This is a genomic window from Devosia yakushimensis (assembly GCF_030159855.1).
GTDB lineage: Bacteria > Pseudomonadota > Alphaproteobacteria > Rhizobiales > Devosiaceae > Devosia > Devosia yakushimensis.
This window is the reverse complement of sequence record NZ_BSNG01000001.1, coordinates 1245663-1355419: the sequence shown is the minus strand read 5'-3', so window position 1 is coordinate 1355419 and position 109757 is coordinate 1245663. Positions and strand designations below refer to the sequence as shown.

Here is a 109757-nt window from a genome sequence, read left to right as displayed (position 1 = left end):
GAGTGGAGCGTTCCAGCCATTGACGCCGCCATGCGTGCGCTTGCCGAAACCAAGGGACTCAAGCTGGGCAAACTCGCCCAACCCCTGCGCGCCGCCCTCACCGGACGGACCGTCTCGCCGGGCATTTTCGAGGTCATGGTGTTGATCGGCCGCGAGGAAAGCATGGCTCGCCTGGAGGATCAGATCAGCGCTGTCTAGTGCTATTAGGAGGGTAAGCCTTGCTTACCCATTAGTTGCTTCGGTCGGGCAAAAACTGGTACCAATCCCGACACACTCAAGACCGCCAAATTTTGCGGCCCCATCCCCACCGAAACTTCCTTCTTTGTGGGGTTCAGGGGCCTTCGAGGAGAGCTGAATGACCGATAAAGTCGCCAAACTCGTCATCGGGGACCAGACTTACGAATTTCCGGTACTGGCCGGATCTGTCGGGCCTGAAGTGATCGACATCCGATCTCTATACGCCAAGACCGGGCTGTTCACCTACGATCCCGGCTTCACCTCGACGGCCGCTTGCGATAGCGCGATCACCTATATCGATGGCGACAAGGGCGAATTGCTCTATCGCGGCTATCCGATCGACCAGCTTGCCGCCAAGAGCAATTACCTCGAAGTCTGCTATCTGCTGCTCTACGGCGAGCTGCCCAGCAAGGCCCAGATGGCCGAATTCGACGAGCTGGTGACCCGCCACACCATGGTGCATGAGCAGATGCACTATTTCTTCCGTGGCTTCCGCCGCGACGCCCACCCAATGGCTGTCATGACCGGCGTGGTCGGCGCTATGGCCGCCTTCTACCATGACTCCACTGATATCAACGATCCGCGCCAGCGCGAGATCGCCTCGATCCGCATGATCGCCAAAATGCCGACGATCGCCGCCATGGCCTACAAATATTCGGTCGGCCAGCCCTTCGTCTATCCGCGCAACGATCTCGATTATGCGGCCAATTTCCTGCATATGTGCTTTGCCGTTCCGGCCGAGGAATACAAGGTCGATCCCCGCATCGCCCGCGCCATGGACCTGATCTTCACGCTCCATGCCGATCACGAGCAGAACGCCTCGACGTCGACCGTGCGCCTCTCCGGCTCGTCCGATGCCAACCCCTTCGCCTGTATCGCCGCCGGCGTTGCCTGCCTCTGGGGTCCGGCCCATGGCGGCGCCAATGAAGCCGCGCTCAATATGCTCAAGGAAATCGGCACCGTCGACCGCATCCCCGAATTCATTGAGCGTGCCAAGGACAAGAACGATCCGTTCCGCCTGATGGGCTTTGGTCACCGCGTCTACAAGAACTTCGACCCGCGCGCCACGGTGATGCAGGCCACCGCCAAGGAAGTGCTCGATCTGCTCGGCGTGCACAATAATCCCACCCTGCAAGTCGCTCAGGAACTCGAGCGGATCGCGCTCGAAGATCCCTATTTCATCGATCGCAAGCTCTATCCAAACGTCGATTTCTATTCCGGCGTTATCCTCGAAGCCATCGGCTTCCCCACCTCGATGTTCACCGTGCTGTTCGCCGTCGCGCGCACCGTCGGCTGGATTTCGCAGTGGAAGGAAATGATCGCCGACCCGCAGAAGAAAATCGGCCGCCCCCGCCAGCTCTACAACGGCTCTCCTGCCCGCGATTTCGAGCCGATCGCAACCCGTTAAGACAAATAATAGGGCCGTATCCGATTTGGATACGGCCCTATTCGATTCCGCAGCGCGCGGCGCGGGTCGTTTCGCTGGGAACTAGCTCCGCGGCCACCAGGCCAATATCCGCTCCGCCGGGTCCTGTCGCGGCGCATCGGCCTCGCCATATTCCATCAAATTCGACATCTCGCCAAAGGCTTCGATCTGTGCCTGACGGGCGGCCTTGTCGTCGAGCAACACCCGCACGGCACTAAGTAACAAGCCTGCGTCCGGCTGCGACAATACCAGTTCCGGTGCCGCCAGGCGCTTGAGGACGATATTGGGCAAGCCGATCATCGGCCGGTTGATCTTCTCGTAGACCCGCGCCTGGTGCCCGTCCATGACATAGCTGATCACCATGGGCACACCGGCCAACGCCAGTTCCAGCGTCGCCGTGCCCGAAACGGCCAGTGCCAGCACTGCCCGCTCATAAAGCGCGGCGCGTGCAGAGCGCTCGGAAATCACCGTGACCGGCACAGGCCAGTCAGCTACCTCGCGGCGCAGCCGCTCGGCCAGTGCCGGTAGCGTTGGAATAACGAAACCGCTCACCGCCGGATGGTTTGCTACCTCTGCCGCTACCTGCCGGAACAAAGGCAGATGCCGACGCAACTCACCATCGCGGCTCCCCGGCAGAAGCACCATCGGCCCGGTGTCGACCGCATCCCTCAGTGTGAGCCGCTCGCCCAATGCCGGATGCCCCACATAAGCCGTGGGCGGGCCGCCGAGCCGGGACATGACCCCGGGTTCAAACGGCAATACGGCCAGCACTTCGTTGAACAGCGGCACCAGCTTTGGCGCCCGGCCTGGCGAGCGCGCCCATACTGATGGCGCCACATAGAGCAGGATCGGTCGATCATAACCCTTGCGGCGCAAGCGCCGCGCCAACAGCGCTGAAAAATCCTGCGCATCGAACAGCACGACGATATCCGGCTGACTAGCCCTGATGGCGCGCGCCGTCTGCTCAATCCGCCACAATAGCAGCGGTAGCCGTTTCAGGACGTCGGTGACGCCCATTACAGCCAGATCGCTCATGGGGAACAGCGATTGCAGCCCCTGCCCGCTCAGCTCTTCGCCACCGACACCGCTCAAATCTACCGGCGTCCGCTCGCGCAGCCGGCGGACCACATCGGCGGCAATCCGGTCGCCCGAAGGCTCGCCAGCCAACACGAAAAGCTTGAGCGGCCGCGCAATAGGTAAGGTCATGCGTTGCCGCTCCGCTTTGGGGGCCTATTCGAGCGTTGGGCCGTTGCGCGGCAGCAGGATCGGCCGATCGGACGCGGCTGTTATGAAAGCTACCACATCCTGTACCAGGGCATTACCCTTGAACAGTTCGGCTGCATCCTCGACGCGCTCCCGCAGCGTGCCTTCGCTGGCAAAAATCATCCGGTAGGCCGCCCGCAGCTTATGGATCGCCTCGCGATCAAACTTGTAGCGCTTGAGCCCGACCAGGTTGAGCCCCGTCAGTACCGCTCTGTTGCCAACGGCCATGCCATAGGGGATCACGTCGCCATCAATCATGGAGTGGGCGCCGATAAAGGCATGTGCCCCCACCCGCGTAAATTGGTGCACGACGCAACTGCCGCCGAAAATGACATTATCGCCAACCTGGCAATGGCCGGCAATGCCCACATAATTGGCCATTATGACGTTGTTGCCGAGAATGGCATCGTGAGCAACGTGAGCGCCGGCCATGATCAGGCAGTCATCGCCGATCTTGGTCAGCATGCCACCGCCTTCAGTGCCGGGGTTGAGTGTCGCCCCCTCCCGGATGGTGCAACGTTCGCCAATTACCAGGCGGGAATTTTCCCCGTGATATTTGCGATCCTGCGGCTGGAGGCCCACCGAAGCGAAGGGAAATATCCGCGAACCCGCGCCAACTTCCGTATGGCCGTCCACGACGGCATGCGAGACCAGCTCCACATTGTCATGGAGAATGACATTGTCACCCACTGTACAGTAAGGGCCGATCTTAACGCCTTTGCCAATGCGCGCATTTGGTCCGACAATCGCTGACGGATGGATCGCGGCATCGCTCACGATGTCGCCTCGATGATCATGGCAGTGATCTCCGCTTCTGCGATTACGGTGCCTTCGACAATGGCCTTGGCTTCATAGCGGCCAACGTTCCGCCGGCGCTGAATCTTGGCAATATGAAACTCGATAACATCGCCAGGACCGGCCGGCTTGCGGAACTTGGCCTTGTCCACACCAAGCATCAAGACGATGTTTTTCTTGCCGCCCCCCGCATCATGTTTGATCACGATCGCACCGGCCGTCTGAGCCATGCCTTCGATGATCAGCACGCCCGGGAAAATGGGATTCTCGGGAAAATGGCCCTGGAAAATGGGCTCATTGAAGGTCACGTTCTTGATGCCCACGGCCGTCTCGTCGCCGTCGATCTTGATAATCTTGTCGATCATCAGGAACGGATAGCGGTGAGGCAGGCTTCTGAGAATTTCAGCGATATCCATCGCCGCAAGTTCAGTGCCCTCTATCGCGCTGTCGGTCATCCCCGCTTGTCCCCTTTTGATAGTTTGCGCATCGTAGCAATCTCGCGCCAGAAATCTCTTATATCTTGCGCTGGAGCTCCGGCAAGTTTCGATCCCGCCGGCCAGTCCTTGGTCACCGCCGCCCGGCCATGTATCACCGAACCCGCGCCGATCGTCAGGTGACCGGAGGTGCCTGCTCCGCCGCCCATCAGGACGCTGTCTTCCACGATGGTTGATCCTGCCAGGCCACTCATCGCCGCGATAATGCAATTGCGGCCGATACGGCAGTTATGGCCGATCTGCACCAGATTATCGATCTTGGTGCCTTCCCCCACCATCGTATCGCCCAGAGCGCCGCGATCGATGGTTGAATTGGCACCGACCTCGACCCGGTCCTGTAACAGCACGCGGCCCAATTGGGGCAGTTTGCGGTTGGCAGTGCCAAAATCCAGCCAGCCGAAGCCTTCGGTGCCGATACGCACGCCCGAATGAATGACTACGTCATTGCCGATATGTGCACATTCGATGGTGCAATTGGCCGCGATAATGCAATTGCGGCCGATAGTGACACCGGCCCCGATTACCGTATTGGCGCCGATGATAGTGCCGCGGCCAATCTCGACGCCGGCGCCAACCACGACATTGGAACCCAATATGACATCGCGCTCAAGGATCGGTGCTCCCAAGTCATCTCGGCCCGCTGAAATGACCGAACGGGTATTGGACGGATAGAGCTGGTCCAAAATATCGGCGAAGAGGTGATGCGGCTTATCGACAACTATGGCCATAGTGCCCGCAGGCACCGCATCGCGCAGCGCCTGAGAGACAATGACGGCGCCTGCCGTCGTCTCGCGCAGCGCATCGAGATAGTCCGTGTGGGCGGCCAGTGCCAATTCGTCTTGCCCAGCCAGGTCCAGCTCGGCTACGCCCGAAATGACAGGGTCGTCCTTTGCAACCAGAGGAAGCAATTCGCTGCGACCAGCCGCGTTCAGGATGGCGCCAAGAGTCGCCGTTCCGGCGAAACGATGAAATCGGGTATCGACCATGTCATCACTTAAAACAGTTGAGCCGCGGCGCTACCGCCCCGCGGCTCAATAACTGAGTTACTGCACTTTAGACTAGAGCAGAGTTTGCAGGGTCAACTGGAACACCTGGGTACGATCCGCAGACGACTTGCTGAGGACGTGAGCAAAGTCACCACGCAGCGGACCAAACGGCGAGTCCCAGATCAGCGAGGCACCAATCGACGTCCGCCACGGCGAGTCGACGCTGTTCGGGTCAATCGCATTGCCATTGCTGTTCGGCAGATCGGAACCGCTGATCCAGGCAGCATCAGCCCAAACAGCACCAGACAAGCCATAGGTTTCCGGCAGGATCGGCAGCGGGAACTCGATTTCACCCGAGATGCCTGCATAGAGCGTCGCACCCAGATACTGGTCGCCCACGATACGCGGCCCCAAGCCACGGCTCTCGAAGCCACGGATCAGCTGCGAACCAGGCATGAAGGCTTCCACCGGGCTGACGCCGTCGCCGCTGAAGTCATTGATCACACCGGCCTGACCGCGAACGCTGGCAACAATACCGCTATCGTCGAGCAGCGGCACGAAGTAGCGAGCCCGCGCCTCAGTCTTCAGCAGGTTATGATCCCAGCCGATATACTGCTGCGTGAAGGTACCATAGAGACCTTCCGTCGGGTTCTTGGTGTCATCGACGCCATTCCAGGTCAGCGTATAGCCAACGAACGCCTTGTAGTATTCGTCGCCGTCATTGACGAGCAGAGACTTGTAAGTCAGGTCGGTATCGGTGATGTGCTTGCGCTCCGCGCCGACAAACACCGTGGCCGTCAGGTCGCTGATGATCGGCATGCTGGCACGCAGCTGGCCGCCGGTCGCCTGGACGCCATAGAAGTTCCTGGAGTTCTCGTCGGTAATGCGGTGATAGGCATCAACGCCCGCCGCGACCTTGAGACCCATGAAACGAGGCTCGGTGAACGAGAAGTCGAAGGTACGACCCGATTCCGACGCGCCGATAGCGGCACGCAGATACTGGCCACGCCCCAGGAAATTGCGTTCAGTTAGCGAGATCTCACCCAGAATGCCTTCCGAGGTCGAATAGCCCGCGGTCGCACCATATTCACCGGTCGATTGCTCGGTCACGGCAATATTCAGCACAACCTTGTCGGCAGCCGAGCCAGGAGCCGTCGACAGCTGCACGGCCGAGAAGAAGCCAAGCGCCTCGATATTTTTGCGGCCACGGATCACCATCGAACGGTTGAAGGGGTCGCCTTCACCGAATTCCAGCTCACGCCGGATCACGAAATCGCGGGTCTTGGTGTTACCGGTGATATTGATGCGCTCGACATAGATACGAGCACCCTCGTCCACCAGATAGGTGACATTGAACCGGCCGTTGGTGACGTCACGGTCAAGGCGAGCGCGAACATCGGCAAAGGCATAGCCCTGTGACGTCGCCTGATAGGACATATCTTCGATGGTCTTCTGCAGGTCGGTAACCGAGTAGCCACCACCCTCGCGAGTATCCACGGAACCGGTCAGCGCATTGGTATCCAGACCATTGATGCTGGTCTCGATACCAACCTTGCCGAAGCTGTACTTCTGGCCTTCATTGATCGTGAAATTGATGAAATACGCGTTGCGCGACGCATCGAACTCGCCGACCGAAGTCACCTGCGTATCGGGATAGCCGCGATTGGCGTAGTAAAGGCGGATGCGCTCACGATCGACGGCGATCTTCTGCTCGTCATAGGTGTCATCCTTGAAAAGCCAGCTCAGAATGCCGGTTTCCTTGGTGAGCATGGCGCCCTTGAGGTTGCCGGAATTGAACGCATTATTGCCGGTGAAGTTGATCGCTGCGATACCAGCGCGATCACCTTCATTGACCACGAAGGTCACACGAACGCGGCCATCGGCCGTCGCTTCGGTACGCGGGGTCACCGTGACGCCGCGGAAGCCGTCGCGATCATAGGCCTGACGAATGCTCTCGGCATCAGCAGCCAATCGCTGCTGCGAGAAGATGCCCGAGGCCGACATATCGACCATGGCGAGCAGCTGCTTGTCGGAGAAGCGGCGGTTACCCTCGAACAATACCGAGCCAACAAGCTGTTGCTGGGCATGAGCAGAGACAACGCCAAGAAGCGGAACACCGGAGCCTGCCAGCGGGGCAGCGCCCAGGATTGCCAGCGCGAAGAAAGCGCCGCGCATCAGCTTGGTGGGGTGGATCATATTTTTATTGCCTTCTGCGACCAGGCCCGAGGATTCGCCATGCACAGCGCTCCCCCAAGCAAACTCCATTGCACCGTTTTACCGTCTTTTTAACCAACGGCAAGGCGGAAGCCTCGACGCGGTTAGCAAATGATTGGTGCCCTTGTATTCCTGCAACACCTTGCGAACCAAGGCTAACCAGAGGTTAACCCAAGGTTCTGAGATAAGCGAACAGTGTGTCGTTAAAGAGCGTGAACACCATCAGTGCCAGGACCAGGGCAAATCCGAAACGGAACCCTATTTCCTGAACTCTCATGCTGAGCGGTCGCCCTCTCACAGCTTCGACGAGATAGTACAATAAGTGCCCGCCGTCGAGCATGGGTACGGGTAAAAGGTTGAAGATTCCGATATTAAGCGACAACAACGCTGTCAGATTGATGAGCGCAACCACGCCCAATGTCGCCACTTGCCCGGAAACCTTGGCCACTCTGACCGGCCCGCCCAGCTGCTCGACATCACCCCGGCCGACGAAGAAATCCCCAAGAAAGGCTCCCGTGCGCTGCACGATGAAGCGGATTTCCTCGAAGGTCATCCCCACTGCCTCCACCGGCCCCGGCCGATACAGCGTCACATCAGCCTCATCGATGGTTCGACTCACCCCGATCCGGCCAATCCGCTGGTTATTGCCGAAACGGTCCTGCGTCTCGACAGCCTCGGGCACCAGCTCGAGGGTTTTTTGGGTGCCGTTGCGATCAACCACGATGCTCACATGCCGTTCGGGTGCGGTCGCGATGAAACGCTGGAAATCGTCGAAACTGCGCACGGCATAGCCATCCACTGACACGACATTGTCGCCCGCTTCAAGGCCCGCCGCCTCGGCGACGGAGGCTACCGTCACCTCCCCGATTACCGGTGGCACCGTATAGCGGCCATACCCCACCAGAAGGCCATAGAGAATGACGAAGGTGAGGATGAGATTGGCAATCGGCCCCGCCACAACAACGGCAATGCGTTGCCAGACATTCTTGTTGGCAAACAGCCTTGGGGCCAGCTCCGGATCGGCATTGGCCACGCTCTCGGCATCGGGCACGCTCGCTGCGTTCATGTCGCCGACAAAGCGCACATAACCACCCAGCGGAATCGCTGAAATCCGCCAGCGCGTACCGTGCCTGTCATCCCAGCCGATCAACTCGCGGCCAAACCCGATCGAAAAGGTCTGGATCGCCACCCCATTCCACCGGGCAACGAGGTAGTGCCCCATTTCATGAACGAAGACGATGATGGTCAGCACCGCCAGAAACGGAACGACGTAAGAAAGCAACCAGAATGCAAAGTCGAACATGTCGGTCCTTATCGAGCCGGCCGCGCCAGCGGCCGAGTCATCACCAATGGAGCAGTCCCTCGGCGACAGAGCCGAAGCCGGCATGCAACCCGCCGACAAGGACGACCAGCAACACGCCGAATGTAAGGCTGTCGAGCCGATCCATCAGACCGCCATGCCCCGGAATGATATCGCCGCTATCCTTGATGCGGAAATGACGTTTGATTGCGCTCTCGGTGAGGTCGCCAGCCTGCCCCAGCACGCTGATAGCAATGGACAGCACCAACCCTATCCACCACGGCGATTCCGTCACCACGATCCAGACCAGCATCCCGGCCCCTACCCCCAGGGCCAATCCACCGAGCGCACCCGACCAGGTTTTTGAGGGCGAAATATCGGGCGCCAGCTTCTCTCCACCGATCTGCCGGCCGGTGAAAAATGCCGCAGAATCAGTCATCCAAACAACCGTGCCCAGATAGACGCCGGCCCAGACGCCCGCCATGGTTGTGCCCCGCATGGTCAGGGCGGCGATAATGATCGCGCCATAGATGACCAGACCAAGCACGCGCCACCACAGCCCCTCGCCACGCATGGCCAAGGCCACGACGCAAGCCACGGCAATGACGCCGGCGCTGCCAATTACTCCAAATAGCGGAAAAATCAGGCCGGATAGGGCCACCAGCCCGATGAGCACCATTCCGCCAGGGGTAAGCGGCGCGCGCGACACCATGGTTTCCCATTCGCGATAGGCGCCGCCAAATACACCTCCGACAACAGCCGCGAACAGATAGCTGCCCACATAAAGCGCCGTGGCAGTCAATGCGATCAGTACGGCGGCGGAGACGAGACGGGGCCCGAGATCGGCCCACAAGCGGCGGCGATTGGCAGATGGCTCTGACGAAGAATCGCCTGGACTGGTCAAGGTGACGCCGCCTCGATACCGCCGAACCGCCTGACCCGCTGGGAAAAAATCTCCAGCACGCGGAGGAATGCGGTCTCGTTAAAGTCGGGCCAGTAATCGTCTACGAAGACGAATTCCGAATAGGCCGCCTGCCAGAGCAGGAAATTGGAAATGCGCTGCTCGCCGCTGGTGCGGACGATGACGTCGGGATGAGGAATGCCGGTCGTATAGAGCGCTGCCTCGATGGTTGCCTCGGAAATCTGCTCCGGCGCCAGTCGCCCCGCGGCAACCTCGCTGGCAATCCGCCGCGTCGCGTCAACGATTTCGGCCTTGCCGCCATAATTGAAGGCGACAATCAACACGAGGCCGGTATTCGCCGCCGTCTTGGCCTCGACATCATCAATGAGCCGGATCAGGGACGGCTCCAGCCCCTCGCGCGACCCGATGATCCGCACTTGCACATTATTGCGGATAAGCCGTTGCAAATCCGAAGCAACAAAGCGCCTCAAAAGATTGAAAATAAATATTATTTCGTCTTTTGGACGCGTCCAGTTCTCTGATGAGAAACTGAACACCGTAAGGTTTGCCACACCGTAATTGATGCATAGCTCGACAAGGTTGCGTAGCGCCTTGACGCCCTCGATATGCCCTTCGGTGCGGCGCTTGCCCCGTGCTTTCGCCCAGCGGCCATTGCCATCCATGATCACGCCAAGATGCGCCGGAATGCGCAGCGAGGCGCGCGGTGCAACTTCGACAATGCTGGCGGGGTCGATGGACATCCACGCTCTCCTGGCGCAGTGGGTGCAAGCTTAGACCTGCATGATTTCCTGTTCCTTGGCAGCGACAACCGTATCGATCTCGGCCACTGCCGCATCGGTCGCTTTCTGCACCAGGTCGCTCTGCACGCGGGCATCGTCCTGGCTCATATCGCCATCCTTTTCCGCCTTCTTGAGCACATCCATGCCATCGCGGCGAATGTGGCGGACGGCCACGCGAGCCTGCTCGGCATAATTATGCGCAACCTTGGTCAGCTCACGGCGGCGTTCTTCGTTGAGCTCGGGCAGCGGCACGCGGATGATCTGCCCCTCCCCCATCGGATTGAGGCCCAGGCCGCTATCACGGATGGCCTTCTCGACAGCATTGGCCATCTGGCGATCCCACACCTGCACGCTCAACATGCGCGGCTCCGGCACGGTCACAGTCGCCACCTGATTCAATGGCATCCGCGAACCATAGGCCTCGACGGTCACCGGTTCCAGCAGGCTGGCGCTGGCACGGCCCGTGCGCAGCCCGCCCAGTTCGTCACGCAGCGAGGTGATCGATTTCTGCATCCGGCTTTTGAGTTCGCTCAGGTCGTAAGTGGCGGCCATAGCTAAGTCCTTCTCGTCTAGTTCGACGCGCTGACCAGAGTGCTTCGGGTCTGGCCGGCAAGCACGCCGGTCAACCCGCCCGGATCATCGAGCGCATATACGATTATCGGCATGGAATTGTCGCGGGCAAGCGCGAATGCGGCAGTATCCATGACCTTAAGGTTTTTCCCGATGACGTCGTCATAACTGATCGTGTCATAACGAAGCGCATCCGGGTTCTTCATCGGGTCGTCCGAATAGACCCCGTCGACCTTGGTACCCTTGAGTACAACATCGCATTCAAGCTCGATAGCACGCAGCGTCGAAGCCGTATCGGTCGTAAAAAACGGATTGCCGATCCCCCCGCCGAGCACAACCACAAAACCGTCTTCCAGCGCCGACTTTGCGGCGCGAGCGGTAAAGGTATCGGCCACGTTGGGCATGGTGACGGCGCTGAATGCCTTGGCCTTGACGCCCTGGCGGGTGATCGCGTTGGACAGCGCCAGCGCGTTGATCATGGTCCCCAGCATCCCCATCAGGTCTGCCGTCACCCGGTCTGTGCCGTCAGCGGCGCCGGCCATGCCGCGGAAAATATTGCCGCCGCCCACCACGATGCCGATCTGCACGCCCGTACTGGCGACATCGGCAATCTGCTTGGCAATAGCTTGCAGGAAAGGTGGCTCTATACCGAAGGAATTATCCCCCGCCAGCGCTTCGCCCGAGACCTTGAGCAGAATGCGTTTGTAGGCAGGCGCCATCGGCAAAACCCCTTGGATAACAAAACATGATGGGGCACCGATTCCGGCGGCACCCGAGCGACACTAAGCAATAGCGCCGCCAAGGGGAAGCGCTGCACCTGTGGAAATGATGCAACGGCGTCATGCACTCGATCCCGGGCCAAATCATGGCCGCCGGGAGAGCAGCGGATGGGCCCATAGGCCCACCCGCAATCAGCTTACTTTACGCCGGCAGTAGCGGCGACTTCAGCGGCAAAGTCGGTCTCGACCTTTTCGATGCCCTCGCCCAGGGCGAAACGCACGAACTTGGTCAGCTTGATCGGAGCGCCGACATCCTTCTCGGCATTCTTGAGCACGTCGCCGACCTTGGTCTCGCCATCGACGACGAACACCTGCGAAAGCAGAGTGACTTCCTCGAAATATTTGCGCATGCGGCCTTCGACCATCTTTTCGGCGATCTCGGCGGACTTGCCCGATTCCTTGACCTGCTCGAGAATGATGGCGCGCTCGCGAGCCACCACATCCTGATCCAGTTCGTCGGGGGCAATTGCCTGCGGCTGGGCAGCGGCAATGTGCATGGCGAGCTGCTTGCCGAGAGCCGACAGGCCAGCCTTGTCGCCGGTGGACTCGAGAGCCACCAGGATGGCGATCTTGCCCAGACCCGGCTTGACCGCGTTATGCACATAGCTTTCCACCACGCCATCGGTGACCGAAACGGTCTGCGTGCGGCGCAGGTTCATGTTCTCGCCGATCTTGGCGATGGCTTCGGTCAGCTCGGCCGAAACCGAATGGCCCGAACCGGGGAACGGCATTTCGCCGAGCTTGACCACGTCGCCATCGGCGTCGAGCGCCAGCTTGGCAACATTGCTCACGATCGACTGGAACTGCTGGTTGAGCGCAACGAAGTCGGTCTCGGAATTGACTTCGACTGCGGCGGCAGTGGTGCCATTGGTGGCAACGCCAACCAGGCCCTCGGCCGCAACGCGGTCAGCCTTCTTGGCGGCCTTGGCGAGGCCACGCGTGCGCAGCCAATCGACCGCTGCTTCCATGTCGCCATTGGTTTCGGCCAGGGCCTTCTTGCAGTCCATCATCCCGACGCCGGTCGCGTCACGGAGCTGCTTGACCATTGCTGCAGTGATTTCCATGGGTACACCTCTTGGCGGCCCCTCGCGGGGCCGCATATTTCAGATCAAAACGAAGTCCGGAATAACCGGCTTAGTTGACACTTGCTTCGTCGGTCGGCAGCTCTTCTGCCGGAGCGCTTTCAGCAGCGCCGAGATCGGCACCGAGAGCCGAGGACGAACGGCCGATGCCGTCGATCGCAGCCTTGGACACCAGCGACACGTAGAGTTCCAGAGCGCGCGACGCGTCGTCATTGCCCGGGATCGGGTAATCGACAGTGTCGGGGTCGCAATTGGTATCGACGATGGCGACGACCGGGATACCCAGGCGGCGGGCTTCCTTGATCGCGTTGGCTTCCTTGTTGGTGTCGATGACGAACAACAGGCTGGGCAGGTTGCCCATGTCCTTGATACCGCCCAGGTCGCGCTCAAGGCGTTCCTGCTCGCGGCTCATCATCAGGCGCTCTTTCTTGGTGCGCAGGGCCAGCTCGTCTTCGCTCAACGATTCGAGTTCGCGCAGGCGCGAGATCGAGTTCGAGATGGTCTGCCAGTTGGTCAGCGTGCCGCCGAGCCAGCGCGAGTTGACATAGTACTGGGCCGACTGCTTGGCAGCGTCAGCAACCAGAGGAGCGGCCTGACGCTTGGTGCCGACGAACAGCACGCGGCCGCCATCGGCCACGGTGTCGGAGACCAGCTGCAGCGCGCGGCTCAGGGCCGGCACGGTCTGGCTCAGGTCGAGAATGTGAATGTCGTTGCGAACGCCGAAGATGAACCGTTCCATCTTGGGGTTCCAGCGGTGCTTCTGGTGGCCGAAGTGAACGCCAGCCTCGAGCAATTGGCGCATGGAGAAATCGGGCAGTGCCATGATGGCTGCTCCTTGTTTACCGGTTGATGCCTCCACGAAACATTGCGACGGTCTCCCGCCACCGGATGGTTTTCCAGTTTCCCGAAAAGCCTGTCTCGTGTGTGAAATCGCGCTGACACGCAGTCAAACGCATGGGCGATATAGGGGAAGCGCACAGGAAAGGCAAGTGACGTGCAGAAGCGCCGCCTGGATTGCGGTTGTCGTGTCGTCCGTGTTCGCCCAGTAGAGCGATGGTGGCGAGGCGCTTGCCTCATCGTAGTTTTGGTTTTGAGGCAATTGCCTCGCCACCATACCGGGATTTCGAACGGGTCCGGTTCAGGCGCTACCATTATTGCAGGCGCGGCTGCCGAGTTTCCAACCCGCACAAGGAAGGCGACCCCTCCTCCTCCGGCTATCCCCACGACCATCACTCGTCATGACTGGGCTCTGACGTGGGCAACGGGGAGAGTATGCGGGAGAAATCGGCAGCGGGGACAAGAGGAATAACTGCTTAAGCGCCGACTGGCCGCAAAGGGGTGGAAGGGGACTGACAGCTTCCGAGCTTTCGCCAATACTGCTATGTGTCGCCCAGCCGTCATACGCGCAATGCACAACATCATTCTGCGGCGATCGCTCTCAAGTTCATATTCGCACCACACACATGCATGGGAGCACTTGATCGTGTCGACTAGATTTCCTCCCGCGCTCAAGCCTGGTGACCTTGTGCGATTGGTCTCGCCAGCAAGCCATGTTGATCAGGATGACGTGGAGAAAACCGTCGAACTGCTTGAACAAGCAGGATTTCGTGTCGACCTGGGCAAGCATGTCCTGGATCGACATGGCTATCTTGCTGGTCGCGACGAAGACAGGATTTCCGACCTCAACGATGCATTTGTGGACTCTGAGGTCAGAGCCATCATCGCGACCAGAGGCGGCAAAGGCGCTTATCGCATCGCCGATGCGCTCGATTTTGCTGCGGCACACAATGATCCAAAGCTTGTTGTTGGCTTTAGCGAGATCACGATCATTCAATTGGCGCTCTGGCAACATGCCAACATTCCCAGCCTCCACGGAACACCATCAGCATTTTATGATGGTCTGCTGAGCGAGACGACCTATCGCGCGTGCCTCACTGCGTTGAGTTCAGGTGAGCCGCTTCATTTACGATCGATGGAAGACGTGCCAACGTCCTCGCTAACGACCAGTGGGCGTGCAGAAGGCATTCTTGTTGGCGGCAACCTGGACATGATCGTCACGGGCGCGGACTGGCTCATTCCCAAGCTCAATGGAAACATCCTCTTCATTGAGGACGTCAAAAAGGCCGGGCTTGGTCATATTGACCGCCAGATGACGAGGCTCCTCAAATCCGGCTACCTTGAAAACATTGCCGGGATAGCCGTGGGACAATTCACGAATTTTGACACTACCGACGGTTGGTCTGTCGTCGACGTTCTGCGTGATCGACTAGCTCTTATTGATGTACCGATCCTTGGTGGATTGCCACTTGGCCATGGCAGGGATGCCTTGGTCATCCCCATCGGTACCCATGCCGTCATAGATGCGGATGAAGGAACACTGACAGTCGAAGCGGCGGTGCGATAGACAAAATTCGTGGCGGATACGAAGCCGACCGACCAAAGTCGATGTCAGGTTTTGGCAGATCGATCTTTTGAGGCGAACGACCGCAATGGGGTCGGCCCCGGATTATCTACCTTCCCTCAAAATCGAGCCGCGGCCAGAAACTCTGAAATGAGGCCCCGCCATACGCAAAGGCGGCCTTCCGCACTTCCCGCCGGTCGGCTCTAGCCAGCCTGAAACCCCACGGGCCGTGCAGTATAAATAGCCGTCGTCATATTGCGCTCCACCCTGCCCCCGAATTGCCGCTCGGCAACATCGACAAGGCCGTCGAGCAAGGCATGCCGCTCCGTCAGCGGCAGAACCAGCACATTGGAAAACGTCTCATAAAGCCGCCGCACCCCGGCCGCGTCGAGATTCAGCGTCCAGTGCATGAATACGGGAGAATCTGTCTGGAAGCCGGCATCGTTAAGCTCAGCCAGGCGCGCCTCAACATCCAGCGCATGCGGAACGCGCTCCGACTGGCCGGCCGAGGGATTGGAGCGTTCGCCGGCAAATAGATGCTCGGTAGCCTCATGAAACGGATCGAGCCGGCTCGTGTCGCCAAAGACATTCCACCACAGCGCCACGGCGCCGCCGGGCCGCAGCAAGTCGCGCACCCGCAGCAAGGCTGGTCCGGCATCGAGCCAATGAAACGCCGTCGCACAGGCCACAAGATCAAAAGCTGCAGGCGGCAGTTCGACCTCTTCGAAAGATCCCCCGATCACCTGAAGCCGACGGTCGCCTAACCCCTCCCGCAGGAAATCCGCCAGCCGTCTATCGGGCTCGACCGCAACCAGACGCCTCGGCTCATGCGCCAATAGGTGCCCAGTCGCCAAACCCGTTCCTGGTCCGATTTCCACAATATCGATGCCGGGGGCGAGGCCAGCCCGGTCGCGCAGCACCTCCCAGGTAGCCTCGGGGTAAGGCGGGCGGGCATCGTGATAACCCGCCGGATTGGTGCCGAAGGTCAGGCCCGGATTGCTCAATGCCAATTCGTCCTCCCCAAAGCTGCTCCGCTCTCCTCCAAACTGAAATGAAAACCCGCCGAACGCAATGACGGCTTTCCGCACTTCCCGCCAGCAGCCGAGCTGACAAGATGGCGGCAGACGCGAGAAGCAGACAATCGATGGCGCATCCTTTCCTCAACCTTCTGGGAGACCGCAAGATCGGCGCGCTCTGGGCCGGTCTTGCTTTTTCGGGCATAGGCAAGGAGCTCAACCAGATCGCCATGGTCTGGCTCGCGATAGAGATAGCGGGGCCAAACGCGAGCCTGGTCTCCACCGCCCGCGGTGGCGCTGGTCGTCAGCCTGGGCGCGTCGGCCTTTGCCGACCGTATCGCGCCGCGTGCGCTCATGATTGGCGCCGATCTGCTGTCGGCAATTGTGGCAATCATCCCGGTATTGCTTGCCAGCACATTCGGCCTGCGCCTCGAAGTGCTGGTCGCTACCTCCATGGCGCTCGCCGCCCTGGGCGCGTTGTTTCAGCCTGCTCTGCTGGCAAGCGTGCCGCTGATTGCCGGAACGCGCGAACGCATCCAGGGCGTAAACGCACTTCTCGACGCCACCGCACGCCTGTCGCGCCTGTTCGGCCCGTTTCTTGCCGGCCCCTTGAGCCTATTCGTTCCCGTGCTGCATTTTCTGACCATTAACGCGGCCAGCTTCCTGTTTTCCGCCTGCGGCATCGCCCTGGTCGGCAAATCGATCGGCACGCCAGCCCGCGCACACGATACCGATAGCGTCTGGCAGCGGCTGACACGCGGCCTCGTCGTGGCGCGGCAGAACCCCGAAATCGGCACCATTCTCGCCGCAAATACCACAGTGCTGGCCGCCTGGTTCGTCGCTGTGGGTCTGGGCCTGCCTTTCCTGGCGGCAAGCACCGATACCGCCGCCCTGCCTCTCGCCGGCATTGGTGCCCTGGCGGCTTTCGCCGGCTCGTACGGCCTGGGCGATTTCACCTCCAACCTGCTGGTCGCCGGAGCCCACCCCAAGCGCCCGGGCCGCTTCATGTTCACAGGTTACATCATTCTTGGAAGCGGCCTGGCCATGGTTCCAATACTGCTCTGGACATTACCGCCCTTCATCGCACTGCCAGCCATTATGCTTGTCTGTTTCCTCGCCGGCCTGGGCGGGCCCATGTTCTTCATTCCCATGCTGACCCTGTTCCAAACCGGCCTGGGCCGCGCCGATCTGGCCAGCCTCATCCGCTTCCGCGCCGCGCTCGCTGCCGCGGCCATGCTGCTTGGCTCGGCCATCTCGCCCCTGCTGTTCGAGCGCGCCGGCGCGCCCATGACAATCCTTCTCGCTGGCGCGCTTATCGCCACCGTCGGCCTATGGGGCAGCACATGCCGGCCCAATCTGGGCGTCCCTGTCAAAGAAGCCTGAAACCGCCGCGTCTGCGCTCTACTGATGCACGGCTTCCAGCTTGTGCCCATCAGGATCGAGTACGAATGCGGCATAATAGTTTTTGCCATAGTGCGGCCGCAGCCCCGGCACGCCGCAATCTGTCCCGCCATGCGCCAGCGCCGCAGCGTGAAATCGCTCGACCGCCGCCCGGTCCGGCGCCACAAAAGCCAAATGGAACCCTTCACCCGGCGGCGATGCTCCCCGGCGTTCGAATATGTTGAGCTCTTCCCCGCCTCCAGGGCTGCCATAACCAAGGCCGCCCTCACCCGTCCAAAGCCGCACATATCCCAGCGCGGCCAGCACGGCATCAAAGAATAACGTGGCGCGATCCAGGTTGCTTACGCCCAGCGACACATGCCCCAGCATTATCGCCATGTCCCGCAACCTCCCGGCCGGCTAATGGAACCGCACGTCCGTCACGCCATCAAGCGCCTTAATCCCCCCGGCCACCTCGGCCGTCAGCCGGTAACTGCCCGGCAGCTCGATCTCGTATTCGCGTGCCCCGCCATCGCGGATCACCACGAAATTGACCGAACCCTCCCCGCCCCGCTTGAGCTGGCTACTGATCGCCCCAAGCGCCTTGGCATCCGCCGCAAAGACCGTCAGACGCCGATCGACCTTCTCGGCAATGCCGTCGATCGCTTCGGCCGACAACAATCTCACGCTGATACCTTCGGCCCGCTCCTCTGCCCCCACCATCAGGATGACCGACTTGCCCGGCTGTAGCAGACTGCCAAACTCGTTGATCTGCTCGGAAAAAGCGATGCATTCATAACTGCCGCTCTGATCCGACAGCGTCAGGATCATCATGGGCGTGCCCTTGCGCGTCCGCCGGTCCTGCCGCGAGGCAATGGTTCCAGCCAGACGCCCGGCCGAGGCACCGTCCTTCACAGCCCGCTCGAAATCGCTCCAGCGCTGCACGCGCATCCGCTCGAACAAGTCCGCATAAGCGTCGAGCGGGTGCGCCGACAGATGGAAACCAATCGCCGCCAATTCCCGATCGGCCCGTTCGGTCGTGGTCCAGGCAGGAATTCCGGCCGGCAGCTTGAACGGTTCCGGCTCGCCAGTGTCGAACATGTTCCACTGCCCTTCATTGCGCTCGGCAGTCAGCGCCTGGGCCGTACCGATCACCGTGTCGATGGCAGCAAAGGCCAGTTCGCGCCGCGGCACCAGCGCATCGAAGGCGCCGGCGCTTACCAGCGTTTCAAGCGTCCGCTTGTTCAACATGCGCGGATCGACCCGCCGGGCAAAATCCCCTAGGTCCTTGAAGGGCGTATTGCCCCGCATTTCCACAATATGCTCGGCCACCTGCCGGCCCACGCCCTTGACCGCCGAGAGCCCGTAAAGGACCTGCTTGTTCTTCACCGAAAACACGACTTCCGACGTGTTGACGCAAGGCGGCACGATCTCGATACCCTTCTTGCCGGCCTCACGCCGGAAATCCGCCAGCTTGTCGGTATTGCCCATATCGAGCGTCATCGACGCCGCGAAGAATTCGTGCGGATGATGCGCCTTGAGATAGGCTGTCTGGTAGCTCACCAGCGCATAGGTCGCCGCATGGCTTTTGTTGAAGCCATAATTGGCGAACTTGGCCAAAAGGTCGAAAATGGTGTCGGCCAGATTCTTGGTCAGCCCGAACTTGATGGCGCCATCGCGGAAGCGCTCGCGCTGGGCATCCATCTCAGCCTTGATCTTTTTACCCATGGCGCGGCGCAGCATATCGGCTTCGCCCAGCGAATAGCCCGAGAGCAACTGGGCGATCTGCATCACCTGCTCCTGGTAGACGATGATGCCATAGGTTTCGTCGAGCACCGATTTCAGGGCGTCATGCGGATATTCGATCTCCTCGTCGCCGCGCTTACGGGCACAGAACAAGGGAATATTGTCCATCGGGCCGGGCCGGTAGAGTGCCACCAGCGCGATAATGTCCTCGAAACGGTCGGGCTTCATGTCGACCAGTGCCCGCCGCATGCCGCCGCCTTCCACCTGGAACACGCCGAACGTGTCCCCGCTTTGGTAGAGCTTGTAGGTGGGCTTATCGTCGATCGAGATATCCTCGATCCGGAAGCTGCCGCCGTCCTGGTTGACCATGTTCACGGCATACTGGATCGTCGTCAGCGTCTTGAGGCCCAGGAAGTCGAACTTGACCAGCCCCGCCGCCTCGCTCCACTTCATATTATACTGGCAGACCGGCATGTCCGAACGCGGATCGCGATAGAGCGGCGCCAGATCCTGCAGCGGCCGGTCGCCGATAATAATGCCGGCGGCGTGGGTCGAGGCGTGCCGGAACAGGCCCTCGAGATTTTTGGCGATGGCCACCAGCTCGCCCACGGTCTCGTCATCCTCGACCATGCGCCGGAACTGGGGTTCCTCGTTCATCGTCCGCTCGATCGACCATGGGTCAGTCGGATTGGCCGGGACCAATTTGCAGAGCCGATCGACCTGCCCATAGGGCATCTGCAGCACGCGGCCCACGTCGCGCAGCACAGCGCGCGCCTGCAGCGTTCCGAACGTGATGATCTGCGAAACCTGCTCGAAGCCATATTTGATCTGCACATAGCGGATCACCTCTTCACGGCGGTCCTGGCAGAAATCGATGTCGAAGTCCGGCATCGACACGCGTTCCGGATTGAGGAAGCGCTCGAAGAGCAGGTTGTAGCGTAGCGGATCAAGGTCGGTAATGGTCGTGGCATAGGCCACCAGCGAACCGGCGCCCGAGCCGCGCCCCGGCCCCACCGGAATGCCCTGCGCCTTGGCCCAGCGGATGAAATCGGCCACGATCAGGAAATAGCCGGGGAACTTCATGGACTGGATGATGCCCAGTTCGAACGCCAGCCGATCCCGATATTCCGCTTCGGTCTTGCCCGGCGCCACCCCGACGGTTTTGAACCGGTTTTCCAGCCCCTCCTCCGCCATTGCACGCAGTGCCTCGGCCTCGGCGGCGACCGCTTCATTTTCGCTGAGATCGGGCGCGGCGGCGAATTTGGGCAGGATCGGCTTGCGCTTGAGCGGCCGGTAAGCCAGCCGCCGCGCAACCTCTATGGTCGAATCCAACGCTTCAGGCAGGTCGGAGAACAACTCCGCCATTTCGGCCCGGGTTTTGAAATAGTACTGGTCGTTGAGCTTGCGCCGCTCGGTCTGGGCGATCACCGTGCCGCCGGCAATCGCCAGCAGCGCATCATGCGCCTCGAACTCGTCGGCCGATTTGAAGAATGGCTCATTGGTCGCCACCAGCGGGATGCCCTTGCGATAGGCATAATCCACCAGCCGCGGCTCGACCGCAGCCTCCTGTGGCCGGCCATGCCGTTGCAATTCAATATAGAAACGGTCACCGAACAAATCCGCCAGCCGGTCGAGACGGCGGACGGCATTGGCGTCCTGGCCATGAGCAAACGGCATATCGATGGCCCCTTCGGGCCCGCCGCTGAGACAGATCAGCCCCTCGAGCCCTTCGCGGCTCAGCCAATCGAGCCGCGCGGTGGCCGCCCCGCCCTCGCCTTCGAGATAGGCCCGCGACACCAGCCGCGACAGGTTTTCGAAACCCGACTCGTTCTGCGCCATCAACACGACGCTGGATTTGCCCGACCATGCAACATGGCCGCGCTCGCTGACCCGTTCTTCGCTGGCGGCGAAGTCGATCGGCAGCTCCACCCCGATCAGCGGCTGAATGCCCTTGCCGCTGGCCTTTTCGGAAAACTCCAGTGCGCCGAAGAGGTTACTGGTGTCGGCAATACCCAAAGCAGGCTGATTATCGGCCTTGGCAAGCTTGAGAATGGTCTCAAGCTGCAATGCGCCTTCCAGCAGCGAATAGGCAGAATGGACGTGAAGATGGACGAAGCCGGGGCCGCTCATGAATGCTCTCCTAGCCTGTCTTTGTGGCAGGCCGCGGGGAAAGGCGGAACCATGTGGCGCCGCTATCCACAGGGGAAGGTCACACGAGTCGGGTCAGCACATCCATCCAGGTCAGCGAGCCGATGGTGAAGGCGCCCAGCGTGACGAATGCGGCGAAGTCCTTGAGGAAAGTGAGCATCTGCATCTCCCGTGTTGCTATAATGTTCTTATAAGTTCCTTGTTTGTTCTTGTCCAGAAGGGATAGTGGGAACTGCGGGGATTGCCGGTTTTTGGTTAGCAAAGTGTTAGGGAATGCTAACAGACTGCTATCCCTGAGCGTAGCATTCAGGCGCAAAACGCTCGACCAGCGCTCACGCTTCCGTGATAGTGGACCTGTCTCCTCAGCAATTGGAATTGATTCCATGTCCGAGCCCAATTCGACCCCGCAAGTCACCATCCAGCAACTCATCGCTCTGGCCACCGGAACCGGGTTCGGCCTCGCGGTCTCAGCCACCGTTCTCGCGCTGCTCGCCCTGCTGCTGCCCTTTGTCAGCATTTCGACCAATATGGGATTGGGCCTGGACCAGTCCGGCAGCTTTAACGGCTTTGCCGCCGCTGGCTGGGTGGCATGGCTTGCCCTGTTGATCTTTGTTGCAGCTGCCGCATCGGGCCGGGTGACCCAGCTGGCGCCCTATCGCAATATCCTGGCGCTGGCGGGTCTGGTGGCCAGCGTCGTGACGGTGCTGTTCGGCTGGTTCCTGTCGCCTGCCATATCTCAGTTCGCCGAGGTCAACCGGGCCCTGTCATCGGCCGGTTCGCCCGGCAACCTGATCAATATCGGTCCGCATATCGGCATGGTCGTGCTGCTGGCCGCCGGCGCCCTGCTCTATTGGTCGAGCCGCAAGCCGGCCTGATCCGGTTTCGGGCGCCGCCGCTGCAGCGCGATCAGGAGTGAGAACGCTACGGTGGAACATGCCGCCGCGGTCAGGAGCAGCGTGGTCGTGCCGAAGCCATCAAGCAGCCCGACCAGAACAGGCGGCGCGGCGGCCGCCAAAAGGTTGAGCGGCAGCGCGATGGTCGAGGCGGCTCGGGCATAATCGTGCTTCTTGAAAAAGACCAGGGGCATGGTCGCGCGGGAGACAGCCAGAGCGCCGCTGCTAATGCCGTAGATGAGAATGAATGCGGCAACCGCCTGCCAGGTGGCGCCGCCGGCCAGCAGCACAAGCATGGCCAGGGGAACCCCCATTCCCGCAAGCAAGGCTGTGGTCAATCCATCCCACCGGCCGCCGCCAAGGAAATCGAGCGCGCGGGCGAAAACCTGAACCACGCCCAGCATGGACGCCATGAAGATGACGTCCTGCTCCGGCAGGCCCAGCCTGCGCAGCAGCTCGATCAGGATTGCGGAAAAGCCATAGGTGACGAAGGCGTTCAACGCGATGGCGGCCGCCAGCAGATAAAATGTCCTGGAGCGCAGCGACGCAGCCTCCGCCGGGGCCGCGGCCGCTTCATGACGCGCATTTGCCGATGCGGGCAGCCCAAAGCGGTAAAGCGCGGCGCAGCTCAGTACCATCGCACCAAAGACCAGACAGGTCGTCCGCCAGCCTAAAATGCCCTGCAGCCAGGCGGTGGTTGGCCAGAAAATGGCGCTAGACACGCCGGTAATGAGCATGAGTATGCCGATGGCAGTCTTGGTATCGGTGCCGGCGCCTTCATTGAGGGCGATATAGGCGGCCGTGGAGAGAGAGGCCGCGCCCGCGGCGCCAAGCACCAGCCAGGCCGCGAAATAGACAATCGGATTGGTGCTACTGGCCAGAATGACAAAGCCCGCCGCAGCCACGAGGGAGCCGACCACCATCAGGGTGCGCGCACCCAGGCGCACGAAGAACGGCGCCAGCAGCGGACCGCAGAGACCGGAGGCGACGTAGAAAGCAGAGTTGCCCGCAAAAATGGTCGGCAGAGGCAGGTTCAGCGCGGTGGCCAGATCGGCGCCCATGACGGCCAGAAGCGAAACCGTGCCCCAGCCGATAACCTGTCCGATGGCCAGAATGACGAGCAGGCGAAATGTTTGGGAGGACAATGCGATCAACTGACAAAGAGACAAAGCGCTCCGATAGCGTGGCCGTTTTTCAGTACGATGACAATGGAGGTTGAGCGTTGGGATCGGGGCTTTATCCCGGGTGCTGATAGCCTCAGCGTGAATGTCCGCGCCGAATGACATCGTGGAGTGTCGGCAATTGTGCACCATCCCCACACACCACCGTCGCTTCCCTCGGGCTTGACCCGAGGGTCTCTCGCCGCTTGTGCCGGGATGAGGAAGGCCCTCGGGTCAAGCCCGAGGGAAGCGACGGTGGGGGAATAGAGTGTTGGAGCCGCGGATATTTCCATCAACCACTGTGTCATCCCGCGCAGGCGGGAATCCATTATGTCTTCAGGAGGCGACCGCAGGAAGAGTGGATTCCCGCCTAGTTGCCCTGCCCTCCCCTGTGCATGTGCACCCGACGTCAGTGACCTCAGGTCCTTTGGGTATCCGCAGCTGCCGGCATGTAACCGGCGCCGGTGAGAGACATGCCGATGATCTGTTCTAGCTTGTGATCCGCCAGTTCGGCATCACGGAAATAGAGCACGTATTGCGCGCTTCCCAGCACCAGGTCGCGCACGAGTTCGATATCGCTGCCCGTTGGCAGTTCGCCCCTTGCTTGCGCGCGCTGAAACATAACGAGCGTGTCACAGTCGGTATCCTTGGTACGGGAGATCAACCATTCGCGAAGCTCCCCGGTCAGCTCACCGGTAAGCTGCATCCTCGCCAAGGACAGCATTGCAGGGGACCTGCACACCTCGCGCATCAGCTTGACCGCTTCGACGACGTCCTCTCGAAGCGAGCCCGTGTCAGGTAAGGGCGCCTTGGCCGAGCCATGCTCAAAAGCCGACAGGACCAACGCTTGCGGCGTGGGCCAGCGTCGGTAGATCGTTGTCTTGTTAACGTCGGCACGTTTAGCGACATCCTCGATCGCCAGATCGTAAGGGCCCACTCGGGTGATTTCCATCAGAGCCGCATCCAGGATTTTGGTGATCAGTGGCGTGCCGCGCTGCTTCTTCATCACGTCCTCGGCTGTCCTCGCGTGAATGTAACGATCCATATATGGACATGAAAGATCATTAAAGCAACGAATCCGTTGCTTTAATGATCTGCCCTTGTTAGTCCTACATCGCCGCTTGTGCCACAAGGCCGACCGGCATGCTGAGGCAAAGGTGAAAGTCATGACGAATTTGGAACAGCCAGGTCCTATCCTCGTGTCCGGTGCAACCGGCAAGCAGGGTGGCGCGACCGCCCGTGCTCTCCTCCTTGCGGGCGCGACGGTTCACGCACTGGTGCGCAATCCCGACACGGATGCAGCCCGGAAAATTGAGGACCTGGGTGCCAGGCTCGTGATTGGCGACCTTGACGATGCCGCCTCTATCCTTGCCGCCTGTTCCGGGGTCTACGGCGTCTTTTCCGTACAAAACCCGGACTTTAACGACTTGGAAGCGGACACCGAAGAAGTCCGCGGCCGCAACCTGATAAAAGCTGCGCAGGCTGCCGGAGTTACGCACTTCATTCAGACGTCAGCTACGGGAGTGGGGGAATACTACCGCCAGTCAGGTTGGGGCGAGCAGCGGCGTGACAACAACAGCCTCGTCATAAAAGGCGAGCTTGAGGACCGGGTGCGGGCAGCAGGGTTTCCGTTCTGGACGATACTCCGTCCCACTTTCTTCATGGAGAACCTGCCATTCGTCATGCGCGGCGACCGTTTGGTCACCGCCTACGATGCCGGCTCTCCAGTTCCGCTGATCGCAGCGGACGACATTGGCGTTGCAGCGGCAAGCGCCTTTAGCAACCGTGAACGTTTCCACGGTGTCAGCATCGAACTGGCCGGGGACTATCTGAGTATGCCAGAGGTCGCGAAAATCCTGTCCGAGGCCTGGGGCAGGACTATCGAGGCACCCGCAATGACCCCCGGTCAGGTGCTGGCCGAAGGGTTCTTCCTGCCCATGGTTGAAGCACAGGAATGGCATAATGAGGTAGGTCTGCCAGCGCGGCCGGAAGTGGCACGTTCCTTTGGTTTGAAGACGACAACACTGCAAAAATGGGCGACCAACAACGCCGATGCCTTTGCTGGTTAGGCCTTCGCACGTTGTTCGTCTGCGCAAGCTGCTCCGTCAGCTCAAAAATTCCGTCCGCGCCCGCTCGATCACCAGCGAGCGGATGGCGACATTGGCCGGTTGATCGAGGATATAAAGGATTGCCTCCACGACATTGCGATCGCTCAGCATATCCGAGGCGTTTCTCTCCTCATTCCATGTGTCATCGGTCGGCAGCACATCCTCGATAATGCCGGGATGGATGGAGGTGACGCGAATGGGGCTGCCGATCAGCTCTTCGGTCAGGGCCTGCACAAAACCGTTCTGGGCGGCCTTGGCAGCAACGAAGGGCACGGAAGAACCGCGCATCCTCGCATAGGGCAGACCGCTCATCGAGACGACCGTATGAATATCGGCAGCGGGACGCGTGCTGAGCAGGGGCAGCAGGCGCCGCGTCAAGGCGATGGTGCCACTGACCGTGGAATTGATAACCGACGCAATCTGCTCATCGGTTTGCGCCTCGAACGCGCCGCCGGTCCATTGCGAGCCCGAATTGACCAGGATATCGAGATCGGGCGCCAATATGGCCAGCTTCGCCACAGCGCTGGCGACCGAGGCCAGGTCCGCCAGGTCGCATATGACACAATCCGGCCGCCGGCCGGAGCGCGCCTCGATGAGGCCGGCAATTTCCAGCAGACCCCGCTCGTTGCGCCCGAGCAGCACAGGTTTCATGTGTCTGTCGGCCGCCGCAATTGCCAGAGCCGCGCCGAGCCCCCGCCCTGCCCCGGTTATCGCTATGGTCTTGCCCGATAAAGTCATGCGGTCCCTCCGGGGTTCGGTCGATGATGGATTTGTAGCGTTGGTTGGCCGGGCTGTCATTGGCCGGAACGTACGGATGGCCTTTCAAGACGGATTTCTTCCCCATCACCGCGCTCCCCCTCGGGCTTGACCCGAGGGCCATTTTCAATCCGGCACAAGCGGCGGAAGGCCCTCGGATCAAGTCCGAGGGAAGCGATTGTGGGTATGGATGCGTCGGAGTTCCATCACAGGTCTCTGCCCGCAGGGCATACCGATGTCGGCGGGCTTTCCGCTTTCGCGAAAACCGGGACCGCGTTGGCCATGGCAATAGATGCCGGGCAAATGAAAAGGCCCGGATCGCTCCGGGCCTTTTGCTTCAGTTCTTGTCGGCCGTTGCCTTGGGCTTTTTCGGCTTGGGCAGGGCCTTGGGCTTGGCCGGACGCGGGGGCACGGCCACCAGTTCCAGCTTGGCTTCCTGGCCTTCGCCAACCACGGCGACGGTCACCGTGCCGCCATTGATCAGCTCGCCGAACAGCACCTGGTCGGCCAGGGGCTTCTTGATGTGCTCCTGGATCACCCGGCCCAGCGGGCGGGCGCCCATGCGCTCATCATAGCCACGTTCGGCCAGCCAATCGGCGGCTTCCGGCGTCAGGTTGATCGTGACGCCACGCTCGGCCAGCTGACCTTCCAGCTGCAGCACGAACTTTTCGACGACGCGGCGAACCACTTCACGCGGCAGCGGTGCGAAGGAAATGATCGCATCGAGCCGGTTGCGGAATTCCGGCGTGAACAGGCGGTTGATCGCCTCTTCGTCGTCCCCCTGCTCGCGCTTGCGGCCAAAGCCGATCGGCGCCTTCTGCAGATCCATGGCGCCCACATTGGACGTCATGATCAGGATGACATTGCGGAAATCCACAGACTTGCCGTTGTGATCGGTCAGCTTGCCGTGGTCCATCACCTGCAACAGGATGTTGTAGAGATCGGGATGGGCCTTCTCGATTTCGTCGAGCAGCACCACGCAGTGCGGATGCTGGTCCACGCCATCGGTGAGGAGCCCCCCCTGGTCGAACCCGACATAGCCCGGAGGCGCGCCGATCAGGCGCGACACGGTGTGCCGCTCCATATATTCGGACATGTCGAACCGCAGCAGCTCCACGCCCAGCGTATCGGCAAGCTGCTTGGCCACTTCGGTCTTGCCGACACCGGTCGGGCCGGTGAAGAGGTAAGAACCGATCGGCTTTTCCGGCTCGCGCAGGCCGGCCCGTGCCAGCTTGATGGCCGACGACAGCGCCGAGATCGCCACATCCTGGCCGAACACCACGGTCTTGAGGCTCTGCTCGAGCCCGCTCAGCAATTCGGCATCGGACTTGGACACCGATTTTGGCGGGATGCGCGCAATGGTGGCGATCGTCGCCTCGATATCTTCGACATCGATGATCTTCTTGCGCTTGTCCTCGGTCACCAGCATCTGGCTGGCGCCCGTCTCGTCGAGCACGTCGATCGCCTTGTCGGGCAGCTTGCGGTCGTTGATATACCGCGCGCTCAGCTCCACCGCCGCTTTAAGAGCATCGTCGGTGTACTTGATCTTGTGGAACTCTTCGAAATAGGGCCGCAGGCCTTTGACGATCTCGATGGTATCGGGCACGGAAGGCTCGTTGACATCGATCTTCTGGAACCGGCGCACCAGGGCGCGGTCCTTCTCGAAGAACTGGCGGTATTCCTTATAGGTGGTCGAGCCGATGCAGCGGATCGCCCCGCTCGCCAGAGCGGGCTTGAGCAGGTTGGAAGCATCAAGCGCACCGCCCGAGGTGGCGCCGGCACCGATCATGGTGTGGATTTCGTCGATGAACAGCACCGAGTTCGGGAGCTTTTCCAGCTCCTTCATCACGGCCTTGAGGCGCTCCTCGAAATCACCGCGATAGCGCGTGCCGGCCAGGAGCGAACCCATGTCGAGCGCGTAGATCACGGCTTCCTTGAGCACTTCGGGGACGTCACCCTCGACGATCTTGCGAGCCAGGCCTTCGGCAATGGCTGTCTTGCCCACGCCGGCATCGCCCACATAGATCGGGTTGTTCTTGGACCGGCGGCACAGTACCTGGATGGTGCGGCGCAATTCCGCATCGCGCCCGATCAGCGGGTCGATCTTGCCCTGGCGGGCCTTGTCATTGAGGTTGACGCAGAAATCGGCCAGAGCCGAGCTCTTCTTGGCCTCCGCCCCACCCTCGCTATTGCCTTCGCCGTCCTCAGCACCACGCACCTTGCGCTCCTCGCTGGGACCGGACTTGGTGATCCCGTGGCTGATGAAATTGACCGCGTCCAGCCGGCTCATGTCCTGCTGTTCGAGGAAATAGGCGGCGTGGCTCTCGCGCTCGGCAAAGATGGCGACCAGCACATTGGCGCCGGTGACTTCTTCGCGGCCAGAGCTTTGCACGTGAATGACGGCGCGCTGGATGACGCGCTGGAAGGCAGCGGTCGGCCGCGCATCCTGGCCATTGGCCACGATCAGGCTGTCCAGCTCTTCATTGATGAAATCTTCTAGATCGCTCTTGAGCGCGTCGATATCGACATCGCAACCGGTCAGCACGGCGATCGTCTCACGGTCGTCGGTCAGGGCCAGCAAGAGGTGCTCGAGCGTTGCGAACTCGTGGTTGCGCTCACGCGCCAGGTTCATCGCCTGATGCAGAGCCTTTTCAAGTCCGCGGGAAAATGAGGGCATATGATGTTCCTATTGCTTTTCCATCACGCATTGCAGCGGATGCTGATTTTTGCGTGCAGTGTCCATGACGCGGGTCACCTTGGTTTCGGCAACCTCGTATGGATAGACGCCGCATTCACCCACCCCCTTTTGGTGAACATGCAGCATGATGCGCATCGCCTCCTCGCGTGACTTGTTGAATACATCCTGCAGGACGAGCACGACAAACTCCATCGGAGTATAGTCGTCATTCAGCAAAAGCACGCGGTAGAGATTGGGCCGCTTGGTTTTTGGCCGGGTCTTGGTGATGGTCCCGGTTTCGGTGCTGTTCTTGCCGCCGCCATCCTTGCCGGCATCATCCTCCTTGGGTCCGGCCCAAGCGGGCACGGGCTCCAGACGCAATGCGCCCGGGGCCTCATCGGTCATGGCGAGGAGGTCAATATCGGTCATAGGAAGGCATCTGTCGCAAGAGAAACGAAGCAGCATGGTGGAACCATTATGTAGGCAAAATCAGGCCCGTGTTAAGGGGCAATGCATCGCGTTTTTGTGACGGCCCGAAAAGCCCGGCTATTGGGCTTTCCCGGGGAAATCGGGTTGGCTATCCGGCCGCGCGGCGATGAAAGCGGGCAGCGCCTCGCAGCGCCCGGCAATCTCCACCAGCAGCGGAAAGCGCTCCAGCGGCACGCTGAGCCGCCGCGCCGCGGCGACCTGGGGCACCAGATGCAGGTCGGCCCAACCTGGCTCCTCGCCATAGCAGAAGGGCCAAGCCTGCTCGCGCCGGGCCAGCAAGGCCTCAAGCGCGACAAAGCCCTCGCGCTGCCAATGCTGTACCCAGCCGGCCACATCGGCATCGTCCATGGCATGATCGGCCAGGTAGCGCCGCACCCGGTTGACCGTCAGCGCATGCATTTCGGAGGCTATTGTCGCCCCAAAGGCAATCGAGAGGGCCCGAAGCGCCAGATCAGCCGGCAACAGGGGCCGTTGCGGGAACCGGCTTTCGAGCAGGTCGAGAATGGCCACCGATTGCGTGAAGATCTGCCCATCCAGCTCCAGCGCCGGCATCAAGCCCTGCGGATTGATCGCGGCATAGGCCTCGGCACCAAGCGTAGTGACGCTGACATAATCGTAATCCAGCCCCTTGAGATTGAGCGCGATCCGCACCCGCTCACCCGCTGAATTCTGCCATCGCGTATAGAGTTTCATCGTCCGCTCACCTCGATCCTCCCGCTAGCCTACACCGCCTGCGTGACCATCTCTCCACACTCGTGACAAATTCGGTGGCATTTTACGGAATGGTAACGGCGGGCCAGTACTCTCCAAAAAGGAGAGGATAGACCGGAGTGTTGGGGCACCCCGGAGCCATCCGCCAATCATGTTGTCGCGTACGGGCGCAGAAGCGTCCGATGAAGAAGAGTTGGAGTATCGGGTGGCTTCTCAGGCGAAAACCCCATGGCGTAGCGTCGTTGTCCGCGCCTTTGCCGCAGTCCTCGTCCTGTTTGCGGTCAGCGCCCACGCTGTGGCGCCCGCACAGGCCATTGAAAACCTTCGCAAATATGCCGGTATCGTGGTCGATGCCAAATCCGGCAAGGTGATGTATGAAGAGGCCGCCGATAGCCGCCGCTATCCCGCCTCCGTCACCAAGGTCATGACGCTCTATGTGCTGTTCCAGGAGCTGAGCGCAGGCAATATCAAGCTTTCCACCAAGATGACGGTGTCGCGCTATGCCGCGGCGGCCGTGCCGACCAAGCTGGGCCTGCGCGCCGGTTCGACCATCACGGTGGAAGATGCCATCAAGGCATTGGTAACCCTGTCGGCAAATGACATGGCTCGCGTCATCGCCGAGCATATCTCCGGTTCGGAAGAAAAATTCGCCGAGCGCATGACCGCCACGGCCCGCGCCCTGGGCATGCGCAACACCACCTATCGCAACGCCTCGGGCCTGCCCGATGGCGGCCAGGTGACGACCGTTCGCGACCAGGCCATTCTGGGTATCGCCGTCTACCAGCACTTCCCGAACTATTACGAGTTCTTCCAGACCAAGAGCTTCAGCTACGGCAAGAACACCTATGGCAACCACAATCGCGTGCTGGGCTATATGGGCGCCGTCGACGGCATCAAGACCGGCTACATCAATGCCGCCGGTTCCAACCTGCTGACTGCCGCCCGCCGCGACAACCGCCACATCGTCGTTGTCGCCTTCGGCTTCAACTCCAGCGCCTCGCGTGACGAAAAGGTCCGCCAGCTGGTCGCCAATTACCTGCCCAAGAGCCGCCAGGGCAATTATCTGCAGACCGCCATGATCCCCCAGCCGGGCCGCCAGGGCAATGTGCAGGTCGCCGTGGCCCAGCCGACGCAGCCGGTTTTCGTGGTTCCCATGCCCCTGCCCGGCTTCCGCCTGGCTCAGCTTGTGGCCGCCAATGGCGCCCAGGCCCAGCCGCGTGCCGTGGCGCCCGAAGTGGCCGTCGCCAATGCCGCGCCGGTGCCGCAGCCCATGCCGGCCGATCTGGGCCTGCAGCCCGCCGTCCAGGCCGCCAACATCCTCGCCGCGCCCAGTCAGGCGCCGCAGCCCGCCTATCCCAGCCAAGACGTCATCGGCGCATGGCTGAGCGACACCTATAATCTGGGTGCCCCGCCGACCGCTCTCGGCCAGACGGCGCCTTCCGCCCCGCTCGACATGCAGCCGCCGGCCGATGTCGGCAATCAGGGTGGCCAGCCGGTCGACCTCATGACCTCGGGCTCCGTGCAGGTTGCCGCGGCCGATCCCGTCCCTGGTGGCTGGGTCGTCCAGATCGGCGCCGGTCCCTCGGAAGACAGCGCCCGCGCCATGCTTTCGGACGCGGCCGGCAAGGTCGGTACCCTGGGCGACTTCCGCTCCTATGTGGAACGCTTCGAAAAGAACGGCCAGACCTTCTTCCGCGCCCGCTTCGTCGGCTTCGGCGACCGCGATGACGCGACGGCCATGTGCAATCAGCTCAAGCAGCAGAATCTCTCGTGCCTGGCGATGCAGAGCTGATCGCAAGCCTTACGACAAACGAGCCGGCGGCACGTATCGCCGGCGACAGGGAAGCAAATTGGTGCCTGTGTTTGGAGTAGCCCAATGAGCGAACGTACTGCCCTTGCCGAGCTTGCCAATTTCATTGGCCGTTCGGCCCTGATTTCGGAAGACATGGACGCGCGCAACCGCGTGCTGGCGGGAATGACCGGCCGCATGCTGCCCCGCCGCCGCGGCGTCGGTGACCTGCTCGGCGTGGTCATGGCCCTCTCCGCCCGCACCCGCCGCATGGTGCAGGAGCCGGTCCATATCGATATCGACGTCTTCGCCCCAGGCGGCAAACGTGCCCTGCGCATGAGCTTTGGCAAGCGGTAGGGGTTGGGCCGGCGCGCAGGCTGGCTGCAAGAAGCTTGCACCTATGACGCGGGAATCCACGGCGTCATTCCCGCGCAGGCGGGAATCCACTCTTGGCTTCTTGCTCCATAAGAATGGATTCCCGCCTGCGCGGGAATGACGTGGTGGGGGGTGAGGGCCTGCGAACTCCAACAAAGCCTCATCCACAATCGCTTCCCTCGGACTTGATCCGAGGGCCTTCCGCCACTTGTGCCAGATTGAGAATGGCCCTCGGGTCAAGCCCGAGGGAGATACGGTGGTTGGAAGAGTTAAGTGATATCGCCAAGTAGCGCCCCTCACACCCGCTTGCATTTTTTCGCGATATTTCGCTAGCCTCCGCGTGCAATCCTGTGGAGCCAGCCATGCCGCACTCTTTCGATCCCAGCCTTTCCCGTAAGCTCGAAGCCGGTATCGAAGCCGGCCTGCTTCGCGACTTGCATGCCGTTCTGGTCGGCCATCGCGGCGAATTGGCGCTCGAGCGCTATTATTCGGGTGAGGACCAGAACTGGGGCCAGCCGCTGGGCAATGTCACATTCGACGCCGCAACGCTCCATGACCTGCGCTCGGTGACGAAAAGCGTGGTTAGCCTGCTCTATGGCATAGCGCTGGATCGGGGCCTTGTCCCGCCGGTCGATGCGCCGCTCATGGCGCAATTCCCCGACTATCCGGACCTGGCTGCGGACGCCACCAAGGCCGGGCTCACCATCGAGCATGCGCTGACCATGACCATGGGCCTCGAATGGGACGAGGAGCGCCCCTACACCGACCCGCTCAATAGCGAGATCGCGATGGAAAATGCGCCGGACCGCTATCGCTTCATCCTCGAACGCCCCGTTGTGGCCGAAGCAGGCACGCGCTGGATCTATTCGGGCGGCAGTGTCGCGCTGATCGGAGCCCTCATCGCGCGCGGAACCGGCCAGTCCCTGCCCGATTTTGCTCGCGAGGCGCTTTTCACGCCCTTGGGTATCGATGAATTCGAATGGTCCTCGGGCCCCGATGGCGTGCCGTCGGCGGCCTCCGGGCTGAGGTTGCGTCCGCGCGATCTGCTGCGCATTGGCGAACTCGTGCTCAATTATGGCGAGTTGAATGGGCAGCGCGTGGTTTCCCGCGAATGGATCGAGGCGTCATTGGCACCGGCAATCGGAACCGGCGACGGGCTCGACTATGGCAGGCTGTGGTTTTTGGGCCAGGCGCCAACGCCCGCCCTGCCCGGCGAGCAGAAATGGGCGGGCGGCTTCGGCAATGGCGGCCAGCGCCTCTGGCTGATGCCCGACGCGGGCCTTGCCGCCGTCATCCTGGCGGGCAAATACAATGCCTGGGACGCCTGGGTCACGCCCACGCGCATCTGGCGGGAGATCGTGCTCGCCAATCTTGTGGAGGCGTAGCCCACGGGCCTGTTACGCTTCCGCCGAGGCTGGGGTCCGGGACCCCGCCGGCAGGTTCAGCGCTGCGACCAGGCTCCGGTATTCCTCCCGCGCGCCCACATGTGACAGTGAGGGCGCGCCGCCCAGCAGACTTTCGTCCAGCGGATCGAAAACGGTCAGCCCCATGGGAAAGAGCGAGCGGAAGACGACGCGCTCGGCAATGCCTTCGGCGACGCGGCAGCCGAACCGTGCCGCGATCCGCTCCAGCATGGTCTGGACCTGACGCATGCTGCGGGACGAGAGCATCGAAATGCGGTTGCGCACCAGCACCCAATCGATGGTCTTGCCATCGATGGCCAGCCGCTCCGAGCGCGCCCGCTGCACCAGGCGGGCATAATGGCTCATTTCGCGCGGCTCGCCGGTCACCGGGTCCATGCGGGCCATGACATTGAGGTCGATGAGGCTGTCATTGACCGGAGTGATCAACGTATCGGCCAGGGAATGGGCGAGCCGGGTCAGATTGGTATCGAAGCCCGGCGTATCGATGACGAGGAAATCGGTATCGTGCTCGACTTCGCCTATGGCCTGCCGGAACAGCTCGAATTCGCGCTGGTGGTTTTCCTTGACCGAATCCCCACGCGCCAGCGGCAAATGGAAATGGGTGGGATGGGGCAGGTTCAACCCATGCTTCCGGCTCCAATCGCGCCGGTTGCGCACATAATGGGTAAAAGTCTGCTGGCGGCTATCCACATCGATCGAAGCGACGCGATAGCCCTGATAGAGCAGGTAAATGACCAGGTGAAAGGCCGTGGTCGATTTGCCCGACCCGCCTTTCTCATTGCCGACGACGATGACATGCGGCCCCTGTCGCACGGCAAATCACTCCTGAAACTGCCGGTATTGTCAGTGTTTCGCACGCCCCGGCAAGGGTCGTAGTATCAACAATTGTTTGAAAGGCTCCCTTGAAGGAGCGGCCGGGAATGACGGTGACGAACTAAGCCGCCATGCGGTCGCGTACCGGCAATTGCAGGGCACCCACCAGATTGCGGTATTCCTGCCGCGCACTCACATGCGACATGGATGGGGTGCCGCCCAGCGCCACCTCCTCCAGCGGATCGAATACCGTCATTCCGCTGGCAAAGAGCGAGCGGAAAATCACGCGCTCGGCAATGCCGTCGGCCACCCGGCAGCCAAACCGCGCGCCGATGCGCTCCAGCGTTGCATGCACCTGATTGGCATTGCGCGAGCCCAGCATGGAAATGCGGTTGCGCACCAGTATCCAGTCTATGCTCTTGCCATCGGCCGCCAGCCGCTCCGACCGGGCGCGCTGCACCAGCCGCGCATAATGGCTGGTTTCGATCGGCTCGCCGGTCTCGGGATCGACCCGCGCAAGCACGTTGAGATCGATAAGGCTGTCATTGAGCGGGGTCACCAGCGTATCGGCCATGGTGTGGGCCAGCCGGGTCAGATTGGTATCGAAGCCGGGCGTGTCGATGACCAGATAGTCCACCGTGCCGTCTACCTCGGCAATGGCTTTGCGGAACACGGCCAATTCGGCCTTCTGATTGTCCTTGATGGAATCGCCCCAGGCCGTCGGCAGGTGGAAATGCTTGGGATTGGGAACATTGAGCTCCCGATCCCGCGTCCAGGCGCGCCGGTTGCGCACATAATGGGTAAAGGTCTGCTGGCGGCTGTCCACATCGATGGTCGCGACGCGGTGGCCATGGTGCATCAGATAGATGGCCAGGTGAAAGGCCGTGGTCGACTTGCCCGACCCGCCCTTTTCATTGCCCACCACAATGACATGTGCGCCCTGCCCCATCGCCGTCTCCAAATCACGAGTGGTTAACCGTTGATCAACACATCGGACCGAGATGGTTAACACCCGATTAATGCAGCGATTTCTGTGGGGGATGAGGCCTACTTGCCAATGGCGCCGCGTGACGGCCACTCTGGCGATGTGCCCTTCCACCCCAGGACCCCACCATGATTCTCTTCGGCGGCCGACTTTCCCCATTTGTCCGGCGCGTCACCGTTTCGCTTGCGCTGCAAGGCCGCCCATTCGAGCGTCGCATCGTCAATGTGCTGCAACCCGATTTTGGAGGCATCACCGAAGCAAATCCGCTGGGCCGGGTTCCCGTTCTGCGCCTCGATGACGGCATGGATCTGATCGAGACTTCGGCGATCATCGATTATCTCGACCAGACGGCCCAGCCCGGCACCCGCCTGTTTCCGGAAACCGGCGAAAGCAGGATCGTGGCCCTCCAGACCGCAGGCTATGCCAATGGCGTGTCCGAAAAAGGCGTCGCACTGGTCTATGAGGCCATCCGCCGCCCCGCGGCCCTCCAATGGCCGGATTGGCGCGACCGCCTGAGCCAGCAGATAACGGCAGGCCTGGACCACCTCGAAACCCTTGCCGCCACCGCCGAATGGCCGGCCAATGACCACCCCAAGGGCGCCATCATCGCCATGGTTTGCGCCTATGATTTCATCGCGACGGCGCATCCGGCCCTGACGCGGCAGACCAGACCCGTGCTGGCCGCGCTCTCGGCCAAGGCCAACGCCCTGCCCGCCTTCGCGAATAGCTATCCGGTCATGAGCTGATCAGATCAGCCCCAGCTTCGCCAGGTCCGCGGCCAGCGCCAGAGAATCCGCGTTCTCGTTGGCGCCCAGGTCCGGCGGAGCGTCTTCCGGGCGGAGATAGCGCCAGCCCTGGAAGGGGCGCTTGGGATAGGGCACGGTGCGCACCATGTCGGGGCTCATGATGATGTCGCAGTAATCCTTGCCCTCTTCATCGGTATATTGCGCCAGCCGCAGGATGGGCTGGCGGCAGACGATGGCGCCGGCGATCACCCAATAGATCGAGGAAATGCCTTCCATTTCCTCGGCGCGCTTGGGCCGCATGCGGGTGCGGTGCACATGCACGTCCTCGCCATAGTCGGCACCCCACCAATGGGCCCGCTCGTCGCGATAGCTTTCCAGCTCCTCAAGGCTCGATACCCCGACGCAGAGTTTGACCATGTGGATCATGCGAGTGTCCCCGGTTTCACGCGACCCTGAATCACGTCGATTTCGTCGTCATCCACCACCCAGGGTTCGCGCAGCGCCAGCGCCAGCCAATCCTGGAAAGCTGGCAGACTATAGATGGCCTCGACATAGCCGTTGAGAACATCGGAGACCGGCAGCGCATAGGTGCGGATGCGGGCGGCAACGGGGGCATACATGGCGTCGGCGGCCGTGAAGGCGCCGAACAGGAACGGACCGCCCGAGCGCGCCAAAAGGCCGCCCAGCAGGGTTTCGAGCCGGTGCAGGTCCTTGCCGACGGTGTCGATATTGACCTTGCCGGGATGGGAAGCCCGCAGGTTCATCGGGGCATGGCTGCGCAGCGACTGAAAGGCCGAATGCATTTCCGCACCAGCGGCCCGCGCTTCCGCCCGCTGCCGCAATTCGGCAGGCCAGATGGGCTTTTCCGGGAAGCGGTCGGCCAGATATTCGATGATGGCTATGGTCTCGGGGATAACGAGATCGCCATCGACCAGAACCGGCACCTTGCCGGTGGGAGAACGCACTGCCAGCGTTTCGCGCCAGCCTTCGCCGGAAAGCTGCAGCACTTCATCCTCGAACGGAATCTCGAAATGGCGCAGTACCAGCCAGGGCCGCATGGACCAGGTGGAGTAATTGCGATTGCCGATCAGCAGCTTCATGATTGTTCCGGCCTAGTCTCTATTTGTCGCGTTTCCGAACCGCAAAACCGTTGCCACTTTTGCTGGAAACGCTCCAAGCAAGAAGGGCGCCCTAGTGGCTGGGCGCCCTCCTAAATCGTGTCAGTGAAGAACTCTAGCGGTTAAACGCCAGCAATTACGGAGAAAACCAGTCCCATCGAAAGCAGGCAGACCAAAGTCCAGGTCGCTGCTCGCCACATATTGGCCTTCGGTTGACTTCGCATATATCGCTCCTTGTCAGCCGTTCACTTCCGGGTCCGCAACGCCACTGCAGCGCAGGAGTCACACCCGGTCATGAATCGTTAACTGCGTCATAAATGCTTTGCAAGCGGCGAAGTTGCCACAGTCCACAGGCATGATTCCGAGCTCGGTTAAGGCCGATAAACCCCAATCCACAGCATTTTATCGGGTTTTCCTGACCTCAAAACAGCCCGAACCAGAGCCCCGCAATACCCAGAAATGCGAAGAAGCCGATCGTGTCGGTAATGGTGGTGACGAACACCGCAGAGGCAATGGCAGGGTCTGCCTTGAGCTTATCGAGCGTGATGGGAATCAATATTCCGGCCGTGCCCGCCACGATCAGATTGATCACCATGGCCAGTCCGATCACCACGCCCAATTGCGGATCGGCAAAGCGCAGCCAGGTCACCAGCCCGATCAGCACGGCGAAGATGACGCCATTGGCCAGCCCCACCACCATTTCGCGGGTGATGAGCCGCCGCAGACGGCGCCCATCCAGTTCGCGCATGGCCAGGGCACGCACGGTCACCGTCATGGTCTGCGTGCCGGCATTGCCGCCCATGGAGGCCACAATGGGCATCAGCACGGCAAGGGACACCATCTGCTCGATCGTGCCGTCAAAGAGGCCGATGACGAAGGACACGGCCACGGCGGTCACGAGATTGACGACCAGCCACGGCACGCGGCTGCGCACGGTGTCGACCGTGGTGTCGGAAATATCCTCGTCGCCCACGCCGGCCAGTAGCTTGATATCCTCGTCGGCCTCTTCGTGAATGACGTCCACGATGTCGTCGATGGTCAGGACACCCACCAGCCGCTTGCTCTCGTCGACCACGCCCACTTCGACAAGGTCGTAGCGCTCGAAATCGCGGGCGGCCTCTTCCTGGTCCTCATTGGCATCGACCAGGACCAGATTGGTGTTCATCAGCGATTCGATGGAGGTCGCCCGCTTGGCCCGCAGGAATTTATCGAGCGGAATGGTGCCCAGCACCTGATAGGCGGCATCAACGACATAGATCTGGTAGAATTCGTCAGGCAGGTCCGGCTCGGTGCGCAGATAGTCGATGGTCTGGCCAACCGTCCAGAATGGCGGAATGGCGATGAAATCGGTCTGCATCCGCCGGCCGGCGGATTCCTCGGGAAAGTCGAGGCTTCGCTTGAGACTGAGCCGCTCGAAGGTCGGCAGCTGGGAGAGAACCTCGTCGCGATCTTCCTGCTCGAGATCTTCGAGAATGGCCACCGCGTCGTCGCTGTCCAGCCCCGTCACGCCGCGCGCAATATCGGCATTGGGCAGCTCGTCCATCAGCTCGACGCGGACGCTTTCGTCGACCTCGGTCAGCGCCGAATAGTCGAACCGGTCACCCAGCATGCGCACCAGCGCCAGCCGTTCCTCGGCATCGAGCGATTCGAGCACGTCACCGGCATCGGCGGCGTGCAAGGGCTCCATGACGGCAGCGACATCATCGGCCCGGCCCGCATCCAAATAGGCCCGCAAGCGTTCCAGCCAGAGCGGACTGATCCGGTCTTCCGCATCGCGCAGCGCATCGGGATCTATCCCGGCCTCGGGGCCGGGCGCGGTTTCGGTATCTGTGCTCACTGGAGGCCCTTTGTGTCGCGGGTTTCGGGGGCAAGCCCACCTGTAGCCAATCGGCTTGCGATGCGCCAGACTGGGGGCGGCGTTTTTCGGTCCATAAACACCGGAAAATCAGAGCATTGGGAGGAGAGACCGATGAGCGACGCCGGCGACCTCGATACCGCATTCGAACGCGTGCATGCCCTGGCCCAATCGCGCGACCTGCCGGGCATTACCCGCTCCACCAGCTACGGCACCCCTGCCCTCAAAGTGCGCGGTAAACTCATCGTCCGCCTCAAGGATGCGGATACGCTGGTGCTGCTTTGTCCGGCCGAGCAGAAGACGCTGTTGATGGAAATCTCGCCCGAGATCTATTTCGAGACGGCCCACTATATCGGCTATCCGGCGGTGCTGATCCGCCTGAGCACAATTGCCGATGAAGAACTTTCACTGCGCCTGGAAGATGCCTGGCGCTTCAAAGCCCCGAAAACACTGGCGGCACAGCGCCCGACGCCTGCTCTGGCGACGCGATGACACACGTCCATCGGCTGACAAAAGTGGCTCGATTGACAGCAATTGCCATACAAGCCCCAACTTTGCCCGATTATGCCCGTTAGCTCACCAATGTGTGAAGACCAAGATCAAACAACAAAGGTGATCCCATGTCCAAATTTCTCCTCGCGCCTGCAGCTCTGCTGATGGCCCTTGCCTTGGCAGCCTGTGGCGGCGACGCCCCCGCTGGTGGCGGTACGACCCCGCCGGCCGATACCAGCGCCCCGGCGACCACACCGCCGCCCGCAGAGCCGGCGCCTGCGACGCCCTCCCCATAATGACGAAAAGGCCGCTCCGAGGAGCGGCCTTTTTCTTTGGGACTTGGCGATGAGCCTCAGGATGGACGCCGCGCCAGGACCAGCACGCCCGCAAGCGCAATCATCGCCCCACCCGAAGCTTCGCGGAGACGGCGCACGATGGACGGGTTGGACGCGGCGCCTTCCCGGATGCGCCCAGCGGCAAAAGCCACGACGATATCGGCAAGCGTATTGAGCAAGACCGACACCGAGCCGAGCATGACGAACTGCAGGGCCACATTGCCGGTCGCGGTATCGATGAACTGGGGGATGAAGGCCAGAAAGAAGGCCGCAGTCTTGGGATTGAGCGCCTCGACCAGAACGCCCTCGCGGAACGCCCGCCCTGCCCCGATGGCAGATGCCGCCAGCACGCCACCGGCTGCCGCATTGGCATCGCGCCGGGCAGCCTGAATGGTGCGGATGCCTATCCAGACCAGATAGCCGGCCCCGACCAGCTTGAGCACGGTGAACAGCTCCGCGCTGGCCAGCACGATGGCCGAGACGCCAAGCGCGCCAGCAAGAACGTGGAACATGCCGCCCAGCCCATTGCCGAAGCTGGACGCCACGCCCTCGGCGCGGCCGCCGGCCAGCGTGCGGGCGGCAACATAGAAAATGCCTGGCCCCGGCGTGATGGCGAGCAGCAGGCAGGCCCCGAAATAGAGGGCCAATTGGGTGAAATCGGGCATTATCGCGATCCTGTCGGTATCATATCGGCGACATTGCGGTCGCTGGCACGCTCGCTTTCGGCAAGACCGGCCGCCACCCCGTTCCTGTCGGCCTCGGGACGATTCTGGCTCATCTTGCGCTTACCCTCGATCCGGCTGATCGGCAGGCGGAGTCCGACAATGCCCTTGAGCTGGGAGCGAATATAGTGATCGGGCGCATCGGTAACCGCCCAGGGCTTCTCGCGCGGCTGCTCATGCAGGCTGGTGAGCCGGGAGACCGCGTCCAACAGCCGGTCCTCTTCCTCGAAAAACTCGACCGGGCCATGGGCATGAACGGCCACATAATTCCAGGTTGGAACGACCTTGCCGTGTTCCTGCTTGGCGGCATACCAGGATGGGGTGATATAGGCCTCCGGCCCGGAAAAGATGACCAGGGCATCGCCGATGACCGGCACTTTCCACTGGCTATTGGCCTTGGCCAGATGGCCGTAGAGCACGCCATGCTCGCCCTCGCTATCATCGAGGATCAGCGGCAGCGGCGTGGCCAGCAGGCCCTCCGCGGTGGCGGTTACGAGCGTTGCAAGCCTTGCCTCGCGCATGATCTGGCGCAGGGCGTGGGGATCGTCTTCACGGAATGCGGGTGGCGTGTACATCAGCCATTCCTAGCACTGGATTTTCGCGCTCTCACGCAAAAAGCGCGCGGGCCGGACTAGGACCGGAATTGCCCGGCCCACATTCTCGTCAGAAATCGCAGCCAGGATGCGAACCACCATACGTCAAGGTGGAGGACCATGATGTTTCGTGTATCAGCCTGGGCATCTCTAATCGTTCTGCTCGCCTGCTCGGCGGCGGCCATGGGTGAGGACGAGGCCCATATACCCGACACGGCCATCGAGGTGGATGTCAGCGACGACATCACCATCGACTTCTCGCAGATCGACGTGATGACCAGCAAGGACCCGATACCCTTGCTTGCCGGCATTACCGATCAGTTTGGCGGCGAAACGGTATTGGGCGAGGTCGAGCTCAAAGTACCGATCGCCCGGGCCGATTTTGACGCCCTGATGCAGGCAAGGGCCTCGAAGGCAATGTCGTTTCAATGCGAACGGGGCGGGCTCTACGAAGTCGAGGGAACGCGGCTGGTTGCCGGTGATTCCTGCGAAATGATAATTGCCGAGGAGGCGGACCAATGACCGTTCGTTATGCGAGCCTGGCCGCGTTGACAGCGTTTTCCCTGTGGAGTGCGCCCGGATTCGCGCAATCGGAGCTGCGGTTTCCCGACGCCACCGAGACCGTGCCGGAGCTGATCGACCTCTATGACGAGGCGGATTCGGCCTGCCGCCTATCGACCAGCGGCGACGTGAAGGTCGCCGTCGCCTGCAGCTCCCGCGCGATCTATGGCGTCGCCCTCAACGAGAGGAACTGGTGCAAGGGGCGGGAAAATGAAGCGAATGCCGTGATGGAATGGCACGAATGCGAGCCCAATTCGCTGCGCTTCGATCCATTGCCCGAAGGCGGATGACGGATATCGGGGGGTTTTGGAGGATGGCGGCTTGTAGCGCCCTTCATATCGGGCGGGCTGCTACAAGCGCCTAAAATCCTTCAACTCTCTGAGAATGAGAGAGTTTGGTGCGGTCGAGAAGACTCGAACTTCCACATCTTGCGATACAGCGACCTCAACGCTGCGCGTCTACCAATTCCGCCACGACCGCACGTTTGGTAGGCTCCCTGCCCGAAGGCCCGAAGCGAGTGGGGATGTAGCAAAGGTCTCTGCCAACCTCAAGCGCTTAAATCGAGATTTCACGAAAGCTGTGAATTGGGGCGCGCACTGCGTCCGCAATAAAGTCCGCAAATCGACGGAATGCTTGCGTCCGCGCTACAGCTTCGGCGGATTTTCGTCGTGCTGAGCGGCCCCTTGGACGGGCGGCAGCCAATGCTCGCGGCGCACCGTCCAGACCTCGAGCATGGGCCCGATGCCGTTCGGGGCCTCATCAAGCGTTCCAAGGAACACCTCGGCGCCGCCCTCGAACAAAAAGAAGAGCCGCGCACCGCATTTCGGGCAGAACTGCCTGCGCTCATAGGTCTCGACGGTACCGGACATGCTGAATTGGGATTGGTGCCAGTTTGCAGTCGCCGAGAAACTCGAACCGATGAGCTTCCGGCAGGTCTTGCAATGGCAGAGGCCGGCTATGTAGGGCTCGCCCCGGACTTCGTATCTGACCGCCCCGCAGAGGCAGCCCCCCGTTCGCACTGCTTCTAGCGCCACGACGGCCTCCCCCATCCACAGAGCGAACGCCCCTAGCCGCGCTTGAACACCTTCTCGGAGATCAGCACGCGCAAATGACCCTCTTCCACGCTGACTTCGCCATGGGCGATCAGTGTGTTATTGGCATAGATATTGAGCGGATCGTTCTCCATGGCGTCCAGTTCGATCACCGCGCCGCGGCCCATGCGCAGCAAATGGTGGATCGGCATGGTCGTCGCGCCGAGCTCGACGGTGATGTCCACTTCAATATTGTCTAATGTGCTCATAGATAAAGTCGGCCACCTCGCCCGCAGCACAATAGGCGCGCGGAATCTCTACCCCACGATCCTTGGATCCTTATGGTTATGGAAGTGTTAACGAACCCCTCCGGCGGCTGCGACACCAGCAGCAAACTCATCCGGGCCGACCGCCGGCCGGTGGAATGGCTGATATCGTCCGCCCCGGTGCCCTACCCCGCCGCGCTCGCCGCCATGCAGGCGCGCGCCGCCGCCATCGCTGCCGGCGAAGCCGGAGAGGCCATCTGGCTTCTGGAGCACCCTCCGCTCTATACCGCTGGCACATCGGCCGTTCCGGGCGATCTGCTGTCGGACCGCTTCCCCGTCTACGATGCCGGACGTGGCGGGCAATATACCTATCACGGTCCGGGCCAGCGCGTGGCCTATGTCATGCTCGACCTGCGCGAGCGCGGCCGCGACATTCGTTGCCTGGTGCAGGGGCTCGAGGGCTGGGTCATCGACACACTGGCCGCCTACAATATCGAGGGCGGGCGCCGCGAAGGCCGGATCGGCGTCTGGGTCGGCCGCCCAGACAAGGGGCCGCAGAAGGAAGACAAGATCGCCGCCATCGGCGTGCGCGTCTCCAAATGGGTCACCTTTCACGGCATTTCGCTCAATATCGATCCCGATCTCAGCCATTATGACGGCATCGTTCCCTGCGGCATCACCGACCAGGGCGTCACCAGTTTCGAGGATCTGGGACACCTGGTCTCAATGCCTGAAGTCGATTCAGTGCTGCGCACTGCTTTCGAAGGCCGGTTCGGCCCGACCACCAATGCCGTAACGGAGGGCCTTGTGTCGGCTAGCTGAGTTGCCCAAGTTGCGGTTAAGCTCGAATCGAGCCTCGGAAGGAGCACCGAAATGACACTGGATGACCTCAAACGCCTGTTCACGCGCCAGACCCTGTTCCGGCTCGACGCCATCCTCTCGCCGAAGCTGGTGCCAATCCTCTATGCGCTGGGCCTGGCCGGCATCCTGCTCTGGGCCGTGAGCCATTTGTTCTGGAGCTTCGGCTTTGGTTTCGGCAATGGCCTGTGGGGCCTGCTCGAAATTGCCGTGTTCGGCCTGCTCTCGCTGGTCAGCCTGCGCATTGCCTGCGAGGCGCTGCTGGTCTGGTTCAAAACCCATGAGGCCAGCGGGGAGACAGTCAATCGCTCGCGCTATTCGGCCTCCCTGCTCGATGAAGTCCGCGACGCCATCCGCGATCTGGCCGAGGAAGGCGAGGACGCCGACTATGCCGAGGCTGACGAATATATCACCCCGGCCACCGAACCCGCCCCCTATGTGCCGCCGGCCCAGCCCTCGCCCGATGCCCCGCGCTCGCCGGCAACCACATCGGGCGAAGTGTTCAAGCCCCGCCGCACCGCCAAACGCACCCCGCCGCCCAAAGACGCCAGCTGAGGCAACACCGAAAAACAAAGAGGCCGCCGTGACCCATGTCGCGGCGGCCTCTTTTTGTCTGCGCTAGTCTTGTCGCGTTTCCGCTCCAGGCGCTTACTGCTTGTTGACGCTCCAGGCGCCCGGGCCGGCGAACACCAGATAGAGGAAGACGAAGCAGAACAGGATTGCCGCGTCGCCACCATTGTTGACGGGGAAGAAATTCATCGGCGAGTGCACCATGAAATAGGCAAAGGCCATGGTGCCCGAGGCAATGAAGGCCGCCGGACGGGTGAAAAAGCCGATGGCGATCAGGATGCCGGTGACGATTTCAATGATGCCGGCGATCCAGAAGATCGAGAAGGCGGGCGGCGCCATTTCGGTGGCGGGGAAGCCCAGCACCTTCTGGGTGCCATGGGCAATGAACAGCAAGGCGGCAACGACGCGCAGCACGGCGAGGGCCTGCGGCGCGTAGGCGGAGAGACGATCGAACATTTGTGCTCCTTTTGAGCGTTGAAAGGCTGCGCTGGACTGGAGAATCCGGTGACGCACCGAGAAATTCTCCACTAACGCGACCGCTGGCAAGCAAAAACCCGAACAATACCGGACGCACTGTTCACCTTTTCGCGTGTTCAAGATGGCGTGTTCGTCACAATGGGCAGGTCAGCCACGCGTCTGGCGGGAGACGGTCACATTGCGTAACCGTCAAACTTTCTGTATGACGCGGCCAACAAATCCACGCATTGGAAATCTCGCTCACATGAGCCAAGCGCCAAAAATTGGCCTCGTCAGCCTCGGCTGCCCCAAAGCCCTCGTCGATAGCGAGCGCATCATGTCCACCCTGCGCTCGCAGGGCTATTCGTTTTCGCGCGACTATGCCGGCGCCGATATCGTGCTGGTCAACACCTGCGGCTTCCTCGACAGCGCCAAGCAGGAATCGCTCGAAGCGATCGGTGAAGCCCTCAACGAAAACGGAAGAGTGATCGTCACCGGCTGCCTGGGCGTCGAAGAAGAGTTGATCCGCAAAACCCATCCCTCGGTGCTCGCCATTTCCGGCCCGCACCAATATGAGAATGTGGTCAGCGCTGTGCACGAGCATCTGCCGCCCGTGCCGAACAAGTTCGTCGACCTGGTTCCCGAGAACGGCCTCAAGCTGACGCCGCGCCACTACGCCTATCTCAAGATTTCCGAAGGCTGCAACAATCGCTGCTCCTTCTGCATCATCCCCCAGATTCGCGGCGACCTGGCCTCGCGTCCGGCTGCCGGCATTCTGGGCGAGGCCGAGGGCCTGATCCGTGGCGGCGTCAAGGAATTGCTGGTGATCTCGCAGGATACCAGCGCCTATGGCGTCGATATCAAATATGCCGAGTCCAATTATCGCGGCCGTCCGGTCAAGGCCAAGTTCTACGACCTTGCCAAGGAACTGGGCCAGCTTGGCGCCTGGGTGCGCCTGCACTATGTCTACCCCTATCCCCATGTCGATGCGGTGATGGAACTGATGGCCGATGGCCTGGTCCTGCCCTATCTCGACATTCCGTTCCAGCACGCCTCGCCCAAGGTTCTCAAGGCCATGCGGCGCCCTGCGCACCAGGAAAAGACCCTCAACCGCATCCTCGACTGGCGCCGCCAGGTGCCCGATCTCACCGTGCGCTCGAACTTCATCGTCGGCTTCCCCGGCGAGACCGACGAAGATTTCGAAATGATGCTCGACTTCATCGAGGAAGCCGAGATCGACCGCGCCGGCTGCTTCAAATACGAGCCCGTCACCGGTGCCCCCGCCAATGAGCTCGACGGCATCGTGCCCGACGATGTGGCGCAGGACCGCTGGGAACAACTGATGGAAGTGGCGCAGAACGTGTCGGCCGGTCAGCTTGCCAAGAAGATCGGCCGCACCATCGATGTGCTGGTCGACGACGTCGATCCGGACAATAACCGGGTCATCGCCCGCTCCAAGTGGGACGCGCCCGAGATCGATGGCCAGGTCATCGTCTCCAAGGCCGACGGCATCAAGGTCGGCGATCTGGTTTCGGTCAAAGTGACCGGCAGCGATGAATACGACCTGTTTGCTGAACCGGCGAAAGCCGTGAACTAAGAGCGGGTTAAGCTCGTTTCCGGACTCAAATTAAGAGGCCGCTCCGAGACGGGGCGGCCTTTTCTATTGGCTCGCACAGCGACACCCCCACGGGGTCATCCCTCCACCAGTTTCGCCAATTGCCCGATCACCGTGCCCCAGCCGTCATGGAAGCCCATTTCGACATGCATGTCGCGGTCGGCCCGGTCCTTGTGCATCACATAGGACACATATTCCGTCCCCTCGGGATGATCTGACAGGGTGATGATGGCAGTCATGAAAGGCTGCTCCGCGGGACGCCATCCGCCCACCAGGGAATTGGTGAAGACGATCCGCTGCTCGGGCTCCACCGCCAGAAAGCACCCCTTGAGGTGCGGGCCGAAGGCCCCGCCATTTTCGCTCATCTGCGTTTCGAAAGCGCCGCCGGGCCGCAGCTCCATGGCCACCACCTTGCAAAGCGCGGGTTCTGGCAGCCACCATTTCTCGAAACGCGAGGGATCGGCCCAGGCCCGCCACACCGCAGCGCGCGGGGCCTTAATGACCCGGCTGATGGTGAGATCGAGCTGCGATGACACGTGCTGGTTCATTTTGACTTCTCCTCTTCCTGCATGACGAATTGCTCGAGCCGGTCGGCCCGGCCCTCCCAGAGCGCCCGCTGATCGGCCAGCCAGGCCTCGATCCGGGCGAATTGCCGCTTGTCGATGGCACAGGTGCGCACCCGGCCCTCCTTGTGCGTCTGAATCAGGCCGCTCCCCTCCAGAAACCGAATGTGCTTCATGAAGGACGGCAGGGCCATGTCAAAGGGCCGCGCCAGATCGCTGATGCTGGCGGGCCCCTGCCCCAATCGGCCGAGCACGGCCCGCCGCGTGGGATCGGCCAGGGCCTGAAAAATGCCGTCGAGCTGCTGTGAATACTGTTCCATAAGGCTAAGTATCACTGCAAAATACTTAGCGCAAGAGCTAAGTGTCTATCTCCATCGACGTTGTCGGATGGAAATCTTATCGCGTCGCTGCCCATCGCCGCGCAACGTCTTTGCCTCGCGCGGCGACGCCATAAATTACTCATCCAAACCAAGAGTTTAGCCTTTGACGCCGTAATCGGGGCCGTTGCATCACCTTGAGCCAATGCGCCTTTGGAGTTTCAGCGTCACATGAACAAGTTCCTCGCTACCGCTGTCCTGGCCCTTGGCCTCGGCGCGGTCCCGGCCTTTGCCCAGCCCACCGACATTCTCAACGCGTCCTATGACATTGCCCGCGAGCTGTTCGAGGCCGAGAACGCGGCCTATGCCGCCAGCGGCGCGACGGTCACCATCAACCAGTCCCATGCTGGCTCCTCCGCCCAGGCCCGCGCCGTGCTCGAAGGTCTTGCCGCCGATGTGGTGACCTTCAACCAGGTGACCGATATCGACAAGCTTGTCGAAGGCGGTTTCGTCTCGGCCGATTGGGCGACACAGTTCCCGAACAACGCCGCGCCCTTCTATTCCTTCCCGGCCTTCCTGGTGCGCGCTGGCAATCCCAAGGGCATCAAGGACTGGGGCGACCTGGCCGCCGATGGCGTGCAGGTGATTTTCCCTAATCCCAAGACCTCCGGCAATGGCCGCTATACCTATCTGGCAGCCCGCGCCTGGGCCAACGAGGAATATGCCGGTGACGAAGCCCAGGTCGAGGCTTTCCTCACCAAGCTGTTCAACAATGTTCCGGTGTTTGAAACCGGCGGCCGCGCCGCCACCACCGCCTTCACCGAGCGCCAGCTTGGCGATGTGCTGGTGACCTTCGAGGCCGAAGTGCTGGGCGTGCGCAAGCAGCTTGGCGCCGACAAATATGATGCCGTGATCCCCTCGGTCAGCTTCCTCTCTGAATTCCCGGTGGCCATTGTCGACAAGGTCGTCGATAGCCGCGGCAGCCGCGATCTGGCCAAGGCCTATCTCGATTTCCTCTTCACCCCCGAAGGCCAGGAAGTCGCCGCCGCCAATTTCCACCGCGTCAATGATGAGGCTGTCGCCGCGGCCCATGCCGCCGATTTCCCCGAAGTCCGCCTCGTTTCGGTCGAAGACGCCTATGGCGGCTGGGCCAAGGTCAGCGAGGAGCATTTCGCCGATGGCGGCCTGCTCGATAAGGTCTTCCTCAACCAGTAACTGAGCCCTTACCGGTTTTCTGGCGTGGCCACGTGCCACGCCATATCTGTTTTCAAGGACCACCATGGCTTCGCGACGCAGCAAGCATTTGCTTCCCGGCTTCGGGCTGACGCTGGGCGTTTCGATGCTCTATCTCACCATCATCATCGTCCTGCCGCTGCTGGCCATGCTGCTCAAGGTGGGTGGCATGGGCTGGCCCGAATTCTGGCGCATCGTCGGCTCGAACCGTTCGCTCGCGGCCTATCGCATCACCTTCGGCTCGGCGCTCGCGGCCACTGTCTTCAACGGGCTTTTCGGCCTGCTGCTCGCCTGGGTGCTGACGCGCTATACATTCCCCGGCAAGCGCCTGCTCGACGCGCTGGTCGACCTGCCCTTCGCCTTGCCCACCGCCGTCGCCGGCCTGGTTCTGGTGACCCTCTTCGCGGAAACCGGCTGGTATGGCCAGTTTCTCGAACCCAATGGGCTCAAGGTCAACTACACCCAGCTCGGCATCATCGTGGCCATGAGCTTCACGTCCATTCCCTTCGTGGTCCGCACGGTTCAACCGGTGCTCGAAGAGGTGGAAGCCGATCTCGAACAGGCAGCCATGACGCTGGGCGCCACGCACTGGCAAATCTTCGCCCGCATCATCTGGCCCACCATATTGCCCGCCTTCATGACCGGATGCGTGCTCTCTTTTGCCCGCTCGCTGGGAGAGTTCGGCGCGGTGGTCTTCATCGCCGGCAATCTGCCGGGCCTCACCGAGATTGTTTCGCTGCTGATCTTTATCCGCCTCGACGAATTCAACTATGAGGGCGCCGCGGCGCTGGCCTTTATCCTGCTTCTCGCCGCCTTCGCCACCCTGCTTGCCACCAATGCGCTGCAGGCCTGGCAAGTGCGCTATGCGGATCGGAGCACGTGATGACGGTCAGCCGTAGCCGTTCCCCCGCCGAAATCACTCTGATCGCGCTGGCCGTCGTCCTTTCGGCGCTGATGCTGGTGGTTCCGGTCGCCCTTATCTTCACCTATGCCCTGCGGGAAGGCATCGGCGTCTATTTCGCCAATATTCTGGAACGCACCACGCTGCATGCCATTGGCCTCACCGTGTTGACCGCCCTTATCGTGGTGCCGATCAATATGGTGGTCGGCGTCTGCATTGCCTGGCTGGTGACCCGGTTCCGCTTTCGCGGCCGGCAATTGATCATCACCATTATCGAACTGCCCGCCTCGGTCAGCCCCATCGTTGCCGGTGTGGTCTATCTCTTCCTCTATGGCGGCCAGGGCCTGCTTGGTCCGGTGCTGCAAGGCATGGGCATACAGCTCATGTTCACGGTCACGGCGATTATCTTGGTCAGCCTCTTCGTCACCGCGCCCTTCGTTGCCCGCGAGCTGATCCCGCTCATGCAGCAACAGGGAACCGAAGACGAGGAGGCGGCGCTGTCGCTTGGCGCCAATGGCTGGCAGATGTTCCGCTTCGTCACCCTGCCCAATATCCGCTGGGCCATCGTCTATGGCGCGGTGCTGACCAATGCGCGGGTGATGGGGGAATTTGGCGCGGTGTCGGTCGTTTCCGGCTCCATTCGCGGCCAGACCAATACCCTGCCCCTCCAGATCAGCCAGCTTTTCAACGATTTCAACGTCACGGGCGCCTTTGCCGCGGCCTCGACGCTGGCGCTGATCGCGGTGGCGACACTGATCCTCAAATCCAGCCTGGAAGCCCGCGGCTGGCAATAGGCAGCGCTTGCGGCTAGGTTCTTTGGCATGACTGCTTCCGCATCTAAACCGCCGGTCATTGCCCTTGTCGCCACAGGCGGCGATGTCGTGTCACGCGCCAGAGCAGCGCTGGCCGGAGGAGCTGAAATCATCGAAGTGACGGCCGATGACACGACCAGCGTTCAGCGGGAATTGGATAGTGTCGTTCCGGCCATAGAGGCTCTGATCAGTGCCGGAATTTCAGCGCCAATCGCAATAGCCAGCCGCCGGGCCCTGGTGGTCGACCAGGCGCTCGAAGCCGGCGCAACCCTTGTGCGCCCGCTCGATGGCGAAGAAGGGAGCGAGATCGCTGAAATCATAGCGCTGCATGGCGCGCGGACTGTCGCCGACCCCTAGGATCTATGCCCGGAGCGCTTCCAGCACGGCAATTGCGGTGTCGAACTCGACCCGGCGTTTCGCGCGGCGCTCGGCGGCTTCCTCGTCCTCGCCCCATTGGGCGATCTGGTAATCTTCATCGACATGCGCTGCCCGCCAGACTTCGTCCGGGGTGAACAGCCGGTTCCAGAAGCCGATTGCGAGGAGGCCCGAGCCGGTCAGCCCGGTAACATTGACCAGCGCCGTGAGCACGAGGAGATTTTCGCCGTCCAGCGTCTCGGCCAGACGGTCCAGCGTGGCCTGCGGCTGGGGCTGGTGCATTACGCCAATGGTGGGCTGGAAGCTGACGCCGAAATGCCGGGCCAGCCTGACCAGCGCATGGTCCCACACCAGTTCCTGCTCGCTGACCAGCTCTTGCGGCGCATCGGCGCGATAGAGCATGAGGTCGCCGGCAGCGAATTTGATGATCTCGGCACGGAAGGCCGGGATGGCATCGTCCCCGCTCTCCACCGCCGAATTGATCAGCCGGACCATGGGCATGGTCGTGGCATCGATGAATTCGCCCTGCGCCGCCCATTCCTCGGCCATGGCCGTGGCGATGGCGGCTGCGGGCACCACGATCGGAATTTTCCTGCCCGGTGTGCGAACCTGCCGCCCATCCAGCGTCACGACAAAGCCGCCATCGACCGGGGCTACGCCGACATCCTTGTAAAAGCGCTTGGGCAGCTCGACCTTGTTGGCATGCTGCGCCCGGCCATAGCCGTCATCGATATGCTTGTGAGCATCTTCAAGCTGGTCGCGCATGGCTTTACTCCAGGACTCTACGGATCGCTGCGTCGAGGTCGTCATAATGGTCGATCATGATATCCGCGCCGGCGGCAATCAGTTCGGTGGGGTCGTGATAGCCCCAGCTTACGCCAATAGCCCAGGCTCCAGCGGCCTTACCCATTTCGATATCGAAGGTCGTATCGCCCACCATCACCGTCTCGCCCGGCGTGGCGCCGGTTTCGGCCATGGCCCGCAGCAACATGCCGGGATGCGGCTTGGAGGGGTTGTGGTCGGGCGTCTGCAGGGTGACGAAATAGTCGGCAATATTGTGATTGCCGGTGATGCGGTGCACGCCATTGAGGCCCTTGCCGGTGGCGATGCCCAAAAGCATGCCATCCCACTGCCGCAGCCGCTGCAGGGCCTCCAGCGCGCCGGGAAACAGCCCCTCGCGATCGTTATGCGTCAGCACCGAGGCCCGGTAGTGGCTCCTATAGTCATTGACCAGCCTGTCGATCAGCGCCGGATCGTCGCTGCCCGCCAGCCGCACCAGGGCGACGGGCAGAGACAGGCCGATAACCCGGCGCGATTCCGCGGGACTGGGTGCATCGAGACCCGCGCCGATAAAGGTCGTCGCCATATGCTCGGTGATCAGCGCCTGGGTATCGATCAACGTGCCGTCCATGTCGAACATGACAAGGGTCATGCGCCGTCCTCCGGGTCCTTGCTGACATCGAACCGGTCGGGATCGAAGCCCAGCGCATCAAAGCTCTCGCGCATATGTGGCGGCAGCGGCGCGGAGACATCGAGCCGCTTGCCATTGCGCAGCGGCAGGGCAATGCGGCGGGCATGCAGGTGCAGCCCCTCGCCCAGCCCCGGCGCACCCTGCCAGTTCTCGATATTGAAATAGCGCGGATCGCCAATGATCGGCGTACCGAGCTGGGCCATATGCACGCGCAACTGATGGGTGCGGCCGGTCACCGGCTTGAGCGTGACCCAGGCAAAGCGGCGGCTGGCCGTATCGGTGGTCGAATAATAGCTCATGGAGTGCTGCGCGCCCGGCGTGCCGTTCTTGACCACGACCATCTGCTCGCCATCGGTCGTGGCCTGCTTGGCGAGGAAGCACGAAATCTCGCCCTGGCGGGGGGTCGGATTGCCCGCCACGAGCGCCCAATAAATCTTGCGGGCCGAGCGCGAACGGAACACCTCGCCGAAATGGCTGGCGGCCGACTGCGTCTTGGCAACGACGAGACAACCGGACGTGTCACGGTCGAGCCGATGCACCAGGCGCGGCGCCTCGCCGGCCTTGTTGGGTAGGCTTTTCAGCATGCCATCGAGATGGCGGAACGTACCGCTGCCGCCCTGCACGGCCAGGCCATGGGGCTTGTTGAAGACGTAGATATCCTCGTCTTCATAGAGAATGATATCGCGCAGGAATTGTGCATCGCCGGAATTGACCCTGGCCGGCTTGGGTGTCTCCGCATCGTCGATCGGGGGAATACGAACGGTCTGCCCGGCGGCAAGGCGCGTACTGGTCTGCACCCTGCCCTTGTCGACCCGCACTTCGCCATTGCGGATCAGCTTCTGCAGCCGTCCGAAACCGAGCTGCGGAAAATTTTGCGCAAACCAGCGGTCAAGACGCATCCCGTCTTCATCGCTGCTCACCTGCCGCTGTTGTACCGCACTCATGCCGGGCTGCCTCTGGTCACCAAAAGCCCGAGATAAAGGCCAATGAGGCAAACCACAACCGACAACAGCACATAGAGCCCCGCCTGGAGCATTTCGCCGCGCTCCATCAAGGCGATGGTGTCGAGGGAGAAGGACGAGAAGGTGGTGAAGCCGCCAAGAATGCCAATGGCGATGAACAACCTTGCCTCCTGCTGCCAGGGCGGCAAGGTGCGGGCCAGGATGCCGATGAACAGCCCCATGGCAGCGGAGCCGGCAATGTTGATCAACAACGTGCCAAGCGGAAAGGCATGGGGCCAGATACGGCCGACCAGAATGGAAACGCCGTAGCGTGATATGGCGCCGATGGCGCCGCCGAGGCCGACGAGGAGGAAGGGATACATGGCTACACTACTCCCCGCCGAAAAGGGGACGGCCCCAATGTTCCAGTCGTCACCCTCCCCCTTGCGGGGAGGGTCAGGGAGGGGGATGGGAGCCCGGTAGATTGGGACTCATGCACCCCCTCCCACCTTCTCCCGTCAAGGGGGAGGTGCCGCGCGGTGGGCGCTGCTAGATATGGCTTCACTCTTCCTCCCCTCGCTTGGCTGCCCGCAACCGCTCGAAATAGTCCACGCGCTTCCGCAGATCGCGTTCAAAACCGCGCTCGACGGGCTCGTAAAATTTCTGCCGGCCGATCTTTTCGGGGAAATATTCCTGGCCCGAAAACGCCTCGGGCGTGTCGTGGTCATAGATATAGCCGTCGCCATAGCCGGAATTCTTCATCAGCTTGGTGGGAGCATTGAGGATGACCATGGGCGGGGTGGGCGAGCCGGTGGATTTGGCAACCGACGTCGCGCCCTTGAAGGCGGTGTAGACGGCATTGGATTTGGGCGCGAGCGCCAGATAGACGACCACCTGCGCCAGGGCCAGCTCGCCTTCGGGCGAGCCCAGCATCTGATAGGCATCGCGCCCGGCCACGGCCTGCGGCAGGGCCTGCGGGTCTGCCAGGCCGATATCTTCCACTGCCATGCGGATCAGGCGCCGGGCGAGGAACAGCGGATCTTCGCCAGCGTCGAGCATGCGGGCGAAATAGTAGAGCGCCGCATCGGGGTCGGAGCCGCGCACAGTCTTGTGCAGGGCCGAAATCAGATTGTAGTGGCCATCCTGCGCCTTGTCGTAGATCGGCGCACGGCGCTGAATGACGGTGAGCATGGTGGCGGCATCAAGGGTCTCGCCTTCCTTGGCCGAAGCCAGCACTTCCTCGACCAGGCCCAGTAGCGCGCGGCCATCGCCGTCGGCAAGGGTCAGCAGGGTATGGCGGGCTTCGGCATCGAGCGGCAGGGCCGCGCCGGTCAGCTCCTCGGCCCGGGTCACCAGCTTTTCCAGATCATCCAGCGACAGCGACTCAAAGCGCAGGACCTGGCTGCGCGACAGCAAAGCCGCGTTCAGCTCGAAGGAGGGGTTCTCGGTGGTCGCGCCGACCAGCACGACCGTGCCGTCTTCCATCACCGGCAGGAAGCCATCCTGCTGGGCGCGATTGAAGCGGTGGATTTCGTCAACGAAGAGCAGCGTGCGATGGCCGGAGAGGCGCTCGAAGCGGGCCTTTTCAAAGACCTTCTTGAGGTCGGCGACGCCGGAAAACACCGCAGAGATTTGCTCGAATGTATAGCCGATCTGGTCTGCCAATAGCCGCGCCACGGTGGTCTTGCCGGTGCCTGGCGGTCCCCACAGGATCAGCGAGCCCAACCGGCCCGAAGCGATCATGCGGCGCAGCGTCCCTTCCGGCCCGAGCAGATGGGTCTGCCCGATGACCTCATCGAGCGAGCGCGGCCGCAATTGATCGGCGAGCGGACGCGCGCGGTCGGTTTCACTGGTATCTGCGGCGAAAAGGTCAGCCATGCCTGTTGGGTCTCTATGGAAGGCTCTGCGTAAGATAGGGCGGCGGCGCGAGCAAGACAAACCGGCAGCGAATTGCCAAGCGCCGTGTTTGTTAGCATTAATGGCCGACCAAAACCTCGAGGGTATCCCAATGCTTCGTTTTGTCGCCGCGTTCCTGCTCCTCGCCACTATGGCGCTACCCGCCCATGCTCAGGCCGACTCCATCGGCGCGCCGGGCCCGATCGTCTTCGAGGATGTGGAATTTGTCCTGGCCTGGACCAGCCACCCCAGCGAGACCTATTACAAGCAGGAATATGTGCCTGCCGGCCAGACAGTTGAACAGTTCGAAGACATGTTCATGATCGACGTCATGACCGATGACATCACCCCGGAAGCCGCGGCGGCAGCGATGATAAAGAATCTCGACGCACGCAAGGGCAGTGATCCCGTGGTCAATTACGACATGATCAGGAATGACCAGACCGGTGAGATCCTCCTCGATTTCCTGCTCAGCGATTCCACCAGCGGCACCATGATCGTCGAGTGGAACGCCTATCGCTATGTGCCATTCGGCGACGGCATCGCGCTCTATGCCATCAGCCGTCGCGGCTATGGCGAGGACGGCGCCCGCGCCCTGCTCACCGGCCTCAAGGACCGGCGCCAGAATGCGATCAACGCCCTGGCGCTGATGGAACTGCCCGAACTCAGCCTCGACTAGCCACTGACGATCGAGCGAGTGACGCGCCCGTCGCGCTGCAGAATGATCTGCCAGGTGCGGGCGCGCTGGCTTGCCGTCTGCGAGAAAGCGGCCGCCGTATCCATCGCCGTGTCATTGAGCGAGAGGATCACATCATCGGGCTTGAGCCCCATCTGCTCGGCCGGCGAGCCCGCTTCGACTGCTGTGACGATGACGCCCTTGGCGTCATAGGGCAGCCCTTTCATTTCGGCGAGCGCCGCATCGATCTGGCGCACGCTGGTGCCGGCGAAACGCGAATTACCGGTGATGGTCGCGACCATGTCGTCCGAGGCGACGGGCGCGGCCTCTATGGTGAAATTGACCGTGTCGGTCTTGCCGGCGCGGACGCGTTCAAGGGCCGTCGCCTGCCCGATGGGCTTGGTGGCCAGGCGGAAATTGAAGGCGCTGGGATCATCGACCGCCATGCCGTCAACGCTCAGGATCACGTCGCCCGAGGCGAAGCCGGCTCGTTCCGCCGGGCCACCGGGGGCAACTTCGGTGATCAGCGCGCCATGGGGCGCCGCCATGCCCAGGCTCTGGGCGATATCGGAATTGACCGCCTGCATCTTGGCGCCAAACCACGGCCGCACGATCTGCCCGCCGCTAACGCCGGCCTGGGCGACCAGCTTGGCCATATTGGCCGGAATGGCAAAGCCGATACCGACCGAACCGCCGCTTTGCGAGTAAATGGCGGTGTTGATGCCCACGAGATGCCCGTCGAGGTCGACAAGCGCGCCACCCGAATTGCCGGGATTGATCGCCGCGTCGGTCTGGATGAAGAACTCATAATCCGAGCTCTCGACGCCGGTGCGGGCCAGGGCCGAAACAATGCCGCTGGTGACGGTCTGGCCGACACCGAACGGATTGCCGATCGCCAGGACGAGGTCTCCCACTTCGAGGGCATCCGAATTGGCAAAGACGATGGCGGGGAAAGTCGCGTCGCCCGGCTGGCGCACACGGAGTACGGCGAGATCGGTCTGTGCATCCTCGATGACGATGTCGACGGCAAATTCGCGCCCATCGGAAAGGGCAATGCGCACATCGGTCGCGCCCTCGATGACGTGGCGATTGGTGAGGATGACGCCGCTGGCGTCCACGATCACGCCGGAGCCAAGGGACTGGGACTCGCGCGGCCGGCTCTGGAACTGCCCACGCCCGAAAAAGCGCGAGAAGAATGGATCATTGGCAAAAGGCGAGACCGTCTGCTGCTCGATGCGCGTGGCATAGACATTGACCACCGAGGGCGAGGCAGCCTTCACCACAGGCGAAAAGCTCAGCTTGATTTCGGCATCGCTGCGCGGCACCTCTATGGTCTGAGGAGCAGCTGGCGGCGTTGCCGGCGCTGTCGTCACCTGCGCCAGGCTGGGCGCATTCCAGGGCGAAAAGGCCAACGTCCCCCCAACGGCCAGAACCGCTACGGCACAGCTTGCCAAAATCCACGAGCGCATCGACATCGAACCATCTCCGTTCACCACGCCGCCCGCTTCAGGCATCGGCGCGGGGCAAGGCAAACGCCCGGATTCTGTCACGAAAATGGCGTCACGCGACCGTCGCATTTCCGGGCCAAATAAACGTTTGCGTGAGGGGGCGCACGGCCCTATATGCAGCGCTCGTTTTCCGCATTTCTCCAGCCCCGAAAGGCAAGTCGTCCATGACCACTGAGCCGAAGCAGGTTTACCCGAATACCTCCGCGCTGATCGCGGCGGAAGCCCCGGATTTCCCGGCTTTCCTGTTTTCAGAGCGCGAGCTGCACAAGGCCACGCGGGTCTTCAAAAAGGGCTTTGACGGGCTGCTGACCTATGCGGTCAAGTGCAACCCCTCCCCCCACATCATCGCTCAGCTCCATCGCGAAGGTTTGAAGGCGTTCGACGTCGCGTCCAACACCGAAATGGAGCTGGTGCGCGACCATGCGCCGGGCGCGGTGATGCATTACAACAACCCGATCAAGAATAAGCGCGAGATCGAACGCGCTTATGAAGAGTTCGGCGTCCGCTCCTTCACCATCGACCACCCCCAGCAGCTCGACCAGCTGGCGGCCGTGGTGTCGCCCAGCCGCGACGTGGAAGTGACCACCCGCTTCAAGGCCGGCAAGGCGCTCAAATCCTATGACTTCGGCATCAAATTCGGCGTCATGGAACAAGGCGCGGCCGAAATCGTCTCGGCCGTCGACAAGATGGGCTATACGCCAAGCCTCTGCTTCCACGTGGGCAGCCAGTGCGAAGACGCCTATGCCTATGAACGGCATATCGCGGCCGCCGCCCGCATCGTCGAGGAATCCGGCATCGAGCTCAAGCGGCTCAATATCGGTGGTGGCTATCCGGCCCCCTACCCGACCAGCGAAGCGCCGCCGATGGACTATTACTTCGAGACCATCTCCACGGCAGTCGGCGACCATTTCGGCGACAAGAACAAGCCCGAGCTGATCATCGAGCCCGGCCGCGCGCTGGTGACCTCCTCGACCTCCCTGCTGCTGCGGGTAAAGCATCAGCGCGGCGGCCAGTCGGTCTATGTCAATGACGGCGCCTATGGCAGCCTGATGGAAGTCAAGTTCATGCACTTCACTCCGCCCGTCCGCGTCTGGCGCGGCCCGCGGGTGCACGACAATGACCAGGAATTCTCCGAATTCACCATCTGGGGCCCCACCTGCGACAGCTATGACGTGCTGCCCCAGGTCTTCACGCTGCCGGCCGATATCGATGAGGACGACTGGATTGAATTCGGCCTGATGGGCGCCTATACCCAGGCCTCCCTGACGCCGTTCAACGGCTTTGACCGCCGTGACCAGTACTGGGTCGATGAAGTCTATACCGGCAAGGATGTGCAGCCGGAATAGGCCGCCCAGCCATCGTCAGCACCGCTTAATCCCCGCTTCGGCGGGGATTTTTGTCTGTTCCACCAAGGAATTCGCCTACCGCCTTCGCTTTTCCACCCCGATCCTTCAAACCATATATCGGAACTGAAAATGCATACCTTTCCATCGCTGGAATCCCTCGGCCAACGCATCGTCATCATGGGGCCGACCAATGCCGGCAAGTCGACTTTGGCCGTCGCAATCGCCCGCAAACTGGGCGTTTCCGCCATTCACCTCGACCAATTCCGCCACCTGCCCGATACCGACTGGCAGGTGCGGCCCGATGCCGAGTTCCATGCCCTGCACGACGCAGCGATCCTGGAGGACGGCTGGGTCATGGAGGGCAATTATTCCGTCCTCATGCCACAGCGTTTTGCCCGGGCCACGGGGGTAATCGTCATCGACGATCACTATCTCCGCCGGTTTGCCCGCTATTTCCGGCGAACCCTGTTTGAAAAGCAGCGGGCCGGCAATCTGCCGGGCAATCGGGACAGCCTCAAATGGGAGATGGTGCGGTGGATCTGGAAGACCCGGCGCAGTGTTTCGCGCTATCATGGCTTCGCCCAGGCCACGGGTTTGCCGCAGGTATTCTGCCCCTCCCTGTCCGAGGTGCAGGCGCTGGGCCGCAGCTGGAATCTGTGAGCACACTGTTAGCATTGACGTGACATTTCGCGCGCTGCGGACAGCACATTGTTGGCGTTGAGCGCGCCGATTGCCCCACCATGTCATTCGAGCCTAAGCTGAGGGCAAACGAGGAGGAAAATCGTGCTGGGAGCGATGATGAAATCGCCGCGCCGCCGCCGGCTGGCCATGCTCATGGTCGGGCTGCTGTGCATGGGCCTGGGGCTGGCTCTGGTCTGGAGCAGTCTGACCTGATGCCGGCGACGGGATGGAACGCGCTCGGGCAATGGGGGGACGATGCGGTTCGCATCGAGCCGCTCAGCGGTGGGGTTGCCAATGACGTGTGGAGCGTGCGCGTCAAGGGTCAGGTGGCGGTCGCCCGGCTGGGCAAGCGGAGTGACGCCGATCTCGCGTGGGAGGCCGGGCTGATGCAGCATCTGGATCGGGCCGGCCTGATTGTGCCGGTGCCGATACCGACCGCAGACGGCAGATTGTTCGCCGACGGGCTGACGGTGATGCGCTATGTCGAGGGCGGACCGCCCGAGACGGCGGCGGATTGGCGCCGCGTGGCCGAAACGCTTCGCCAGGTGCATCGGCTGACGCAGAACTGGCCGCAGCGGCCGGGCTGGCGCTCATCCACCGATCTGCTGACGGCGGAGAGCGGAACCAGGATCAACCTGGCCGCAATGCCGGCGGAGGCTGTGGCGCGATGCCGGGCTGCCTGGGCGCGGCTGGCCGGGCGGCAGACCTGCGTTGTCCATGGGGATACCAACCCCCGAAACATTCGGATGACTGCAGATCGGGTTGCGCTGATCGACTGGGACGAATCCCACGTCGATGTCCCTGCCCTCGACCTGGTGTTGCCTCACAATGCCGCCGGCTTCGATACCGCAGAATCTGACATCGCCGCGCAGGCATCGGCCGCCTGGGAGGCTGCCGTCTGCTGGAAGGACGATTATTCGGTCCGGCGGCTGGCCGAGGTTCGCGCCATCTGAACAAAAAAGCGGCCGCGGAATGAACCGCGGCCGCCTTAAATCCTGAACCGAAAATCGCTTACGCGGCTTCGGACTCGTCTTCGTCACGCACCTGCACCGGGCCGCTATCGAGGCCCTTGGCATTGACGTCGCGATCGACGAACTCGATCACGGCCATGGGCGCATTGTCGCCATAGCGGAACCCGGCCTTCAGGATGCGGATATAGCCGCCCTGACGGTCCTTGTAGCGCGGGCCGAGAACGGCAAACAGCTTTGCCACCTGGCCTTCATCACGCACCTGGGCGATCGCCTGACGGCGAGCGTGCAGGTCGCCGCGCTTGCCCAGGGTGATCAGCTTTTCGACGATCGGACGCAGGTCCTTCGCCTTGGGCAGGGTAGTGACGATCTGCTCGTGCTTGATCAGCGCGGCGGACATATTGGCGAACATAGCCTTGCGGTGGCTGGCGGTTCGGCTGAGCTTGCGGCCGGAATTACCGTGGCGCATGGTTATCTCCTAAAGTGCTTGGCAGCGCGATCAATAGTGATCTTCGTAGCGCTTGGCGAGGTCATCGATATTCTCGGGTGGCCAGTTGTTGACGTCCATTCCGAGATGAAGCCCCATCTGTGCCAGGACTTCCTTGATTTCATTGAGCGACTTGCGGCCGAAATTCGGGGTCCGCAACATCTCGGCTTCCGTCTTCTGGATCAGGTCGCCGATATAAACGATGTTGTCGTTCTTGAGGCAGTTGGCCGAACGCACCGAAAGCTCGAGTTCGTCGACCTTCTTGAGCAGCGCCGGATTGAAGGCCAGTTCGGGAACGGCATCCTGTGCCTTTTCCTTGCTGGGCTCTTCGAAGTTCACGAACACCGACAGCTGGTCCTGGAGGATACGCGCAGCATAAGCCACGGCATCTTCCGGCGACACGGCGCCATTGGTCTCGACCTGCAGGGTCAGCTTGTCCTTGTCGAGGCTTTCACCCGCACGGGTGGCATCGACCTTGTAGCTGACACGGCGAACCGGGGAAAACAGCGAGTCGACCGGGATATAGCCGATCGGTGCATCTTCCGGACGGTTCTTGTCGGCAGCGACATAACCCTTGCCGGTGTCGACGGTGAATTCGATATTGATCTCGGCGCCGTCGTCGAGATGGCAGATCACCAGCTCGGGGTTCAGCACTTCGATATCACCGGTGACCTTGATGTCGCCGGCGGTCACGGCACCCGGACCCTGCTTGGTCAGGCCAAGGCGCTTGGGGCCTTCGCCGCCCATCTTCAACGCGATTTCCTTCACGTTGAGGACGAGATCGGTCATGTCTTCACGCACGCCCGGAAGCGAGGAGAATTCATGCAGGATGCCGTCAATCTGGATTGCGGTAACTGCCGCGCCCTGAAGCGACGACAGCAGCACACGACGAAGAGCGTTACCCAGGGTAAGCCCGTAACCGCGCTCAAGCGGCTCGGCAACTACCGAAGCCACGCGCGCGTTGTCGCTGCCCGAAACAATCTCCAGCTTGGTCGGCTTGATCAGTTCTTGCCAGTTCCTCTGGATCGTCACGGTAATGTCCTTTCAAAATCGCGGCTCTAGCCCGCCGCTTCGCCGCAAACGCAATAAGACTCCCGGCCCATTCAATCGGCCGGGAGCTTCTCAGACGGTCTAAATTAGACGCGGCGCCGCTTGCGCGGACGGCAACCGTTATGCGGGATCGAGGTCACGTCGCGGATCGAGGTGACGTTGAAACCGGCAGCCTGCAGGGCACGCAGAGCCGATTCACGACCCGAACCGGGACCACGAACTTCGACCTCGAGGGTCTTCATGCCATGTTCCTGCGCCTTCTTGGCAGCATCTTCAGCAGCGACCTGAGCCGCATAAGGGGTCGACTTGCGCGAACCCTTAAAGCCCATGACACCTGAGGAGGACCACGAAATCGTGTTACCCTGCATATCGGCAATGGTGATCATGGTGTTGTTGAACGAGGCATTCACGTGGGCAACACCCGACGTGATATTCTTGCGCTCCTTACGACGGACGCGCGCGACTTCAGCTTTAGCCATTTAATTCCTCTAAACGATATCAGCGCTGCCGTCAGCCAGATGGCCCCAGCAGCTACATCGAAGAACCCGATACGGGTTCTTACTTCTTCTTGCCGGCGATCGGCTTTGCCGGACCCTTGCGGGTGCGGGCATTGGTGTGGGTGCGCTGACCGCGAACCGGCAGGCCACGACGATGGCGCAGGCCACGGTAGTTGCCCAGGTCCATCAGCCGCTTGATGTTCATCGCCACATTGCGGCGAAGATCACCCTCAACCACGTAGTCGCGGTCGATGGCTTCACGGATCTGAATCACTTCGGCGTCGGTCAACTCGTTGACACGGCGCTCGGCAGGGATGCCGACTTTTTCAGTGATATCCTTGGCGAACTTCTCGCCAATCCCGTGGATATACTGCAGCGCAATGATTACGCGCTTATTGGTCGGGATATTGACGCCAGCAATACGAGCCACGTCTGCTCTCCTTCATTCAACACGGGTTACCATCAGGGGGCCGTGCCGTTAAACAACAAGGGACCGGATTTCGACCCCCAACATTTGGAGAACCGAATCCAGCCCAATAATCCATGAGACTGACGCGGTTCTTTAAGGACTAGATTCGGCAGAGTCAACTGCCAAACCCCTGCCCTGTTCTCAGGCTGTGATCGCGGACTTGATCGCAGCCGTGACTTTTTCGACCGGCTCCATGCCGTCGACGGTCTTGAGCAGGCCGCTATCGCCATAATAGGCGACCAGCGGGGCGGTCTGCTCCTTGTAAACATCGAGGCGCTTGCGCAGCACTTCCTCATTGTCGTCACTACGGGCAACGCCGCTTTCCTTGCTGCGCTGGATCACCCGGCGCACCAATTCATCGGCATCGGCCTTGATTTCGATAACGGCATCGAGCTTGACGCCCTTCTCGATCAGCATCTGATCGAGCGCCTCGGCCTGCGCAATGGTGCGCGGGAAGCCATCGAGGATGAAGCCAGGCTTGCAGTCCTCGGCATCGAGCCGTTCGGAGACGATACCATTGACGATGACGTCACTGACCAGGTCGCCGCGATCGACGATAGCCTTGGCTTCGAGACCCAGCGGGGTCTTGGCCGCAATGGCCGAGCGCAGGATATCGCCGGTCGAGAGCTGGGGAATACCATAGGCCTCGACCAGGATCTTGGCCTGAGTACCCTTCCCCGCTCCCGGCGGTCCGAGCAGAATGAGCCTCATCGACGCTTACCTCCCCCAAGACGGGACTTCTTGACGAGCCCCTCATATTGCTGCGCGATCAGGTGGCTCTGAATCTGGCTGACCGTATCGAGCGTCACCGTCACCATGATCAGCAGCGAGGTGCCGCCGATGAACTGGCTGACCGCCAGCTGGTTATGGATGATCTCTGGAATCAGCGCCACCACAGTAAGATAGAGCGCACCGATAACAGTGATACGGGTCAACACATAGTCGATATGTGCCGCCGTCCGTTCGCCCGGACGAATGCCTGGAATAAAGCCGCCAGACCGCTTGAGGTTGTCTGCCGTCTCGGTCGGATTGAACACGATGGCCGTATAGAAGAAGGCGAAGAAGATGATGAAGAAGGCGAACAGCGCCAGATAGAGCGGCTGGCCACGGCCCAGCATCGCCGTCACTGTCTGCAGCCAGACCGGCGCATTGCCCTGCGCCGCAAAGGACGCAATGGTGGCCGGCAGCAGCAACAGCGAGGAGCCGAAGATCACCGGAATAACGCCCGACGTGTTCAGCTTGAGCGGCAGATGCGAGCTTTCGCCCTGGAACATCTTATTGCCGACCTGGCGCTTGGGATACTGGATCAGCAGGCGTCGCTGGGCGCGTTCGAAGAACACGATGCCGGCGATGACCACGATGGACAGGATCACGATGCCGAAGGCAGCCAGCGGCGGCAGCGCACCGGTGCGGCTCAGCTCGAGCGTCTGCACAATGGTGGTGGGCAGATTGGCCACGATACCGGCAAAGATGATCAGCGAAATACCATTGCCGACGCCGCGCGAGGTGATCTGCTCACCCAGCCACATCAGGAACATGGTGCCGCCGACCAGCGTGATGACGGTCGAAATGCGGAAGAACCAGCCCGGATTGAGCACGACGCCCTGGCTCGCTTCGAGGCCCACGGCAATGCCATAGGCCTGCACGGCGCAGAACACGACCGCGAGATAGCGGGTATACTGGTTCATCTTGCGACGACCGGCCTCACCCTCCTTCTTGAGGGCTTCCAGGCGCGGCGACGCGGTCGCGATGACCTGCACCACGATCGAGGCGGTAATGTATGGGATCAGGTTCAGCGCAAAGATCGCCATGCGCTCGACGGCGCCGCCGGCGAACATGTTGAACATGCCGATAATGCCCTGCTGCGACTGTTCGAACGTCGCGCGGAACGCATCGGGGTCAATGCCCGGAACCGGAATGAAAGTGCCCAGACGATAGACAAGCAGCGCGCCCAGTGTGAACCAGATGCGCTGCTGCAGGGCCTTCGCCTTCGAAAAGGTCGAAAAATTGAGATTACGTGCCAGCTGTTCGGCTGCGGACGCCATGTATCGCTCCCTATGGCTTCATGGCCAGGTGCGCCTGGCGCGTCTTCAGCGGAGGCATTGCACCCCTGCCCTACGAAAACGCGCGAAACAAAAACCAAAAGCGCCCGGCCTAGGCGACCGGACGCTCGAGGCTGAGTAGATTACTCAGCCCGCGGAGCTTTCTTCCACGGCGCCTTTGCCGCAATGATATCGACCTTGCCGCCGGCAGATTCAATAGCTGCCAGAGCGCCCTTGGTCGCATAATTGACGTTGAAGGTCACCTTCTTGGAAGTGAAACCCTCAGAGCCAATCAACCGGACGCCGTCCTTGGGGCGACGGATCACGCGGGCAGCGATCAGCGCAGCCGAGTCGATCACAGCCTTGGGGTCGAGCTTGCCAGCATCGATATAGGCCTGCAGGCGATCGATGCGGACCTCGTTCCAGTTGCCTGGATTGAGCGCATTGAAGCCACGCTTGGGCATACGCATGTGAAGGGGCATCTGGCCACCTTCAAAGCCGTTGATCGCAACGCCGGAACGCGCAGTCTGGCCCTTGCCGCCACGACCACCGGTCTTGCCCTTGCCCGAGCCGATACCGCGGCCAACGCGGATACGGACCTTGGAGGAACCGGGATTGTCGCGAAGTTCATTCAAACGGGTCATATGAGGGACCTTCTCTCTTATTCGCCGATGACGCGGACGAGATGCGGCACCTTGTTGATCATGCCACGCACTTCAGGCGTGTCGATCAGCTCGCGCTGCTTGTTCATCTTGTTGAGCCCGAGACCGATCAGGGTCGCGCGCTGGCTCTTTTCGCGGCGGATCGGGGAGCCGATCTGCTGCACGGTAATGGTCTTGTCTTTAGCCATGATAATTCTCCGTCCCTGATCGATCAGGCTTCGACGGCAGTCTCGCCGCGGCGAGCCTGCAGTTCGGAGACCTTGAGACCACGACGAGCTGCAACCGAGCGTGGGCTATCGACGCGCTTGAGCGCATCGAAGGTGGCCCGCACCATGTTGTAGGGGTTCGCGGTACCCTGCGACTTGGCAACGATGTCGTTGATGCCCAGCGTCTCGAAGACGGCGCGCATCGGACCACCGGCGATGATACCGGTACCCGGAACGGCGGCACGCAGGATGACCTTGCCGGCGCCGTGGCGGCCAGCAACGTCATGGTGCAGCGTGCGGGCATCGCGGAGCGGCACGCGGATCATCTGGCGCTTGGCCTGCTCGGTAGCCTTGCGGATTGCTTCCGGCACTTCACGGGCCTTGCCGTGACCAAAGCCAACGCGGCCCTTCTGGTCGCCGACAACCACGAGTGCGGCAAAACCGAAACGACGGCCGCCCTTGACCACCTTGGCCACGCGGTTGATGTGGACCAGGCGATCGACGAATTCGCTTTCGCGTTCTTGAACGTCTCTGCTCATAATGTTTCTTTCCTTGTCCGTGCCTTAGAACTGCAGGCCGCCCTCACGGGCAGCGTCTGCAAGGGCCTTCACACGGCCATGATAGATATACGCGCCGCGATCGAAGATGACTTCGGCAACACCGGCCTTGGTACCGCGCTCGGCGATCAGCTTGCCAATGACGGCAGCAGCTTCAGCCGAACCGCCGTTCTTGACGGTCGCCTTGACATCCTTGTCGAGGGTCGAAGCGGCGGCCAGCGTACGGCCATTCGCGTCGTCGATGATCTGAGCGTAAATATTCTTGTCCGAACGGAAAACCGACAGACGGGGACGACCGAAGGCACGAGCCTTAAGCGCCTTGCGGACACGAGCCTTGCGGCGTTCCGCACCTTTTGCACTGATAGCCATTGCAGGCGCTCCTTACTTCTTCTTGCCTTCTTTGCGGAAGACGAACTCGCCCGCATACCGCACGCCCTTGCCCTTGTAGGGTTCGGGAGCCCGCCAGGCGCGGATATCCGCAGCCACCTGGCCAACCTGCTGCTTGTCGATGCCGGTGACGACGATCTCAGTCGGAGCCGGGACAGCCAGCGTGATGCCCTTGGGGGCCTCATACACGACTTCATGGCTGAAGCCGAGCGACAGCTTGACGTCCTTGCCCTGCAGCGCAGCGCGGTAACCCACGCCCTGGATCTGCAGCTTCTTTTCGAAGCCAGCACTGACGCCGGTGACCATGTTCTGGATCAGTGCACGGGTGGTGCCCCAGGCGGCACGAGCCAGACGCGTGTCATTGGCCGGCGTCACGACGACACCGTCGGAGCCATTCTCCACATTGACCACATCCATCAGCTCGATGCTGAGTTCGCCCTTCGGGCCCTTGGCGGTGACAGTACGACCATTGATCGTGACCGTAACGCCGCTCACCGGTGCAACCGGTTTCTTGCCAGTACGTGACATTCTAGTTCAATCCTTGAGTAATCGTCTTACCGCGTCTCTTAGAAGACGCGGCAGAGTACCTCGCCACCAACATTGGCAGCCTTTGCTTCGTGGTCGGCCATCACACCCTTGGGGGTGGAGAGGATCGAGACACCCAGGCCATTGGCCACCTGCGGAATATTCTTGACGGAGGCATAAACGCGACGGCCGGGACGCGAAACGCGCTCGATCGTGCGGATAACAGCCACGTCATCCGAGTACTTCAGTTCGATTTCGTACTCGGCAGCACCGTTTTCGAACTTGGTCTCCGAATAGCCGCGGATGAAACCCTCGGACTGGAGAACGTCCAGCACACGACCACGAAGGGTCGAAGCCGGCGTCGAAACGGAATTCTTGCGGCGCATCTGCGCATTGCGGATGCGGGTCAGCATATCGCCGATCGGATCGGAAAAGCTCATCTTATGTTTCTCCTTACCAGCTCGACTTAACCAGGCCCGGGATCTGACCCAGGTTACCCAGCTGACGCAGAGCGATACGGCTCAGCTTGAGCTTGCGATAATAGCCACGCGGACGACCCGACACTTCGCAACGGTTGCGAACGCGAACCTTGGCCGAATTGCGCGGCAGTTCGGCCAGCTTGAGCTGGGCCGCAAAACGCTGGTCGATCGGGATCGACTGATCCTTGGTCAGCGCCTTGAGCGCCGCACGCTTGCCAGCATACTGCTTGGCCAGAGCGGCGCGCTTGTTGTTCTTCTCGATGGAGCTGGTCTTTGCCATGTCCTGATCCTTTTTCCCTTCCCTATCCGCTTACTGGCGGAATGGGAAGTTGAATGCCTTGAGCAGCGCGCGCGCCTCATCATCGGTCTTGGCCGTCGTGGCGATCACGATGTCCATACCCCAGACCTGATCGATCTGATCATAGTTGATCTCGGGGAAAATGATGTGTTCCTTGATGCCCATGGCATAGTTGCCACGGCCGTCAAAGGCGTTCGGGTTCAGCCCGCGGAAGTCGCGAACGCGCGGCAGTGCGATGTTCACCAGACGATCCAGGAACTCGTACATGCGCGTCTTGCGCAGCGTGACCTTCACGCCGAGCGGCATGTCTTCACGCACCTTGAAGCCGGCGATCGACTTGCGAGCATGGGTGATAACCGGCTTCTGGCCAGCAATCTTTTCCAGCTCGGCAGCAGCCGACTTGACCTTCTTGGTGTCGTTGACGGCTTCGCCAACGCCCATGTTCAGCACGATCTTGTCGAGCTTGGGCAGCTCCATAACGTTCTTGTAGGAGAACTGCTCCTGCAGAACCTTGCGGATATTTTCTTCGTACTCGGTACGAAGACGCGGAACGTAAGCTGTCTCAGCCATCGATCGAATCTCCGGTCGACTTGGCGACGCGCGTCTTCACGCCGTCCTTGATCTGGAAACCGACGCGAGTGGGCTTGCCATCCTTGTCGGCGATCGCGAGATTGGACAGATGGATCGGCGCTTCCTTGGTGAAGATGCCGGCATCGGTCGACGCGGTCTGCTTGGTGTGGCGGCGGACCAGGTTGATACCCTGGACAAGCGCCTTGGTTTCGGTCGGGATGACAGACAGGACCTGGCCGGTCTTGCCCTTGTCCTTGCCGGCCAGGACGACGACCTTGTCACCCTTTTTGATCTTAGCGGCCATTACAGCACCTCTGGTGCGAGCGAGATGATCTTCATGTGGTTCTTGGCGCGAAGCTCGCGCGGAACCGGTCCGAAGATACGGGTGCCGATCGGCTCTTTCTGATTGTTGATCAGAACCGCGGCGTTCTTGTCGAAACGGATCACCGTGCCATCGGGGCGGCGGATGTCGAACGCGGTGCGAACCACCACGGCCTTCATGACCTGACCCTTTTTCACGCGGCCGCGCGGGATAGCGTCCTTGACCGACACAACGATGATGTCGCCGACAGAAGCGTATTTGCGATGCGAGCCGCCCAGCACCTTGATGCACATGACGCGACGCGCGCCGGAATTATCCGCGACGTCGAGATTTGATTGCATCTGAATCATGACTGGATGCCTTCTTGTTAAATCAGCCCACCGTCCCCGGCTCGCCGACCTTAAACCCTAAATTCGTTTACGCGCTCGGAACAAGCGTCCAACGCTTGTTCTTGCTGATCGGCGCACATTCCTCGATCCACACGATCTCGCCGACTTTTGCCACATTGGCTTCATCATGGGCGTGATACTTCTTGGACCGACGCACGGTCTTCTTCATAACCGGATGCGTGAAACGGCGCTCAACGCGCACCACGACCGTCTTATCATTGGCGTCGGAGACAACAGTCCCCTGCAAAACGCGCTTTGGCATGGTCGCGGCTCCTTACTTCGCTGCGTTCTTTTCGCCCAGGATCGTCTTGATCCGCGCGATATCGCGGCGGACCTTCTTGACCTGAGCGGGGTTTTCCAGCTGCTGGGTAGCGCGCTGGAAACGCAGGTTGAACTGTTCTTTCTTCAGGTCGACGAGCTGATCTTTCAGTTCGTCTGCGGTCTTAGCCCGCACATCACTGGCTTTCATGCTCGTGTTCCTTAGTCGGCAATGCGGGTAACAACCCGCGTCATGATCGGAAGCTTCATCGCGCCGAGGCGCAGGGCTTCCTTGGCAACGTCCTCAGGGACGCCGTCGATTTCGAATACGATACGGCCCGGCTTGACGCGGGCGGCCCAGAATTCAACAGAACCCTTGCCCTTACCCATACGCACTTCGGTCGGCTTCTTGGAAACCGGCACGTCCGGGAAGATACGGATCCATACCCGGCCCTGGCGCTTCATCTCGCGGGTGATCGCGCGGCGAGCCGCTTCGATCTGGCGAGCGGTAACGCGCTCAGGTTCGGTTGCCTTGAGGGCATACTGGCCGAATGCCAGATCGGTACCGCCCTTGGCAACGCCATGGATACGGCCCTTGTGGGCCTTGCGGAACTTGGTCTTTTTTGGTTGCAGCATAATGAACTAACCTTCTTATGCGCGTTCGCGGTCGCGATCGCCGCGCTCACGACGCGGTTCACGTTCACTGCGCTGGCCGCCCTGATCGGCGCCTTCGGTGGCGCGACGCTCATGAGCAGTCGGATCATGCTCGAGGACTTCGCCCTTGAAGATCCAGACCTTGATGCCGATGATGCCATAGGTGGTTTCGGCTTCAGCCGTACCATAGTCGATATCGGCGCGCAGGGTGTGCAGCGGCACACGGCCTTCGCGGTACCATTCGGTACGGGCGATATCGGCACCGCCGAGGCGACCACCAACGTTGACGCGGATACCACCGGCGCCCATGCGGATCGCCGTCTGCACGGCGCGCTTCATGGCGCGGCGGAAAGCCACGCGGCGTTCCAGCTGCTGGGCAATGCCCTGGGCAACCAGCGTCGCATCGGTCTCGGGCTTGCGCACTTCAACGATGTTGATGTGCACTTCGCTATCGGTGAACTTCTTCACCTTGGCGCGGATCTTGTCGATGTCAGCGCCCTTCTTGCCGATCACGATGCCCGGACGGGCAGTGTGGATCGACACGCGGCACTTGCGGTGCGGACGCTCGATGACGATCTTGCTGACGGCAGCAGCCTTGAGGTCTTCCAGAAGAGCCGTACGGATCTTCAGGTCTTCCTGCAGCAGCGTGCCATATTCGCCCTTGTTGGCGAACCAGCGGCTATCCCACGTGCGGTTGATGCCGAGGCGGAAGCCGATTGGATTGATCTTCTGGCCCATTATGCGGCCTCCTCAACTTGCCGCACGACGATCGTCAGATGCGAGAACGGCTTTTCGATGCGCGACGACTTGCCACGACCACGAGCGGTGAACCGCTTCATGACCAGCGAGTTGCCGACAAAGGCTTCAGCAACGACCAGGGCATCGGTATCGAGGCCATGGTTGTTTTCGGCGTTCGCGATGGCGCTTTCCAGCACCTTCTTGACCTGGCCGGAGATCCGCTTGTGGCTGAATTCGAGTTCGGCCAGAGCCTTCTCGACCTTCTTGCCACGGATCAACTGCGCGACGAGGTTCAGCTTCTGAGGGCTGATGCGCAGCATGCGCAGAACAGCCTTAGCCTCGTTGTCCTTGAGAGCGCGCTCAGTTTTCGGCTTGCTCATATTACTTCCTCTTGGCCTTCTTGTCGGCCGCATGACCGTAATAGGTACGGGTCGGTGCGAATTCGCCGAACTTGTGGCCGATCATGTCTTCGGTGACGCTCACCGGGACGTGCTTCTGGCCATTGTGGACGCCGAAGGTGATACCCACGAACTGCGGCAGGATGGTCGAACGGCGGCTCCAGATCTTGACCACATCGTTGCGGCCAGACGCGAGGGCCTTCTCGGCCTTCTTGAGCATGTAGCCGTCGACAAACGGCCCCTTCCAGATTGAACGGGTCATGGCTTACCTGCCCTTCTTCACGTGACGGCTGCGAACGATGAACTTGTCCGTTGCCTTATTGCTGCGGGTCTTCTTGCCCTTGGTCGGCTTACCCCAGGGGGTAACCGGATGACGGCCACCGGAGGTACGGCCTTCACCACCACCATGCGGGTGGTCGATCGGGTTCATGGTCACACCGCGGTTGACCGGCTTGCGGCCCAGCCAACGGCTGCGACCGGCCTTGCCGAGCGAGGTGTTGGAGTGATCCTGGTTCGACACGGCACCGACGGTTGCAAGGCAGGTGCCATGCACACGACGCTGCTCGCCCGAGTTCAGGCGAAGGATCGCCCAACCCTGGTCGCGGCCGACATACTGGGCATAAGCACCAGCCGAACGGGCAACCTGGCCACCCTTGCGGGGCTTCAGCTCGATATTGTGCACGATCGTACCGACCGGCATGCGCTCGAGCGGCATGGCATTGCCCGGCTTCACGTCGACGGTATTCATCGACGAAACAACCTTGTCGCCAGCCGACAGACGCTGCGGAGCCACGATATAGGCCAGCTCACCGTCTTCGTACTTGATCAGCGCGATCCAGGCTGTGCGGTTCGGATCATATTCCAGCCGCTCGACAGTACCAACCGCATCGAACTTGACGCGCTTGAAGTCGATCAGACGGTAGGTCCGCTTATGACCGCCACCACGATGGTAGGCAGTGATACGGCCACGATTGTTGCGGCCACCGGACTTGGAGAGACCTTCGGTCAAGGTCTTGACCGGGGCGCCCTTCCAGAGTTCCGAACGGTCGGTCGTCACGAGCTGGCGACGGCCTTCGGAGGTGGGATTATAAGTTTTTAGAGCCATTTGTCTGTCTCTTGTCCCTTAGAGGCCGGTCGAAATATCGATCGACTGGCCGTCGACGAGGGTCACAACGGCCTTCTTGACGTCGTTGCGCGTACCGATGTGGCCACGGAACCGCTTCACCTTGCCCTTGCGGACGAGAGTGTTGACGGCCTTGACCTTGACCGAGAAGAGCTGCTCGACGGCAGCCTTGATCTCGGTCTTGTTGGCATCGATCGCCACGTCGAATACGACCTGGTTATTTTCCGAAGCCATCGTGGACTTTTCAGTCACGACAGGATTGCGGACGATGTCGTAAGCGCTGAGCTTGTTCATGCGAACCTCGCTTCCAGCGCTTCGAGCGCTGCCTTGGTCAGGACGAGCTTGTTGCGCTTGAGGATCGACACAACGTTGATCCCCTGCACCGGCAGCACGTCGATATGCGGGATGTTGCGAGCGGCCAGAGCGAAATTCTGGTCGACAGCGGCGCCATCGATGATCAGCGCGTTCAGCCATTCCAGCTTGCCGAAGGTGGTGCGCAGGGCAGCAGTCTTCGGAGCCGAAGTCGTGACGCTGTCCAGCACGATCAGCTCGCCTGCCTTGGCCTTGGCCGACAGGGCATGCTTGAGCGCCAGGACGCGGACCTTCTTGGGCAGGTCGATCGCGTGGCTACGCGGGGTCGGACCGAATGCACGGCCACCACCACGGAACTGGGGAGCCTTGCGATCGCCATGGCGAGCGCCGCCCGAACCCTTCTGCTTCACGAACTTCTTGCCCGTGCGCACGCCTTCCGAACGATGCTTGACATCGTGCGTACCGGCCATCGCCTTGAGCTGCTGGTAACGGACCATGCGGTGCAGGATGTCCGGACGGACCTCGAGACCGAACACGTCATCGGCAAGGGTAACCTTGCCAGCCGACTTACCGTCGAGAGTTGTAACCTGGAGTTCCATTATTTCGCTTCCCCTGCAACGTCTGCAGCGGCCTTGAACGAACCCGGGAACTGGGCGTCCTTGGGAGCAGGCTTCTTGACAGCGTCCTTGACCATGATCCAGGCGCCCTTGGCGCCGGGAACCGAACCCTGGATCATGATCAGCCCGCGCTCGACGTCGGTCTTGACGACCTTGACGTTCTGCGTGGTGATGCGACGATCGCCCATGTGGCCCGGCATCTTCTTGTTCTTGAAGGTCTTACCCGGGTCCTGACGGCCACCGGTAGAACCGATCGAGCGGTGCGACACCGACACGCCGTGCGAAGCACGCAGGCCGCCGAAGTTCCAACGCTTCATACCGCCGGCAAAACCCTTACCGATCGAAGTACCGGTGACGTCCACCAGCTGGCCTTCGACGAAATGGTCAGCCTGCAGCGTCGCCCCAACCTCGATGAGGTTGGACTCGTCGACGCGGAATTCCGCGACATGGCGCTTGGGCTCGACCTTGGCAATTGCGAACTGGCCGCGCTCTGCCTTGGTTGTGTTCTTGGCCTTGGCCTGTCCAGCGCCGAGCTGCAGCGCGACATAGCCATCCTTATCAGCGGTCCGCTGGCCCACCACCTGGCAGTTCTGCAAGCTCAGCACCGTCACAGGAACGTGCGAGCCGTCCTCTGTGAAAATGCGGGTCATGCCCAGCTTCTGTGCGATCAATCCAGAACGCATCGGTTATTACCTTCTCTCTTGGCGCGATACCGGGTCATGGTTTCAGAGGACCCTTTTGGCGGTATGCGCGGAAACTCTTCGTAGTTTAGAGCTTGATTTCGACGTCGACGCCGGCGGCGAGATCGAGCTTCATCAAAGCATCGACCGTCTGGGGAGTCGGGTCCACGATGTCCAGAAGACGCTTGTGGGTCCGAATCTCGAACTGCTCGCGTGCCTTCTTATCGATATGCGGCGAGCGGTTCACGGTAAATTTGTCGATTCGCGTCGGCAGCGGGATGGGGCCGCGAACCTGCGCGCCCGTGCGCTTGGCGGTGTTGACAATCTCGCGGGTCGAAGTGTCGAGCACGCGATGGTCAAACGCCTTGAGCCGGATGCGAATATTTTGACCGTTCATCTTGTAAATCCTGACGAAAATGGATCGCGGCGCGCGTTAATCCGCGCGCCGCGAATGTCTCAATAAGGCTTACTTCAGGATCTTCGCGACGACGCCGGCGCCGACAGTGCGGCCACCTTCACGGATAGCGAAGCGGAGCTTCTCTTCCATTGCGATCGGAACGATGAGCTGAACGTTCATGTTGATGTTGTCGCCCGGCATCACCATTTCCGTGCCTTCCGGCAGGGTCACGATGCCCGTCACGTCAGTCGTACGGAAGTAGAACTGGGGACGGTAGTTGCCGAAGAACGGGGTGTGGCGGCCGCCTTCTTCCTTGGTGAGGATATAAGCCTCAGCAACGAAGTCGGTGTGCGGGGTCACGGAACCGGGCTTGCAGAGAACCTGGCCACGCTCAACCTGCGTACGGTCGATACCACGGATCAGGGCACCAATATTGTCGCCAGCCTGGCCCGAGTCGAGCAGCTTGCGGAACATTTCGACGCCGGTAACGGTGGTCTTCTGGGTTGCCTTGATGCCGACGATCTCGACTTCTTCACCAACCTTGACGATACCGCGCTCAACACGACCGGTCACAACCGTACCGCGACCCGAGATCGAGAACACGTCTTCGATCGGGAGCAGGAAGGGCTGGTCAACCGGACGCTCGGGCTGCGGAATGTACGAGTCGACATTGCGCATCAGCTCGAGAACGGCGTCGTGGCCGAGCTTCTTGTCCGAATCTTCGAGAGCGGCCAGAGCCGAGCCCTTGATGATCGGGATATCGTCGCCCGGGAATTCATAGGACGACAGCAGCTCGCGGACTTCCAGCTCGACCAGTTCGAGCAGTTCCGGATCGTCGACCATGTCGCACTTGTTCAGGAACACGACCAGGGCCGGCACGCCAACCTGGCGGGCAAGCAGGATGTGCTCGCGGGTCTGCGGCATCGGGCCGTCAGCAGCCGACACAACCAGGATCGCGCCGTCCATCTGGGCAGCACCGGTGATCATGTTCTTCACATAGTCAGCGTGGCCGGGGCAGTCGACGTGAGCGTAGTGACGGTTCTCGGTCTCGTACTCGACGTGAGCGGTATTGATGGTGATACCACGGGCCTTCTCTTCGGGGGCCGCGTCGATTTGGTCGTACGCCTTGAAAGTCGCGCCACCGGTCTCAGCCAGGACCTTGGTGATCGCTGCGGTCAGCGACGTCTTGCCATGGTCAACGTGACCGATGGTGCCGATGTTGCAGTGAGGCTTATTGCGGGAAAATTTTTCCTTAGCCATCGCTTTTCTCCGTATTCGTCAGCCCGGAGGCCAACCTTTCGTTTCAGTTTATAGTTAGGCGTACTTGGCCTGGACTTCGTCGGCGACCGCCTGCGGAACCTGCTCGTAATGGTCGAACGTCATGGTGTACTGTGCACGACCCTGGCTCATGGAGCGCAGCGAGTTCACGTACCCAAACATGTTCGCGAGCGGAACATAGGCATTCACGACCTGGAGGACGCCACGGCTTTCAGTGCCGTGGATCTGACCGCGCCGGGAATTCAGGTCGCCGATGACATCGCCCATGTAATCTTCAGGCGTGACAACTTCAACCTTCATGATCGGCTCAAGGATCTTCGGAGCCGCCTTGCGCAGAGCTTCGTTGAAGCCTGCACGACCGGCGATTTCGAAGGCCAGAACCGAAGAGTCGACGTCGTGATAAGCGCCTTCGGTCAACGTCACCTTAACGTCCACGATCGGGAACCCGATCAACGGACCGGCCGACATGACCGACTTCACGCCCTTTTCGACGCCAGGAATGTATTCCTTAGGCACCGAACCGCCGACGACGGCGTTGACGAATTCCAGACCCTTGCCAACTTCGCCCGGCTCAACGGTGAGCTTGACGCGAGCGAACTGGCCCGAACCACCCGACTGCTTCTTGTGGGTATAGTCCACATTGGCCTGCTTGGTGATGGTTTCGCGGTAAGCCACCTGCGGCTGACCGATATTGGCCTCGACCTTGAACTCGCGACGCATACGGTCGACGAGAATGTCGAGGTGAAGTTCGCCCATGCCCGAAATGATGGTCTGGCCGGATTCTTCGTCGGTCTTGACGCGGAAGGACGGATCCTCGGCAGCCAGACGATTGAGCGCGAGGCCCATCTTTTCCTGGTCGGCCTTGGACTTGGGTTCCACCGAGATGTCGATAACCGGCTCGGGGAAAATCATGCGCTCCAGGATAACCTGCGAATTGCTGGCACAGAGGGTGTCACCAGTGGTGGTGTCCTTCAGGCCAACGATAGCCACGATGTCGCCGGCAAAGGCTTCCGTGATCTGCTCGCGGGAATTGGCATGCATCTGGAAGAGGCGACCGATACGCTCGCGCTTTTCCTTGACGGTGTTCTCCAGCATCATGCCCTGCTCGAGCTTGCCCGAGTAGATGCGGCAGAAGGTCAGCGTACCCATATGCGGGTCGTTGGCGATCTTGAAGGCCAGCATGGAGAGCGGCTCGTTGTCGTCGGCGTGACGCTCGATCGGCTCTTCGGTGCGGGCATCGATACCCTGGATAGCCGGAACGTCGATCGGCGACGGCAGGAAGTCGATAACGCCATCCAGCAGAGGCTGCACGCCCTTGTTCTTGAAGGCCGAGCCAGCGAACACCAGGAAGAACTTGGTGCCGATGACGCCCTGACGCAGCAAGCGACGGATCGTGTCGTTGTTCGGCATTTCGCCGTTGAGATAGGCTTCCATCGCGGCGTCGTCCATCTCGACGGCGGCCTCGATCATGGCTTCGCGGTACTGCTCGGCCTTTTCCTTGAGGTCGGCCGGGATTTCCACGACGTCCCACTGAGCGCCCAGCTCTTCGTTGCGCCACACCAGAGCATTCATCTCGATGAGGTCGACAACGCCCTTGAACTCGTTCTCGGCGCCGATCGGCAGCTGAACGGGAATGCCCTTGGCGCCAAGACGCGAACCGATCATTTCCACGCAGCGGTAGAAGTCGGCGCCGATCTTGTCCATCTTGTTGACGAAGATGAGACGCGGAACATGGTACTTGTCGGCCTGGCGCCAGACGGTTTCCGTCTGAGGCTCAACGCCGGCATTGGCATCCAGCAGCGCGACGGCACCGTCGAGCACGCGCAGCGAACGCTCGACTTCAATGGTGAAGTCCACGTGGCCGGGGGTGTCGATGATGTTGAAGCGATGCATCACGCCTTCGCGCGACTTCCAGAACGTGGTGGTCGCAGCCGAAGTGATGGTGATGCCGCGTTCCTGCTCCTGCTCCATCCAGTCCATGGTCGCGGCGCCGTCATGGACTTCGCCGATCTTATGGGACTTGCCGGTGTAGTAGAGGATGCGTTCAGTCGTGGTCGTCTTGCCAGCATCGATGTGAGCCATGATGCCGAAGTTACGATACAGATTGATCGGATATTCGCGTGCCATTGGGCGCTCCTACTACCAGCGGTAGTGCGAGAAGGCACGGTTGGCGTCAGCCATACGGTGCGTATCTTCGCGTTTCTTGACGGCCTGGCCGCGGCCATTGAGAGCATCCATGAGCTCGCCCGAAAGGCGCTCGCGCATGGTGTTCTCGCCGCGCTTGCGGGCGGATTCGATCAGCCAGCGAATGGCCAGGGCCTGCTGACGGTCGGCACGGACTTCAACCGGAACCTGGTAGGTGGCACCACCAACACGGCGCGAACGGACTTCAACCGCAGGGCGGATGTTGTCGAGCGCGGTGTGGAACACGGTGACCGGATCCTGCTTGCTCTTGGACTCGACGATGTCGAAGGCACCATAGACGATGCTTTCGGCAGCCGACTTCTTGCCGTCCTTCATGAGCGAGTTCATGAACTTGGTCAGGACGAGATCGCCATACTTGGCGTCCGGAATAACTTCGCGTTTTTCTGCGCGGTGACGACGGGACATATCTCGATCTCCTTACTTCGGACGCTTCGCGCCGTACTTCGAACGGCGTTGCTTGCGGTCCTTGACGCTCTGCGTGTCGAGAACGCCGCGGAGCACGTGATAACGAACGCCGGGAAGGTCACGAACGCGGCCACCACGGATCAGGACCACGGAGTGCTCCTGCAGGTTGTGGCCTTCACCCGGGATATACGAAATCACTTCGCGCTGATTGGTCAGGCGAACCTTGGCGACCTTGCGCAGAGCCGAGTTCGGCTTCTTCGGGGTCGTCGTATACACACGAGAGCAAACGCCGCGCTTTTGCGGATTTGCTTCCATGGCCGGAACCTTGTTCCGCTTTGGCTTGCTGGCGCGTGGTTTGCGGATCAGCTGATTAATGGTGGGCATTGCGCTCTTTCCATCGTCCAAAATAGTTTTCGGTCTAGACAAGCAAACCAAAACGGCGCTCATCCGATCCCTATCAGGGAATACGGCGGCGCCTTAATTGCAGCGGACCACCACCGGAAACCGGTCGCAGTCATGCGCACAAGGATTTACTTCGTCTAACTACCCGACAGTGTGTTTGAGTGTCCTGGATTCCCGCGCTAGATGGCAGGGACCCGGTGTGACATTCACGACCGACCGCTAAGGTAGGCGCTGTTTAGAACCGATGACTCGCCCCGTCAAGGATTCTTTCATGAAAAATCCGTGGTGGAGCCATGCACAGACTTGCAATGCTTTCTCATCCGTGACTAGGCGGGTGGAAATCCATGCCCGGCCCCTGCCCCATGCCGATTTTGCCGAACGGTCATTTTCGGGTCATGGCGAAACGTGTAGCATCGCCCCGCTGATCGATATCGGTCCCCATTGAACCGCCGGCCATATAGAGAGCCGGACAAGGGAGAATATAATAATGAAATTCGTTCCAATGCTCGCCGGCGCGACTCTCGCCCTGGCTCTTTCGGTATCCGCGCAAGCGCAGACGCTGACCGGCGCCAATACCGAGGACATCCTCGCGGTCGCCAAGAATTATGGCTCGGCATCGATGACCAAACAGTCCAACGGCGACCCCCAGATCACCGGCAAGATTGGCGGCGTCAGCTATCAGGTCTATTTCCGCAATTGCACCAACAACAAGAATTGCGAGGACCTGAATTTCTATCTCGGCTTCCTCGATATCAAGCCGACGCTCGAAGAGATCAACGACTGGAACTTCAACAAGCGTTTCAGCCGCGCCTATCTCGACCAGGACAAGGATGCCTGCGTGGAAATGGACCTCGACATGGTCCAGGGCATCAGCGCCGAATATCTCGATTCCCAGTTCGCGCTCTGGAAGATGGTGGTCGAGCAGTTCGCCGATCATGTCGGCTACGAGAGCTGACCGCATCGCGACATGAGCGACAACGAAAAGGGGCCGTTCGGCCCCTTTTGCATTCTGGCGTCAGGCTGCGTGCCTAGTTCAGCGTGAAGACCACGAACTGGGTAAACTGGCCGTTGGGATTGAAATTATTGTCCGAGGCAATGACCAGCGTGCGCTTGCCATCGATCTCGGGGCCGAAGGTCACGGATTCGATATTGTCGATATCGAGGTCGAAGTCCCCTTCCCCGATCTTGAACACACGCTGCTTGGCGGCCGGCTCAACGGTCTCGCCCTTGATCGAGGGTCTGCCATTGACATTGGTCGCCCCGGACAGGTCGACGAGATAGAAATTGATCTCATTGCCCAGGCCTGCGGCGAAGGAGCGTTCGACGGCGAGCAGGTGGCTGTCGTCGAACACCATGAATTCGGAGAGGCCATTGTCATTATAGGGCGGCTCGGCCGTGGCCTTGGCGTGGATTAGGCCGGTCTCGTAGATCTGCTCGGCGGTTGGCTGACCGCTGGCAATGTCGAACGAGATGATGCGCGAGGGGCTGCCCGCTTCGAGCGTCGCCTTGGCGCCATCCTGGGCCAGGGCATTTTCCGTGCCGGCCAGCACCAATGTGCCATCGGCGGAAATAGCCAGGCTTTCAAAGGCCAGGTTACCATAGATGCCCGACGAGCCATCGGCGGTCGGCTTATAGTAATCCGGCACGGCCAAGGCACGCAGGAAGCTGCCGTCCAGGCGCGATTCATAGACGCCCGGATTGCCGGCCACGTCATTCTCGGTGGTCCAGAAAATCGTGCGGGTGGCAGCGTTATAGCGGATCGACTCGGGGTCGATGCCCTTGGCCGGGAAGATATTGCCGGCGGCATCGCGCAGCAGGTGGCTGGCGACGATATCGACGCCATGCACGCCCTCGGCATCGGCCTTGAGGCGCAGGGTATAGAAGCGTGCGGGCGCATTCTGCGAGCGGTCGTCGGAGATGGCGTAATAGATGTCGGCTGCCGGATCATAGTCGAGGCCGGAAATACCGCCGAATTCCTCGCCGGCGATAGAAAGGCCGGTCGGCAGGGTGATCGAGCCGAGCAGCTCGACCTTGAACGGCGCGTCCTGGCCCAGGGCGGGCGCGGCAATCAGAGTGGCCAGGCCGATCAGGCACGGCGCTAGGATATTCTTCATGGCAAAGGCTCCTGTGAAATGGCTTGGCCGGGAAGGACTGCCCTACCCGGCCGCGCGTGGTGCGATTACTCGGCCTTGAGGAAGTCGGCGACGTCGAGCAGGATGTACTCGTTGTCGTCGGCACGGCCGGCTTCGCGGCCTGTCGAGCCGGGATAGTTGTTGTCATTGGCGACGACGATGGTGGTCGGATCGACCAGGTCGACATCTTCAATGGTCACGAAGGGGAAGGTGAAGACGCCGTCCTTGGTGCCGCGCGGCGCAATGCCATCGGGGTCCTTGATGGCCATCAGGTCGATATAGGCCAGCTTTTCCAACACGCCATTCGCATCGGCCTTTTCCAGATCGACGAGGTAGACGCGCTTGAAGGCGGCGGCTTTTTCGCGGCCATCGTCGCCTTCATTATTGTCGCGCTCGATGATCAGCCCGCGGGTGCCATCGATGATGTTGAAATCGCCGATCGCATGGGTGGCGTCTTCGAGCGGATAGTAGCGGATCTTGTCGTTCCAGCTCGCGCCGGCGACATCGAATTCCAGCATGCGCAGGACCGGCTTGCCGTCGATGAGTTCGAGGGCCTTGGCCTCTTCGTCGTAGAACGGCTTTTCCAGCAGCGGATAAAGTGTCTTGCCATCCATCGACTGCGCCATGCCCTCGTAACCGCCCGAACGGCCGGTATTGACGCCGGTTACCACGGCGCCAGCAGCCGGGGTCGAGACGAACTGGTTGTCCGGCGACTTGTAGTCCACACCGCCCGGATTGGTGGCGACGACCTGCAGCACCACGCCATCGGCATCAACTTCGATCAGCCAGGGGCCGAACTCGTCGCCAATCCAGTAATGGTCGCCCACCGGCTGGATGGATTCGGGATCGAAATCGGCGCCGGTGAGGTAGCGGCTGTCGCTATGCTCGGTGACGATCGGGAACGGCACGACGCGGTTGGGATCCTTGAGGAACACGGTGCGTTCGATGCCGACTTTGCCGGTTTCCCAATCCATCTTCATGATGTTGAACATCAGCATGGCGTCGGAGGAATTGGCCTTGTTGCCGAAGCCGTTGTCGGTCAACAGCAGGAAGCGGTCATCGCCCAGCGAACGGATGCCGGACATGCCCTGCACGGGCTGGCCGGGGAATGGCATGGCAATGCCTGATGCCGGATTGGCCCAGCCATAGGGCGTCTCGACGCGGGTGCCGGAGGTAAAGCGCCCCGACATGGAGAGGCCATAGGGCGCATCAGCCGGAGCGGGCACGAAAGTCTGCGCCGGAAGCTGGGCATGCGCCTTGAGCGTGGCGTCGAATTGGGTCTGGGCGAAGGCGGAAGTCGAAAGCATCGCGACGGCAAGCGCGGCAAGCAGCGTCATCTTGGTCATGGATCGTCTCCGGAAAGGGAAGCGATCCGCGTGCTAGCGCGGCTACGTGTCGGCTCCGCTACGGGCAAATGGCAGTTCGTTGACAATGCACAGAATGGCGGGCCAAGGGCATAGCGCCAAAAGAAAAGGGAGCCTTGCGGCCCCCTTCCCTCAAATTCGGTTCTGTTGTGCCGATTACTCGGCTGGCGTCGGAGCCGGGATCGCCTGGGTATTGGCCTGGCGGCGGCGTTCGTCGAGGATCAGGTCGTCGCGCTTGGACGCGATCAGCTTGGCCGAGGAGATGCCGGCACCGGTACCGGCCGGGATCAGGCGGCCGACAATGACGTTCTCCTTGAGACCTTCGAGCAGATCGGCCTTGCCGGAAACTGCCGCCTCGGTGAGGACGCGGGTGGTTTCCTGGAACGAGGCGGCCGACACGAACGAACGGGTCTGCAGCGACGCCTTGGTGATGCCGAGCAGCACCGGATTGGCGGTAGCCGGCTTCTTGCCTTCGCTGACCAGAGCGTCGTTGAGCTCGTCGAAGTCCAGCTTGTCGAGCTGCTCGTCCTTGAGCAGGCCGGACTCGCCTGGATCCACGATCTCGACCTTCTGCAGCATCTGGCGAACGATCACCTCGATGTGCTTGTCGTTAATCAACACGCCCTGCAGACGGTAGACTTCCTGGATTTCATTGACGAGGTAACGAGCAAGCTCTTCCACGCCCTTGATGGCCAGAATGTCATGCGGCGCCGGGTTGCCGTCGAGGATGTACTCGCCCTTTTCGATCGGGTCGCCTTCCTGAAGGTGGAAGGGCTTGCCCTTCGGGATCAGGTATTCAACCGGATCAGCACCGTCCTCGGTCGGCTCGATGATGACGCGACGCTTGTTCTTATAGTCGCGGCCGAAGCGGATCGTACCATCGATCTCGGCGATGATGGCGTGATCCTTGGGACGGCGGGCTTCGAACAATTCAGCCACGCGCGGCAGACCGCCCGTGATGTCCTTGGTCTTGGCCGATTCCAACGGAATACGGGCCAGCACGTCACCGGGGGCAACCTTCTCGCCGGGCTCGACCGCGATAACGGCGTCAACCGAGAGCAGGTAACGGGCGTCGCCGCCGCGTTCCACCTTGGCCACGGCACCGCCGCGGGCAATCGCGAGGGCCGGCTTGAGGCCGTCACCGCGCTGATTGGTACGCCAGTCGATGACAACGCGCTTGGTGAAGCCCGTCGCCTCGTCGGTGTTTTCCGCAACCGACGCACCGTCAACGAGATCCTCGAACACGACCTCACCCTCAACTTCAGCGAGGATCGGACGGGTGTAGGGGTCCCATTCGGCCAAACGCTGGCCACGGCGAACCATATCGCCTTCCTTGATCAGGAGCTTGGAACCATAGGTCACCTTGTGGGTGGCGCGTTCCTTGCCGTCGGCATCGAGGATGGCGAGCGACACGTTACGGGCCATGACGACAAGCTTGCCGCCCTCGACCTTGGCAACGTTGGGGTTACGGATGGCGATCTTGCCTTCCGCACCGGCTTCCAGGAACGAGCTGTCGACCACCTGAGCCGTACCACCGATGTGGAACGTGCGCATGGTGAGCTGGGTGCCCGGTTCACCGATCGACTGAGCGGCGATAACGCCGACAGCTTCACCCATGTTCACGGGGGTACCGCGAGCAAGGTCACGGCCATAGCAGGCCGCGCAGGTACCCTGGCGCATATCGCAGGTCAGCGGGGAGCGGATGCGGATCGACTGGATCCGGGCTTCCTCGATGATGTCGACATGCTTTTCTTCCAGCAACGTCCCCTTTGCGGCGATCAGATCGCCGGTCAGCGGATGGTTGATGTCGTCAGCCGCGGTACGGCCCAGCACGCGCTGGCCGATCGAAGCAACGATCTGGCCGGCATCGACGATGGGCTCCATGGTCAGACCACGCTCGGTGCCGCAATCCTCGGCCACGATGATGGCGTCCTGCGCCACGTCCACCAGACGACGGGTCAGGTAACCCGAATTGGCGGTCTTGAGCGCGGTGTCGGCCAGACCCTTACGGGCACCGTGGGTCGAGTTGAAGTACTCGAGAACGTTCAGGCCTTCCTTGAAGTTAGCCGTGATCGGGGTCTCGATGATCGAGCCGTCCGGACGGGCCATCAGGCCGCGCATACCGGCCAGCTGCTTCATCTGGGCCGGTGAACCACGGGCACCCGAATGGCTCATCATGTAAACCGAGTTGATCGGCTTCTGGCGCTTGGTTTCCGCGTCGATCTGAACGGCAGCAATGCCCTTCATCATCTCTTCGGCAACCTTGTCGCCACACTTGGCCCAGGCGTCGACCACCTTGTTGTACTTTTCGCCCTGAGTGATCAGGCCGTCATTGTACTGCTGCTCGAACTCTTCGACCTGCTTGCGCGTGGCTTCCACGATCGAATATTTCGACTGCGGGATAACCATGTCGTCCTTGCCGAACGAGATGCCGGCGTCGCAGGCGTTCTTGAAGCCCAGCTGCATCACGCGGTCACAGAAGATCACAGTCTCCTTCTGACCGCAGCCACGGTATACCGTGTCGATCATCTTGGAGATCATCTTCTTGGTCATCAGCTGATTGGCCGTTGCATACGGCACGGCCGGATGCTTGGGCAGAATCTGGCCGATGAGCATGCGGCCCGGCGTGGTCTCCACGATCTCGGTGGTTTCCTTGCCGTTCTCATCGAACGAAACGACGCGGCCTTTGATCTTGGTGTGAAGCGTGACGACCTTGTTGTCGAGCGCATGTTCGAGCTCGGCATAGGAACCGAACACCATGCCCTGGCCCGGCTCACCCTCGTTCATGAGCGAGAGGTAGTAGAGGCCCAGCACGATATCCTGGGACGGCACGATGATCGGCTGGCCGTTGGCAGGGTGCAGGATGTTGTTGGTCGACATCATCAAGACGCGCGCTTCCAGCTGCGCTTCGAGCGACAGCGGAACGTGCACGGCCATCTGGTCGCCGTCGAAGTCGGCGTTGAAGGCCGAGCAGACGAGCGGGTGCAGACGGATGGCCTTGCCCTCGATCAGGATCGGCTCGAAAGCCTGGATGCCCAGACGGTGCAGCGTCGGAGCGCGGTTCAGCAGAACCGGGTGCTCGCGGATCACTTCATCCAGGATATCCCAAACCTCGGGCTTTTCCTTCTCGACCAGCTTCTTGGCCTGTTTGACGGTCGAGCTGAAGCCCTTGGCTTCGAGGCGCGAGTAGATGAACGGCTTGAACAGCTCGAGCGCCATCTTCTTGGGCAGGCCGCACTGGTGCAGCTTGAGGTTCGGACCCACGGTGATGACCGAACGGCCCGAATAGTCGACGCGCTTGCCGAGCAGGTTCTGGCGGAAGCGGCCCTGCTTGCCCTTGAGCATGTCGGACAGCGACTTGAGCGGACGCTTGTTGGCACCGGTAATGGTGCGGCCACGGCGGCCGTTGTCGAACAGCGCGTCCACAGCTTCCTGCAGCATGCGCTTCTCGTTGCGGATGATGATATCAGGCGCACGCAGCTCGATCAGGCGCTTCAACCGGTTGTTGCGGTTGATGACGCGGCGATAGAGGTCGTTCAGATCGGACGTGGCAAAGCGGCCACCATCCAGCGGCACCAGCGGGCGCAGCTCGGGCGGAATGACCGGGATGACGGTCATGATCATCCATTCGGGCTTGTTGCCCGAGACGATGAACTGCTCGACGATCTTGAGGCGCTTGGCGAGCTTCTTGGGCTTAAGTTCCGTGGTGGACTCAGCAATTTCCACGCGCAGATCGGCCGCAATCTTTTCGAGATCGAGGGCGATCAGGATATCGCGGATAGCTTCGGCGCCGATCTTGGCGGTGAAGCTGTCGGCGCCATATTCGTCCTGGGCGTCCAGATACTGCTCTTCGGTCAGCAGTTCATGCGTCGTGAAGGGCGTGAGGCCGGCATCGAGAACGACGTAGTTCTCGAAGTACAGGATACGCTCAATATCCTTCAGCGTCATGTCGAGCAGCAGGGCGATGCGGCTCGGCAGGGACTTCAGGAACCAGATGTGGGCGACCGGCGCAGCCAGCTCGATATGGCCCATGCGCTCGCGGCGAACGCGGCTCAGGGTGACTTCGACACCGCACTTTTCGCAGATGACGCCCTTGAACTTCATGCGCTTGTACTTGCCGCACAAGCATTCATAGTCCTTCACAGGGCCAAAGATGCGCGCGCAGAACAGGCCATCGCGTTCGGGCTTGAACGTACGATAGTTGATGGTTTCCGGCTTTTTGATCTCGCCGTACGACCAGGACAGGATTTTCTCGGGCGAGGCGATGGAGATCTTCATCTGATCGAAGGTCTGCACCGGAACGGCCGGGTTGAACGGGTCCATGACGTGGGAATGATGGTTCATCAATTCTCTCCTCTTTCCTTCGGGAGCGGGCTGGCGCCCGGCTCCCTCAGGAAGTGAATGGGGTTGGGAAGTGCCGGATTATTCCGCCGCTTCCTGAGGAGGTGCGAGCTCCGCTTCAGCCTGGTTCTCGTCTTCGATCTCGCGGTTCTCAAGCTCAACATTGAGCCCGAGCGACCGGATTTCCTTGACCAGAACGTTGAAGCTTTCGGGGATACCCGCCTCGAAAGTATCGTCGCCACGCACGATGGCTTCGTAGACCTTGGTGCGGCCGGCCACGTCGTCCGACTTGATGGTGAGCATTTCCTGGAGCGTATAAGCCGCGCCATAGGCTTCCAGAGCCCACACTTCCATCTCGCCGAAGCGCTGACCGCCGAACTGGGCCTTGCCGCCCAGCGGCTGCTGGGTGACCAGCGAGTAAGGACCGATCGAACGGGCGTGGATCTTGTTGTCCACCAGGTGGTCCAGCTTGAGCATATAGATATACCCAACCGTCACCTGACGATCGAACTGCTCGCCGGAGCGACCGTCGAACACGGTGGACTGGCCGGAGGCCTTGAGCCCTGCCCGCTCCAGCATCGTGACGATATCGGCTTCCTTGGCGCCGTCGAACACCGGGGTCGCGATCGACACGCCCTTGGAGAGGTGTTCGCCCAGACGCACGAGACCATCGTCATCGAGGTCCGTGATCGTCTCGTCGCCCGCAAAGAGCTCCTGGACTTCCAGGCGCAGGGGCTTGAGATCGCCATTGCGCTGATAGGCACGAACCATCTCGTCGATCTTCTTGCCCATGCCGGCGCAAGCCCAGCCCAGGTGCGTCTCGAGGATCTGGCCCACATTCATGCGCGAGGGCACGCCCAGCGGGTTCAGCACGATATCAACCGATGTACCATCTTCGAGGTACGGCATGTCTTCCACGGGAACGATGCGGGACACGACGCCCTTGTTACCATGGCGGCCGGCCATCTTGTCGCCCGGCTGAATCTTGCGCTTGGTTGCGATGAAGACCTTGACCATCTTCATCACGCCCGGCGGAAGTTCGTCACCGCGCTGCAGCTTGTCGACCTTGTCGATGAAGCGCTGTTCGAGCAACTTGCGGCTCTCTTCATACTGGGCATGAAGAGCTTCCATCTCGGTCATGACCTTGTCGTCATCGACCGCGAACTGCCACCACTTCGAACGGGGCTGCGCCTCGAACATCTGGTCATTGAGCTTGGTGCCCACGACATAGCCCTTGGGGCCAGCGGTAGCGGCCTTGCCGAACAGCATTTCTTTCAGACGCGCATAGACGTTACGGTCCAGGATCGACTGTTCGTCGTCACGGTCCTTGGCAAGACGCTCGATTTCCTCGCGCTCGATAGCCATGGCGCGCTCGTCCTTGTCGATGCCGTGGCGATTGAACACGCGCACTTCAACAACAGTACCAGCATCGCCCGGCGGCACGCGCAGGGAGGTGTCGCGAACGTCCGAGGCCTTCTCGCCGAAGATGGCGCGGAGGAGCTTTTCTTCCGGCGTCATCGGCGATTCACCCTTGGGGGTGATCTTGCCGACCAGGATGTCGCCCGGCGCCACTTCGGCACCGATGTGAACGATACCGGCTTCGTCGAGGTTCTTCAGCGCTTCTTCCGAAACGTTCGGAATGTCGCGGGTGATTTCCTCGGGGCCAAGCTTGGTATCGCGGGCCATCACTTCATATTCCTCGATATGGATCGAGGTGAAGACGTCCTGCATGGCGATCTTCTCGCTGAGCAGGATGGAGTCTTCGAAGTTGTAGCCATTCCAGGGCATGAACGCGACGAGCACGTTACGGCCGAGAGCCAGATCGCCCAGCTCGGTCGAGGGACCATCGGCAATGATGTCGCCCTGGTTGACGTGATCGCCAACCACAACCAGCGGACGCTGATTGATGCAGGTCGACTGGTTCGACCGCTGGAACTTCATCAGATTGTAGATGTCCACGCCCGACTTGGACGCATCGGTTTCTTCGGTGGCACGGATAACGATACGGGTGGCGTCCACCTGATCGACGATACCCTTGCGCTTGGCGACAATAGCGGCGCCCGAGTCACGCGCCACGACAGCTTCCATGCCGGTGCCGACGAAGGGCGCATGAGCGCGCAACAGCGGCACAGCCTGACGCTGCATGTTCGAGCCCATCAGAGCACGGTTGGCGTCGTCGTTTTCCAGGAACGGGATCAGCGAGGCGGCAACCGACACCATCTGCTTGGGGGAAACGTCCATAAGGTCGACGTTTTCCTTGGGCGTCAGGCCGTTGTCACCAGCGTGGCGCGCCACGACCAGATCGTCCTGCAGCGTGCCGTCCTTGTTGAACTGCACGTTGGCCTGGGCGACGTAGTGCTTGGCCTCTTCCATGGCGGAGAGGTAGACCACGTCCTCGGTCAACACGCCGTCCACGATCTTGCGGTACGGGGTCTCGATGAAACCGTACTTGTTGACGCGGGCGAAGGTCGACAGCGAGTTGATCAGACCGATATTCGGGCCTTCCGGCGTCTCGATCGGGCAGATACGGCCATAATGGGTCGGATGCACGTCGCGGACTTCAAAGCCGGCGCGCTCACGGGTGAGACCACCCGGCCCAAGCGCCGACAGGCGACGCTTGTGGGTGATTTCCGAGAGCGGATTGGTCTGATCCATGAACTGCGACAGCTGCGAGGAACCGAAGAATTCACGCACAGCGGCAGCAGCCGGCTTGGCGTTGATCAGGTCCTGCGGCATCACCGTGTCGATTTCGACCGAGCTCATGCGCTCCTTGATGGCGCGTTCCATACGGAGCAGGCCAAGACGATAGGAGTTTTCCATGAGTTCGCCGACGGAGCGAACGCGGCGGTTGCCGAGATTGTCGATGTCGTCGATTTCGCCACGGCCATCGCGCAGGTCGACGAGGGTCCGGACGACTTCAACGATATCTTCCTTGCGCAGCGTGCGCATGGTGTCGGGCGCATCGAGCTCGAGGCGCATGTTCATCTTGACGCGGCCAACGGCGGACAGGTCATAGCGCTCGCTGTCAAAGAACAGCGACTGGAACATGGCTTCGGCGGTATCGACGGTCGGCGGCTCGCCGGGGCGCATGACGCGATAGATGTCGAACAGCGCGTCTTCGCGGCTCTCGTTCTTGTCCACGGCCAGCGTGTTGCGGATATAGGCACCGATCGAGATGTGATCGATATCCAGGATCGGCAGCTCGTCAAAGCCCAGCTCGACCAGCTTGGCGAGGCTCTTCTCGTCGAGCTCGTCACCAGCCTCCATGTAGACCTCGCCGGTCTTCATGTTGATCAGGTCCTCGGCCACATACATGCCATAGAGGTCTTCATCGACCGCCAGCAGGTGCGTGAGGCCGTTTTCAGCCAGCTTCTTGGCCTGGCGGGCCGAGAGCTTCTTGCCGCCTTCATGGACGACGTCGCCGGTCTTGGCGTCGATCAGGTCGTGGGTCGGCTTGGCGCCCTTCCACTTCTCGGCATCGTAAGGAACGCGCCAGCCCTTCTCGGTCTTTTCGTACTGCAGCGTATTGTAATAGGTGCGGAGGATTTCCTCGGCATCCATGCCAAGCGCCTTGAGCAGCGAGGTGACCGGAATCTTGCGGCGGCGATCGATGCGCGCATAGACCACGTCCTTGGCGTCGAATTCGATATCGAGCCAGGAACCACGGTAGGGAATGATGCGGCCGGCAAACAGCAGCTTGCCCGACGAATGGGTCTTGCCCTTGTCGTGATCGAAGAACACGCCAGGCGAACGGTGCATCTGGGAGACGATGACGCGCTCGGTGCCATTGACGATAAAAGTACCGTTCATGGTCATGAACGGCATGTCGCCCATATAGACGTCCTGCTCCTTGATGTCCTTGACGGAGCGGGCGCCGGTTTCCTCGTCCACTTCAAACACGATCAGGCGCAGCGTGACCTTGAGCGGGGCAGCGAAGGTAATGTCGCGCGCACGGCACTCGTCGATGTCATACTTGGGCTGCTCGAACTCGTACTTCACGAATTCGAGAGAGGCCGTATTGGAAAAGTCGGTGATCGGGAAGACCGAACGGAAGACGGACTGAAGCCCTTCGTCGGGACGCCCGCCCTTGGGCTCGTCCACGAGGAGGAACTGATCATAGGAGGCCTTCTGGACCTCGATCAGATTGGGCATCTCCGTGACTTCGCGAATGGAACCGAAGGATTTACGAACCTTGCGGCGGCCGTTGAACGTGGTAGCCATGAAAGCTCCTGTCTGTGCGCTTTTTATGTGGCACGCTGCCGGAGAGCGGAGGTCACTTTCCAGGCAATGCGCCAGTGCGATTGTCTCGGAGGCAGATATCCAAAAATCCGACAATCAGCCGTCGGGTCTCGGGATATATGCCTTGGTAGGCAGTTAGTCGGGCCCAGCGATGCCAAAGACCTCTCCCGAGCCGAAGGAGAGAAAAGCAATACAAACGCCAAACACCCCATGGCAAAAACCATGAGGTTACAGGGACGTCAGCGTGCCTCAGACATCGAAATCGTCATATGTTCCGCAAATTGGCGCCAGTGACCCATCCAATCGGCCCGGCGAATCATCTCGTGAAAACGAGGATGCCAGATGGCACATAGCGCGCCATCTCGCAAATTTCAAGACCAGAGGCGAACTTACTTGAGTTCGACCTTTGCGCCGGCATCTTCCAGCTTCTTCTTGATGTCTTCGGCTTCAGCCTTCGACGCGCCTTCCTTGACGGCCTTGGGAGCAGCTTCGACCAGAGCCTTGGCTTCGCCCAGACCCAGACCGGTGATGGCACGGACTTCCTTGATGACGTTGATCTTGTTGTCGCCGAACGAGGCGAGGATCACGTCGAATTCAGTCTTTTCTTCAGCGGCAGCAGCCGGAGCAGCACCACCGCCAGCGGCAGCAACGGCAACCGGAGCAGCGGCGGAAACGCCCCACTTTTCTTCCAGGAGCTTGGACAGTTCCGAAGCTTCCAGGACGGTCAGTGCGGACAGGTCGTCTACGAGTTTGGCGAGATCAGCCATTTTTGTATCTCTCTATATAGGGTTAGGTTCGATTGGTTTGAAGAGGCCTTACGCCGCTTCGCTCTTTTCCGCATGGGCCGACAGAACACGGGCAATACCTGCACCCGGTTCCTTGACGATACGTGCGATCTGAGCCGCGGGCTGCACGAGCAGACCAGCAAGCTTGGCGCGCAGTTCGTCCAGAGACGGCATCGTGGCCAGCGTCTTGACGCCTGCGGCATCAAGAGCGGTCGCACCCATTGCACCACCGAGAACCACGAACTTCTGGTTCTTGTCGGCGAAAGCGGCTGCGATCTTGGGCGCAACCACCGGGTCTTCCGCATACGCAATGACCGTCGGACCCTTGAACAGGTCCGAGATGTCGGCAACGTCGGTAGCTTTCAGAGCGAGCTTGGCAAGGCGATTCTTGGCGACTTTGACCTGTCCGCCAGCCTTCTTGACCTGCACGCGCAGGTCAGTAAAAGCAGCGACGGAGAGGCCGGAGTTCTGGGCAACGACGATCGAGCCAGCACCGCCAAGGGCAGCCTGGAGCGACGAGACGAGCTCAGCCTTTTCCGCTCTTTCCATTACAGTCTCCACGAATTGACCCGGAACATTCCGGGCCATTGCCAAATGTCGATCCCGATAGTCAGGGAGCGACGACTAGTGTGCCTGCCAGCTTCATGCTCGAAAGCAGTCTGCCTAGGTTCGAACCATCCCCTGCCCTTTCAGGCAAAATCCGGTTTCTCACCCCATCTATGCTGGCGCCTTGCGGCATTAAGCTGAACTGAATTGCTCAGCACCGGCAGTCTCGGACAGGACTTATGCCCTTCCGGAGAAGGGCAAAACCGGACGGGCCAACCCGTCCGGAATTTTCGAAGCGCTATACGTCCTTACGGACCGCGCTTCAATCTCTTGCACGTCGGATTCGCCCGAAAAGCGGTAGCCACTTTTCAGTCCGACCTTGGATTACAGCGCCGAAGCGGGCTCGACGTGAACGCCGGGGCCCATGGTCGAAGACACGGCAACGCGCTTCACATAGGTGCCCTTGGCGCCGGCGGGCTTGGACTTCTGCACGGCGTCGGTGAACGCCTTGATGTTCTGCAGCAGAGCCTCGTCCGAGAACGACACCTTGCCAACACCAGCATGCAGGATACCGGCCTTCTCGACGCGATACTCGACAGCGCCGCCCTTGGCAGCCTTGACGGCACCGGCGACGTCGGGGGTAACCGTGCCAACCTTGGGGTTCGGCATCAGGTTGCGCGGCCCAAGGATCTTACCCAGGCGACCAACCAGCGGCATCATGTCCGGGGTGGCAATGCAGCGATCGAAATCGATCTTGCCAGCCTGGATCTGTTCCATCAGGTCTTCAGCGCCAACGATATCGGCGCCAGCCTTGCGGGCCTCGTCTGCCTTGGCATCCTTGGCGAACACGGCGACGCGAACGGTCTTGCCGGTGCCATTGGGCAGGCTCACGACACCACGGACCATCTGGTCGGCGTGGCGCGGGTCAACACCCAGATTGATGGCGATTTCGATGGTCTCGTCGAACTTGGCCGAGGCGCGAGCCTTGACCATCTTCACGGCCTCTTCAAGCTTGTAGAGCTTGTTGCGGTCGATGCCTTCGCGAGCCTTGGTGATCTTCTTACCGATGTGTGCCATCTATCAGCCCTCGACCTGGATGCCCATGGAACGGGCGGAGCCGGCAATCATCGACACAGCAGCGTCGACGGTATCGGCATTGAGATCCTTCATCTTCTTTTCGGCGATATCACGCAGCTGAGCCGTCGTGATGGTGCCAGCCGATTCCTTGCCGGGGAGCTTGGAGCCCGACTTCAGGTTCACGGCCTTCTTGATGAAGTAGGTCACCGGCGGCTGCTTCATCTCGAAAGTGAAGCTCTTGTCGGCATAGGCGGTGATCACGACTGGAATGGGCGAACCCTTTTCCATTTCCTGCGTGGCGGCATTGAACGCCTTGCAGAATTCCATGATGTTCAGACCGCGCTGACCCAGTGCGGGGCCAATCGGCGGGGAAGGCGTTGCGGAGCCCGCGGGCACCTGCAGCTTTACGTAGCCAACGATTTTCTTTGCCAATTTCGTCTCCTATCAGTGGCCACAATCGGCCGATGAGGCGTCCACCAGTTAAGATGGACTAGACACCGTGGTCTGAGGTTTGTCGGCGCTGGCAAAGCGCCCCCTCTCCCACAGTCCTTCACTGAGCCGAAGCCCAATGTTCTAGTCAGACCTTTTCGACCTGACCATATTCGAGCTCCACCGGAGTGGGACGCCCGAAAATCGACACTTCCACCTTGAGGCGGGCGCGCTCCTCGTCGACCTCTTCCACCACGCCATTGAAGCTGGCGAAGGGACCGTCCGACACGCGGACATTCTCGCCCACTTCGAAGCTGACGGAGGGCTTGGGATGCTCCACGCCTTCCTGCACCTGCTGCAGGATGGACATGGCTTCCTTCTCCGAGATCGGCATCGGCTTGTTGTCCGAACCGAGGAAACCGGTAACCTTGGGCGTATTCTTGATCAGATGGAACGCCTCGTCGGTCATGTCCATCTTCACCAGAACATAGCCCGGGAAGAATTTGCGTTCGGCATCGACCTTGCGGCCACGGCGGATCTCGACGACCTTTTCGGTCGGAACAATCACGTCCTCGAACAGATGTTCAAGCTTCTTCTGCGCAACCTTCTGGCGAATATCTTCCGCCACCTTGCGCTCGAAGTTGCTGTAAGCCTGAACGATGTACCAGCGCTTGGCCATGCCGCGTCGCCGCTCCTAGTCTTGTGTTCGTGACCCGCTCAGCGGATCGAAAGCATCAGGCTGACAGCCCAGGAAATAATCTGGTCGGCCAGCAGGAAGAATATGCTCGCCGCCGCCACCAGCACGAGAACCATGACCGTCGAGATCAGGACCTCGTTGCGGCCAGGCCAGGTAACCTTGGATGTTTCCTGCCGCACTTGCTGCAGAAACTGAATGGGGTTCGGTCGGGCCATAGGCGAATCTACTCTGGTGTTTTGGTGCAAAACCAAAGGCCGCGCAGGAATCCCGCACGGCTGGAATGCGGGTATCTATTCAATCTGCGAAGCGAATGCAACAGGCGCCAGCAAGATTCTGGACCGCGGGGACCGCACAGCTGTCCCTGCCGCCATTAACGACGCGCACAAAAGACTGTGGTTTGTTCTTGCATCCCCTCTTGCAATGGCTTTTGATCCAATTGCGACCAAAAAGTGGCAGCGGGAGGCTGGCACCATGGCTTACGGCAATGCGCTATTCGAAGTCAAAGCCTGCGAAGTTCGCTATTACGGCCCGCATAAGACCATTGCGGGGCGCGTAACCGGCGTCGTACGCGTAACCATTCACGAACGTTTCATGGGCAATGACGCGACCTATCACCTGGACCTCAAGGTGCGGGCGGATGTGGGCTCGGTCTCGTCGGCCGAGGTGCGCACGGCCCTGCTCGCGCATGCCGCCCACCAACTCAACCGCCTCAAGGCCCGGCACACCGACAAGCTGCCAATGGCGGCCGAATAGAGCTTCGCTCGCTTGTGACTTGTGAACGGCCGCGTCGACCTCCATTTATAGGGGCAGGAGGACGGCATGTTCAAATCCATCCCATTGGCGATTGGCATCATCATCGTAGCGACGGGCCTGGCCCAGGCCGCCTGCCCCAGCACGGTGCCTGGCTCCACGCCCGAAGCCATTGCCGCCAACCAGCAGCGGATCATCTGCCTGCAGGAGGAAACCCGCCAGGGCAGCCAGCAGCGCATCTACGACATGCAATTGCAGACAATGCAGAACAATATGCGCGATCTGCAGCTGCAGCGCCGCCTGGACAGCTTGCCGAAATTCACACCGCCGCCGATAAACCCACCGGTATTCAAACCGAATTGATCGCGCTGGGCGGCAGCCGCTTCGTGGCCGCCGCCCCACATTCATGCGCTAGTTCAACGGCACCGTGTAGATGAAGAACGGCCCCGGATCGGTATCTTCACCCATGGCCGAAAGCTTGGTTTCCAGCACATAAAGCCGATCATCCACGATGGTGACCGCCGTGGCTCCATTATAGGCCGGCCCCGGCAGCGGACGGATCGTTGCCGTATCGCCCTCGATCGTCACCTCAACCACCCGACCATTGGCATTCTCGGCCAGGTAAAGCTTGCCGTCGCTGCCAAAGCGCATGCCATCGGGCCCTTTGAGGGGCTCGGAAGTCGCCAGTTCGGAGATCGGGCCGGCGGCCCCATCGGGTCCAAGCTCGATGCGGAGCAATTTGTGGCTGGTGACGCTGTTGACGTAGAGCACGCCATCCGGGCCGAACGATAACCCATCGACCCCGGCAAGGAGGGGATCACTGAGCCATTCTTCGGCAACGCCGGAGCCCGCCGCAACCCTGATGATGCGGCCACTCGCCGTATCGGCTGCAAAGGCAGTGCCATCCGGGAGCGTCGCAATATCGTTGCAGAGGCTGCCGGCGGGGAAGGTCGCGGCGAGACGTTTTTCGCCCGTCGCCAGATCATAGGCGGCAAGCACCGAGGGCAATGCCTCCCCGCCGCCGAAAACCGCCGGATCGGCATAGCACACCCAGAGCGCGCCATTCGCCTCATCCGCATAGACGCCGAATGAGCCCGCCGGCCCATCGGTCGGGGCGGCAATAAAGAGTTCGGATTGTTCGGCGCCCGGCGCCACCTTGAAGACTACGCCCTGCGTAATGCTGCCAGTAAACAGCGTACCATCCGAAATCGAGGTTACGCTTTCGGGAAACTCCTTTTGTCCCTCCCCGATCTGAATCCTGGGCACCTCCTGCGCCAGGACTGAAAGCGGCGTGGAAAATGTGACTGCGAAAATTATCAAAGAAATGGTTTTGATCATCGAGATTCCTCCTATCTCACGGACAGCATAGGAAATTTCTCGACTTTTCGACCACCCCCAAAAGGTCATATGGCCAGATCGATGGTTGTGCGGACTTGCCTGACAAACAAAAAACCACCGGGCGATTACCGCCACGGTGGTTTCCGATCGGTTGCGACCGCTGGCTAGCGGGCGCGATCCTTGAATTCGCTTAGAGCAGCGTCAGGTTCGTTGCCGAAACCTTGCCATCGCGGCCGGTCTCGAGTTCGTACGTCACCTTGTCGCCTTCATAGAGGCCCTGCAGGCCCGACTTCTGCACAGCGGAGATGTGGACAAATGCGTCCTTTTCGCCGTTTTCAGGCGAAATGAAGCCGAAGCCTTTGGTGGTGTTGAAGAATTTTACGGTGCCAGTAGTGGCCATGTGTGTCGTTCTGCCATTTAAGGCCCGTTCGCATATGCGTCCGGGCGGAGTTTCCCCAAGCAACATGCTTAGGGGAGCCACAAGTCGCAAATTATCGGCCCGGAGTCAAATAGCAGCGCGAACAAAACGCCCGGGAGACAGCGTCCCGAGCGAAAAATAATGCTGAATCAACGATTACCGCCTGGCAGGGGCTGGGGGACTCGAACCCACGACCCTCGGTTTTGGAGACCGATGCTCTACCAACTGAGCTAAACCCCTGTAGGCGTGCGGCAGTGTCTAATGGCAAAGATCGCTTCGCGCAAGTGCCTGACGCGGGTTCACAACCAGATGTGTGGAAGCAAGGGCAAAGCCATGATCGCGCAGCCAATCAGCCCCACCAGAAAACTGACCGAGCGCCAGGGCGAAAGCGCCTTCATATAGCAAACCAGATGCGCCACACGGCCCAGGAAATAAAGCCCGGCGCCGGCCAGCGACAGCCAGCCTTGCTCATTATAGATGATCGACAGCACGGCCAGAGTCAGGAAAATCGGCAGGGTCTCCTGCAGATTGGCCAGCGCCCGACGCGACCGGGCCAATTCCTGGGTGGGTTCGGGCAGATCGTCGCGCGGTCCGATCTGCGCCTCGACCCCAACCTGCTTGGTAAGGTAGCCGCCGGGCAATTGCACCGCCACCAGCAGCAGCGCCAACACCAGAAAAATCATCAGCAACATATTTTGTCTCCTCTGCAATGCAGCGGTGTTAGCCCGAAGCGATGGTGAGGGCTATTTTTTCCGATAATGCGCCCTCCCCGGATGTGGGGCGGCCCACCCGCGGTCTGCAAACCAGCGCCCCACTCGAATCCGTTTACAAACGCCGCTGCCGGGCCAATAAATAGCCCCGCGAGCTACAGGAAGCGCCTCAGGCGGAAACGATCACTCAGGGGCATGCCCCCGGAAGGATGACGATGCGTCTTATCATTGCCCTGGCCGTTCTGGTCCTCAGCCCCACCCTTGCATTCGCCCATACCGGCGTGGGCCACACGGCTGGCTTCTTCCACGGCTTCGAACACCCGATCGGGGGGCTGGATCATATTCTGGCAATGGTGGCGGTCGGCGTCTTTGCCTATGTGCTTGGCGGCCGCGCGCTCTGGCTGGTGCCGCTCTCCTTTGTGGGCATGATGATCGTCGGCTTTATTCTGGGCGCCGCACAGATCGACGTGCCTTTTGTCGAACTGGGGATCGCGCTTTCCAGCGTGGTGATCGGCGCTGCCGCGGCCTGGGGTCGCCCCATGCCAGTGGCCGCGGCCATGGCGCTGGTCGGCGTTTTTGCCATCTTCCACGGCCATGCCCATGGGGCGGAAATGCCAGCAGATGCAAGTGGCTTCTCTTACGCGGCCGGCTTCGCCGTTTCGACCGCCCTGCTCCATCTCGCCGGCATCGCCGCTTCGTTCGGTATTGCACGTCTGATCGGACGGCATGGCAAGCTGGCGGCGCAAATTGCCGGCGGCGCTTTCGCGGCCGGCGGGGTCGGAATCCTGGCCGGCTGGCTCTGACCTATCCGGGCTTTTTCAAGGCACGGCCCGCGCTTTTCCCGCGCGGGCCGTGTCATTTTTATGAACGTCCGCGCGGATTCAAAAGCGCAGGATTACATCATAACATATTGTAACTATTTAACTTTAGGCATCGCAACAGGCGACCATCGACGCATGCGCTGACCGCAGAGCTGTTCCCCGGCTGCTCGTATTGACCCCTTCCATCACGCCCGCGTTAACTAGCGCAACTGCTTCGACCGCCGCCTCCGGGTGGCCCGTGAAGGGCGCGTCGTGTGCCCTCGCCGTAAACCGAGTCACAGAAGTGATGACCGCTCGCGATCCGTTGCGGGCAGCAGCCTTGAATGAGCGCAAGTTGATAAAACTGACCTGGTGCATGGAGCGCTTGGGGGCCTAGGCCGCCCCTGTTGCGCACCCAGTGCCAGCGAGAGCCGGAATCGGCGGTCCGCTCCCTGGGCCGCTTGCGGGCCGGCAGGCAGGAGACGCAACGTTGCTACGGGTACTCTATCTGGTTCCCAACCTGGCCGACCCGGCGGTCGGCCGCCGTATTGGTATGCTCAAGACTGGCGGCGCGGAAATTGCCGCTGCCGGGTTCCGACGCTCCGGCGTCGCCATGCCCGACCTGCCGGTGACCCATGCCATCGAGCTGGGCGAGACTTTCGATGCGCGGTTTGCCCAGCGCATCATGGCGGTGGTCGGCGCGGCCATGTCGATCGTACGACGGCTGGGGCATCTGGCCCCGCCCGATGTCATCGTCGCCCGCAATCTCGAAATGCTGCCGCTGGCGGGCCGCCTTAAGGCACATTGGGGCGGACACGTTCCCATCGTCTATGAATGCCTCGATATCCACCGGCTGCTGTTGCGCCCCGACCTCATCGGCCAGGCCATGCGCGGCGCCGAGCGCCGCTGGGCGCAACCGGCTTCGCTGCTGATGACCAGCTCGCCTGCCTTTATCAGCAATCACCTTGGCGGGCTGGGGCCGGTGCCATCCCTGCTGGTGGAAAACAAGGTGCCGCACAGCGCCGAGCGAGGCAGTAATCCGGCGCTGGGGCCGGCCGACGGCGGCCCGGTCAAGATCGGCTGGTTCGGCGCCCTGCGCTGCCGCCGGTCGCTGGACGCTCTGGCGAGTTTTTCCCGGGCCATGAGCGGCAGAGTCCAGGTCATCCTGCGCGGCCGACCGGCCTTGAACGAATTCGAGGATTTCCACGGCTTTGTGGAAGCCGAGCCCTTCCTGCGCTTCGAGGGTGCCTATCGCAATCCGGATGACCTGGCGTCGATCTATTCCGATGTACACCTAGCTTGGGCCATCGACTTTTTCGAGGCCGGCAAGAATTCGCAATGGCTGCTGCCCAACCGCATTTATGAGGGCAGCTTTCACGGCGCTATCCCGGTGACGCTGGCCGGCACGGAAACGGCTGCCTTTACCGAACGGCTGGGCATTGGCATCACCGTGCCCGATATCGAGGCCGGCACCCTGGCCAGCGCCCTGGGCGAGCTGGACGCGCCTCGGCTGCATCGGCTGGCTTCGGCGGTTCTCGACCAGGACCCGGCCAATTTCTCCTTTCACGATGCCGACTGCCGCCAATTGGTAGAGCGGTTGCAACAGCTTGGCCGCGCCACGCAGCCAGAACAGGAAGCCGCATGACCGCAACGGGCAAATGCCTGATCGCCGTGCCCACGCTCAACGAGGCCAAGCATATCGCCCGTCTGCTCGAGCAATTGCTGGTCGAGGCCAAGGCGATGGATTGGCCGGTCGTGGTGATCGATGGCGGCAGCACCGATGGCACGCAGGCCATTGTCGAAAGCTTCATTGCCCGCGACGAGCCGGTACGGCTGGCGCATAATCCCAAGCGCATTCAGAGCGCGGCGATGAACCAGGCGGTGACCGAGTTCGGCGATGGCATGGATTATGTGATCCGCATCGACGCGCATGGCGATTATCCGGCCGACTATTGCCGCGTGCTGGTCGAGGAGGCGCAGAAGATCGGGGCTGACAGCGTGGTCGTGCCGATGACCACGGTGGGGCAGAACACCTTTCAGCGCGCAGTTGCCACGGCGCAGAATTCGCTGGTCGGCACGGGCGGCTCGGCCCACCGCACCGGAAAGGGCGGCGCCTTTGTCGACCATGGCCACCATGCGCTGATGAGTATTCCGGCGTATCGCGCGGTAGGCGGCTATGACGAGACGTTCCGGCACAATGAGGATGCCGAACTCGACCACCGCCTGCGGTTGGCCGGCTATCGCATCTGGCTGACCGACGCCACCGAGATGACCTATTACCCGCGTTCGACCCCCTCGGGGCTGTTCAAGCAATATTTCGGCTATGGCCGCGGCCGGGCGCGCAATGTGCTCAAGCACCGGGTCATCCCCCGCATCCGGCAGGTCTTGCCGCTGGCCATCTTGCCGGCGGTGGTATTGGCAGCGCTGAGCTTCGTGCATTGGATCGCGCTGATCCCGCTGCTGGCCTGGTGCGCCCTGTGCCTGGCCATGGGCTTTGTCGCCACACGTAAGCATTTCGCCGATTACGGCCTGCCCATGACGGGCGCGCCGCTAGTCGGCATCGCCGCCATGATCATGCACTTCGCCTGGTCCTCCGGCTTCTGGCTGCACCTGGCACAGGCCGTTACCACCGGTTTCGGAGCAAAACGGGCATGAGCGCACCCAGCGTCGACATCTGCATCTGCACCTATCGCCGCCCCTACCTGGCCGAAACACTGGCTTCGGTGGCCAAGATTGCGACCAATGGCGCCCGCGTTCGCGTGATCGTTTCCGACAATGACACGACGCCCTCGGCCGGATCGATGGTTGCCGCGCTGGCGGCGGATTTCCCCTTCCCGATCCATTATGTGCATAGCCCGGCCTCCAACATCTCGATTGCCCGCAATGCGTGCCTGGATGCCGCGGAAGCCGATTTCATCGCCTTTGTCGATGATGACGAGCTGGTCACCGAACATTGGCTGACCGCCCTTCTGGCGGCGGCCGAGGCCGAGAACGCCGACGTGGTTCTTGGGCCCGTGGAGGCCATTTACGGCGAGGATGCGCCGCAATGGATGGTGGCGGGTGATTTTCATTCCACCCTGCCCGTCTATGTCGATGGGCACATTCGCACCGGCTATACCTGCAACGCGCTGATCCGCTGGGTCGCGCCGTTCAAGTCGCTCCGCTTCGATCTGGCGCTTGGTCGCTCGGGCGGTGAGGATACCCAGTTTTTCTATGCCCTTACCGGCATGGGCGGCAGCATCGCCTTTGCCCCCGAAGCCCTCGTAACCGAGATCGTGCCGCCCAATCGGGCGGCCATGGGCTGGCTGATGCAGCGGCGCTTTCGTGCTGGCCAGACCCACGGCACCCATCTCAGCCAAGGCGTTGTCGCCAATGTCAAAGCGGCCGCCATCGCCGGCAGCAAGGCCGCATTCTGCGGCGGTATGACCGTTCTCACCCTATTCTCGCCATCGCGCTGGAGGAAAAACCTGCTGCGCGGTGCGCTGCATGTCGGCGTTATCGGCGGCATTTTCGGCGCCAAACAGGCCAATCTCTATGGCCAGTCAACGGAAGGAAGCCAGTCGCATGCTTGAACGGAGCCAGTTGCCGGCCATGCCCGACTCTCACAACTCCGATCGCGGACTGCTCGACGTCGACCGCCTGTTCGCCATTCTGCGCCGCCAATTCCGTGTGCTGCTGCTGTGCCTGGGCCTCGGGCTGCTCCTGGCCGCCATCTATCTGATGCTGGCGCCCAAGAGCTATGTGGCAACCAGCCAGATCCTGCTCGACAAGAACTTGAAGGAATCGGTCAGCGACATCGCGCCTCAAACCAGCGCAGTAGACCTTGAATCGGAAGTGCTGAACCAAATCGAGGTGCTGCGCTCGAGCCGCATTGCCAGCGCGGTCGCCGAGAACGAAAACCTCATGACCGACCGAGAATTCCTCAACCCACCGCCCTCCTTCAGCGGCCGGGTCAAGGGCATGCTGCTCGGCTTGCTGAGCCCTGTGCTGGGTGCGCCCGAAGCCCAGCCCGAGGACTCGCAGGCCACGGTCGACGAGGCCGCCGGGGCCCTGCGCGCCAATATGTTCGTCGAACGGGTCGGCCGCAGCGCGGTGATCCGCGTGGGTTATGAGGCATCGAGCCCTGAACTGGCGCAGCGCATCGCGGCCGCCTATGCCAACGTTTTCGTGCAGGACCAGCTCAACGCCGATATCGATGCCACCAAGCAGGCCGCCGATTGGTTGCAACAGCGCCTGACCGAATTGGGTGAGAACCAGCGCCAGGCCACGCTTGCCGTCGAGCAATACCGGCAGCAGAGCGGCCTTTCCATGGGCGAGGACGAGACCCTGACCAACCAGCGGCTGCAGGCGCTGACGGCCCAATTGGTGACGGCGCAGGCCGAAAGCGCCCGCGTCAATGCGCTCGCGGTGCAGCTACAGGCGACCATCGAGGCCGGACCTTCCGCCGCCGGTGCCAGTATCGCCCTGCTCAGCGGCTCGGGTGTCGACGACAAGACGATTTCCGACCTGCGTATCCGCTATGCCTCGATCCAGAGCCGCATCAACGAGGTGTCGGCCACCTATGGTGATGATCATCCGCAGGTAACGGCGCTCAAGGCGGAAAACCAGGCCTTGCAGGCGCAGATTTTCTCTCAGCTGCAGGGGCTCAACGAGCAATACCAGAACCAGCTGACCATTGCGCAGCGGCAGGAGGCCAGCCTGCGCGAAGCCATCGAAACCGAGGGCCAACTCGCCTCCCAGACCAATCAGGCGCAGGTGGAACTGACCGAATTGCAGCAGCGCTCGACCACACTGGGCGTGATCTACAATTCCTTCCTGTCGCGGTACGAGGAGGCGGTCCAGCGCCAGTCTTTCCCCATTCCCTCCGCCCGCATCATCACCCAGGCGCAGGCCCCGGAAAATGCATCTGGGCCCCGCACCATGTTCGTGCTGGCCGGCGGCATTATCTTCGGCGGCTTCCTGGGCCTGATGTTCGGCACGTTCAACGAATTGCGTGAGCGCACCTTCCGCATCGGCGACCAGGTGGGCAATGAGCTGGGCCTGCGCTTCCTGGGCTACCTGCCACGTCTGGGTCCCGATGCCCGCCGGGGCAATCGAAGCGAACAGAACAAGGCTTCGGTTGCGCTGCACGGCATGATCAAGAAGCAGGTGGAGGAACGCCGCGCCAACCGGCCGACCACCGCCTTTGTCGAGACGCTGAAATCGGCCAAGCTGGTGATGCGCGCCCGTGGCAAGCCCGACCGCAGCGCCGTTATCGGCGTGGTTTCGGTGCTCCCCGGCGAGGGCAAGACCACCTATTCGGTGGCGCTGGCTGAAATGCTGGCGGCCGATGGCGAGCGCGTATTGCTGATCGATGCCGACCTGCGCCAGGCCGCCTCCACGCGACTGCTCGCGCCCGGCGCCACCAGCGGTCTCATGGATGTCGGCGGCACGGTCTCATGGCGCGACATCGTGCTGACCGACCCACGCACGGGCCTTCACATCCTGCCGGCGCTGTCGGCTTCCGATAGAGCCAATGATTTCCTGTCTTCCAACGGCATGCAGGGCCTGCTCGAAGAGGCGCGGCAGGATTACGACTATCTCGTGATCGACCTGCCCCCGCTCGGCCCGGTGATGGATGCCCGCGCCGTCTTGCCCTGGACCGACGGGTTCATCCTGGTCACGGAATGGGGCCGCACCCCACGGCGCCTTGTGCGCTCGCTGATCGAGCGCGAGCCTGAATTGGCCGAAGATATTGTCGGGGTCGTCCTCAACAAGGTCGATTTCCGCAAGCTCGCACAATATAGCGATCCGGGCGGGGCCGAGCGCTATATGGGCTCCTACAGCCGGTATTATCAGGTGGATGCGGCTGAGAAGGTCTGAGTTCGGGCCAAGCCGGGTTTGACCATCTTGGAGGGCCGCAATCTGCACCCTCCCCGTTACGGGGAGGGTTTTATTCTGGACGGCTTTGGAAGCGCGATGTCATCCGGGCGAAGGCCGGATGCTGGGCCGGCGGCCCAGGCAAGTATTGCACCCTGTCCCGTTCATCCATGACAAACCGCTGCCAACACCATTCTCATGGCGGCGCCGTCCCCCATCAGTACTAGCTCTAAAGTTGATTGGCGTCCGCTTGTGGTCAGTTAACGAACGCTATATAGCGTAGCTATTGTGTAAAGCCGCCAGCGCAATAAGGCGGCGAGGTTTTCGGCATTTTTATTTAGTCGTGGCACTGGTAGCGCAGTTGTGCGTTTACCATGTAGCGAAACTCATCTGTCGCCCGGAGAGTTACGAGGGGCGGCAGGATAGTTTTCCGGGGGTTTTGTGATACAGGGCAGACAGTTGCCAGTATCGCAACGTTTGGGGCAGGAGCCAGATTATGAGCCATGATGGACACGACAAGAAAGGCGCCGCGGAAAACGGTGTCGGATCCCCTGTCGCCAATCTTCGCGGCCAGATCTGGAGTCGCTGGCCCACTGGCATCACCGCTCTCGCAGTGATCGCCCTCGCCTGGGTCGGCGTGTATTTGCTCTGGAACGGAATTGTGTTCGTTTTCGTCCGCTAAGCCCTTCACCGATCTGGCGAAACCGGGCCTCGAATCCCGACGCGCTCGACGCAAGCTTTTGACGGCAAAGGCCGTTTCCCGGCACGAGGCAATTGCCCCCGAAACCCGCCGGTTTCCATCCTGCCAAATGTGATCATCTCGTGGTCACGCGCCCGCATGACAGCCATGCGCGTATGCTGTTGCCTGCCCCACATAATCGTGATCACTTCAAGCCTGCAAACGATGCGCCGGGTTTGCTTCGAGCCAACCGCGCCCTTTGCAGGACCAAACCGACAGAAGTCGGCAAACATCAAGCGTTTGCTACGAACCCTCGCATCGGAGTCATCCGGGCGGGACTGCGGTAATTACGGCCCCCGCATGAGCGGCTTTGGGCGTCATCGCAACATCAAGCTGGAATACGAAAAAGCGCAGTAGCAACTCAAATACGTTCAACACGGCGGGTGAACAAAAATGTCGATAGTCAACGCAGGCCTCGATCTTTCCAACATCGAGAGCCAAACCAAGTCGCCCAAGGGCGGCGCGCTGAAACGAGCATTCGATGTCACGATTGCATCCATCATGCTGTTTTGTGCGCTTCCGGCGATCTTTTTCATCACAGTGATCATGTTCTCGACCGATCGCGGGCCAGTTTTCTTCGCCCATGAACGCGTCGGTCATCGTGGCAAGAAGTTCCGCTGCCTCAAATTCCGTTCCATGATCGTCAACTCCAAAGAGGCCCTGGAGCGACACCTGGAAATGTTCCCGCTGGCCCGCGAAGAGTGGGACGCGACCCAGAAGCTGCGCAATGATCCGCGCATCACCCGGCTCGGCAAATTCCTGCGCGACACCAGCCTCGATGAGCTGCCCCAGCTGATCAACATCATCCGCGGCGATATGAGCCTGGTGGGCCCCCGCCCGATCGTTCAGGACGAAATCGTCCGCTATGCCAATGATATCACAGCCTATGCCAGCATGCGTCCGGGCCTGACCGGCCTGTGGCAGGTCAGCGGCCGCAGCGATGTGGACTATGACCAGCGTGTGCGGCTCGACGCCGAATATGCTCGTAACTGGTCGTTCATCGGTGACGTTGTTATCATGCTGCGGACCGTCAAAGTCGTGCTGATGCGCACTGGCAGCCGGTAAGTCCAGGGAGGCGCAGAATGGCTTCGATCCTTTCAGTCGGCAATCGCCTCTTCCGCACCCGTGACCCTTCTCGCGACGCCAGTACCGACCGGGATCGTTTCATGACCGTCCGCCGCTCGCTGCTTGCTGCCATCGAGGGCGCCCAGCGGGAACGCGAGGGCCTGCAAACGCGCCTCGATGTCTATTATGCCCAGGCCACCAACCTGATCGATAATTCTGGCGAATTCGGCAACCGCTCCGAAGAGGATGAGGGCGCCATCGAAGAAGCCGAGCGCAATGCCGCAGCGGCCCGCCTCAGGATCGGCCAGATCAGCGAGCATATGGAACAGCTCAGAACCGTGCTGGCCACTCTCGACGCTACGGCGCCGCAGGCCTGACGGGTAAGCCGGCGCGCCTTTGCGCCGGCAATTATCTCAACCGGAGCTCGCCATGCAGCTAGCGCGTGCACAGCACGGGATTCCGACGGTTTCCGTCATCATGGCGAATTATCGTGGTGGTGCAACGATTGCGCGCGCCCTCGAATCCGTCCTCTCCCAGACCATGGGCGATCTCGAAATCATCGTCGCCGACGATGCCTCCCCCGACGACAGTGTGGCGGTGGTGAGCGCCATCATGGCGCAGGACAACCGCGTCCGGCTCATCGCCTCGGCGCAGAATGGCGGCCCGGCTCGTACCCGCAATCTCGCCCTGGCCGAAGCGAAGGGCCAGTGGATCGCCATCGTGGATTCCGACGATATCGTCCATCCCGAGCGGCTGGAGCGTCTTCTGGCCGCGGCCGGCCAGTTCCACGCCGATATCGTAGCCGACGATCTGCTGCATTTCCACGAAGACGGCAGCCCACCCACCTTGCTGCTGGCAGGCCATGACACGCCATTTGCCGTGACGGCCGAAACCTGGGTAACGGCCGGCATGGACGGCAAAATGCCCGCCCTGGGCTATCTCAAGCCGCTGATCCGCGCCCAAGCGCTGGGCGCTCTGCGTTATGATGAGAGCCTGCGGATCGGCGAGGATTACGATCTGCTGCTGCGCACCCTGCTGGCGGGTGCCCGCATGTGGATCGTTCCCGAGCCCTGGTATCTTTACCGGCGTCACAGTGGCTCGATCTCTCACCGGCTATCGGCCCGCGACGTGCAAGCCATGCTGGACAATCAGGAGCGCCTGCTCGCCGACCTTGAGCCGGGCGCGGCCCTGGCGAACGCCTTCGAGCGCCGCCGCACGGCCTTGCAGAACTCGCTCGACTACGGCCTTCTGGTGGAGGCCATCAAGGCGCGTTCCCCCACAGCTGCCCTCAAGATCATCACGCAGCGCCCCGCCCTTTTGCGGCGGCTCTGGACTTCGTTCGCCGAAGGCCGGCAGCGTCGCGCCGGCACGCCTCAGATCACGGCAAGGCACGATGTGCTGAACCTCGACAAGTACCCGTCCCTGCCCGGCTATGTTCCCAGCGAACAGGTCGACTGGACGAATTTCCGGCGCGACCCAGCTTGGCTGGCAGTGGCGCAGGCGGGCGCTACCGCGCAACAGATTATCGCGGGGGAACCGGCGACGCGGTATGCAGCCGGGTTTATTCCGGCAGCGGCGGCAACACCTCCGATCCGTAACGCCACCGCTACCGATGCCAATGTGCCGGCGGTGGCGACATGACCCGGTTGCTTCGCCGCCGCGGCGTCATCGGACCGCTGGTCGATATCGACCTGGCCGCTGCATTCAGCGTCCTGGCGCTGTCGGGGCTGGTGCTGAACGCCCTGGTGGGCTCGTTGGCGGCCATGGCGTTTCTCGGCTTTGGCGGGCTGCTGCTGATCAGCGATCCCCAGCAAAGCATTACCCTGATTGCCCGCTGGTGGTTCCTGCTATTGCTGCCGGCCTATTGCATGCTCTCGACGCTCTGGTCGCAATATCCCGAAATCACGCTGCGCGCCTCCATCCAGCTTATGATCACGCTCTCCATCGCGGTGGTAATGGCCGGGCGGGTCAAGCCGACGACGCTGGTGCGGGCGCTGTTCGTGGTCTATGCCGTGGGCGTATTGGCCAGCGTCACCATCGGTCACCACCCGGCAGGCGCTCCATGGCTGGGCATTTTCGGCAGTAAAAATGCCTTTGCTGCCCATATCGCAGTATTCGCGCTAACCTCGCTGGCTGTGGTCGTCGACCGCCATGCCGGACTCCTGCTGCGCCTGTCGGCGCTGGGAGGCCTGCTGATTTCCGGGCCCTTGATGATCCTGGCGCAATCGGCTGGCGCGATCATGATGGTGGTGCCCTGCATTGCGGTGATGGTGTTGCTGCTGCTGACCGGGCGGCTGACCGGCAACCAGAAGCTGTTCATGACGCTGGGCGTCATCGTCGCCGGGGCGGCTTTCGGCCTCTTCATCCTCGCCAATGGGCAGTCGCTGTTGTCGGAAATCCTCGAAGGCTCGGGCAAGGACCCGACCCTGACCGGGCGAACCGATCTCTGGGCCACCGCCTTCACCTTCATTGCCGAGCGGCCGCTGCAGGGCATTGGCTTTCGGGCGTTCTGGGTGGCCGGCTTTGCTCCCGCCGAACAGCTCTGGGCCATGTTCCTCGTGCCCTCAGGCGCGGGCTTCAACTTCCACAATACCTACATTTCCAACGCCGTCGAAATCGGCCTTGTCGGCGTCGCGCTACAGGCATTCCTCATCTATGGCGGGTTCCTGCTGATCGTGCTGGCAACGATATTGCGGCCAAATCCGCAGAACGCCTTCCTAGTCGGCTTGCAGATGCTGGTCATCCTGCGCAGCTTCATCGAAGTGGAAGTCTTCTTCGAGTTCTCCGTGCGCTCGATCCTGGTGCTCGTAACCTTCATCTATGGCGCAACCGGCGTGCTGCAAGAAATGCGCGCTGGCCGCCAGCCATCCCGGCCCATGCCCCGGCAAGTCCATATCCGCCCCCTCGGAGTCCAACCATGACTGAAACCAATTCCGGCCTGGTCCAGATTCGAACCCCGACCTATAAGCGGCCCGTCGCCCTGCAACGCGCGCTGCAATCGATGATCGACCAGACCTGGGCAAACTGGGTTTGCGATGTCTATGACGACGATGCCGCCCAGGCGGGCAAGGCGGTGTGCGAGGGGTTCAATGATCCCCGCATCCGCTATCATCACAACGCGCCGCAGCGTTTTGCGTCCAAGAATATCGACCACTGCTTCACGGCAGAAAATCCCAATAACGCGGACTATTTCTGCGTGGTGGAAGACGACAATTTCATCCTGCCGGACTTCCTGGCCGAGAACATGCGGATCTGCCGCGAGGATGGCGTCAACGTCGTGCTGCGCAACCAGCATGTCGAGCACAAGAGCGGCACGACCTCTGCCTATCTGAGCACCGGCGGCGTGCTCGACGATCTTTTCGTCGAAGGGCTCTATCAGCCCGATGAATTCCGCCTGTCGCTGCTGATGGGGATCGGCGTTTCCAATGGCGGCCTGT

122 protein-coding genes and 2 tRNA genes (2 of these 124 cut by a window edge) are annotated in these 109757 nt (G+C 61.3%); 39 read left to right on the top strand and 85 right to left on the bottom strand.

Annotated elements, in window-relative coordinates; all coding sequences use genetic code 11:
• Nucleotides 1-198, top strand: the end of a protein-coding gene (gene gltX / locus QQL79_RS06745) for a glutamate--tRNA ligase (RefSeq protein ID WP_284389174.1). It extends 1221 nt beyond the left edge of the window; 198 of the gene's 1419 nt are visible here — the last part of the coding sequence; its start codon lies off the left edge, out of view; it ends in the stop codon at nucleotides 196-198.
• Nucleotides 199-355: 157 nt separating this feature from the next.
• Nucleotides 356-1645 carry a citrate synthase gene (gene gltA, locus QQL79_RS06740; RefSeq protein WP_284389172.1) on the top strand — a complete coding sequence of 430 codons (1290 nt, stop codon included), beginning with the start codon at nucleotides 356-358 and terminating at the stop codon, nucleotides 1643-1645.
• An 81-nt stretch (nucleotides 1646-1726) separates the two neighbouring features.
• Here gltA and QQL79_RS06735 read toward each other — a convergent pair whose 3' ends face one another.
• From QQL79_RS06735 to rpsB, 12 genes are all read right to left on the bottom strand, one after another.
• Nucleotides 1727-2869, bottom strand: a complete 1143-nt coding sequence (locus tag QQL79_RS06735; protein ID WP_284389170.1) for a lipid-A-disaccharide synthase — start codon at nucleotides 2867-2869, stop codon at nucleotides 1727-1729.
• A gap of 24 nt (nucleotides 2870-2893) precedes the next feature.
• The gene (gene lpxA, locus QQL79_RS06730; RefSeq protein ID WP_284389168.1) at nucleotides 2894-3703 is read right to left on the bottom strand and encodes an acyl-ACP--UDP-N-acetylglucosamine O-acyltransferase; all 810 of its coding nucleotides are present in this window, start codon (nucleotides 3701-3703) and stop codon (nucleotides 2894-2896) included.
• Nucleotides 3700-4176, bottom strand: coding sequence for a 3-hydroxyacyl-ACP dehydratase FabZ (fabZ, locus tag QQL79_RS06725; RefSeq protein ID WP_284389166.1), 477 nt, complete (start codon nucleotides 4174-4176; stop codon nucleotides 3700-3702). The genes lpxA and fabZ overlap by 4 nt, the downstream gene beginning before the upstream one ends.
• The gene (lpxD, locus tag QQL79_RS06720; RefSeq protein ID WP_284389164.1) at nucleotides 4173-5201 is read right to left on the bottom strand and encodes a UDP-3-O-(3-hydroxymyristoyl)glucosamine N-acyltransferase; all 1029 of its coding nucleotides are present in this window, start codon (nucleotides 5199-5201) and stop codon (nucleotides 4173-4175) included. The genes fabZ and lpxD overlap by 4 nt, the downstream gene beginning before the upstream one ends.
• 72 nt (nucleotides 5202-5273) lie before the next feature.
• Nucleotides 5274-7397, bottom strand: a complete 2124-nt coding sequence (gene bamA, locus QQL79_RS06715; protein ID WP_284389162.1) for an outer membrane protein assembly factor BamA — start codon at nucleotides 7395-7397, stop codon at nucleotides 5274-5276.
• A gap of 184 nt (nucleotides 7398-7581) precedes the next feature.
• Nucleotides 7582-8718, bottom strand: coding sequence for an RIP metalloprotease RseP (gene rseP / locus QQL79_RS06710; RefSeq protein WP_284389160.1), 1137 nt, complete (start codon nucleotides 8716-8718; stop codon nucleotides 7582-7584).
• 40 nt (nucleotides 8719-8758) lie between these two features.
• Nucleotides 8759-9619 (bottom strand): phosphatidate cytidylyltransferase, encoded by an 861-nt coding sequence (locus QQL79_RS06705; RefSeq protein WP_284389158.1) that lies wholly within the window; start codon nucleotides 9617-9619, stop codon nucleotides 8759-8761.
• Complete coding sequence (gene uppS / locus QQL79_RS06700) at nucleotides 9616-10377, bottom strand: polyprenyl diphosphate synthase (protein WP_284389156.1); 762 nt, start codon at nucleotides 10375-10377, stop codon at nucleotides 9616-9618. Before uppS ends, QQL79_RS06705 begins: the two co-directional genes overlap by 4 nt.
• 30 nt (nucleotides 10378-10407) lie before the next feature.
• A complete protein-coding gene (gene frr, locus QQL79_RS06695; protein ID WP_284389152.1) occupies nucleotides 10408-10968 on the bottom strand; it encodes a ribosome recycling factor in 561 nt (186 codons plus the stop codon).
• A 17-nt stretch (nucleotides 10969-10985) separates the two neighbouring features.
• On the bottom strand, nucleotides 10986-11705 hold the full coding sequence (pyrH, locus tag QQL79_RS06690; protein ID WP_284389150.1) for a UMP kinase: 720 nt from the start codon (nucleotides 11703-11705) through the stop codon (nucleotides 10986-10988).
• A 197-nt stretch (nucleotides 11706-11902) separates the two neighbouring features.
• Nucleotides 11903-12829 (bottom strand): translation elongation factor Ts, encoded by a 927-nt coding sequence (tsf, locus tag QQL79_RS06685; RefSeq protein ID WP_284389149.1) that lies wholly within the window; start codon nucleotides 12827-12829, stop codon nucleotides 11903-11905.
• A gap of 70 nt (nucleotides 12830-12899) precedes the next feature.
• Complete coding sequence (rpsB, locus tag QQL79_RS06680; protein WP_284389147.1) at nucleotides 12900-13670, bottom strand: 30S ribosomal protein S2; 771 nt, start codon at nucleotides 13668-13670, stop codon at nucleotides 12900-12902.
• Between the two features lie 660 nt (nucleotides 13671-14330).
• On the opposite strand from rpsB, the gene QQL79_RS06675 reads away from it, so the two are divergent.
• Nucleotides 14331-15251, top strand: coding sequence for a S66 peptidase family protein (locus QQL79_RS06675; RefSeq protein ID WP_284389145.1), 921 nt, complete (start codon nucleotides 14331-14333; stop codon nucleotides 15249-15251).
• Nucleotides 15252-15451: 200 nt separating this feature from the next.
• On the opposite strand, the gene QQL79_RS06670 is transcribed toward QQL79_RS06675, so the two are convergent.
• Nucleotides 15452-16258, bottom strand: a complete 807-nt coding sequence (locus QQL79_RS06670; protein ID WP_284389143.1) for a class I SAM-dependent methyltransferase — start codon at nucleotides 16256-16258, stop codon at nucleotides 15452-15454.
• A gap of 297 nt (nucleotides 16259-16555) precedes the next feature.
• On the opposite strand from QQL79_RS06670, the gene QQL79_RS06665 reads away from it, so the two are divergent.
• A complete protein-coding gene (locus QQL79_RS06665) occupies nucleotides 16556-17647 on the top strand; it encodes an MFS transporter (protein WP_284389141.1) in 1092 nt (363 codons plus the stop codon).
• An 18-nt stretch (nucleotides 17648-17665) separates the two neighbouring features.
• On the opposite strand, the gene QQL79_RS06660 is transcribed toward QQL79_RS06665, so the two are convergent.
• The gene (locus QQL79_RS06660) at nucleotides 17666-18034 is read right to left on the bottom strand and encodes a VOC family protein (RefSeq protein WP_284392829.1); all 369 of its coding nucleotides are present in this window, start codon (nucleotides 18032-18034) and stop codon (nucleotides 17666-17668) included.
• A 30-nt stretch (nucleotides 18035-18064) separates the two neighbouring features.
• Entirely contained in the window at nucleotides 18065-21520 is a 3456-nt protein-coding gene (dnaE, locus tag QQL79_RS06655) for a DNA polymerase III subunit alpha (protein ID WP_284389139.1), read from the bottom strand.
• 401 nt (nucleotides 21521-21921) lie between these two features.
• Between dnaE and QQL79_RS06650 the strand changes: the two genes are divergently transcribed.
• Complete coding sequence (locus QQL79_RS06650; protein ID WP_284389136.1) at nucleotides 21922-22413, top strand: hypothetical protein; 492 nt, start codon at nucleotides 21922-21924, stop codon at nucleotides 22411-22413.
• Here the strand turns inward: QQL79_RS06650 and QQL79_RS06645 are convergent.
• Both QQL79_RS06645 and QQL79_RS06640 read right to left on the bottom strand, forming a co-directional pair.
• Nucleotides 22386-23576 (bottom strand): MFS transporter, encoded by a 1191-nt coding sequence (locus QQL79_RS06645; protein ID WP_284389134.1) that lies wholly within the window; start codon nucleotides 23574-23576, stop codon nucleotides 22386-22388. The genes QQL79_RS06650 and QQL79_RS06645 overlap by 28 nt on opposite strands.
• A gap of 433 nt (nucleotides 23577-24009) precedes the next feature.
• On the bottom strand, nucleotides 24010-24597 hold the full coding sequence (locus QQL79_RS06640) for a TetR/AcrR family transcriptional regulator (protein ID WP_284389132.1): 588 nt from the start codon (nucleotides 24595-24597) through the stop codon (nucleotides 24010-24012).
• Nucleotides 24598-24757: 160 nt separating this feature from the next.
• Here QQL79_RS06640 and QQL79_RS06635 point away from each other — a divergent pair, with 160 nt between their 5' ends.
• Nucleotides 24758-25660: an NmrA/HSCARG family protein gene (locus QQL79_RS06635; protein WP_284389130.1), complete on the top strand. Its 903-nt coding sequence runs from the start codon at nucleotides 24758-24760 to the stop codon at nucleotides 25658-25660.
• Between the two features lie 36 nt (nucleotides 25661-25696).
• Here QQL79_RS06635 and QQL79_RS06630 read toward each other — a convergent pair whose 3' ends face one another.
• The 4 genes from QQL79_RS06630 to maiA all read right to left on the bottom strand — a co-directional run bounded on the left by QQL79_RS06630 (nucleotide 25697) and on the right by maiA (nucleotide 30314).
• Nucleotides 25697-26437 (bottom strand): SDR family oxidoreductase, encoded by a 741-nt coding sequence (locus tag QQL79_RS06630; RefSeq protein WP_284389128.1) that lies wholly within the window; start codon nucleotides 26435-26437, stop codon nucleotides 25697-25699.
• A gap of 355 nt (nucleotides 26438-26792) precedes the next feature.
• Entirely contained in the window at nucleotides 26793-29132 is a 2340-nt protein-coding gene (gene clpA, locus QQL79_RS06625; protein ID WP_284389126.1) for an ATP-dependent Clp protease ATP-binding subunit ClpA, read from the bottom strand.
• 9 nt (nucleotides 29133-29141) lie between these two features.
• Entirely contained in the window at nucleotides 29142-29537 is a 396-nt protein-coding gene (gene clpS, locus QQL79_RS06620) for an ATP-dependent Clp protease adapter ClpS (RefSeq protein WP_370461245.1), read from the bottom strand.
• A gap of 141 nt (nucleotides 29538-29678) precedes the next feature.
• Nucleotides 29679-30314, bottom strand: a complete 636-nt coding sequence (maiA, locus tag QQL79_RS06615; RefSeq protein WP_284389121.1) for a maleylacetoacetate isomerase — start codon at nucleotides 30312-30314, stop codon at nucleotides 29679-29681.
• Between the two features lie 169 nt (nucleotides 30315-30483).
• Between maiA and QQL79_RS06610 the strand changes: the two genes are divergently transcribed.
• The 3 genes from QQL79_RS06610 (at nucleotide 30484) to QQL79_RS06600 (ending at nucleotide 33881) form a co-directional block, all read left to right on the top strand.
• On the top strand, nucleotides 30484-32124 hold the full coding sequence (locus tag QQL79_RS06610) for an SPOR domain-containing protein (RefSeq protein ID WP_284389119.1): 1641 nt from the start codon (nucleotides 30484-30486) through the stop codon (nucleotides 32122-32124).
• Nucleotides 32125-32208: 84 nt separating this feature from the next.
• Entirely contained in the window at nucleotides 32209-32478 is a 270-nt protein-coding gene (locus QQL79_RS06605; RefSeq protein WP_284389117.1) for a hypothetical protein, read from the top strand.
• A gap of 380 nt (nucleotides 32479-32858) precedes the next feature.
• The gene (locus QQL79_RS06600) at nucleotides 32859-33881 is read left to right on the top strand and encodes a serine hydrolase domain-containing protein (protein WP_284389115.1); all 1023 of its coding nucleotides are present in this window, start codon (nucleotides 32859-32861) and stop codon (nucleotides 33879-33881) included.
• A 12-nt stretch (nucleotides 33882-33893) separates the two neighbouring features.
• Here the strand turns inward: QQL79_RS06600 and QQL79_RS06595 are convergent, their stop codons facing one another.
• Nucleotides 33894-34733: a division plane positioning ATPase MipZ gene (locus QQL79_RS06595; RefSeq protein WP_284389113.1), complete on the bottom strand. Its 840-nt coding sequence runs from the start codon at nucleotides 34731-34733 to the stop codon at nucleotides 33894-33896.
• Nucleotides 34734-34854: 121 nt separating this feature from the next.
• Nucleotides 34855-35682: a division plane positioning ATPase MipZ gene (locus QQL79_RS06590; protein ID WP_284389112.1), complete on the bottom strand. Its 828-nt coding sequence runs from the start codon at nucleotides 35680-35682 to the stop codon at nucleotides 34855-34857.
• Nucleotides 35683-35846: 164 nt separating this feature from the next.
• On the opposite strand from QQL79_RS06590, the gene QQL79_RS06585 reads away from it, so the two are divergent.
• A complete protein-coding gene (locus tag QQL79_RS06585) occupies nucleotides 35847-36464 on the top strand; it encodes a glutathione S-transferase family protein (protein ID WP_284389110.1) in 618 nt (205 codons plus the stop codon).
• On the opposite strand, the gene QQL79_RS06580 is transcribed toward QQL79_RS06585, so the two are convergent.
• The 3 genes from QQL79_RS06580 to mgtE form a co-directional block, all read right to left on the bottom strand.
• On the bottom strand, nucleotides 36465-36890 hold the full coding sequence (locus QQL79_RS06580; protein WP_284389109.1) for a DUF1489 family protein: 426 nt from the start codon (nucleotides 36888-36890) through the stop codon (nucleotides 36465-36467). It abuts the gene before it with no gap.
• On the bottom strand, nucleotides 36887-37564 hold the full coding sequence (locus QQL79_RS06575) for a glutathione S-transferase family protein (protein WP_284389107.1): 678 nt from the start codon (nucleotides 37562-37564) through the stop codon (nucleotides 36887-36889). Before QQL79_RS06575 ends, QQL79_RS06580 begins: the two co-directional genes overlap by 4 nt.
• A gap of 439 nt (nucleotides 37565-38003) precedes the next feature.
• Nucleotides 38004-39419 (bottom strand): magnesium transporter, encoded by a 1416-nt coding sequence (mgtE, locus tag QQL79_RS06570; protein ID WP_284389105.1) that lies wholly within the window; start codon nucleotides 39417-39419, stop codon nucleotides 38004-38006.
• Between the two features lie 132 nt (nucleotides 39420-39551).
• On the opposite strand from mgtE, the gene QQL79_RS06565 reads away from it, so the two are divergent.
• Complete coding sequence (locus tag QQL79_RS06565) at nucleotides 39552-39929, top strand: MmcQ/YjbR family DNA-binding protein (protein WP_284389103.1); 378 nt, start codon at nucleotides 39552-39554, stop codon at nucleotides 39927-39929.
• 128 nt (nucleotides 39930-40057) lie between these two features.
• Nucleotides 40058-40225 (top strand): hypothetical protein, encoded by a 168-nt coding sequence (locus QQL79_RS06560; protein ID WP_284389101.1) that lies wholly within the window; start codon nucleotides 40058-40060, stop codon nucleotides 40223-40225.
• 56 nt (nucleotides 40226-40281) lie between these two features.
• Here the strand turns inward: QQL79_RS06560 and QQL79_RS06555 are convergent, their stop codons facing one another.
• Entirely contained in the window at nucleotides 40282-40929 is a 648-nt protein-coding gene (locus QQL79_RS06555; protein WP_284389100.1) for a LysE family translocator, read from the bottom strand.
• Complete coding sequence (locus tag QQL79_RS06550) at nucleotides 40929-41561, bottom strand: FMN-binding negative transcriptional regulator (protein WP_284389098.1); 633 nt, start codon at nucleotides 41559-41561, stop codon at nucleotides 40929-40931. The genes QQL79_RS06555 and QQL79_RS06550 overlap by 1 nt, the downstream gene beginning before the upstream one ends.
• A gap of 138 nt (nucleotides 41562-41699) precedes the next feature.
• Between QQL79_RS06550 and QQL79_RS06545 the strand changes: the two genes are divergently transcribed.
• Both QQL79_RS06545 and QQL79_RS06540 read left to right on the top strand, forming a co-directional pair.
• On the top strand, nucleotides 41700-42101 hold the full coding sequence (locus tag QQL79_RS06545; protein ID WP_284389096.1) for a hypothetical protein: 402 nt from the start codon (nucleotides 41700-41702) through the stop codon (nucleotides 42099-42101).
• The gene (locus QQL79_RS06540) at nucleotides 42098-42430 is read left to right on the top strand and encodes a hypothetical protein (RefSeq protein ID WP_284389094.1); all 333 of its coding nucleotides are present in this window, start codon (nucleotides 42098-42100) and stop codon (nucleotides 42428-42430) included. Before QQL79_RS06545 ends, QQL79_RS06540 begins: the two co-directional genes overlap by 4 nt.
• Before the next feature lie 105 nt (nucleotides 42431-42535).
• Here QQL79_RS06540 and QQL79_RS06535 read toward each other — a convergent pair.
• The 3 genes from QQL79_RS06535 to QQL79_RS06525 all read right to left on the bottom strand — a co-directional run bounded on the left by QQL79_RS06535 (nucleotide 42536) and on the right by QQL79_RS06525 (nucleotide 43440).
• Nucleotides 42536-42620, bottom strand: a tRNA-Leu gene (locus tag QQL79_RS06535).
• A 164-nt stretch (nucleotides 42621-42784) separates the two neighbouring features.
• Entirely contained in the window at nucleotides 42785-43189 is a 405-nt protein-coding gene (locus QQL79_RS06530) for a GFA family protein (protein ID WP_348523173.1), read from the bottom strand.
• Nucleotides 43190-43206: 17 nt separating this feature from the next.
• Nucleotides 43207-43440, bottom strand: a complete 234-nt coding sequence (locus tag QQL79_RS06525) for a FliM/FliN family flagellar motor switch protein (RefSeq protein ID WP_284389090.1) — start codon at nucleotides 43438-43440, stop codon at nucleotides 43207-43209.
• A 72-nt stretch (nucleotides 43441-43512) separates the two neighbouring features.
• Here QQL79_RS06525 and lipB point away from each other — a divergent pair, with 72 nt between their 5' ends.
• Together lipB and QQL79_RS06515 are read left to right on the top strand one after the other, a co-directional pair.
• Complete coding sequence (gene lipB, locus QQL79_RS06520; RefSeq protein WP_284389088.1) at nucleotides 43513-44259, top strand: lipoyl(octanoyl) transferase LipB; 747 nt, start codon at nucleotides 43513-43515, stop codon at nucleotides 44257-44259.
• Nucleotides 44260-44310: 51 nt separating this feature from the next.
• On the top strand, nucleotides 44311-44850 hold the full coding sequence (locus tag QQL79_RS06515; RefSeq protein WP_284389085.1) for a DUF4282 domain-containing protein: 540 nt from the start codon (nucleotides 44311-44313) through the stop codon (nucleotides 44848-44850).
• A 93-nt stretch (nucleotides 44851-44943) separates the two neighbouring features.
• Here the strand turns inward: QQL79_RS06515 and QQL79_RS06510 are convergent, their stop codons facing one another.
• Nucleotides 44944-45321 carry a DoxX family protein gene (locus QQL79_RS06510; RefSeq protein WP_284389084.1) on the bottom strand — a complete coding sequence of 126 codons (378 nt, stop codon included), beginning with the start codon at nucleotides 45319-45321 and terminating at the stop codon, nucleotides 44944-44946.
• A 265-nt stretch (nucleotides 45322-45586) separates the two neighbouring features.
• On the opposite strand from QQL79_RS06510, the gene rimO reads away from it, so the two are divergent.
• Nucleotides 45587-46918, top strand: a complete 1332-nt coding sequence (gene rimO / locus QQL79_RS06505; protein WP_284389082.1) for a 30S ribosomal protein S12 methylthiotransferase RimO — start codon at nucleotides 45587-45589, stop codon at nucleotides 46916-46918.
• A 95-nt stretch (nucleotides 46919-47013) separates the two neighbouring features.
• Here the strand turns inward: rimO and QQL79_RS06500 are convergent, their stop codons facing one another.
• Together QQL79_RS06500 and QQL79_RS06495 are read right to left on the bottom strand one after the other, a co-directional pair.
• The gene (locus tag QQL79_RS06500) at nucleotides 47014-47484 is read right to left on the bottom strand and encodes an SRPBCC family protein (protein WP_284389080.1); all 471 of its coding nucleotides are present in this window, start codon (nucleotides 47482-47484) and stop codon (nucleotides 47014-47016) included.
• Nucleotides 47481-47819, bottom strand: a complete 339-nt coding sequence (locus QQL79_RS06495) for an ArsR/SmtB family transcription factor (RefSeq protein ID WP_284389078.1) — start codon at nucleotides 47817-47819, stop codon at nucleotides 47481-47483. The genes QQL79_RS06500 and QQL79_RS06495 overlap by 4 nt, the downstream gene beginning before the upstream one ends.
• Before the next feature lie 228 nt (nucleotides 47820-48047).
• Here QQL79_RS06495 and cysP point away from each other — a divergent pair, with 228 nt between their 5' ends.
• The 4 genes from cysP (at nucleotide 48048) to QQL79_RS06475 (ending at nucleotide 51119) form a co-directional block, all read left to right on the top strand.
• Nucleotides 48048-49031 carry a thiosulfate ABC transporter substrate-binding protein CysP gene (cysP, locus tag QQL79_RS06490; RefSeq protein WP_284389076.1) on the top strand — a complete coding sequence of 328 codons (984 nt, stop codon included), beginning with the start codon at nucleotides 48048-48050 and terminating at the stop codon, nucleotides 49029-49031.
• Nucleotides 49032-49095: 64 nt separating this feature from the next.
• Nucleotides 49096-49932: a sulfate ABC transporter permease subunit CysT gene (gene cysT, locus QQL79_RS06485; RefSeq protein WP_284389074.1), complete on the top strand. Its 837-nt coding sequence runs from the start codon at nucleotides 49096-49098 to the stop codon at nucleotides 49930-49932.
• Nucleotides 49932-50744: a sulfate ABC transporter permease subunit CysW gene (gene cysW, locus QQL79_RS06480; protein ID WP_284389072.1), complete on the top strand. Its 813-nt coding sequence runs from the start codon at nucleotides 49932-49934 to the stop codon at nucleotides 50742-50744. The genes cysT and cysW overlap by 1 nt, the downstream gene beginning before the upstream one ends.
• Nucleotides 50745-50771: 27 nt before the next feature.
• On the top strand, nucleotides 50772-51119 hold the full coding sequence (locus QQL79_RS06475; protein WP_284389070.1) for a dihydropteroate synthase: 348 nt from the start codon (nucleotides 50772-50774) through the stop codon (nucleotides 51117-51119).
• A 3-nt stretch (nucleotides 51120-51122) separates the two neighbouring features.
• Here QQL79_RS06475 and QQL79_RS06470 read toward each other — a convergent pair whose 3' ends face one another.
• The 5 genes from QQL79_RS06470 to QQL79_RS06450 all read right to left on the bottom strand — a co-directional run bounded on the left by QQL79_RS06470 (nucleotide 51123) and on the right by QQL79_RS06450 (nucleotide 55427).
• Nucleotides 51123-51902 (bottom strand): ATP12 family chaperone protein, encoded by a 780-nt coding sequence (locus tag QQL79_RS06470; RefSeq protein WP_284389068.1) that lies wholly within the window; start codon nucleotides 51900-51902, stop codon nucleotides 51123-51125.
• A gap of 4 nt (nucleotides 51903-51906) precedes the next feature.
• Nucleotides 51907-52569: an HAD-IA family hydrolase gene (locus QQL79_RS06465; protein WP_284389066.1), complete on the bottom strand. Its 663-nt coding sequence runs from the start codon at nucleotides 52567-52569 to the stop codon at nucleotides 51907-51909.
• Complete coding sequence (locus QQL79_RS06460; RefSeq protein ID WP_284389064.1) at nucleotides 52566-53552, bottom strand: RluA family pseudouridine synthase; 987 nt, start codon at nucleotides 53550-53552, stop codon at nucleotides 52566-52568. The genes QQL79_RS06465 and QQL79_RS06460 overlap by 4 nt, the downstream gene beginning before the upstream one ends.
• A complete protein-coding gene (crcB, locus tag QQL79_RS06455; protein ID WP_284389062.1) occupies nucleotides 53549-53932 on the bottom strand; it encodes a fluoride efflux transporter CrcB in 384 nt (127 codons plus the stop codon). Before crcB ends, QQL79_RS06460 begins: the two co-directional genes overlap by 4 nt.
• A gap of 178 nt (nucleotides 53933-54110) precedes the next feature.
• Nucleotides 54111-55427: a replication-associated recombination protein A gene (locus QQL79_RS06450; RefSeq protein WP_284389060.1), complete on the bottom strand. Its 1317-nt coding sequence runs from the start codon at nucleotides 55425-55427 to the stop codon at nucleotides 54111-54113.
• A gap of 130 nt (nucleotides 55428-55557) precedes the next feature.
• Between QQL79_RS06450 and QQL79_RS06445 the strand changes: the two genes are divergently transcribed.
• Nucleotides 55558-56124 carry an HI_0983 family protein gene (locus QQL79_RS06445; RefSeq protein WP_284389058.1) on the top strand — a complete coding sequence of 189 codons (567 nt, stop codon included), beginning with the start codon at nucleotides 55558-55560 and terminating at the stop codon, nucleotides 56122-56124.
• Here QQL79_RS06445 and QQL79_RS06440 read toward each other — a convergent pair.
• Complete coding sequence (locus tag QQL79_RS06440) at nucleotides 56121-57596, bottom strand: DegQ family serine endoprotease (RefSeq protein ID WP_284389056.1); 1476 nt, start codon at nucleotides 57594-57596, stop codon at nucleotides 56121-56123. The two genes, QQL79_RS06445 and QQL79_RS06440, sit on opposite strands and share 4 nt — an antisense overlap.
• Before the next feature lie 197 nt (nucleotides 57597-57793).
• Here QQL79_RS06440 and QQL79_RS06435 point away from each other — a divergent pair, with 197 nt between their 5' ends.
• The 3 genes from QQL79_RS06435 (at nucleotide 57794) to QQL79_RS06425 (ending at nucleotide 60609) form a co-directional block, all read left to right on the top strand.
• Entirely contained in the window at nucleotides 57794-58975 is a 1182-nt protein-coding gene (locus QQL79_RS06435; protein ID WP_284389054.1) for a type III PLP-dependent enzyme domain-containing protein, read from the top strand.
• A 129-nt stretch (nucleotides 58976-59104) separates the two neighbouring features.
• Nucleotides 59105-59635: a P-loop NTPase family protein gene (locus QQL79_RS06430; RefSeq protein WP_284389052.1), complete on the top strand. Its 531-nt coding sequence runs from the start codon at nucleotides 59105-59107 to the stop codon at nucleotides 59633-59635.
• Nucleotides 59636-59868: 233 nt separating this feature from the next.
• On the top strand, nucleotides 59869-60609 hold the full coding sequence (locus QQL79_RS06425) for a phosphotransferase enzyme family protein (protein WP_284389050.1): 741 nt from the start codon (nucleotides 59869-59871) through the stop codon (nucleotides 60607-60609).
• A 58-nt stretch (nucleotides 60610-60667) separates the two neighbouring features.
• On the opposite strand, the gene rplQ is transcribed toward QQL79_RS06425, so the two are convergent.
• The 31 genes from rplQ to rpsL form a co-directional block, all read right to left on the bottom strand.
• On the bottom strand, nucleotides 60668-61093 hold the full coding sequence (rplQ, locus tag QQL79_RS06420) for a 50S ribosomal protein L17 (RefSeq protein WP_284389048.1): 426 nt from the start codon (nucleotides 61091-61093) through the stop codon (nucleotides 60668-60670).
• 30 nt (nucleotides 61094-61123) lie between these two features.
• Nucleotides 61124-62149 carry a DNA-directed RNA polymerase subunit alpha gene (locus QQL79_RS06415; protein ID WP_284392828.1) on the bottom strand — a complete coding sequence of 342 codons (1026 nt, stop codon included), beginning with the start codon at nucleotides 62147-62149 and terminating at the stop codon, nucleotides 61124-61126.
• Nucleotides 62150-62247: 98 nt separating this feature from the next.
• The gene (rpsK, locus tag QQL79_RS06410; protein ID WP_086469598.1) at nucleotides 62248-62640 is read right to left on the bottom strand and encodes a 30S ribosomal protein S11; all 393 of its coding nucleotides are present in this window, start codon (nucleotides 62638-62640) and stop codon (nucleotides 62248-62250) included.
• A gap of 79 nt (nucleotides 62641-62719) precedes the next feature.
• Nucleotides 62720-63088: a 30S ribosomal protein S13 gene (gene rpsM, locus QQL79_RS06405; RefSeq protein ID WP_284389039.1), complete on the bottom strand. Its 369-nt coding sequence runs from the start codon at nucleotides 63086-63088 to the stop codon at nucleotides 62720-62722.
• A gap of 180 nt (nucleotides 63089-63268) precedes the next feature.
• On the bottom strand, nucleotides 63269-63838 hold the full coding sequence (locus QQL79_RS06400; RefSeq protein WP_284389037.1) for an adenylate kinase: 570 nt from the start codon (nucleotides 63836-63838) through the stop codon (nucleotides 63269-63271).
• Nucleotides 63835-65172, bottom strand: coding sequence for a preprotein translocase subunit SecY (secY, locus tag QQL79_RS06395; protein ID WP_284389036.1), 1338 nt, complete (start codon nucleotides 65170-65172; stop codon nucleotides 63835-63837). Before secY ends, QQL79_RS06400 begins: the two co-directional genes overlap by 4 nt.
• A gap of 140 nt (nucleotides 65173-65312) precedes the next feature.
• Entirely contained in the window at nucleotides 65313-65813 is a 501-nt protein-coding gene (gene rplO / locus QQL79_RS06390) for a 50S ribosomal protein L15 (RefSeq protein WP_284389034.1), read from the bottom strand.
• Nucleotides 65814-65830: 17 nt separating this feature from the next.
• Complete coding sequence (gene rpmD / locus QQL79_RS06385) at nucleotides 65831-66019, bottom strand: 50S ribosomal protein L30 (protein ID WP_284389032.1); 189 nt, start codon at nucleotides 66017-66019, stop codon at nucleotides 65831-65833.
• A gap of 23 nt (nucleotides 66020-66042) precedes the next feature.
• Nucleotides 66043-66576 (bottom strand): 30S ribosomal protein S5, encoded by a 534-nt coding sequence (gene rpsE, locus QQL79_RS06380; protein WP_146289247.1) that lies wholly within the window; start codon nucleotides 66574-66576, stop codon nucleotides 66043-66045.
• A 24-nt stretch (nucleotides 66577-66600) separates the two neighbouring features.
• Nucleotides 66601-66963, bottom strand: a complete 363-nt coding sequence (rplR, locus tag QQL79_RS06375; RefSeq protein WP_284389024.1) for a 50S ribosomal protein L18 — start codon at nucleotides 66961-66963, stop codon at nucleotides 66601-66603.
• A 12-nt stretch (nucleotides 66964-66975) separates the two neighbouring features.
• Nucleotides 66976-67509, bottom strand: a complete 534-nt coding sequence (gene rplF, locus QQL79_RS06370; protein WP_284389022.1) for a 50S ribosomal protein L6 — start codon at nucleotides 67507-67509, stop codon at nucleotides 66976-66978.
• Nucleotides 67510-67547: 38 nt separating this feature from the next.
• Entirely contained in the window at nucleotides 67548-67946 is a 399-nt protein-coding gene (gene rpsH, locus QQL79_RS06365; RefSeq protein WP_035102642.1) for a 30S ribosomal protein S8, read from the bottom strand.
• 13 nt (nucleotides 67947-67959) lie between these two features.
• Nucleotides 67960-68265 carry a 30S ribosomal protein S14 gene (rpsN, locus tag QQL79_RS06360; protein ID WP_284389018.1) on the bottom strand — a complete coding sequence of 102 codons (306 nt, stop codon included), beginning with the start codon at nucleotides 68263-68265 and terminating at the stop codon, nucleotides 67960-67962.
• Nucleotides 68266-68295: 30 nt separating this feature from the next.
• The gene (gene rplE, locus QQL79_RS06355; RefSeq protein ID WP_284389016.1) at nucleotides 68296-68853 is read right to left on the bottom strand and encodes a 50S ribosomal protein L5; all 558 of its coding nucleotides are present in this window, start codon (nucleotides 68851-68853) and stop codon (nucleotides 68296-68298) included.
• On the bottom strand, nucleotides 68846-69157 hold the full coding sequence (gene rplX / locus QQL79_RS06350) for a 50S ribosomal protein L24 (RefSeq protein WP_284389014.1): 312 nt from the start codon (nucleotides 69155-69157) through the stop codon (nucleotides 68846-68848). Before rplX ends, rplE begins: the two co-directional genes overlap by 8 nt.
• Complete coding sequence (gene rplN / locus QQL79_RS06345) at nucleotides 69157-69525, bottom strand: 50S ribosomal protein L14 (protein ID WP_035102635.1); 369 nt, start codon at nucleotides 69523-69525, stop codon at nucleotides 69157-69159. The genes rplX and rplN overlap by 1 nt, the downstream gene beginning before the upstream one ends.
• A gap of 67 nt (nucleotides 69526-69592) precedes the next feature.
• Entirely contained in the window at nucleotides 69593-69826 is a 234-nt protein-coding gene (rpsQ, locus tag QQL79_RS06340) for a 30S ribosomal protein S17 (protein ID WP_284389003.1), read from the bottom strand.
• A gap of 12 nt (nucleotides 69827-69838) precedes the next feature.
• Nucleotides 69839-70033 carry a 50S ribosomal protein L29 gene (gene rpmC, locus QQL79_RS06335; RefSeq protein WP_284389001.1) on the bottom strand — a complete coding sequence of 65 codons (195 nt, stop codon included), beginning with the start codon at nucleotides 70031-70033 and terminating at the stop codon, nucleotides 69839-69841.
• Nucleotides 70034-70044: 11 nt separating this feature from the next.
• Nucleotides 70045-70458 (bottom strand): 50S ribosomal protein L16, encoded by a 414-nt coding sequence (gene rplP / locus QQL79_RS06330; RefSeq protein WP_035102630.1) that lies wholly within the window; start codon nucleotides 70456-70458, stop codon nucleotides 70045-70047.
• 15 nt (nucleotides 70459-70473) lie between these two features.
• Nucleotides 70474-71214, bottom strand: coding sequence for a 30S ribosomal protein S3 (gene rpsC / locus QQL79_RS06325; RefSeq protein ID WP_284388999.1), 741 nt, complete (start codon nucleotides 71212-71214; stop codon nucleotides 70474-70476).
• On the bottom strand, nucleotides 71214-71594 hold the full coding sequence (gene rplV / locus QQL79_RS06320) for a 50S ribosomal protein L22 (RefSeq protein ID WP_284388997.1): 381 nt from the start codon (nucleotides 71592-71594) through the stop codon (nucleotides 71214-71216). The genes rpsC and rplV overlap by 1 nt, the downstream gene beginning before the upstream one ends.
• A gap of 1 nt (nucleotide 71595) precedes the next feature.
• Nucleotides 71596-71874 carry a 30S ribosomal protein S19 gene (rpsS, locus tag QQL79_RS06315; protein WP_240229335.1) on the bottom strand — a complete coding sequence of 93 codons (279 nt, stop codon included), beginning with the start codon at nucleotides 71872-71874 and terminating at the stop codon, nucleotides 71596-71598.
• A 3-nt stretch (nucleotides 71875-71877) separates the two neighbouring features.
• The gene (gene rplB, locus QQL79_RS06310) at nucleotides 71878-72717 is read right to left on the bottom strand and encodes a 50S ribosomal protein L2 (RefSeq protein WP_284388992.1); all 840 of its coding nucleotides are present in this window, start codon (nucleotides 72715-72717) and stop codon (nucleotides 71878-71880) included.
• A gap of 18 nt (nucleotides 72718-72735) precedes the next feature.
• Nucleotides 72736-73029, bottom strand: coding sequence for a 50S ribosomal protein L23 (locus QQL79_RS06305; protein ID WP_284388991.1), 294 nt, complete (start codon nucleotides 73027-73029; stop codon nucleotides 72736-72738).
• Nucleotides 73026-73646 (bottom strand): 50S ribosomal protein L4, encoded by a 621-nt coding sequence (rplD, locus tag QQL79_RS06300; RefSeq protein ID WP_284388989.1) that lies wholly within the window; start codon nucleotides 73644-73646, stop codon nucleotides 73026-73028. Before rplD ends, QQL79_RS06305 begins: the two co-directional genes overlap by 4 nt.
• A complete protein-coding gene (rplC, locus tag QQL79_RS06295) occupies nucleotides 73646-74347 on the bottom strand; it encodes a 50S ribosomal protein L3 (protein WP_284388987.1) in 702 nt (233 codons plus the stop codon). The genes rplD and rplC overlap by 1 nt, the downstream gene beginning before the upstream one ends.
• Nucleotides 74348-74432: 85 nt before the next feature.
• Nucleotides 74433-74741, bottom strand: coding sequence for a 30S ribosomal protein S10 (gene rpsJ / locus QQL79_RS06290; protein ID WP_035080820.1), 309 nt, complete (start codon nucleotides 74739-74741; stop codon nucleotides 74433-74435).
• Between the two features lie 69 nt (nucleotides 74742-74810).
• A complete protein-coding gene (tuf, locus tag QQL79_RS06285) occupies nucleotides 74811-76001 on the bottom strand; it encodes an elongation factor Tu (protein ID WP_284388980.1) in 1191 nt (396 codons plus the stop codon).
• A 54-nt stretch (nucleotides 76002-76055) separates the two neighbouring features.
• Nucleotides 76056-78146, bottom strand: a complete 2091-nt coding sequence (gene fusA / locus QQL79_RS06280) for an elongation factor G (protein WP_284388979.1) — start codon at nucleotides 78144-78146, stop codon at nucleotides 76056-76058.
• Between the two features lie 12 nt (nucleotides 78147-78158).
• Nucleotides 78159-78629 (bottom strand): 30S ribosomal protein S7, encoded by a 471-nt coding sequence (gene rpsG, locus QQL79_RS06275; protein WP_284388977.1) that lies wholly within the window; start codon nucleotides 78627-78629, stop codon nucleotides 78159-78161.
• A gap of 12 nt (nucleotides 78630-78641) precedes the next feature.
• Nucleotides 78642-79013, bottom strand: coding sequence for a 30S ribosomal protein S12 (gene rpsL / locus QQL79_RS06270; protein ID WP_035080811.1), 372 nt, complete (start codon nucleotides 79011-79013; stop codon nucleotides 78642-78644).
• A 505-nt stretch (nucleotides 79014-79518) separates the two neighbouring features.
• Here rpsL and QQL79_RS06265 point away from each other — a divergent pair.
• Nucleotides 79519-79986, top strand: a complete 468-nt coding sequence (locus tag QQL79_RS06265; RefSeq protein ID WP_284388975.1) for a YbjN domain-containing protein — start codon at nucleotides 79519-79521, stop codon at nucleotides 79984-79986.
• 73 nt (nucleotides 79987-80059) lie between these two features.
• Here the strand turns inward: QQL79_RS06265 and QQL79_RS06260 are convergent, their stop codons facing one another.
• From QQL79_RS06260 to secE, 10 genes are all read right to left on the bottom strand, one after another.
• Nucleotides 80060-81145, bottom strand: a complete 1086-nt coding sequence (locus QQL79_RS06260) for an esterase-like activity of phytase family protein (RefSeq protein WP_284388973.1) — start codon at nucleotides 81143-81145, stop codon at nucleotides 80060-80062.
• Nucleotides 81146-81210: 65 nt separating this feature from the next.
• Nucleotides 81211-82509 (bottom strand): esterase-like activity of phytase family protein, encoded by a 1299-nt coding sequence (locus tag QQL79_RS06255; protein WP_284388970.1) that lies wholly within the window; start codon nucleotides 82507-82509, stop codon nucleotides 81211-81213.
• Nucleotides 82510-82683: 174 nt separating this feature from the next.
• Nucleotides 82684-86871, bottom strand: coding sequence for a DNA-directed RNA polymerase subunit beta' (gene rpoC / locus QQL79_RS06250; protein WP_284388968.1), 4188 nt, complete (start codon nucleotides 86869-86871; stop codon nucleotides 82684-82686).
• Between the two features lie 78 nt (nucleotides 86872-86949).
• On the bottom strand, nucleotides 86950-91089 hold the full coding sequence (gene rpoB / locus QQL79_RS06245; protein ID WP_284388966.1) for a DNA-directed RNA polymerase subunit beta: 4140 nt from the start codon (nucleotides 91087-91089) through the stop codon (nucleotides 86950-86952).
• A 407-nt stretch (nucleotides 91090-91496) separates the two neighbouring features.
• Entirely contained in the window at nucleotides 91497-91874 is a 378-nt protein-coding gene (rplL, locus tag QQL79_RS06240; RefSeq protein ID WP_284388965.1) for a 50S ribosomal protein L7/L12, read from the bottom strand.
• A 48-nt stretch (nucleotides 91875-91922) separates the two neighbouring features.
• Entirely contained in the window at nucleotides 91923-92441 is a 519-nt protein-coding gene (rplJ, locus tag QQL79_RS06235) for a 50S ribosomal protein L10 (RefSeq protein WP_284388963.1), read from the bottom strand.
• Nucleotides 92442-92822: 381 nt separating this feature from the next.
• Nucleotides 92823-93515: a 50S ribosomal protein L1 gene (gene rplA / locus QQL79_RS06230; protein ID WP_284388961.1), complete on the bottom strand. Its 693-nt coding sequence runs from the start codon at nucleotides 93513-93515 to the stop codon at nucleotides 92823-92825.
• A gap of 3 nt (nucleotides 93516-93518) precedes the next feature.
• The gene (gene rplK / locus QQL79_RS06225; RefSeq protein WP_284388959.1) at nucleotides 93519-93947 is read right to left on the bottom strand and encodes a 50S ribosomal protein L11; all 429 of its coding nucleotides are present in this window, start codon (nucleotides 93945-93947) and stop codon (nucleotides 93519-93521) included.
• Between the two features lie 145 nt (nucleotides 93948-94092).
• A complete protein-coding gene (gene nusG, locus QQL79_RS06220) occupies nucleotides 94093-94623 on the bottom strand; it encodes a transcription termination/antitermination protein NusG (RefSeq protein WP_035102605.1) in 531 nt (176 codons plus the stop codon).
• A 38-nt stretch (nucleotides 94624-94661) separates the two neighbouring features.
• Entirely contained in the window at nucleotides 94662-94856 is a 195-nt protein-coding gene (gene secE / locus QQL79_RS06215) for a preprotein translocase subunit SecE (RefSeq protein WP_284388956.1), read from the bottom strand.
• A 256-nt stretch (nucleotides 94857-95112) separates the two neighbouring features.
• Here secE and QQL79_RS06210 point away from each other — a divergent pair, with 256 nt between their 5' ends.
• Nucleotides 95113-95394, top strand: coding sequence for a hypothetical protein (locus QQL79_RS06210; protein ID WP_284388954.1), 282 nt, complete (start codon nucleotides 95113-95115; stop codon nucleotides 95392-95394).
• Nucleotides 95395-95460: 66 nt separating this feature from the next.
• Complete coding sequence (locus QQL79_RS06205) at nucleotides 95461-95754, top strand: hypothetical protein (RefSeq protein WP_284388952.1); 294 nt, start codon at nucleotides 95461-95463, stop codon at nucleotides 95752-95754.
• A gap of 48 nt (nucleotides 95755-95802) precedes the next feature.
• Here QQL79_RS06205 and QQL79_RS06200 read toward each other — a convergent pair whose 3' ends face one another.
• From QQL79_RS06200 to QQL79_RS06185, 4 genes are all read right to left on the bottom strand, one after another.
• Nucleotides 95803-96729, bottom strand: a complete 927-nt coding sequence (locus QQL79_RS06200; protein WP_284388950.1) for an SMP-30/gluconolactonase/LRE family protein — start codon at nucleotides 96727-96729, stop codon at nucleotides 95803-95805.
• Between the two features lie 190 nt (nucleotides 96730-96919).
• On the bottom strand, nucleotides 96920-97129 hold the full coding sequence (locus QQL79_RS06195) for a cold-shock protein (protein ID WP_035102601.1): 210 nt from the start codon (nucleotides 97127-97129) through the stop codon (nucleotides 96920-96922).
• A 182-nt stretch (nucleotides 97130-97311) separates the two neighbouring features.
• Nucleotides 97312-97387 (bottom strand) — tRNA-Trp (locus QQL79_RS06190).
• Nucleotides 97388-97446: 59 nt separating this feature from the next.
• On the bottom strand, nucleotides 97447-97839 hold the full coding sequence (locus QQL79_RS06185) for an MAPEG family protein (RefSeq protein ID WP_284388947.1): 393 nt from the start codon (nucleotides 97837-97839) through the stop codon (nucleotides 97447-97449).
• A gap of 233 nt (nucleotides 97840-98072) precedes the next feature.
• Here QQL79_RS06185 and QQL79_RS06180 point away from each other — a divergent pair, with 233 nt between their 5' ends.
• The 11 genes from QQL79_RS06180 to QQL79_RS06130 form a co-directional block, all read left to right on the top strand.
• Complete coding sequence (locus QQL79_RS06180) at nucleotides 98073-98660, top strand: HupE/UreJ family protein (protein WP_370461182.1); 588 nt, start codon at nucleotides 98073-98075, stop codon at nucleotides 98658-98660.
• Between the two features lie 487 nt (nucleotides 98661-99147).
• Entirely contained in the window at nucleotides 99148-100302 is a 1155-nt protein-coding gene (locus tag QQL79_RS06175) for a glycosyltransferase family protein (protein ID WP_284388943.1), read from the top strand.
• The gene (locus tag QQL79_RS06170; protein WP_284388940.1) at nucleotides 100299-101312 is read left to right on the top strand and encodes a glycosyltransferase family 2 protein; all 1014 of its coding nucleotides are present in this window, start codon (nucleotides 100299-100301) and stop codon (nucleotides 101310-101312) included. The genes QQL79_RS06175 and QQL79_RS06170 overlap by 4 nt, the downstream gene beginning before the upstream one ends.
• On the top strand, nucleotides 101309-102229 hold the full coding sequence (locus QQL79_RS06165; RefSeq protein WP_284388937.1) for a glycosyltransferase family 2 protein: 921 nt from the start codon (nucleotides 101309-101311) through the stop codon (nucleotides 102227-102229). Before QQL79_RS06170 ends, QQL79_RS06165 begins: the two co-directional genes overlap by 4 nt.
• A complete protein-coding gene (locus QQL79_RS06160; RefSeq protein ID WP_284388936.1) occupies nucleotides 102222-104519 on the top strand; it encodes an AAA family ATPase in 2298 nt (765 codons plus the stop codon). Before QQL79_RS06165 ends, QQL79_RS06160 begins: the two co-directional genes overlap by 8 nt.
• Nucleotides 104520-105012: 493 nt before the next feature.
• Nucleotides 105013-105198 carry a hypothetical protein gene (locus QQL79_RS06155; RefSeq protein ID WP_284388934.1) on the top strand — a complete coding sequence of 62 codons (186 nt, stop codon included), beginning with the start codon at nucleotides 105013-105015 and terminating at the stop codon, nucleotides 105196-105198.
• Nucleotides 105199-105648: 450 nt separating this feature from the next.
• Nucleotides 105649-106320, top strand: a complete 672-nt coding sequence (locus QQL79_RS06150; protein WP_284388932.1) for a sugar transferase — start codon at nucleotides 105649-105651, stop codon at nucleotides 106318-106320.
• 17 nt (nucleotides 106321-106337) lie between these two features.
• Nucleotides 106338-106697 (top strand): hypothetical protein, encoded by a 360-nt coding sequence (locus QQL79_RS06145; RefSeq protein ID WP_284388930.1) that lies wholly within the window; start codon nucleotides 106338-106340, stop codon nucleotides 106695-106697.
• 52 nt (nucleotides 106698-106749) lie between these two features.
• Nucleotides 106750-107961 (top strand): glycosyltransferase family 2 protein, encoded by a 1212-nt coding sequence (locus QQL79_RS06140; protein ID WP_284388929.1) that lies wholly within the window; start codon nucleotides 106750-106752, stop codon nucleotides 107959-107961.
• On the top strand, nucleotides 107958-109241 hold the full coding sequence (locus tag QQL79_RS06135; RefSeq protein WP_284388927.1) for an O-antigen ligase family protein: 1284 nt from the start codon (nucleotides 107958-107960) through the stop codon (nucleotides 109239-109241). The genes QQL79_RS06140 and QQL79_RS06135 overlap by 4 nt, the downstream gene beginning before the upstream one ends.
• Nucleotides 109238-109757, top strand: the 5' portion of a protein-coding gene (locus QQL79_RS06130; protein ID WP_284388925.1) for a glycosyltransferase. 476 nt of this gene lie beyond the right edge of the window; 520 of the gene's 996 nt are visible here — the first part of the coding sequence; the start codon lies at nucleotides 109238-109240; its stop codon lies off the right edge, out of view. The genes QQL79_RS06135 and QQL79_RS06130 overlap by 4 nt, the downstream gene beginning before the upstream one ends.

What these genes read in the sequence shown, in the direction of transcription:
- gltA (WP_284389172.1), top strand. Translation starts at nt 356, where the DNA reads ATGACCGATAAAGTCGCCAAACTCGTCATCGGGGACCAGACTTACGAA.
- QQL79_RS06735 (WP_284389170.1), bottom strand. Translation starts at nt 2,869, where the DNA reads ATGACCTTACCTATTGCGCGGCCGCTCAAGCTTTTCGTGTTGGCTGGC.
- fabZ (WP_284389166.1), bottom strand. Translation starts at nt 4,176, where the DNA reads ATGACCGACAGCGCGATAGAGGGCACTGAACTTGCGGCGATGGATATC.
- lpxD (WP_284389164.1), bottom strand. Translation starts at nt 5,201, where the DNA reads ATGGTCGATACCCGATTTCATCGTTTCGCCGGAACGGCGACTCTTGGC.
- bamA (WP_284389162.1), bottom strand. Translation starts at nt 7,397, where the DNA reads ATGATCCACCCCACCAAGCTGATGCGCGGCGCTTTCTTCGCGCTGGCA.
- rseP (WP_284389160.1), bottom strand. Translation starts at nt 8,718, where the DNA reads ATGTTCGACTTTGCATTCTGGTTGCTTTCTTACGTCGTTCCGTTTCTG.
- uppS (WP_284389156.1), bottom strand. Translation starts at nt 10,377, where the DNA reads ATGTCCATCGACCCCGCCAGCATTGTCGAAGTTGCACCGCGCGCCTCG.
- frr (WP_284389152.1), bottom strand. Translation starts at nt 10,968, where the DNA reads ATGGCCGCCACTTACGACCTGAGCGAACTCAAAAGCCGGATGCAGAAA.
- pyrH (WP_284389150.1), bottom strand. Translation starts at nt 11,705, where the DNA reads ATGGCGCCTGCCTACAAACGCATTCTGCTCAAGGTCTCGGGCGAAGCG.
- tsf (WP_284389149.1), bottom strand. Translation starts at nt 12,829, where the DNA reads ATGGAAATCACTGCAGCAATGGTCAAGCAGCTCCGTGACGCGACCGGC.
- rpsB (WP_284389147.1), bottom strand. Translation starts at nt 13,670, where the DNA reads ATGGCACTGCCCGATTTCTCCATGCGCCAATTGCTCGAGGCTGGCGTT.
- QQL79_RS06660 (WP_284392829.1), bottom strand. Translation starts at nt 18,034, where the DNA reads ATGCTGGGGCATGTGTCGCTGGGCGTAAGCAACCTGGATCGCGCCACG.
- dnaE (WP_284389139.1), bottom strand. Translation starts at nt 21,520, where the DNA reads ATGAGCGGCCCCGGCTTCGTCCATCTTCACGTCCATTCTGCCTATTCG.
- QQL79_RS06650 (WP_284389136.1), top strand. Translation starts at nt 21,922, where the DNA reads ATGTCCGAGCCCAATTCGACCCCGCAAGTCACCATCCAGCAACTCATC.
- QQL79_RS06640 (WP_284389132.1), bottom strand. Translation starts at nt 24,597, where the DNA reads ATGAAGAAGCAGCGCGGCACGCCACTGATCACCAAAATCCTGGATGCG.
- QQL79_RS06635 (WP_284389130.1), top strand. Translation starts at nt 24,758, where the DNA reads ATGACGAATTTGGAACAGCCAGGTCCTATCCTCGTGTCCGGTGCAACC.
- QQL79_RS06630 (WP_284389128.1), bottom strand. Translation starts at nt 26,437, where the DNA reads ATGACTTTATCGGGCAAGACCATAGCGATAACCGGGGCAGGGCGGGGG.
- clpA (WP_284389126.1), bottom strand. Translation starts at nt 29,132, where the DNA reads ATGCCCTCATTTTCCCGCGGACTTGAAAAGGCTCTGCATCAGGCGATG.
- clpS (WP_370461245.1), bottom strand. Translation starts at nt 29,537, where the DNA reads ATGACCGATGAGGCCCCGGGCGCATTGCGTCTGGAGCCCGTGCCCGCT.
- maiA (WP_284389121.1), bottom strand. Translation starts at nt 30,314, where the DNA reads ATGAAACTCTATACGCGATGGCAGAATTCAGCGGGTGAGCGGGTGCGG.
- QQL79_RS06610 (WP_284389119.1), top strand. Translation starts at nt 30,484, where the DNA reads ATGTTGTCGCGTACGGGCGCAGAAGCGTCCGATGAAGAAGAGTTGGAG.
- QQL79_RS06605 (WP_284389117.1), top strand. Translation starts at nt 32,209, where the DNA reads ATGAGCGAACGTACTGCCCTTGCCGAGCTTGCCAATTTCATTGGCCGT.
- QQL79_RS06600 (WP_284389115.1), top strand. Translation starts at nt 32,859, where the DNA reads ATGCCGCACTCTTTCGATCCCAGCCTTTCCCGTAAGCTCGAAGCCGGT.
- QQL79_RS06590 (WP_284389112.1), bottom strand. Translation starts at nt 35,682, where the DNA reads ATGGGGCAGGGCGCACATGTCATTGTGGTGGGCAATGAAAAGGGCGGG.
- QQL79_RS06585 (WP_284389110.1), top strand. Translation starts at nt 35,847, where the DNA reads ATGATTCTCTTCGGCGGCCGACTTTCCCCATTTGTCCGGCGCGTCACC.
- QQL79_RS06580 (WP_284389109.1), bottom strand. Translation starts at nt 36,890, where the DNA reads ATGATCCACATGGTCAAACTCTGCGTCGGGGTATCGAGCCTTGAGGAG.
- QQL79_RS06575 (WP_284389107.1), bottom strand. Translation starts at nt 37,564, where the DNA reads ATGAAGCTGCTGATCGGCAATCGCAATTACTCCACCTGGTCCATGCGG.
- QQL79_RS06565 (WP_284389103.1), top strand. Translation starts at nt 39,552, where the DNA reads ATGAGCGACGCCGGCGACCTCGATACCGCATTCGAACGCGTGCATGCC.
- QQL79_RS06560 (WP_284389101.1), top strand. Translation starts at nt 40,058, where the DNA reads ATGTCCAAATTTCTCCTCGCGCCTGCAGCTCTGCTGATGGCCCTTGCC.
- QQL79_RS06555 (WP_284389100.1), bottom strand. Translation starts at nt 40,929, where the DNA reads ATGCCCGATTTCACCCAATTGGCCCTCTATTTCGGGGCCTGCCTGCTG.
- QQL79_RS06550 (WP_284389098.1), bottom strand. Translation starts at nt 41,561, where the DNA reads ATGTACACGCCACCCGCATTCCGTGAAGACGATCCCCACGCCCTGCGC.
- QQL79_RS06545 (WP_284389096.1), top strand. Translation starts at nt 41,700, where the DNA reads ATGATGTTTCGTGTATCAGCCTGGGCATCTCTAATCGTTCTGCTCGCC.
- QQL79_RS06540 (WP_284389094.1), top strand. Translation starts at nt 42,098, where the DNA reads ATGACCGTTCGTTATGCGAGCCTGGCCGCGTTGACAGCGTTTTCCCTG.
- QQL79_RS06530 (WP_348523173.1), bottom strand. Translation starts at nt 43,189, where the DNA reads ATGGGGGAGGCCGTCGTGGCGCTAGAAGCAGTGCGAACGGGGGGCTGC.
- QQL79_RS06525 (WP_284389090.1), bottom strand. Translation starts at nt 43,440, where the DNA reads ATGAGCACATTAGACAATATTGAAGTGGACATCACCGTCGAGCTCGGC.
- lipB (WP_284389088.1), top strand. Translation starts at nt 43,513, where the DNA reads ATGGTTATGGAAGTGTTAACGAACCCCTCCGGCGGCTGCGACACCAGC.
- QQL79_RS06515 (WP_284389085.1), top strand. Translation starts at nt 44,311, where the DNA reads ATGACACTGGATGACCTCAAACGCCTGTTCACGCGCCAGACCCTGTTC.
- QQL79_RS06510 (WP_284389084.1), bottom strand. Translation starts at nt 45,321, where the DNA reads ATGTTCGATCGTCTCTCCGCCTACGCGCCGCAGGCCCTCGCCGTGCTG.
- rimO (WP_284389082.1), top strand. Translation starts at nt 45,587, where the DNA reads ATGAGCCAAGCGCCAAAAATTGGCCTCGTCAGCCTCGGCTGCCCCAAA.
- QQL79_RS06500 (WP_284389080.1), bottom strand. Translation starts at nt 47,484, where the DNA reads ATGAACCAGCACGTGTCATCGCAGCTCGATCTCACCATCAGCCGGGTC.
- QQL79_RS06495 (WP_284389078.1), bottom strand. Translation starts at nt 47,819, where the DNA reads ATGGAACAGTATTCACAGCAGCTCGACGGCATTTTTCAGGCCCTGGCC.
- cysP (WP_284389076.1), top strand. Translation starts at nt 48,048, where the DNA reads ATGAACAAGTTCCTCGCTACCGCTGTCCTGGCCCTTGGCCTCGGCGCG.
- cysT (WP_284389074.1), top strand. Translation starts at nt 49,096, where the DNA reads ATGGCTTCGCGACGCAGCAAGCATTTGCTTCCCGGCTTCGGGCTGACG.
- cysW (WP_284389072.1), top strand. Translation starts at nt 49,932, where the DNA reads ATGACGGTCAGCCGTAGCCGTTCCCCCGCCGAAATCACTCTGATCGCG.
- QQL79_RS06475 (WP_284389070.1), top strand. Translation starts at nt 50,772, where the DNA reads ATGACTGCTTCCGCATCTAAACCGCCGGTCATTGCCCTTGTCGCCACA.
- QQL79_RS06470 (WP_284389068.1), bottom strand. Translation starts at nt 51,902, where the DNA reads ATGCGCGACCAGCTTGAAGATGCTCACAAGCATATCGATGACGGCTAT.
- QQL79_RS06465 (WP_284389066.1), bottom strand. Translation starts at nt 52,569, where the DNA reads ATGACCCTTGTCATGTTCGACATGGACGGCACGTTGATCGATACCCAG.
- QQL79_RS06460 (WP_284389064.1), bottom strand. Translation starts at nt 53,552, where the DNA reads ATGAGTGCGGTACAACAGCGGCAGGTGAGCAGCGATGAAGACGGGATG.
- crcB (WP_284389062.1), bottom strand. Translation starts at nt 53,932, where the DNA reads ATGTATCCCTTCCTCCTCGTCGGCCTCGGCGGCGCCATCGGCGCCATA.
- QQL79_RS06450 (WP_284389060.1), bottom strand. Translation starts at nt 55,427, where the DNA reads ATGGCTGACCTTTTCGCCGCAGATACCAGTGAAACCGACCGCGCGCGT.
- QQL79_RS06445 (WP_284389058.1), top strand. Translation starts at nt 55,558, where the DNA reads ATGCTTCGTTTTGTCGCCGCGTTCCTGCTCCTCGCCACTATGGCGCTA.
- QQL79_RS06440 (WP_284389056.1), bottom strand. Translation starts at nt 57,596, where the DNA reads ATGTCGATGCGCTCGTGGATTTTGGCAAGCTGTGCCGTAGCGGTTCTG.
- QQL79_RS06435 (WP_284389054.1), top strand. Translation starts at nt 57,794, where the DNA reads ATGACCACTGAGCCGAAGCAGGTTTACCCGAATACCTCCGCGCTGATC.
- QQL79_RS06430 (WP_284389052.1), top strand. Translation starts at nt 59,105, where the DNA reads ATGCATACCTTTCCATCGCTGGAATCCCTCGGCCAACGCATCGTCATC.
- QQL79_RS06425 (WP_284389050.1), top strand. Translation starts at nt 59,869, where the DNA reads ATGCCGGCGACGGGATGGAACGCGCTCGGGCAATGGGGGGACGATGCG.
- rplQ (WP_284389048.1), bottom strand. Translation starts at nt 61,093, where the DNA reads ATGCGCCACGGTAATTCCGGCCGCAAGCTCAGCCGAACCGCCAGCCAC.
- rpsK (WP_086469598.1), bottom strand. Translation starts at nt 62,640, where the DNA reads ATGGCTAAAGCTGAAGTCGCGCGCGTCCGTCGTAAGGAGCGCAAGAAT.
- QQL79_RS06400 (WP_284389037.1), bottom strand. Translation starts at nt 63,838, where the DNA reads ATGAGGCTCATTCTGCTCGGACCGCCGGGAGCGGGGAAGGGTACTCAG.
- secY (WP_284389036.1), bottom strand. Translation starts at nt 65,172, where the DNA reads ATGGCGTCCGCAGCCGAACAGCTGGCACGTAATCTCAATTTTTCGACC.
- rplO (WP_284389034.1), bottom strand. Translation starts at nt 65,813, where the DNA reads ATGACCCGTTTGAATGAACTTCGCGACAATCCCGGTTCCTCCAAGGTC.
- rpmD (WP_284389032.1), bottom strand. Translation starts at nt 66,019, where the DNA reads ATGGCTAAAGACAAGACCATTACCGTGCAGCAGATCGGCTCCCCGATC.
- rpsE (WP_146289247.1), bottom strand. Translation starts at nt 66,576, where the DNA reads ATGAGCAGAGACGTTCAAGAACGCGAAAGCGAATTCGTCGATCGCCTG.
- rplR (WP_284389024.1), bottom strand. Translation starts at nt 66,963, where the DNA reads ATGGCTATCAGTGCAAAAGGTGCGGAACGCCGCAAGGCTCGTGTCCGC.
- rplF (WP_284389022.1), bottom strand. Translation starts at nt 67,509, where the DNA reads ATGTCACGTACTGGCAAGAAACCGGTTGCACCGGTGAGCGGCGTTACG.
- rpsH (WP_035102642.1), bottom strand. Translation starts at nt 67,946, where the DNA reads ATGAGCTTTTCCGATCCGATCGGCGATATGCTGACCCGCATCCGCAAT.
- rpsN (WP_284389018.1), bottom strand. Translation starts at nt 68,265, where the DNA reads ATGGCAAAGACCAGCTCCATCGAGAAGAACAACAAGCGCGCCGCTCTG.
- rplE (WP_284389016.1), bottom strand. Translation starts at nt 68,853, where the DNA reads ATGGCTGAGACAGCTTACGTTCCGCGTCTTCGTACCGAGTACGAAGAA.
- rplX (WP_284389014.1), bottom strand. Translation starts at nt 69,157, where the DNA reads ATGGCCGCTAAGATCAAAAAGGGTGACAAGGTCGTCGTCCTGGCCGGC.
- rplN (WP_035102635.1), bottom strand. Translation starts at nt 69,525, where the DNA reads ATGATTCAGATGCAATCAAATCTCGACGTCGCGGATAATTCCGGCGCG.
- rpsQ (WP_284389003.1), bottom strand. Translation starts at nt 69,826, where the DNA reads ATGCCAAAGCGCGTTTTGCAGGGGACTGTTGTCTCCGACGCCAATGAT.
- rpmC (WP_284389001.1), bottom strand. Translation starts at nt 70,033, where the DNA reads ATGAAAGCCAGTGATGTGCGGGCTAAGACCGCAGACGAACTGAAAGAT.
- rplP (WP_035102630.1), bottom strand. Translation starts at nt 70,458, where the DNA reads ATGCTGCAACCAAAAAAGACCAAGTTCCGCAAGGCCCACAAGGGCCGT.
- rpsC (WP_284388999.1), bottom strand. Translation starts at nt 71,214, where the DNA reads ATGGGCCAGAAGATCAATCCAATCGGCTTCCGCCTCGGCATCAACCGC.
- rplV (WP_284388997.1), bottom strand. Translation starts at nt 71,594, where the DNA reads ATGAGCAAGCCGAAAACTGAGCGCGCTCTCAAGGACAACGAGGCTAAG.
- rpsS (WP_240229335.1), bottom strand. Translation starts at nt 71,874, where the DNA reads ATGACCCGTTCAATCTGGAAGGGGCCGTTTGTCGACGGCTACATGCTC.
- rplB (WP_284388992.1), bottom strand. Translation starts at nt 72,717, where the DNA reads ATGGCTCTAAAAACTTATAATCCCACCTCCGAAGGCCGTCGCCAGCTC.
- QQL79_RS06305 (WP_284388991.1), bottom strand. Translation starts at nt 73,029, where the DNA reads ATGAACAAGCTCAGCGCTTACGACATCGTCCGCAATCCTGTCGTGACT.
- rplD (WP_284388989.1), bottom strand. Translation starts at nt 73,646, where the DNA reads ATGGAACTCCAGGTTACAACTCTCGACGGTAAGTCGGCTGGCAAGGTT.
- rplC (WP_284388987.1), bottom strand. Translation starts at nt 74,347, where the DNA reads ATGCGTTCTGGATTGATCGCACAGAAGCTGGGCATGACCCGCATTTTC.
- rpsJ (WP_035080820.1), bottom strand. Translation starts at nt 74,741, where the DNA reads ATGAACGGTCAAAATATTCGCATCCGGCTCAAGGCGTTTGACCATCGC.
- tuf (WP_284388980.1), bottom strand. Translation starts at nt 76,001, where the DNA reads ATGGCTAAGGAAAAATTTTCCCGCAATAAGCCTCACTGCAACATCGGC.
- fusA (WP_284388979.1), bottom strand. Translation starts at nt 78,146, where the DNA reads ATGGCACGCGAATATCCGATCAATCTGTATCGTAACTTCGGCATCATG.
- rpsG (WP_284388977.1), bottom strand. Translation starts at nt 78,629, where the DNA reads ATGTCCCGTCGTCACCGCGCAGAAAAACGCGAAGTTATTCCGGACGCC.
- rpsL (WP_035080811.1), bottom strand. Translation starts at nt 79,013, where the DNA reads ATGCCCACCATTAATCAGCTGATCCGCAAACCACGCGCCAGCAAGCCA.
- QQL79_RS06265 (WP_284388975.1), top strand. Translation starts at nt 79,519, where the DNA reads ATGAAATTCGTTCCAATGCTCGCCGGCGCGACTCTCGCCCTGGCTCTT.
- QQL79_RS06260 (WP_284388973.1), bottom strand. Translation starts at nt 81,145, where the DNA reads ATGAAGAATATCCTAGCGCCGTGCCTGATCGGCCTGGCCACTCTGATT.
- QQL79_RS06255 (WP_284388970.1), bottom strand. Translation starts at nt 82,509, where the DNA reads ATGACCAAGATGACGCTGCTTGCCGCGCTTGCCGTCGCGATGCTTTCG.
- rpoC (WP_284388968.1), bottom strand. Translation starts at nt 86,871, where the DNA reads ATGAACCATCATTCCCACGTCATGGACCCGTTCAACCCGGCCGTTCCG.
- rpoB (WP_284388966.1), bottom strand. Translation starts at nt 91,089, where the DNA reads ATGGCTACCACGTTCAACGGCCGCCGCAAGGTTCGTAAATCCTTCGGT.
- rplL (WP_284388965.1), bottom strand. Translation starts at nt 91,874, where the DNA reads ATGGCTGATCTCGCCAAACTCGTAGACGACCTGTCCGCACTGACCGTC.
- rplJ (WP_284388963.1), bottom strand. Translation starts at nt 92,441, where the DNA reads ATGGAAAGAGCGGAAAAGGCTGAGCTCGTCTCGTCGCTCCAGGCTGCC.
- rplA (WP_284388961.1), bottom strand. Translation starts at nt 93,515, where the DNA reads ATGGCACACATCGGTAAGAAGATCACCAAGGCTCGCGAAGGCATCGAC.
- nusG (WP_035102605.1), bottom strand. Translation starts at nt 94,623, where the DNA reads ATGGCCAAGCGCTGGTACATCGTTCAGGCTTACAGCAACTTCGAGCGC.
- secE (WP_284388956.1), bottom strand. Translation starts at nt 94,856, where the DNA reads ATGGCCCGACCGAACCCCATTCAGTTTCTGCAGCAAGTGCGGCAGGAA.
- QQL79_RS06210 (WP_284388954.1), top strand. Translation starts at nt 95,113, where the DNA reads ATGGCTTACGGCAATGCGCTATTCGAAGTCAAAGCCTGCGAAGTTCGC.
- QQL79_RS06205 (WP_284388952.1), top strand. Translation starts at nt 95,461, where the DNA reads ATGTTCAAATCCATCCCATTGGCGATTGGCATCATCATCGTAGCGACG.
- QQL79_RS06200 (WP_284388950.1), bottom strand. Translation starts at nt 96,729, where the DNA reads ATGATCAAAACCATTTCTTTGATAATTTTCGCAGTCACATTTTCCACG.
- QQL79_RS06195 (WP_035102601.1), bottom strand. Translation starts at nt 97,129, where the DNA reads ATGGCCACTACTGGCACCGTAAAATTCTTCAACACCACCAAAGGCTTC.
- QQL79_RS06185 (WP_284388947.1), bottom strand. Translation starts at nt 97,839, where the DNA reads ATGTTGCTGATGATTTTTCTGGTGTTGGCGCTGCTGCTGGTGGCGGTG.
- QQL79_RS06180 (WP_370461182.1), top strand. Translation starts at nt 98,073, where the DNA reads ATGCGTCTTATCATTGCCCTGGCCGTTCTGGTCCTCAGCCCCACCCTT.
- QQL79_RS06170 (WP_284388940.1), top strand. Translation starts at nt 100,299, where the DNA reads ATGACCGCAACGGGCAAATGCCTGATCGCCGTGCCCACGCTCAACGAG.
- QQL79_RS06165 (WP_284388937.1), top strand. Translation starts at nt 101,309, where the DNA reads ATGAGCGCACCCAGCGTCGACATCTGCATCTGCACCTATCGCCGCCCC.
- QQL79_RS06160 (WP_284388936.1), top strand. Translation starts at nt 102,222, where the DNA reads ATGCTTGAACGGAGCCAGTTGCCGGCCATGCCCGACTCTCACAACTCC.
- QQL79_RS06155 (WP_284388934.1), top strand. Translation starts at nt 105,013, where the DNA reads ATGAGCCATGATGGACACGACAAGAAAGGCGCCGCGGAAAACGGTGTC.
- QQL79_RS06150 (WP_284388932.1), top strand. Translation starts at nt 105,649, where the DNA reads ATGTCGATAGTCAACGCAGGCCTCGATCTTTCCAACATCGAGAGCCAA.
- QQL79_RS06145 (WP_284388930.1), top strand. Translation starts at nt 106,338, where the DNA reads ATGGCTTCGATCCTTTCAGTCGGCAATCGCCTCTTCCGCACCCGTGAC.
- QQL79_RS06140 (WP_284388929.1), top strand. Translation starts at nt 106,750, where the DNA reads ATGCAGCTAGCGCGTGCACAGCACGGGATTCCGACGGTTTCCGTCATC.
- QQL79_RS06135 (WP_284388927.1), top strand. Translation starts at nt 107,958, where the DNA reads ATGACCCGGTTGCTTCGCCGCCGCGGCGTCATCGGACCGCTGGTCGAT.